This window comes from Aquirufa sp. OSTEICH-129A, from assembly GCF_054558355.1.
In genome coordinates, this window is record NZ_JBPXKC010000006.1 from 7506 (window position 1) to 122848 (window position 115343).

The 115343-nt window shown below is 39.1% G+C and carries 110 protein-coding genes and 1 tRNA gene (1 of these 111 only partly in view); 44 read left to right on the forward strand and 67 right to left on the reverse strand.

Going from position 1 to position 115343, the window contains the following annotated elements; all coding sequences use genetic code 11:
• Positions 1–1752 precede the first annotated feature (1752 nt).
• From SKC36_RS11045 to SKC36_RS11080, 8 genes are all read right to left on the reverse strand, one after another.
• Entirely contained in the window at positions 1753–2172 is a 420-nt protein-coding gene (locus SKC36_RS11045) for a thioredoxin family protein (protein WP_459454765.1), read from the reverse strand.
• Positions 2173–2439: 267 nt separating this feature from the next.
• Positions 2440–3564: a DNA polymerase III subunit beta gene (gene dnaN / locus SKC36_RS11050; RefSeq protein WP_459454764.1), complete on the reverse strand. Its 1125-nt coding sequence runs from the start codon at positions 3562–3564 to the stop codon at positions 2440–2442.
• 94 nt (positions 3565–3658) lie between these two features.
• A complete protein-coding gene (gene gldG, locus SKC36_RS11055) occupies positions 3659–5335 on the reverse strand; it encodes a gliding motility-associated ABC transporter substrate-binding protein GldG (protein ID WP_459454763.1) in 1677 nt (558 codons plus the stop codon).
• A 72-nt stretch (positions 5336–5407) separates the two neighbouring features.
• Positions 5408–7525: a peptidylprolyl isomerase gene (locus SKC36_RS11060; RefSeq protein WP_459454762.1), complete on the reverse strand. Its 2118-nt coding sequence runs from the start codon at positions 7523–7525 to the stop codon at positions 5408–5410.
• Between the two features lie 122 nt (positions 7526–7647).
• Positions 7648–8775 carry an aspartate aminotransferase family protein gene (locus tag SKC36_RS11065; RefSeq protein ID WP_459454770.1) on the reverse strand — a complete coding sequence of 376 codons (1128 nt, stop codon included), beginning with the start codon at positions 8773–8775 and terminating at the stop codon, positions 7648–7650.
• Between the two features lie 41 nt (positions 8776–8816).
• Entirely contained in the window at positions 8817–9767 is a 951-nt protein-coding gene (argC, locus tag SKC36_RS11070; protein WP_459454761.1) for an N-acetyl-gamma-glutamyl-phosphate reductase, read from the reverse strand.
• 1 nt (position 9768) lies between these two features.
• Positions 9769–10962: an argininosuccinate synthase gene (gene argG, locus SKC36_RS11075; protein WP_459465926.1), complete on the reverse strand. Its 1194-nt coding sequence runs from the start codon at positions 10960–10962 to the stop codon at positions 9769–9771.
• Between the two features lie 2 nt (positions 10963–10964).
• Positions 10965–11630: a GNAT family N-acetyltransferase gene (locus SKC36_RS11080; RefSeq protein WP_459465927.1), complete on the reverse strand. Its 666-nt coding sequence runs from the start codon at positions 11628–11630 to the stop codon at positions 10965–10967.
• A 226-nt stretch (positions 11631–11856) separates the two neighbouring features.
• Here SKC36_RS11080 and aat point away from each other — a divergent pair, with 226 nt between their 5' ends.
• A complete protein-coding gene (gene aat, locus SKC36_RS11085) occupies positions 11857–12468 on the forward strand; it encodes a leucyl/phenylalanyl-tRNA--protein transferase (protein WP_459465928.1) in 612 nt (203 codons plus the stop codon).
• An 8-nt stretch (positions 12469–12476) separates the two neighbouring features.
• Here aat and SKC36_RS11090 read toward each other — a convergent pair whose 3' ends face one another.
• On the reverse strand, positions 12477–12914 hold the full coding sequence (locus SKC36_RS11090) for a hydrogenase (protein ID WP_459465929.1): 438 nt from the start codon (positions 12912–12914) through the stop codon (positions 12477–12479).
• Between the two features lie 192 nt (positions 12915–13106).
• Between SKC36_RS11090 and proB the strand changes: the two genes are divergently transcribed.
• The gene (proB, locus tag SKC36_RS11095; RefSeq protein WP_459454756.1) at positions 13107–14135 is read left to right on the forward strand and encodes a glutamate 5-kinase; all 1029 of its coding nucleotides are present in this window, start codon (positions 13107–13109) and stop codon (positions 14133–14135) included.
• A 13-nt stretch (positions 14136–14148) separates the two neighbouring features.
• Here the strand turns inward: proB and SKC36_RS11100 are convergent, their stop codons facing one another.
• The 3 genes from SKC36_RS11100 to SKC36_RS11110 all read right to left on the reverse strand — a co-directional run bounded on the left by SKC36_RS11100 (position 14149) and on the right by SKC36_RS11110 (position 19189).
• Entirely contained in the window at positions 14149–14766 is a 618-nt protein-coding gene (locus SKC36_RS11100) for an L-2-amino-thiazoline-4-carboxylic acid hydrolase (protein WP_459465930.1), read from the reverse strand.
• Between the two features lie 411 nt (positions 14767–15177).
• Positions 15178–18540: a preprotein translocase subunit SecA gene (secA, locus tag SKC36_RS11105; RefSeq protein WP_459465931.1), complete on the reverse strand. Its 3363-nt coding sequence runs from the start codon at positions 18538–18540 to the stop codon at positions 15178–15180.
• A 169-nt stretch (positions 18541–18709) separates the two neighbouring features.
• A complete protein-coding gene (locus SKC36_RS11110; protein ID WP_459465932.1) occupies positions 18710–19189 on the reverse strand; it encodes a hypothetical protein in 480 nt (159 codons plus the stop codon).
• A gap of 266 nt (positions 19190–19455) precedes the next feature.
• On the opposite strand from SKC36_RS11110, the gene SKC36_RS11115 reads away from it, so the two are divergent.
• The 8 genes from SKC36_RS11115 to SKC36_RS11150 all read left to right on the forward strand — a co-directional run bounded on the left by SKC36_RS11115 (position 19456) and on the right by SKC36_RS11150 (position 28888).
• The gene (locus SKC36_RS11115; protein ID WP_459465933.1) at positions 19456–20835 is read left to right on the forward strand and encodes a DUF1800 domain-containing protein; all 1380 of its coding nucleotides are present in this window, start codon (positions 19456–19458) and stop codon (positions 20833–20835) included.
• A 1-nt stretch (position 20836) separates the two neighbouring features.
• Complete coding sequence (locus tag SKC36_RS11120; protein WP_459465934.1) at positions 20837–22366, forward strand: DUF1501 domain-containing protein; 1530 nt, start codon at positions 20837–20839, stop codon at positions 22364–22366.
• 105 nt (positions 22367–22471) lie between these two features.
• The gene (locus SKC36_RS11125) at positions 22472–23419 is read left to right on the forward strand and encodes a DUF6089 family protein (RefSeq protein ID WP_459454750.1); all 948 of its coding nucleotides are present in this window, start codon (positions 22472–22474) and stop codon (positions 23417–23419) included.
• A 29-nt stretch (positions 23420–23448) separates the two neighbouring features.
• Positions 23449–24150: a DUF6089 family protein gene (locus SKC36_RS11130; protein ID WP_459465935.1), complete on the forward strand. Its 702-nt coding sequence runs from the start codon at positions 23449–23451 to the stop codon at positions 24148–24150.
• A gap of 80 nt (positions 24151–24230) precedes the next feature.
• On the forward strand, positions 24231–24980 hold the full coding sequence (locus tag SKC36_RS11135; protein WP_459454748.1) for an isoprenyl transferase: 750 nt from the start codon (positions 24231–24233) through the stop codon (positions 24978–24980).
• A 26-nt stretch (positions 24981–25006) separates the two neighbouring features.
• Positions 25007–27673, forward strand: coding sequence for an outer membrane protein assembly factor BamA (gene bamA / locus SKC36_RS11140; RefSeq protein WP_459465936.1), 2667 nt, complete (start codon positions 25007–25009; stop codon positions 27671–27673).
• Between the two features lie 17 nt (positions 27674–27690).
• On the forward strand, positions 27691–28266 hold the full coding sequence (locus SKC36_RS11145) for an OmpH/Skp family outer membrane protein (protein WP_459465937.1): 576 nt from the start codon (positions 27691–27693) through the stop codon (positions 28264–28266).
• A gap of 19 nt (positions 28267–28285) precedes the next feature.
• Positions 28286–28888 (forward strand): OmpH/Skp family outer membrane protein, encoded by a 603-nt coding sequence (locus SKC36_RS11150; RefSeq protein ID WP_459454745.1) that lies wholly within the window; start codon positions 28286–28288, stop codon positions 28886–28888.
• Positions 28889–29342: 454 nt separating this feature from the next.
• Here SKC36_RS11150 and SKC36_RS11155 read toward each other — a convergent pair whose 3' ends face one another.
• The 5 genes from SKC36_RS11155 to SKC36_RS11175 all read right to left on the reverse strand — a co-directional run bounded on the left by SKC36_RS11155 (position 29343) and on the right by SKC36_RS11175 (position 33987).
• Positions 29343–30677, reverse strand: coding sequence for a DEAD/DEAH box helicase (locus SKC36_RS11155; protein ID WP_459465938.1), 1335 nt, complete (start codon positions 30675–30677; stop codon positions 29343–29345).
• An 88-nt stretch (positions 30678–30765) separates the two neighbouring features.
• Positions 30766–31242, reverse strand: coding sequence for a Dps family protein (locus tag SKC36_RS11160; protein ID WP_459454769.1), 477 nt, complete (start codon positions 31240–31242; stop codon positions 30766–30768).
• A gap of 166 nt (positions 31243–31408) precedes the next feature.
• On the reverse strand, positions 31409–32137 hold the full coding sequence (locus SKC36_RS11165; protein WP_459454743.1) for a sulfite exporter TauE/SafE family protein: 729 nt from the start codon (positions 32135–32137) through the stop codon (positions 31409–31411).
• A 30-nt stretch (positions 32138–32167) separates the two neighbouring features.
• The gene (locus tag SKC36_RS11170; protein ID WP_459465939.1) at positions 32168–32818 is read right to left on the reverse strand and encodes a lipoprotein signal peptidase; all 651 of its coding nucleotides are present in this window, start codon (positions 32816–32818) and stop codon (positions 32168–32170) included.
• Positions 32815–33987, reverse strand: coding sequence for a proline dehydrogenase family protein (locus tag SKC36_RS11175; RefSeq protein ID WP_459454741.1), 1173 nt, complete (start codon positions 33985–33987; stop codon positions 32815–32817). Before SKC36_RS11175 ends, SKC36_RS11170 begins: the two co-directional genes overlap by 4 nt.
• 140 nt (positions 33988–34127) lie before the next feature.
• Between SKC36_RS11175 and SKC36_RS11180 the strand changes: the two genes are divergently transcribed.
• Entirely contained in the window at positions 34128–35222 is a 1095-nt protein-coding gene (locus SKC36_RS11180) for a chorismate mutase (RefSeq protein ID WP_459454740.1), read from the forward strand.
• Positions 35223–35331: 109 nt separating this feature from the next.
• Here SKC36_RS11180 and SKC36_RS11185 read toward each other — a convergent pair whose 3' ends face one another.
• A complete protein-coding gene (locus SKC36_RS11185) occupies positions 35332–36228 on the reverse strand; it encodes a DMT family transporter (protein ID WP_459465940.1) in 897 nt (298 codons plus the stop codon).
• Between the two features lie 75 nt (positions 36229–36303).
• Between SKC36_RS11185 and SKC36_RS11190 the strand changes: the two genes are divergently transcribed.
• From SKC36_RS11190 to gatC, 4 genes are read left to right on the forward strand one after another with little or no spacing between them, the layout of a single operon-like run.
• Positions 36304–36675: a Rid family detoxifying hydrolase gene (locus SKC36_RS11190; protein WP_459454738.1), complete on the forward strand. Its 372-nt coding sequence runs from the start codon at positions 36304–36306 to the stop codon at positions 36673–36675.
• A 6-nt stretch (positions 36676–36681) separates the two neighbouring features.
• Complete coding sequence (gene gltX, locus SKC36_RS11195; protein ID WP_459465941.1) at positions 36682–38184, forward strand: glutamate--tRNA ligase; 1503 nt, start codon at positions 36682–36684, stop codon at positions 38182–38184.
• Position 38185: 1 nt separating this feature from the next.
• Entirely contained in the window at positions 38186–38377 is a 192-nt protein-coding gene (locus tag SKC36_RS11200; protein ID WP_406751686.1) for a hypothetical protein, read from the forward strand.
• Positions 38361–38651 carry an Asp-tRNA(Asn)/Glu-tRNA(Gln) amidotransferase subunit GatC gene (gene gatC / locus SKC36_RS11205; protein ID WP_459465942.1) on the forward strand — a complete coding sequence of 97 codons (291 nt, stop codon included), beginning with the start codon at positions 38361–38363 and terminating at the stop codon, positions 38649–38651. The genes SKC36_RS11200 and gatC overlap by 17 nt, the downstream gene beginning before the upstream one ends.
• Here the strand turns inward: gatC and aroB are convergent, their stop codons facing one another.
• Positions 38652–39680: a 3-dehydroquinate synthase gene (aroB, locus tag SKC36_RS11210; protein WP_459465943.1), complete on the reverse strand. Its 1029-nt coding sequence runs from the start codon at positions 39678–39680 to the stop codon at positions 38652–38654.
• A gap of 142 nt (positions 39681–39822) precedes the next feature.
• Here aroB and SKC36_RS11215 point away from each other — a divergent pair, with 142 nt between their 5' ends.
• Complete coding sequence (locus SKC36_RS11215; protein ID WP_459465944.1) at positions 39823–40806, forward strand: pyruvate dehydrogenase complex E1 component subunit beta; 984 nt, start codon at positions 39823–39825, stop codon at positions 40804–40806.
• A 243-nt stretch (positions 40807–41049) separates the two neighbouring features.
• Here the strand turns inward: SKC36_RS11215 and SKC36_RS11220 are convergent, their stop codons facing one another.
• The gene (locus SKC36_RS11220) at positions 41050–42525 is read right to left on the reverse strand and encodes a Do family serine endopeptidase (RefSeq protein ID WP_459454732.1); all 1476 of its coding nucleotides are present in this window, start codon (positions 42523–42525) and stop codon (positions 41050–41052) included.
• Positions 42526–42754: 229 nt separating this feature from the next.
• Between SKC36_RS11220 and lysS the strand changes: the two genes are divergently transcribed.
• Positions 42755–44470, forward strand: coding sequence for a lysine--tRNA ligase (lysS, locus tag SKC36_RS11225; RefSeq protein ID WP_459466008.1), 1716 nt, complete (start codon positions 42755–42757; stop codon positions 44468–44470).
• Between the two features lie 149 nt (positions 44471–44619).
• On the opposite strand, the gene SKC36_RS11230 is transcribed toward lysS, so the two are convergent.
• Positions 44620–44814, reverse strand: a complete 195-nt coding sequence (locus SKC36_RS11230) for a cold-shock protein (RefSeq protein ID WP_459454731.1) — start codon at positions 44812–44814, stop codon at positions 44620–44622.
• A gap of 321 nt (positions 44815–45135) precedes the next feature.
• Here SKC36_RS11230 and SKC36_RS11235 point away from each other — a divergent pair, with 321 nt between their 5' ends.
• Positions 45136–45357 (forward strand): PspC domain-containing protein, encoded by a 222-nt coding sequence (locus SKC36_RS11235; protein ID WP_459454730.1) that lies wholly within the window; start codon positions 45136–45138, stop codon positions 45355–45357.
• Here the strand turns inward: SKC36_RS11235 and SKC36_RS11240 are convergent.
• Entirely contained in the window at positions 45354–46361 is a 1008-nt protein-coding gene (locus SKC36_RS11240) for a glycosyltransferase family 2 protein (protein WP_459465945.1), read from the reverse strand. The two genes, SKC36_RS11235 and SKC36_RS11240, sit on opposite strands and share 4 nt — an antisense overlap.
• Before the next feature lie 103 nt (positions 46362–46464).
• Here SKC36_RS11240 and SKC36_RS11245 point away from each other — a divergent pair, with 103 nt between their 5' ends.
• On the forward strand, positions 46465–48177 hold the full coding sequence (locus SKC36_RS11245; protein ID WP_459454728.1) for an amino acid permease: 1713 nt from the start codon (positions 46465–46467) through the stop codon (positions 48175–48177).
• 31 nt (positions 48178–48208) lie between these two features.
• On the opposite strand, the gene SKC36_RS11250 is transcribed toward SKC36_RS11245, so the two are convergent.
• The 3 genes from SKC36_RS11250 to SKC36_RS11260 are packed head-to-tail and all read right to left on the reverse strand — an operon-like array spanning position 48209 to position 50369.
• On the reverse strand, positions 48209–48901 hold the full coding sequence (locus tag SKC36_RS11250; RefSeq protein ID WP_459454727.1) for a zinc metallopeptidase: 693 nt from the start codon (positions 48899–48901) through the stop codon (positions 48209–48211).
• Positions 48902–48907: 6 nt separating this feature from the next.
• Positions 48908–49390, reverse strand: coding sequence for a D-glycero-beta-D-manno-heptose 1-phosphate adenylyltransferase (rfaE2, locus tag SKC36_RS11255; protein ID WP_459465946.1), 483 nt, complete (start codon positions 49388–49390; stop codon positions 48908–48910).
• The gene (locus SKC36_RS11260) at positions 49374–50369 is read right to left on the reverse strand and encodes a lysylphosphatidylglycerol synthase transmembrane domain-containing protein (protein WP_459465947.1); all 996 of its coding nucleotides are present in this window, start codon (positions 50367–50369) and stop codon (positions 49374–49376) included. Before SKC36_RS11260 ends, rfaE2 begins: the two co-directional genes overlap by 17 nt.
• A 133-nt stretch (positions 50370–50502) precedes the next feature.
• Here SKC36_RS11260 and SKC36_RS11265 point away from each other — a divergent pair, with 133 nt between their 5' ends.
• From SKC36_RS11265 to SKC36_RS11275, 3 genes are read left to right on the forward strand one after another with little or no spacing between them, the layout of a single operon-like run.
• Entirely contained in the window at positions 50503–51312 is an 810-nt protein-coding gene (locus SKC36_RS11265; RefSeq protein WP_459454724.1) for a glycogen/starch synthase, read from the forward strand.
• A 40-nt stretch (positions 51313–51352) separates the two neighbouring features.
• Entirely contained in the window at positions 51353–52633 is a 1281-nt protein-coding gene (locus SKC36_RS11270; protein WP_459465948.1) for a DUF4270 family protein, read from the forward strand.
• Positions 52634–52645: 12 nt separating this feature from the next.
• On the forward strand, positions 52646–53431 hold the full coding sequence (locus SKC36_RS11275; RefSeq protein WP_459465949.1) for an amidohydrolase: 786 nt from the start codon (positions 52646–52648) through the stop codon (positions 53429–53431).
• On the opposite strand, the gene SKC36_RS11280 is transcribed toward SKC36_RS11275, so the two are convergent.
• Positions 53428–54135 carry an ABC transporter ATP-binding protein gene (locus tag SKC36_RS11280; protein WP_459465950.1) on the reverse strand — a complete coding sequence of 236 codons (708 nt, stop codon included), beginning with the start codon at positions 54133–54135 and terminating at the stop codon, positions 53428–53430. The genes SKC36_RS11275 and SKC36_RS11280 overlap by 4 nt on opposite strands.
• A 90-nt stretch (positions 54136–54225) precedes the next feature.
• Here SKC36_RS11280 and SKC36_RS11285 point away from each other — a divergent pair, with 90 nt between their 5' ends.
• Complete coding sequence (locus tag SKC36_RS11285; protein WP_459454720.1) at positions 54226–55446, forward strand: bifunctional 3,4-dihydroxy-2-butanone-4-phosphate synthase/GTP cyclohydrolase II; 1221 nt, start codon at positions 54226–54228, stop codon at positions 55444–55446.
• Between the two features lie 113 nt (positions 55447–55559).
• Here SKC36_RS11285 and SKC36_RS11290 read toward each other — a convergent pair whose 3' ends face one another.
• Entirely contained in the window at positions 55560–56465 is a 906-nt protein-coding gene (locus tag SKC36_RS11290; RefSeq protein WP_459465951.1) for a prohibitin family protein, read from the reverse strand.
• 188 nt (positions 56466–56653) lie between these two features.
• On the opposite strand from SKC36_RS11290, the gene SKC36_RS11295 reads away from it, so the two are divergent.
• From SKC36_RS11295 to kdsA, 3 genes are read left to right on the forward strand one after another with little or no spacing between them, the layout of a single operon-like run.
• On the forward strand, positions 56654–57382 hold the full coding sequence (locus SKC36_RS11295; protein ID WP_459454718.1) for an ABC transporter ATP-binding protein: 729 nt from the start codon (positions 56654–56656) through the stop codon (positions 57380–57382).
• A 1-nt stretch (position 57383) separates the two neighbouring features.
• Positions 57384–58424 carry a UDP-N-acetylmuramate dehydrogenase gene (gene murB, locus SKC36_RS11300; protein WP_459465952.1) on the forward strand — a complete coding sequence of 347 codons (1041 nt, stop codon included), beginning with the start codon at positions 57384–57386 and terminating at the stop codon, positions 58422–58424.
• A gap of 1 nt (position 58425) precedes the next feature.
• Positions 58426–59235 (forward strand): 3-deoxy-8-phosphooctulonate synthase, encoded by an 810-nt coding sequence (gene kdsA / locus SKC36_RS11305; RefSeq protein ID WP_459465953.1) that lies wholly within the window; start codon positions 58426–58428, stop codon positions 59233–59235.
• Here kdsA and SKC36_RS11310 read toward each other — a convergent pair.
• The 12 genes from SKC36_RS11310 to SKC36_RS11365 form a co-directional block, all read right to left on the reverse strand.
• Positions 59230–59550 carry a hypothetical protein gene (locus SKC36_RS11310; RefSeq protein WP_459454715.1) on the reverse strand — a complete coding sequence of 107 codons (321 nt, stop codon included), beginning with the start codon at positions 59548–59550 and terminating at the stop codon, positions 59230–59232. The two genes, kdsA and SKC36_RS11310, sit on opposite strands and share 6 nt — an antisense overlap.
• Positions 59551–59553: 3 nt before the next feature.
• On the reverse strand, positions 59554–61185 hold the full coding sequence (locus SKC36_RS11315; RefSeq protein WP_459465954.1) for a hypothetical protein: 1632 nt from the start codon (positions 61183–61185) through the stop codon (positions 59554–59556).
• A 67-nt stretch (positions 61186–61252) separates the two neighbouring features.
• The gene (locus SKC36_RS11320) at positions 61253–62209 is read right to left on the reverse strand and encodes a hypothetical protein (protein WP_459465955.1); all 957 of its coding nucleotides are present in this window, start codon (positions 62207–62209) and stop codon (positions 61253–61255) included.
• Positions 62210–62215: 6 nt separating this feature from the next.
• Positions 62216–62959 carry a ribonuclease III gene (gene rnc, locus SKC36_RS11325; protein WP_459454712.1) on the reverse strand — a complete coding sequence of 248 codons (744 nt, stop codon included), beginning with the start codon at positions 62957–62959 and terminating at the stop codon, positions 62216–62218.
• A gap of 4 nt (positions 62960–62963) precedes the next feature.
• Positions 62964–64211, reverse strand: a complete 1248-nt coding sequence (gene fabF / locus SKC36_RS11330; protein WP_459454711.1) for a beta-ketoacyl-ACP synthase II — start codon at positions 64209–64211, stop codon at positions 62964–62966.
• Between the two features lie 123 nt (positions 64212–64334).
• Complete coding sequence (locus tag SKC36_RS11335; RefSeq protein ID WP_092019417.1) at positions 64335–64571, reverse strand: acyl carrier protein; 237 nt, start codon at positions 64569–64571, stop codon at positions 64335–64337.
• Positions 64572–64736: 165 nt separating this feature from the next.
• Entirely contained in the window at positions 64737–65654 is a 918-nt protein-coding gene (locus SKC36_RS11340) for an ROK family protein (protein ID WP_459465956.1), read from the reverse strand.
• A 77-nt stretch (positions 65655–65731) separates the two neighbouring features.
• The gene (locus tag SKC36_RS11345; RefSeq protein WP_459465957.1) at positions 65732–66187 is read right to left on the reverse strand and encodes a YkgJ family cysteine cluster protein; all 456 of its coding nucleotides are present in this window, start codon (positions 66185–66187) and stop codon (positions 65732–65734) included.
• A gap of 5 nt (positions 66188–66192) precedes the next feature.
• Positions 66193–66774, reverse strand: a complete 582-nt coding sequence (locus SKC36_RS11350) for a thymidine kinase (protein ID WP_459454708.1) — start codon at positions 66772–66774, stop codon at positions 66193–66195.
• 48 nt (positions 66775–66822) lie between these two features.
• Positions 66823–67581, reverse strand: a complete 759-nt coding sequence (locus SKC36_RS11355) for a succinate dehydrogenase/fumarate reductase iron-sulfur subunit (RefSeq protein ID WP_459454707.1) — start codon at positions 67579–67581, stop codon at positions 66823–66825.
• Positions 67582–67590: 9 nt separating this feature from the next.
• Positions 67591–69570 carry a fumarate reductase/succinate dehydrogenase flavoprotein subunit gene (locus SKC36_RS11360; RefSeq protein WP_459465958.1) on the reverse strand — a complete coding sequence of 660 codons (1980 nt, stop codon included), beginning with the start codon at positions 69568–69570 and terminating at the stop codon, positions 67591–67593.
• Positions 69571–69592: 22 nt separating this feature from the next.
• Positions 69593–70261 (reverse strand): succinate dehydrogenase cytochrome b subunit, encoded by a 669-nt coding sequence (locus tag SKC36_RS11365; RefSeq protein ID WP_459454705.1) that lies wholly within the window; start codon positions 70259–70261, stop codon positions 69593–69595.
• A 173-nt stretch (positions 70262–70434) separates the two neighbouring features.
• Here SKC36_RS11365 and SKC36_RS11370 point away from each other — a divergent pair, with 173 nt between their 5' ends.
• Together SKC36_RS11370 and SKC36_RS11375 are read left to right on the forward strand one after the other, a co-directional pair.
• A complete protein-coding gene (locus SKC36_RS11370) occupies positions 70435–73275 on the forward strand; it encodes a T9SS type B sorting domain-containing protein (protein WP_459465959.1) in 2841 nt (946 codons plus the stop codon).
• Positions 73275–73649: a thiol-disulfide oxidoreductase DCC family protein gene (locus tag SKC36_RS11375; protein WP_459454703.1), complete on the forward strand. Its 375-nt coding sequence runs from the start codon at positions 73275–73277 to the stop codon at positions 73647–73649. The genes SKC36_RS11370 and SKC36_RS11375 overlap by 1 nt, the downstream gene beginning before the upstream one ends.
• Here SKC36_RS11375 and SKC36_RS11380 read toward each other — a convergent pair.
• The gene (locus SKC36_RS11380) at positions 73630–74727 is read right to left on the reverse strand and encodes a hypothetical protein (RefSeq protein ID WP_459465960.1); all 1098 of its coding nucleotides are present in this window, start codon (positions 74725–74727) and stop codon (positions 73630–73632) included. The genes SKC36_RS11375 and SKC36_RS11380 overlap by 20 nt on opposite strands.
• 100 nt (positions 74728–74827) lie before the next feature.
• Here SKC36_RS11380 and fabD point away from each other — a divergent pair, with 100 nt between their 5' ends.
• From fabD to SKC36_RS11405, 5 genes are all read left to right on the forward strand, one after another.
• Positions 74828–75712, forward strand: a complete 885-nt coding sequence (fabD, locus tag SKC36_RS11385; RefSeq protein WP_459454701.1) for an ACP S-malonyltransferase — start codon at positions 74828–74830, stop codon at positions 75710–75712.
• A gap of 130 nt (positions 75713–75842) precedes the next feature.
• Positions 75843–75916: transfer RNA gene (locus SKC36_RS11390), tRNA-Gln, on the forward strand.
• Between the two features lie 118 nt (positions 75917–76034).
• Positions 76035–76532 carry a tetratricopeptide repeat protein gene (locus SKC36_RS11395; protein WP_459465961.1) on the forward strand — a complete coding sequence of 166 codons (498 nt, stop codon included), beginning with the start codon at positions 76035–76037 and terminating at the stop codon, positions 76530–76532.
• Positions 76533–76677: 145 nt separating this feature from the next.
• On the forward strand, positions 76678–77841 hold the full coding sequence (locus SKC36_RS11400) for a hypothetical protein (RefSeq protein WP_459454699.1): 1164 nt from the start codon (positions 76678–76680) through the stop codon (positions 77839–77841).
• A 112-nt stretch (positions 77842–77953) separates the two neighbouring features.
• Complete coding sequence (locus SKC36_RS11405; protein WP_459454698.1) at positions 77954–80131, forward strand: T9SS type A sorting domain-containing protein; 2178 nt, start codon at positions 77954–77956, stop codon at positions 80129–80131.
• Here SKC36_RS11405 and SKC36_RS11410 read toward each other — a convergent pair.
• The 8 genes from SKC36_RS11410 to SKC36_RS11445 all read right to left on the reverse strand — a co-directional run bounded on the left by SKC36_RS11410 (position 80128) and on the right by SKC36_RS11445 (position 87414).
• Complete coding sequence (locus tag SKC36_RS11410) at positions 80128–80988, reverse strand: TonB-dependent receptor plug domain-containing protein (protein WP_459454697.1); 861 nt, start codon at positions 80986–80988, stop codon at positions 80128–80130. The genes SKC36_RS11405 and SKC36_RS11410 overlap by 4 nt on opposite strands.
• A gap of 11 nt (positions 80989–80999) precedes the next feature.
• Positions 81000–82283: an AGE family epimerase/isomerase gene (locus SKC36_RS11415; RefSeq protein WP_459465962.1), complete on the reverse strand. Its 1284-nt coding sequence runs from the start codon at positions 82281–82283 to the stop codon at positions 81000–81002.
• On the reverse strand, positions 82280–83275 hold the full coding sequence (locus tag SKC36_RS11420) for a bifunctional heptose 7-phosphate kinase/heptose 1-phosphate adenyltransferase (protein ID WP_459465963.1): 996 nt from the start codon (positions 83273–83275) through the stop codon (positions 82280–82282). The genes SKC36_RS11415 and SKC36_RS11420 overlap by 4 nt, the downstream gene beginning before the upstream one ends.
• A 199-nt stretch (positions 83276–83474) precedes the next feature.
• Complete coding sequence (locus SKC36_RS11425; protein WP_459465964.1) at positions 83475–83963, reverse strand: GyrI-like domain-containing protein; 489 nt, start codon at positions 83961–83963, stop codon at positions 83475–83477.
• 9 nt (positions 83964–83972) lie between these two features.
• Positions 83973–84431: a DUF1801 domain-containing protein gene (locus tag SKC36_RS11430; RefSeq protein ID WP_459465965.1), complete on the reverse strand. Its 459-nt coding sequence runs from the start codon at positions 84429–84431 to the stop codon at positions 83973–83975.
• A gap of 275 nt (positions 84432–84706) precedes the next feature.
• A complete protein-coding gene (locus tag SKC36_RS11435; RefSeq protein WP_459454692.1) occupies positions 84707–85117 on the reverse strand; it encodes a hypothetical protein in 411 nt (136 codons plus the stop codon).
• Between the two features lie 639 nt (positions 85118–85756).
• Positions 85757–86554 (reverse strand): Fic family protein, encoded by a 798-nt coding sequence (locus SKC36_RS11440; RefSeq protein ID WP_459454691.1) that lies wholly within the window; start codon positions 86552–86554, stop codon positions 85757–85759.
• Between the two features lie 137 nt (positions 86555–86691).
• Complete coding sequence (locus SKC36_RS11445) at positions 86692–87414, reverse strand: DUF2490 domain-containing protein (protein ID WP_459454690.1); 723 nt, start codon at positions 87412–87414, stop codon at positions 86692–86694.
• A 236-nt stretch (positions 87415–87650) separates the two neighbouring features.
• Between SKC36_RS11445 and glmM the strand changes: the two genes are divergently transcribed.
• Positions 87651–89039, forward strand: a complete 1389-nt coding sequence (gene glmM, locus SKC36_RS11450) for a phosphoglucosamine mutase (RefSeq protein WP_459465966.1) — start codon at positions 87651–87653, stop codon at positions 89037–89039.
• A gap of 5 nt (positions 89040–89044) precedes the next feature.
• The gene (locus tag SKC36_RS11455; RefSeq protein WP_459465967.1) at positions 89045–90196 is read left to right on the forward strand and encodes a cysteine desulfurase family protein; all 1152 of its coding nucleotides are present in this window, start codon (positions 89045–89047) and stop codon (positions 90194–90196) included.
• On the opposite strand, the gene proS is transcribed toward SKC36_RS11455, so the two are convergent.
• Entirely contained in the window at positions 90193–91665 is a 1473-nt protein-coding gene (gene proS / locus SKC36_RS11460; protein ID WP_459454687.1) for a proline--tRNA ligase, read from the reverse strand. The genes SKC36_RS11455 and proS overlap by 4 nt on opposite strands.
• 132 nt (positions 91666–91797) lie before the next feature.
• Between proS and SKC36_RS11465 the strand changes: the two genes are divergently transcribed.
• On the forward strand, positions 91798–92814 hold the full coding sequence (locus tag SKC36_RS11465; protein ID WP_459454686.1) for a hypothetical protein: 1017 nt from the start codon (positions 91798–91800) through the stop codon (positions 92812–92814).
• A gap of 11 nt (positions 92815–92825) precedes the next feature.
• Positions 92826–94382: an OmpP1/FadL family transporter gene (locus tag SKC36_RS11470; protein WP_459465968.1), complete on the forward strand. Its 1557-nt coding sequence runs from the start codon at positions 92826–92828 to the stop codon at positions 94380–94382.
• On the opposite strand, the gene SKC36_RS11475 is transcribed toward SKC36_RS11470, so the two are convergent.
• Genes SKC36_RS11475 through SKC36_RS11485 form a run of 3 tightly spaced genes read right to left on the reverse strand, consistent with a single transcriptional unit; the run spans position 94383 to position 96604 of the window.
• Entirely contained in the window at positions 94383–94904 is a 522-nt protein-coding gene (locus tag SKC36_RS11475) for a shikimate kinase (RefSeq protein WP_459454684.1), read from the reverse strand.
• Positions 94905–94906: 2 nt separating this feature from the next.
• Positions 94907–96016 (reverse strand): BT_3928 family protein, encoded by a 1110-nt coding sequence (locus SKC36_RS11480; RefSeq protein WP_459465969.1) that lies wholly within the window; start codon positions 96014–96016, stop codon positions 94907–94909.
• 9 nt (positions 96017–96025) lie between these two features.
• Positions 96026–96604: a DUF1599 domain-containing protein gene (locus SKC36_RS11485; RefSeq protein WP_223142712.1), complete on the reverse strand. Its 579-nt coding sequence runs from the start codon at positions 96602–96604 to the stop codon at positions 96026–96028.
• A 74-nt stretch (positions 96605–96678) separates the two neighbouring features.
• Between SKC36_RS11485 and folP the strand changes: the two genes are divergently transcribed.
• A complete protein-coding gene (gene folP, locus SKC36_RS11490) occupies positions 96679–97548 on the forward strand; it encodes a dihydropteroate synthase (protein WP_459465970.1) in 870 nt (289 codons plus the stop codon).
• Positions 97526–98341 (forward strand): aminotransferase class IV, encoded by an 816-nt coding sequence (locus tag SKC36_RS11495; protein WP_459465971.1) that lies wholly within the window; start codon positions 97526–97528, stop codon positions 98339–98341. Before folP ends, SKC36_RS11495 begins: the two co-directional genes overlap by 23 nt.
• On the opposite strand, the gene mog is transcribed toward SKC36_RS11495, so the two are convergent.
• Genes mog through aroQ form a run of 8 tightly spaced genes read right to left on the reverse strand, consistent with a single transcriptional unit; the run spans position 98338 to position 104055 of the window.
• Positions 98338–98865: a molybdopterin adenylyltransferase gene (gene mog, locus SKC36_RS11500; protein WP_459454680.1), complete on the reverse strand. Its 528-nt coding sequence runs from the start codon at positions 98863–98865 to the stop codon at positions 98338–98340. The genes SKC36_RS11495 and mog overlap by 4 nt on opposite strands.
• A complete protein-coding gene (locus SKC36_RS11505) occupies positions 98862–99659 on the reverse strand; it encodes a tRNA threonylcarbamoyladenosine dehydratase (RefSeq protein WP_459465972.1) in 798 nt (265 codons plus the stop codon). The genes mog and SKC36_RS11505 overlap by 4 nt, the downstream gene beginning before the upstream one ends.
• 2 nt (positions 99660–99661) lie before the next feature.
• Positions 99662–100627 (reverse strand): glycosyltransferase family 2 protein, encoded by a 966-nt coding sequence (locus tag SKC36_RS11510; protein WP_459454678.1) that lies wholly within the window; start codon positions 100625–100627, stop codon positions 99662–99664.
• Positions 100628–100660: 33 nt separating this feature from the next.
• A complete protein-coding gene (locus tag SKC36_RS11515; protein WP_459454677.1) occupies positions 100661–101377 on the reverse strand; it encodes a tRNA1(Val) (adenine(37)-N6)-methyltransferase in 717 nt (238 codons plus the stop codon).
• Entirely contained in the window at positions 101364–101990 is a 627-nt protein-coding gene (locus SKC36_RS11520; protein WP_459454676.1) for a ribonuclease H1 domain-containing protein, read from the reverse strand. The genes SKC36_RS11515 and SKC36_RS11520 overlap by 14 nt, the downstream gene beginning before the upstream one ends.
• 2 nt (positions 101991–101992) lie before the next feature.
• Positions 101993–102562, reverse strand: coding sequence for a MarC family protein (locus tag SKC36_RS11525; RefSeq protein ID WP_459454675.1), 570 nt, complete (start codon positions 102560–102562; stop codon positions 101993–101995).
• A 1-nt stretch (position 102563) separates the two neighbouring features.
• The gene (locus SKC36_RS11530) at positions 102564–103628 is read right to left on the reverse strand and encodes an aminotransferase class V-fold PLP-dependent enzyme (protein WP_459465973.1); all 1065 of its coding nucleotides are present in this window, start codon (positions 103626–103628) and stop codon (positions 102564–102566) included.
• A 1-nt stretch (position 103629) separates the two neighbouring features.
• Entirely contained in the window at positions 103630–104055 is a 426-nt protein-coding gene (aroQ, locus tag SKC36_RS11535; RefSeq protein WP_459454673.1) for a type II 3-dehydroquinate dehydratase, read from the reverse strand.
• A gap of 103 nt (positions 104056–104158) precedes the next feature.
• Here aroQ and xerD point away from each other — a divergent pair, with 103 nt between their 5' ends.
• Positions 104159–105088 (forward strand): site-specific tyrosine recombinase XerD, encoded by a 930-nt coding sequence (gene xerD, locus SKC36_RS11540; RefSeq protein ID WP_459465974.1) that lies wholly within the window; start codon positions 104159–104161, stop codon positions 105086–105088.
• 279 nt (positions 105089–105367) lie between these two features.
• Here xerD and SKC36_RS11545 read toward each other — a convergent pair whose 3' ends face one another.
• The 4 genes from SKC36_RS11545 to SKC36_RS11560 are packed head-to-tail and all read right to left on the reverse strand — an operon-like array spanning position 105368 to position 108129.
• A complete protein-coding gene (locus tag SKC36_RS11545; protein ID WP_459465975.1) occupies positions 105368–105772 on the reverse strand; it encodes a hypothetical protein in 405 nt (134 codons plus the stop codon).
• A 4-nt stretch (positions 105773–105776) separates the two neighbouring features.
• Entirely contained in the window at positions 105777–106994 is a 1218-nt protein-coding gene (locus SKC36_RS11550) for an alanine dehydrogenase (protein WP_459454670.1), read from the reverse strand.
• Entirely contained in the window at positions 106991–107425 is a 435-nt protein-coding gene (tsaE, locus tag SKC36_RS11555) for a tRNA (adenosine(37)-N6)-threonylcarbamoyltransferase complex ATPase subunit type 1 TsaE (RefSeq protein WP_459454669.1), read from the reverse strand. The genes SKC36_RS11550 and tsaE overlap by 4 nt, the downstream gene beginning before the upstream one ends.
• Positions 107425–108129 carry an SDR family oxidoreductase gene (locus SKC36_RS11560; RefSeq protein ID WP_459465976.1) on the reverse strand — a complete coding sequence of 235 codons (705 nt, stop codon included), beginning with the start codon at positions 108127–108129 and terminating at the stop codon, positions 107425–107427. Before SKC36_RS11560 ends, tsaE begins: the two co-directional genes overlap by 1 nt.
• 37 nt (positions 108130–108166) lie before the next feature.
• On the opposite strand from SKC36_RS11560, the gene SKC36_RS11565 reads away from it, so the two are divergent.
• Positions 108167–108898: an MlaE family ABC transporter permease gene (locus tag SKC36_RS11565; RefSeq protein WP_459454667.1), complete on the forward strand. Its 732-nt coding sequence runs from the start codon at positions 108167–108169 to the stop codon at positions 108896–108898.
• Here the strand turns inward: SKC36_RS11565 and SKC36_RS11570 are convergent.
• Genes SKC36_RS11570 through SKC36_RS11580 form a run of 3 tightly spaced genes read right to left on the reverse strand, consistent with a single transcriptional unit; the run spans position 108895 to position 111497 of the window.
• Complete coding sequence (locus SKC36_RS11570) at positions 108895–109749, reverse strand: transglutaminase family protein (protein ID WP_459465977.1); 855 nt, start codon at positions 109747–109749, stop codon at positions 108895–108897. The two genes, SKC36_RS11565 and SKC36_RS11570, sit on opposite strands and share 4 nt — an antisense overlap.
• Positions 109746–110480, reverse strand: coding sequence for a peptidase (locus SKC36_RS11575; protein ID WP_459454665.1), 735 nt, complete (start codon positions 110478–110480; stop codon positions 109746–109748). The genes SKC36_RS11570 and SKC36_RS11575 overlap by 4 nt, the downstream gene beginning before the upstream one ends.
• 54 nt (positions 110481–110534) lie before the next feature.
• Positions 110535–111497 (reverse strand): alpha-E domain-containing protein, encoded by a 963-nt coding sequence (locus SKC36_RS11580; protein WP_459454664.1) that lies wholly within the window; start codon positions 111495–111497, stop codon positions 110535–110537.
• A gap of 182 nt (positions 111498–111679) precedes the next feature.
• Between SKC36_RS11580 and SKC36_RS11585 the strand changes: the two genes are divergently transcribed.
• The 3 genes from SKC36_RS11585 to SKC36_RS11595 all read left to right on the forward strand — a co-directional run.
• Complete coding sequence (locus tag SKC36_RS11585) at positions 111680–112714, forward strand: quinone-dependent dihydroorotate dehydrogenase (RefSeq protein ID WP_459465978.1); 1035 nt, start codon at positions 111680–111682, stop codon at positions 112712–112714.
• Between the two features lie 63 nt (positions 112715–112777).
• Positions 112778–115252, forward strand: coding sequence for an FtsK/SpoIIIE family DNA translocase (locus tag SKC36_RS11590; protein WP_459465979.1), 2475 nt, complete (start codon positions 112778–112780; stop codon positions 115250–115252).
• A gap of 8 nt (positions 115253–115260) precedes the next feature.
• Positions 115261–115343, forward strand: the beginning of a protein-coding gene (locus SKC36_RS11595) for a LolA family protein (protein ID WP_459465980.1). Its footprint extends 526 nt past the window's final position; the window shows 83 of its 609 coding nt (coding positions 1–83); it begins with the start codon at positions 115261–115263; the stop codon falls past the right edge of the window.

Sequence of the window (115343 nt, forward strand, 5' to 3'; positions counted from 1 at the left end):
TTTGATTACTAAGGACTTTCTTTTTTTCTCCCAAAAAAGAAATACCTAGAAAATGTATGGAATTACAAATTCCAATGATCTATCATTCGACATGACCCTTCGGAACATGTCTAATAGCTATGTTAGAAATTTACAGTTGGCTGAGGCTCTCGAAGCCAACATCATAAGTTGTTTGTTCTACTAAGTGTAATGTCGAATAGTCAATTTAAATCATTAAAATCCTTTTCAATTGACCCTTTACCTAGTTTTTGATTACTAAGGACTTTCTTTTTTTCTCCCAAAAAAGAAATACCTAGAAAATGTATGGAATTACAAATTCCAATGATCTATCATTCGACATGACCCTTCGGAACATGTCTAATAGCTATGTTAGAATTTACAGTTGGCTGAGGCTCTCGAAGCCAACTGCTAATTTACAAAATGCTATTTAACACCTAAACACTAATCCCTAACCTCTAATCACTATATTTCTACATTCTACATTACATAGGTTAATCCTACGAAAGATGGGAACGGAGCGAAAAGGAAATTGTGAATGATGAATGATAAATTAAAAATGGATATCGCACAACATGCTAATAACTAATCCCTAATAACTAACAACTTAGGATTAACCGCTTTCCAATAAGTTTTTTTGTTTCTTTTTTTATGAAAAAAAGAAAATCCACGTGATTTGATGAAAAGAAAGATGAATATTTAAATATTCTTTAAATCAATCACTTTATTTAAATAGCGCTTACCAAGGCATTTCTTTTTTTTCAAAAAAAAAGAAACAAAAAAAACCTTTTTTTTGTCGTCCAGCAAAGGCGAATTCTGCTACGCAGAACCGGGATTCACTTCGCTATCGCCTATACTTTTGACGCCGACGCGGCATCGCCCTTGCGCGTTGTCAAAACCTCGTCTACCGCTGCGTTCATTCCCTTTCGCTGGAGCTGAACGACGAGACCTGCTATTGATTAGAAATTACTTGGATAAATAGAATAGATTAATTATCAGATTCTTAGCACTAACTACTAAACACTAATCCCTTTATTTTAAGTTGAACGGTTAATCCCAACGAAAGATGGGAACGAAGCATGAGCGAAGCGGTAGGCGCATTTTTGACTCTTGCGTAGGGCGTAGCCAAGCGTCAAAAATTAAAGCCGTATGCGGAGTGAGCATCGGTTCCGCAAAGCGGAATTCGTCTTAGGATTAACCGTATTTACCTATAAGTTTTTTTGTTTTTTTTTCTCCAAAAAAAGAAATACCTGGAAAATGGTACTGAAGTAGTGTTCGATTAAAAGATTACAAATTGAATTTTAAAGGTTGGCTTCGAGAACCTCAGCCAACTCATCTACTTGAAGTAAATTGAGTAGTTGTGTCTTACTACAAAAATTAACAGTTGGCTGAGGCTCTCGAAGCCAACTGTTAATTTACAAAATGCTATTTAAGAGCTAAACACTAATCCCTAACCACTATTCACTATTTTGCTACATTCAAAGGTTAATCCCAACGAAAGGTTGGAACGAAGCGGTAGGCGCATTTTTCACTCTTGCGTAGGGCATAGCTAAGCGTCAAAAATTAAAGCCGTATCAAATGAATGATCTTCGGAATTACAAATTCCAATGATCTATCATTCGACATGACCCTTCGGAACATGTCGAATAGCACAATTTACAGTTGGCTGAGGCTCTCGAAGCCAACATCGTCTGAGACTCTCGAAGCCAACATTATTTAAAGAGCCTTACAGCCTTTTTATGAATGAGGGACTGATTATTTAACAGATTTGGCTACCGTCAATAACTCCTTAGCACCACCACGAGGCAAACCCAATACCTTCTTCTTTACCTTTCCCGAAGCATCCATGAACATCAAAGTTGGATAACCTTCTACTGGATACATATTGGCCAATTGCGGACCTTCACCCGCTTCCATGTCCACACCAATAGAAATGAACTTCGCATTCATGTATTCACCCAATTCTTTGTCTGGAAATACTTTGGTTTTCAATACCTTACATGGCCCACACCATGAAGTATAAGCATCAAAAAAGATTAATTTGTTCTCCTTCTTCGCCTTTGCTAATGCCTGCTTGAACGTTCCATGAAAAAATTCAATGCCATCACCATCTGCCGTTTTAGCAAAAGAAGCGAGTGAAATGGATAGTAAAAATGTTAGAGCTAAATATTTCATATTGTTTAAATGTAGAATGTAGAATGAAGAATGTAGAATGAAGAATGAAGAATGAAGAATCGGTTGTGCTTTAAGTTTACAATTGATAACGGATAAATAAGTTAAAAATTATATTTGAAGTAATTGCAGCAATGAAAAACTAGCATGATAACATTAAATTTCAAAATGTAAAATATAAAGTTTGAAACTCTACATACTTAATTCTACATTCTACATTCTTCATTCTTCATTCTTCATTCTTCATTCTACATTCTACATTCTTCATTCTTAATTATACGAGTTCAACATCACCGGCATCACCAATAACAATACATCCTCATTTTCATCTTGATCCGATGGAATGATTAAACCTGCCTTGTTCGGTTCGCTCAATTTAATGTCCACATATTTCGCACTTAAATTACCCAATAGCTCCGATATCAATTTGGCATTGAATCCAATCTCCATATCTTTTCCAGCATATTCGCATGCCAAGACCTCATTGGCCTCATTGGAATAATCTAAATCCTCTGCAGAAAGCGTTAATTTATTGGCACTTAATTTCAAGCGAATTTGATGCGTTGTCTTATTGGAATAAATCGAGATACGTTTCACCGAACTCAAAAACTCCATGCGGTTAATCGTCAAAATCTCATTGTTCTCCTTCGGAATCGCATTTTCGTATTCTGGGAAACGCTCGTCGATAATCCGACAAATCAAGGAGAAACTTTGGAAGGTAAAGAAGGCGTTCGACTGACTGAATTCTACTTTCACCGTGGTATCGTCCATCGGTAGGGTAGATTTCAATAAGGATAATGCTTTCTTAGGTAAAATTAAGCTGCTTTGAGCCTCTGGACGAATATCTGTTCTGCGGTAACGAACTAAACGGTGGCCGTCAGTAGCCACAAAATTGGTATGATCACCCATCATTTGAATCAAAACCCCTGTCATAGCCGGACGCATGTCATCATTAGAAACGGCCAACAAGGTATTAGCAATGGCTTCTCCCAAAACAGAAGAAGAAAGACTAATCGATTGATTTTTGGCTACTTCTGGAATACGTGGGAAGTCGATGGGATTTTCTCCGCTCAATTTAAAACGACCATTCTGTGTGGAAATTTCCGCCCCAAAGGTACCCTGATCTGCCATAATCGTAACAGGCTGCTCAGGTAGGCTACGAAGGGTTTCCAACAATAAACGTGCTGGTAGTGCAATAGATCCATTTTCTGAGCCTTCTACATCCAAGGTGGTGGTCATCACCGTTTGTAAATCAGATGCCGTTAAGGTCAATTGATTGCCCTCCAATTCCACTAAAATATTCTCTAAAATAGGAATGATTGGATTGCTCGCAACAACCCCATTGATGGCTGAGATTTGTTTCAGAAGAACACTAGAAGCTACATTAAATTTCATGTATAGGATGGTTTTAAGAGTATTTGTGATAAAGGCACCTGCAGGTGCATTCAAACCTTGAAGTTAAAATAATTTAGGTATTCTACCAAAGGTTTCAGGCATTGTATTTTTTCTTTCGGTAGACTATTACCAAAAGGCTGATAATTCCCGCAAAAGCGATGGGAATAGCCAAATTTATACCTTGCCAAAAGCTTTTGTCTTCCTTTACCTTGACTTTATCCAAGGGCCTCAAACGAACATTTTTATTTCGGGCCAATAAGGCTTGTTGATCATCCAATAAATAATGAAAAGCATTCAAAATAAAGTCTTTATTGGCAAAGGTATGTTTCGCGAAAGTATCAAATCCTAGCGGGAGTGGCGCCTTGGTACTAGGGTCCACTCCATTCAAAGGTATGTCCCCGTCGGCCACAATGATCAAAGCTCCCTTTTTATCAGATTGGGCTTGAAACGGTTTCGCTAATTTTTCGGTAGGTAAAATACGGTTGGTGAAGGCCGACTGAAATGCACCTTCCAGCATGTAAGAAATCACTTGCGATCCTCCCTGGTATTTAGCCGGGTCAAATTCTTTGCCAGAAGCTGAAAAGGGAAGGGTGGCAGGTGTTTTTTGAACTTGAGTATAAGGACTCGTTTTTAATAAAGCTGTCCGTTTTAAACGCTGGCCGCTTTGTACCGTATCCAAGCTAGAAACAAAATGCCCATACACCGCATCTAAGTTTTTAGTAATGACCGAATTCGGATTTCCATTCAACAAGGGGAATGCCGGCCAAGGCATTAATTCTAAATTAGCTTGGTTACCAAAGTTGCCCACCGCCAATGGAATGGCTCCACAGAGTTGCGCATCCTTCACCAAATTAGCGTTCAATCGGATGCCATATTGAAACAAAAGGTTTTGCAAACCTATCTCCTGGGGAGTCACAATTAAGCCTTGCCTCTCCAAGGTATCAATTCGAACTCCATCCAAAAAGAAAATGCCCTTTCCGCCCTGAACCAGAAATTGGTCTATTTTGTATTGATCTTCCATCGAGAATTTGATGGAAGGCTGTATCACACAAATGGCATCCAAGCCGTCAAGGGTCAAGGATTGTGATAAATCAACCGGATATAAATCGTAGGATTTTTTTAATTGAGCTATCAAATCCAGTTGTTTGATGGCGGGTACTTGACTATGATCTAAAAAGAAACCGATTTTTTTACGTTCTTGATTTTGTTGTACCTGCCTGATTCCCTGCATCAACTCGTACTCTAGGCCTTCAATCGACTGATTTAATACCTCTTGTGGACTAGTCAGCTTATTTCCTTTCAAAAGCAAAATGGCAGCTTGGCGGTCTGATTTCTCAATAACGATACCCGGAAATATCAATTGCTGTACTTGTTGGCCATCTTCCTGATTGACAACATTGGTAGGAGGGATGCCTAATGAATCTAAATAAAATATGAGAGCTTGTCGATCTTTCTCCTTCGGATAGGTTTTATAGACGTCTATTTGCTCTATATCGATGCGCTGCGGGCTTTGTGCGCGAACATCATCAAGTAGCTCCATCAATGCTTTTTCTAGCCTTCTAAAGCCGCCTGGAAGATTACGCCCACCCAAATATACTTTGATGGCGATTGGGCCATCCAAGGATTGCAATACGGATATGGAGGATTCACTCAAGGTGAATTTCTTTTCTTCACTTAAATCCCAACGTAAACGAAGCTGTGGACTAATGATCATGAGTAAAAAACCCAATCCGATCAAGATGGCCCATAAGCTGTTTTTTGTCAGTTTCATGTAGATAAAATTGGTTTCAAACAAGAAAAGCATTCTTTGCAGAATGCTTTTCAAAGATAAAAGATATTTTGATTAATAGAATTTGTAACGCTTATCTACAATCTTCGCATTTTCTTTAATGGCTTCATTGATGTAGTAAGAAGTACGTTGTATACCCATCGACTGAATCTGAGTTTTATACGTGGTATAATCCGCCAAAGCTGGAGCAGCTACAGCAGCCGTTTTTTCTGCAATGTAAACCCCATTGTCTCCTACGAATACTTGACTTCTTTTCCCAGTTTTTAAACCTGCAATTTTACCTAGAGCTATCGCATCTGGACCAGCAGTATTTAACATACCCGTAGATAAAGTAACATCAGCTACATTCTCTACCAAGGCACCAGCACCATATTTCTGAGCAATTTGCTCTAAGCTACCTTTGATAGTGCTCAATTTCGCAGCAATTTTTTCACCTTTCAGTTCAGCACGAACCAAGTTGGTAATACCTTCACGGTAATCGTCCACTTTAACATTGTCTTTATCTGTTTTACCAGTTAAATAAGCCACAATGTATTGATTGTCTTGTTCAAATACTTTTTTAGAACCATCACCGATCGAAGTACCTTCATCAAAAGCCCAACGCACAATTTCACGAGCATTCGTTAGGTTATTGATGCTAGTCGCATTTTCTAACAAGCGCTCAGCACGCATCATGATGATGTTTTTATCTTTTTTCAAAGCTGCCTCAAACGCGCCTAAAGTTCCATTGGCATTGGCAAATGCATCGGCTTGTGTATAAACACGGTCTAAAGTAGCTTGTGAAGGAGCAATGGTCTTGTTGATAGCAGCTAAACGGTAAGCTGTATTGGTTTTCGCATCAGTAATTTTAACGATATGGTATCCAAATTCAGTTTCAACCACACCCGGCATTAAACCAGCACCGTTAAATCCGAAAACAGCTTTTTCGAAGGCTTTGGTCATAGCACCATTGTTTTTGAAATATCCTAGGTCACCACCATTTTGTGCAGTACCATCCATTCCGTTCAATTGCGCCAAGGTTTCAAAGCTTGCACCACCTTTGATTTGAGTCAAGATGCTTTCTGCTCTTTGTTTTGCTTGTGCCTTAGCAGAATCTGTTTTATTAGCCGGAGCAATCAAGATATGGCTGGCACGAACAGTGAACAAGCTATCTTTTTTAACACCGCCGTATTTGTAAATAGAATAAGTCAATCCGTTTTTGAATGGGCCATAAATACCACCCACTTGGAAAGTACCTAATTGAGATTTAACCGCTTCTGGAATTTCAGAGTAAGCCAATAAATAAGGTGTGCGCACATCGGAATTCAACATGGCAAAAGCTGAATCATTCGGTGCAACAGCTAAGTCTTTCGCTAACTTCTTGATTTGGTTGTAAAACTCAACCGTATCTTGTGCCGTAGGCACAACTGGGAAAGTAGCATATTGGATGGAACGTGAGTTAACCCCTTTGAAACGATCTTTGTGTTTAGCTAAATATTCTTCCAATTGTGCATCACTCACCTTGATAGTAGAATCAGGAATAGAGAAGAAAGGCACGTATAAGAAGCGAGCTGAAAATTTAGCATTTTGAGATTGGTATTCTTTTTGTGCTTCAGCCGTGTTTACGTATGTAGATAAACGGATAAGGTTTTCATATTTTGAACGAATACGATCTTGAGCAATGGATTTCTCAAAACTAGCCCAGCCTTGTTGCTGCTGTGCAGGCATTGTCTTTAAGTTTTTCAAAAACTGAATCACAAAAATCTTATCAAACTGACCTGTTTGTGGATTTGTGAATTGCTGACGAACAGATGGGTGGATATTATTTCCTTGAACCATGTCAATCAATTCTTCGGAAGAAACTTTTAGACCTAAGGCATCAAACTCTTTTTTGTAAGCAATATCCAAAATGTATTGATTCCAAACTTGATCACGTATCATAGTGGCTTCTTGCTCACCTGGACCTTTTCCTGTTTGTGCCGTGTAATTGGCTGTAGCCTCTTCTACCTTCTTTTGAAATTCAGGTAATAAAATGCTTTCACCGGCAATTACCCCTACTTCTTGGTTGTTGGAGCCAAATAAAGACGATCTTCCTTGGAAAATATCACTACCGATGAGAAATAAAATTAAACTGATGGCGATTGCTGCTGCCGCGATTCCCGATTTCTCTCTAATTTTTGTAATTAATGCCATTGATAATGTATAATAAGTTGTTTAATGTCTTTTTTAATAGCCTTAGCCTTTCACAAAAGAAACGCAAAATAATCACATTTCTAATGAAAAAGCAAACCTTTGTCAGAATGTAACTCCGAAATTTAAGCTTTCAGGACTTGGGTCAAACTTTCTAAAAACTGATCAGCCACCTTTTGGTCAATAGCTAAACTTGGTAATAAGCGCAATGTATGCTTTCCAGCGTATCCACAGAAGATATGGTGATCAAATAATAAAGCATCACGAATGGGTCCAACGGGCGCTTCGAATTCTATTCCAATCATCAAACCTTTTCCTCTTACTTCTTTGACCGCGGTGAATTGACTTAATTGATCGATCAAATATTGACCCACTTTAGCGGCGTTTTCAATTAAATTTTCCTCTTTGATGATATCCAAAACCGCATTTCCTGCTGCACAAGCCATGTGATTACCTCCAAAAGTGGTACCCAAAAGGCCATAGCTGGCTTTAATGTGCGGTGCTATTAATACCCCACCCATAGGAAAACCATTTCCCATGCCTTTGGCGGTTGTCATCATGTCTGGTTGAATACCGGCATACTGATGGGAGAAGAATTTACCTGAACGGCCGTATCCGCATTGTACAGAATCCAATATTAATTGAGCTCCCGTTTCATCACAACGTTTTCTAAGGGCTTTCAAAAATTCCGTTTCAGCTACTTGAATACCACCTACGCCCTGTATTCCTTCCACGATCACCGCCGCTGTTTCTTCAGTAATTCCCTCATCTAAACCTTCTAATTGATTGAGAGGAAGGAAACTCACATGAGAGGTGTCATTGATGGGTGCTACTATGCTTGGGTTGTCGGTCACAGCCACTGCACCAGCTGTACGTCCATGGAACGCATTTTTAAATGCCACCACTTTTTTGCGTCCCGTATGAAAGGATGCCAATTTTAAGGCATTTTCATTGGATTCAGCCCCTGAATTGGTTAAAAACAATTGATAATCAGGGTAACCTGATAATTTCCCTAGCTTTTCTGCTAGCTCTTCCTGACCTGGAATGATCACAGAATTGGAATAAAATCCTATGTTCTGCAATTGTTCCGTCAATTTGGCCACATAATAGGGATGAGAATGTCCGATGGAAATAACGGCGTGGCCCCCGTATAAATCGATATATGTTTGACCCTTTTTATCCCATAAAATGACTCCTTGTGCTTTTACAAGTTCAATTGGATAAAGTGGATATACGTCAAATAAATTCATGATATGCGTAATTTTTGAATGAAAATCTAGCTATTAAATACTAATTAAAAACCAATGGCTTTTAATCGTAGACCTTCATCTTCTTTCCATCCGAGCATGATGTTCATGTTTTGCACGGCTTGACCAGAGGCTCCTTTGATTAAATTATCGATAATGGAAGTAATCAATAATTGTCCTTGGTGGATTTCAAGGTGCAACAAACATTTATTGGTATTCACCACTTGCTTTAAATCAATGCTGGCTTTAGAGACGAAGACAAAGGGTAAGGACTCATAGTAATCGTTGTATAATTCCAAGGCCTCTTCCAGAGTACCTGTGTATGGAGTATATACATTGGCCATGATTCCCCGGGAGAAATTTCCTCGATAAGGGACGAAATGGATCAAAGGGGCCTTGTTACCAAAGGCTAAGGTTTGACCAATTTCTGCCAGATGTTGATGGGTGAAAGCTTTGTAAATACTAATATTATTATTTCTCCAAGAAAAATGACTGGTGCTGGATAAGGATTGTCCGGCTCCAGTACTACCTGTGATGGCTGAAACATGCACATCGCCAGTAATTTTTCCTGCAGCTGCCAAAGGCAAAAGAGCTAATTCAATGGATGTGGCAAAACATCCTGGATTCGCAATTTTTTGAGCCGTTTGAATTTTGGCTTTTTGAAATTCGGGAAGACCATAAACAAAGCCATCCGATTCATCCCGGTAGTCGGTACTTAAATCAATGATTTTTGTATGCCAAGGAATGTCATTTGCCTCTAGAAATTTTTTGGATTCTCCGTGACCCGAGCAAAGAAAGAGTACATCCACGGGTTTTAAGGTATCCGTGAATTTGGCATAAGTACTACCCAATAAATCTGTGTGTACATCAGAAACCAATTTCCCAGCTTGTGAATTAGATAATATACAAGTCAATTCCACATCAGGATGATTGACTAAAATCCGTAATAATTCACCTCCGGTGTATCCTGCTGCGCCTACTATTCCTATTTTAGCCATACTATTGTTCGTTTACCTTCCGGTGTATCATGGTTTGGTTGGAGACGATTTTAGAGAAACCTCTTACATCATCGCCCGTCCAAGCTTTATTCATTTCTCCATAGGCTCCAAAAACAGAGGACATCAAATCGTATTTCGATTCAATACCTAGGATGTGGAATTGATATGGGTTTAATTGTACATGAACAGTTCCTGTTACATTGCTTTGGGTATCTGCCAAGAATGTTTCAAAGTTGCGCATGACAGGCTCTAGAAACTGGCCTTCGTGCAACAAGGTTCCGTACATATCACCAATGTTTTGTTTCCAATACAATTGATGTTTGGTCAAAATATGTTTTTCTAAACTATGGTGTGCCTTGATGATAATTAAAGGAGCAGGAGCTTCAAATCCCACACGACCTTTGATACCAATAATGGTGTCTCCTACGTGGATATCTCTTCCAATGGCAAAAGCACCCGCTAATTCTGTTAATTCGCGGATGGCAGCTACTTTAGATGCGGATTTTTTTCCATTGATACCAACTAATTCTCCTTGTTCAAATTCCAAAGTAATTTTCTCTGGACTAGTTTTGGTCAATTGAGTAGGCCAAGCTTCTTTCGGTAAATATCCATCAGAAGTTAATGTTTCTTTTCCGCCCACCGAAGTACCCCAAAGGCCTTTATTGATGGAATAAGCGGCTTTATGCCATTCTTGAACGACACCTTTAGATTTTAAAAAGTCGATCTCAGCTTCACGTGAAAGTTGTAAATCACGAATTGGCGTAATGACTTCACATTCAGGAGCTAAGATGCGGAATACCACATCAAATCGAACCTGGTCATTTCCTGCCCCTGTACTTCCATGAGCGATGGCCTTGGCACCTAATTTTTCAGCATATTTTGCCACAGCCGTGGCTTGAAATACACGTTCAGCAGATACAGAAAGCGGATAAGTATTATTTTTCAAAACATTGCCATAAACCAAATAACGTAGGCAATCTTGATAATAAGAATCCACCACGTCCAAAGTAACGTGTGAGCTAACTCCTAAAGCATAGGCTTTGGCTTCAATGGCTTTTAATTCTTCCGGAGAAAAACCACCTGTATCTACCAATGCCGAGTGCACTTCCATGCCACGCTCTTCGGTTAAATATTTGACACAAAATGAGGTATCTAATCCTCCACTAAAGGCTAAAATTACTTTCGGCTTGCTCATGTTTATTTGGATTTCCCCTTTTTCTTAAAGGGCATTAATAATTTTTCTTTGATCTTTTTCAATTTGCTGAAATCAGCAATGTTTTTGAGGAATAACCATTTTTCCTCTGAATCGCCTACAGACTTCTTTGCTGCATTGGGATCATAAATCATCCCAGTGCAAAGGCAAATTTTTCGCTCAGTCCGAGTTAAAATATCATAGTTGACACAAGATTCGCAGCCTTTCCAGAAATTATCATCTACTGGTAATTCAGAAAAAGTAGTGGGTTCATATCCCAAGTCCGAGTTGATCTTCATCACGGCTAGGGAAGTGGTGATACCTATGATTTTGGCATCAGGATAGCGGGTTCTAGATAATTCGAAGGCCTTAGCTTTTACGGCTTTGGCTACTCCATATTGCCGATAAGAAGGATTAACGATTAATCCCGAGTTAGCAACAAACTTTCCATGTTGCCAGGTTTCTAAATAACAAAAGCCCACAAATCCACCGGTGACGTCATCAGTGGCGATGATGGCCTTACCTTCCGACATTTTCTCTTGCAGGTATTCAGGCGTTCTTTTGGCAATACCCGTTCCACGAGCTTTTGCCGATTCTGCCATTTCGTGGCAAATAGACTCTGCTAGGCCAAAATGGGCTTGACTAGCAACTTGAACAGTATAAGAATTCATTCAGTAACGACGATAAAAATTAAACAATAGCATTCTTCGGGTCCCTAGGGGATCATACCCTAAAGATGTATCGTCGCCTTCGTCGGATAGGAGATGTAAGATGTACGAATAATAATTTTATCTGCATTCTTTTTGTAAACCCAGGTAGTTCGTCCTAAGTTTGTCCTAATTAGCTCGCAATTTCAGAAATTCAACGGGGAAATGCGAATAATCTCCAAATTATTTCATGGAAGAGGTTAAACTATTATCAGTCGAACAGTTAATTTATGCCTATGCCAAAGGGGTTTTTCCCATGGCAGATGAGGGTGAAATACATTGGTATAGTCCAGATCCCAGAGCTATCATCCCGATTGATACCTATAAACCTGCCCAATCTTTGCGCTCCGTAATAAATAAACATGTATTTGAAATACGTGTGGATACGCAATTTGAAGCAGTTATGCAGTTTTGTGCAGCACCTAGGTCTACGGACTCCGAAACTTGGATTTCGGAGGAAATTATTCAAGCTTATACCGAGTTAAATCGGAGGGGTTTTGCTCATTCTGTGGAGGCATATCAAGATGGGAAATTGGTAGGAGGCTTGTATGGAGTAGCTTTGGGTGGGGCCTATTTTGGGGAATCCATGTTTAGTTTAGTATCAAATTCATCCAAGGTCGCCTTTCATTACCTAATGGTTTTATTGCGCGAGAAAGGATATTCTTTATTGGATACCCAATTTATGAATGACAATGTGCTACGTTATGGAGCCATTGAAATCAGTCGGAGGGAATATAAAAGTCGATTAGCCAAGGCCTTAAAAAAGACCTGCCATTTTCAATTGCCCGGAATGGATTATTGAACTAGGTACTATTTTGCTTGCTGGGTCAATCCTTTCATGACTAAAATACAAACTAAGAGCATAGTGATGGTGACTAAAACCAAGCCCGTGGTTATGACAGATTCTATGAATGGCCCTTGTTCCCTTCCTCCAGCGATGGGTAATAATTTTCCTGCTCCTGTCGCTGCTGCTAGACCGATACTTAGAAAATTGAGGTAGGTTCCTACCACGGCCAACTGAAAAGTTAATTTTAACCAAAGATTTGATAAATTCAGTCGGTGCCAAATTAGTCCTAAAATAACTAAAAACATGCCATTCATAACTCCTTCTAAATGAGAGGATAAGCCTAATCTAGGTTTGGCAAGTATTGGGATGAGTAATCCTATCACTAATCCTAAAAAGAACAAGAAAATGCCCAAAAATATGAGCTTATCGGCCTGCTGTTTGTGTAATGTGGTATTTTCCATATGCCTGATAATGAGTAGGTTGAATCATATTTGAGTAATTTAAGTGGCTTTTTGAAAATTTCAAAATCATAGAAAGTTTTCTTTTTATAAAGCAATTCTCCATTCTCCATTCTCCATTCTCCATTCTCCATTCTCCATTCTCCATTCCAAGAATGAATTCTATTGCTTAAATTGCAGGAATATCGATTGATTATGTCAAAACCCATCCTAGTAATAAAATTTGGATCGTCCTCAATCACCCATGCTAATGGGGAGGTAAACGAGCAAACCTTAGAGAAAATAGCCTCGCAAGTCGCTCAATTACAGCCTAATTACCATATTGTATTGGTATCGAGTGGGGCTGTGGCAGCAGGTAAATCAGTCTTTAAAAATTACAAGGGAAGTTTGTCGGAACGTAAAGCCGCAGCCGCCGTGGGAAATCCCATTTTGATAGCGAAATACAATCATTATTTTCAGAAATACGGTATTTCTATTGCTCAAAGTCTTTGCGAACGTCATCATTTTTCGCAGAGAGGTCAATTTTTACAATTAAAAGAAACCTACCAGGAGCTTTGGAAAAATGGAGTTATACCCATTGCCAATGAAAATGACGTAGTGAGTAATGTAGAGTTGAAATTTTCCGACAATGATGAATTAGCTACTTTGATAGCTACAGGTTTTGGAGCTTCTAAACTATTGATTTCCACCTCAGTTGGAGGGCTTTTGGATGGAGCAGGAAATATCATCAGGTATGTTAAAGAGATTGATTCTGAGGTATTAAGTGTGGTAAGTACGGATAAATCTAGCTCTGGTTTAGGAGGAATGATTTCCAAATTGACATTCACTCGTATGGCAACACGGCTCGGAATTAAGGTGGTGATATTTGGCCTTGATCAAAAGGAGGGAATAGTGGATGCCTTGCACGAAAAAATAGGGACAGTTTTTGAGGCTCAGGAAGCTACTTTGAATTCTCGGCAAAAGTGGTTGGCAACAGGTTCTTTGATTCGAGGTAAAGCGGTATTGGATAAGGGTGCAGTAAAAGCTATATCTCAAAGAAAAAGTTTGCTTTCTGTGGGCGTAGTTGAGTTTTTAGGTGATTTTGAAAAAGGGGAGGTCATCGAATTATTGGATGTTTCCAAAACGCCTGTGGCCATCGCTAGGGCCCGTTGTGCTAAATCTGAATTGCTAGCAGCTACATCTAGTTTAGAAGTAGCACATGCAGATGATATTGTGCTTTGGTAAAGGAGTCAGCCTTTTATTTTTTTATTTTATACCTAAAATCACACCGCTCAGCACCTTGGGCAATCGTACCTTGTCGGATCATTTCTAATCCAGCTAAACTAGTAGTCAAGTGGTCAACCTCGCATAAAATGGAGGTAAACCGAGCATAATTATGTTTTTGAAATTGCTTGCAAATACCGCATTGTAGGATGTCAATGCCATAGCCTAAGCCATGCGTAGATGCTTTATCCGTCACTATTCGAGCAATAAATCCATCAGGATGTCCCGATTTTTCAGCTTCTTTTTTTAAGTTTTGAATTAATAGTCGTCCCAACCAAGTTCCTATGAAGCGAGATGGCCAGGTTTTGATCAATCGTTGAAATCTATTTTTAGGCTGAACAAAATCATTGGCTACTTCTAAACATACTTGTCTAATCTGTTCATAACTTTCCCCTTTCTCATCTAGACTTTGAATCATGGCTAAAAAGTAGGCACTGAAAGATAATCTTTTGTCGATGGGATTTTGAGAGTCAGCTAAGCTAGCATCGTAAATCTGGGGATAAAGGACATCCATTTTGAAAATGATTTCATTGGCCGTCAAGGGATAATGTTTGACTAATGTGGGCAGAAAATAGGGATTAAATTTTTTCATGAGAAGGATTATTTTCAAAAAATCAGTGAAAAGAACGATGGATTATAAAGCTAGTACCTACCTTTTTTAATTATCAATTTCTTGGACAATTTATTGAATTTTAATCCGTTAACGCAACGCTGGCAAGGTTTCGAACCTTGACAGCGTTAAAAATGCGTTAACATTTTATTTGTGTTTTACCTTGGCTATCCTGAGCAGTTTCTAGAAATTCGTAAACATCTCCTTTGACCGGATCTGTTAATACTTGATTTTTAAATGGCATGGTATAGTAGATTTTGAACGTTTTAATACAATAGTTAGAAAATTATTTAATTATTTAAATATTTTCAAAAAAACAAAAAAAATGGTTAGTTATTCGACTCGCTGAGCCGCCCATAACTAACCAATTCATATGGAAATAATATGTAGTTTTTAGGCGATCACAACCGCTTCTCCACTTTCTACATCTTGTTCCACTGTCTTATATTTGACATTTTCCTTCAAGGAACCATCGCGATACTGAACAGTGACTCTTTGATTTCGGTCAGCAATTTTAATAGCCTGACGCGGAGCAATTCTCTCTTCGCTCCTCGAAGAAGGGTCATGGTATTCTTGCTGTTCTTCACCTTGTCCTCCGGCTAAACCGCCCAACAAGGAAGAAATAGCTTCATCTTTGCTTAATTGCAATTTCGGGGCCTTCTCTTTTTTAACTTGTTGTGCTTGGTTTGTTTGTTGAATTTCAGGTATTTCTGCTTTTAATACAAAACTGATGGTGTCTACATTTACTCTTGACACAAAGCGTTGGAATAGATTTACGGCTTCAAATTTGTAAATCAACAATGGATCTTTTTGCTCGAATACGGCATTTTGAACGGACTGCTTTAAATCATCCATTTCACGTAAATGCTCTTTCCATTCTTGGTCAATCAATGTCAAAGTGATGAATTTCTCCATTTCTTTGACTACTTCTTTTCCTTGCGAATCAATGGTCTTTTGCGCATCAACCACAACACCCGTTACCCAATTTCCATTGGTAATAGGAACCTGAATGCCGGAATATCCTTGACGCAAAGCTTCTTGAGCTACTTGAATAACTTGCTGAGCTATACCTTCATTTTTACTCTTATAATGATCTTCTGCAGCCAAGAATAAACGCTCAATCTTCACCTCAGGAGATAAACGGTTGAAGTCTTCTTCCACAAATGGTGGCTCAATGCCCAATAATTCGATAACCTTCAATTCCAATTCAGCATAGCTTGAATATTGACCCACCAAATCTTGGCATACATCAAACATCGTATTGATGATATCCAAAGATAAACGTTCTCCTAAAAGGGCATTTTGTCGACGTTTATAAATGGCATTTCTTTGGTAGTTCATGACGTCATCGTATTCCAATAATCGTTTACGAATACCAAAGTTATTTTCTTCTACTTTCTTTTGTGCTCTTTCAATGGAAGAGGTAATCATGGAATGTTGAATAACTTCTCCTTCATCCATACCCAAACGATCCATCACCTTAGCGATACGGTCAGAACCGAACAAACGCATTAAATTGTCTTCCAAAGAAACAAAGAACTGAGATGATCCCACGTCTCCTTGACGACCCGCACGACCACGTAACTGTCTATCGACACGTCTTGATTCATGTCTTTCAGTACCAATAATGGCCAAACCACCAGCAGCTTTTGATTCCGGACTTAACTTAATGTCTGTACCACGTCCCGCCATGTTTGTCGCAATGGTTACCTTACCCGATTGACCAGCTTCGGCTACAATCTCTGCTTCACGTGCATGTTGCTTCGCATTCAATACATTGTGAGGAATCTTACGAATCGTCAATAAACGGCTAATTAATTCTGAGTTTTCTACTGAAGTCGTACCCACTAAAACAGGTCGGCCTCGGTTCACTAACTCTTGAATTTCTTCGGCTACAGCATTGTATTTTTCACGAACCGTACGATATACTTTGTCTTCCGCGTCTTTTCTTTGAATAGGACGGTTGGTTGGAATAGAAACGACGTCCAATTTGTAAATCGTCCAAAACTCACCAGCCTCCGTTTCGGCTGTTCCGGTCATACCACCTAATTTGTGGTACATACGGAAATAATTTTGCAAGGTGATGGTGGCATAAGTTTGGGAAGCATCCTCCACATTAACGCCTTCCTTCGCTTCGATCGCTTGGTGTAAACCATCCGAATAACGGCGTCCTTCCATCACACGACCAGTCTGCTCATCCACAATTTTCACTTTGCCGTCTACTATGATGTATTCCGTATCCTTCTCAAACAATGCATATGCCTTTAACAATTGATTGACCGTATGTATTCGGCTGGCTTTATCATTGTATTCACGAATCAATTGTTCTTTTTGAGATAAACGGTCAGCATCTGACAGCTCTTTATTTTTCTCAATTTTATTAAGGTCAATGGATAAATCTGGAAGTACGAAGAAGTTTGGATCTTCGGTATTACCACTCATGAATTCCAATCCTTTTTCGGTTAATTCTACTTGGTTATTTTTTTCTTCAATGGTAAATAACAAAGGAGAATCTGCTTGTGGCATTAATTTTTGGTTTTCTGCCAAATAAATGGATTCCGTTTCATGTAAAATTTGCTTATTTCCAGATTCCGATAAAAACTTAATCAATGGTTTGGATTTAGGTAAACCACGGAAAGCCCTAAATAATGCTAATCCACCCTCTTTTTTATCGCCTGCCGCAATCTGTTTCTTGGCTTCAACTAAAAAGTTTTGTACTAATTGCTTTTGAGCTTCAACAAGCTTTTGAACTCGAGGATTGAAGACATCAAATTCTTGCTCATCTCCACGAGGAATAGGGCCAGAAATAATCAATGGGGTTCTTGCATCGTCAATTAAAACGGAGTCAACCTCATCCACCATAGCAAAATGATGCGGTCTTTGAACTTGGTCCTCTAGGCTACGAGCCATATTGTCGCGCAAATAATCAAAGCCAAATTCATTGTTAGTACCATAGGTGATATCCGCTGCATAGGCATTTCTACGCTCTTCGGTATTGGGTTCATGCTTATCAATGCAATCTACTCGTAACCCATGGAATTCAAATAAAGGCGCATTCCATTCCGAGTCACGTTTAGCTAAATAATCATTGACAGTAACAATATGTACACCTCGACCAGCCAAAGCATTTAAATAAGTGGGAAGGGTAGAAACCAAGGTTTTACCTTCTCCTGTGCCCATTTCAGAGATTTTTCCTTGGTGCAATACAATACCTCCAATCAATTGGACATCGTAATGTATCATGTCCCAAGTAATGGTATTTCCTGCGGCATCCCAGGTATTTGACCAGATGGCTTTATCGTCATCTATGGTTACATTGGATTTCTTGGAAGCAATGAATTTATCTTCAATACTGGCTTGAACCACCAATTGTTTATGCTCTGTAAAGCGACGAGCCGTTTCTTTAACTACGGCAAATGCTTCTGGTAGAATTTCATTCAAAATGACTTCTAATTGCTTATTGCGTTCCAGATTTAATTTATCAATCTCTTGGAAAAACTTCTCTTTGGCATCTATGTCCTCGGTGGCTTGACCCTGCGCATGTAAGCTATCTATTTGAGCATCGATATCAGCTAAAAATGCTTGAATACGAGCTTTAAAATCATAGGATTTTTGACGTAATTCATCGTCTGAGATGGAACTCAAGCGAGCGTACTCTTCTTTTATTTTGTCGACAATCGGCATCAAGGCTTTGATGTCTCTTTCCGACTTGGTTCCAAATATTTTGGTTACTGTTTTGCTGAAGATGGATAACATTGTATAGAATGTGTGCCTACCTAGGCCATTTTAAAATTGAATATGCAATTTACCAATTAATCTCTAAAATCTCTAAATTCTCCAGGATTGGGCTAGAGTAAATCACTTTCAGAACTTTTGGAATATATATTGTGCTAATTGATTGACCAAAAATAGATGATGCGACATGTTAATCTTTAAACTTTATGGTCATGGTGGTATCTGGTTTGGAAAAACGGGTAACGACCACATTCAAGGATCCAGACTCTTTTTTAAGTCGCTGCGGAACAGCTACTTGATCGAAAAATACAGGATCGGCCAAATGTAAATCTAATTTTCTACGTGTCCCGTCTTTTTGCTTCACAACCAAGATGTAATGTATTTCGTTTGGGTTAGTGGCATCCGTATACTTTTTACGAATAGACCCTTCCAAAGCTAAATCGCGAATTTCACTTGGTGAATCATACATTTTTTCTGCCCAAAGGTTAGGCAAAAAAAGTTGGGCCAATAATCCTAAAGTTCCAACGATGAATACAAGTTTGGTGAAATTTTTTCCTCCCCAATCCACCGATTCTCCTGAACCTGAATTGCCACCAACCATATTGCCGAACAAGGGCATTTTTAATTTTTTTCGAGGAGCTCTTCTGGGTGGGGTATAAGCTTGTGACATAGGAAAAGGGATAATTCTCGCAAATCAAGTGATTTTTTTTGGTTTCTACGGTTAATTTTTTTGATCAGTTCCAAAATATTTTAACAGTAAACTTCAGTAGAACGGAATACCCCAAGGAGAAGTTCCCAGATTTCTTGAAAATAGAAAAATGACAAGTTAATTTATCAATTATTTGATAATTAAGTTTGATTGCTTTATTATTACAATCTACTTTAAACTTATTAACGGCTGTATTTCAATGGCTTTTATGAAATACATTTAAACACATGGACACCATGTTAACCTGGAATACCACCCATGTTTCCCATTTATTATCCCGCGTATTGTTCGGCTATTCTAAAACGGATTTAGAGCGAGCTATGGGTTATGGCAATTTTAATGATTTGCTAGACCTAGCTATTTTAAAGGATATTCCACTCCCTTCCCCACCTGATACTTGGGTGGATTTAACTCCTGAGCAAGCTCAATTGGATAGGAATCAGGCTGGTCCTTGGTTTTTGCAGTTGACGAAATGGTGGTACAGCCGTATGCATAAAGAATCACTCAGCATGCAGGAAAAAATGGTTTTATTCTTACATAACCATTTTTCCAACGAGAGGCAAAAAGTAAATTATCCTCAATATGTTTACAAGCAAAATCAGCTTTTTAGAAAATATGCCTTTGGGGATTTTAAGCAATTAGTGAAAGATATTAGTATTGATCCATCCATGCTCATCTATTTGGATGGAAATAATAGTAGGGGGACTTCTCCCAACGAGAATTATGCCCGGGAAGTAATGGAATTATTTACGCTAGGGATTGGTAACTATACTGAGAATGACATCAAGCAAGCAGCCAAAGTATTTTCAGGATGGCAAGTAAGGGGATTGGTTTCGGTTTTTGATGCAACAAGGTGGTACCGAGAAACTAGTCTTACGGTTTTAGGTAAAACTGCCCGATTTGATAATAATGGCCTGATTGATCATATTTTTACACAAACAGCAGCAGCCGAATTCATAAGTCGTAAGATTTACAAGGAATTCGTTTATTACAAGCCAGATGAGGTGTTTGTTAAAAAAATGGCTGCGGTTTTAAGGCAAAACAATTTTGAGTTAAAGCCCTTATTGAAATTCATATTTACTTCAGAGGAGTTTTATAAACCAGAAATTATAGCAGCTAAAATTAAGAGCCCAACGGAGTTGATCGTAGGGGCAGCTAAGCAATTGGAATTGAAAAACCCAGATTTACAGAACTGGTATGATATGGCAATCATCCTTCAAATGCAGTTGTTTCAGCCACCTGATGTTTCGGGTTGGGAAGGCCAGCGCGATTGGATCAGCTCAACAACCTATTCCTACCGATCAGGGTTTACGGATTCACTTTTAAGTGGGAAAAGGTATAATGGGGCTACGGTCACGGGAAAATTAGATCCCATAGCTTTTGCTAGGTTATCTTCCAATGCTGAAAAACCCAAGGAATTTGTGGAAGAAATGGTCAAATTATTCATTCGCTTCCCCTTAACTGAAGCTAGAAAGGCATTTTTACTGGAAGTCCTTTTGGATGGCACTATTGCAGCCAATTGGTCCACGTATACACCCAATGCAGATGCGAGGATTAATAAATTTTTGAAAGCAATGATGCGTTTACCTGAATATCAATTGGCATAAAATGAAAAAAGAAATTAGCCGCCAAAAGTTTTTGCGTCAAATGGCCTTGCTTAGTGGTGGGGTGACCTGGGGTATGGGTTCCATTTCAGGGAAAGCATTTGGAGCCATTCCCTATGCAAGTTCGGCAAGAGGGAAGGTTTTGATTATTATTCAACTCAATGGAGGTAATGATGGATTAAATACCATAATACCTGCTGAGGACGATAATTATTTTTCTAAGAGGCCAGATATTTCCATTAAAAGGGCTGATGCTCTTCCGCTTTCCAATGGCATGTACATGAATCCTGCCATGACCAGCATGAAGGCTTTGTACGATAAAGGACTGGTATCCATTGCGCAGAGCGTTGGGTATGCTAATCCTAATCGATCTCACTTTAGAGCTACGGATATTTGGAATACAGGTTCCGATGCCGCGACCGTATGGGATGAGGGCTGGGCAGGCCGTTTTTTAGAAATGCAATACCCCAACTATCCCATTCAATTGCCTAAGGATCCCATGGCAATACAACTTGGGTCTGTGGAATCACTCTTATTTCAAACGGATGTGGGAAGGGTTGGGACCGTATTTGAAGATCCCAATTTATTTTACCAATTAGTTTCTGGCACCTTAGCTGATGCTGAATTACCACCTGCTACCCTTGCCGGCGACGAGTTGGCTTTTCTAAAGCAAATCGCGAGTTCATCCATACAATATTCCACCGTTATTCGTGACGCAGCCAATAAGGCAAAAAATACTTACACTTACCCCAATTCAAATTTAGCTAGACAATTAAGTATCATCGCTAGATTAGTGGCTGGAGGATTGGAGACACCGGTTTACCTAGCTAATATTGGCGGATTTGATACCCATGCGAATCAAAAAAACCAGCATGCCAACTTATGGAAAACCATTTCAGAGGCGGTTTCAGCTTTTCAGTATGATATGACCAACCAAGGTTTAGCGGATTCCGTCAGCATCATGACTTTTTCAGAGTTTGGAAGGAGAGTAAATCAAAATGGTACCCAAGGAACAGATCATGGAACCGCAGCACCTATGTTGTTTATTGGAAATTCCGTTCGTGGAGGCTTAATTGGAGCCAATCCTAATCTAACTAATTTGGATAATAATGGCGATTTACGCTATAATTTCGATTATCGTCAGATTTATAGTACGGTCCTTCGCGATCATCTAGGATTAGATGCCTATAAGACGCAGGAGCTTTTCAAACAGACATTTGAGCGTGTACCTATTTATAAAAATTCTCCAGATGTCTTACCAGATACTTTGGGAATGGAGCTGAATTCTCCTATGCCTAATCCTGTGACTGATTTTACTACCGTCCAATATGCCGTATATAAACCAGCTTTAGACATCAAAATTAGTCTCTATGATATACAAGGACAGGAGATCAAGACTATTTATCAAGGTACGCGGACAAAAGGGACTTATCAGTTGACTTTGATCGCATTAGGTCTTTCTCCGGGCATTTACTTGGTACATATGTCTAGTACATCAGGGCTTTCGATGCACAAAAGGATGATTGTTCAGTAAGGGGGTGATTTTAATACAAGCCATAAATTTGTATATTCGTAGCGCCTTTTACTGCAACATTTGAGGGGGTATCAACGTTTTATGATCTAACTAGCAGCATCATCTATGATCAGACTCTTCAGCTTTTGTATTTTGATTTCTCTTTTGGCATCCACCTCCGTGCAGGCACAATTTTGGTTTTTGGGTCAAAATAGCAAAAAAGCAGCTCCTAAAAGTCCATTTAAAGCTCACTCATCTTTTGGTTTTGGTGCCGGATCCTCAACTTACCTCGGCGATATTTCACCAGCTATGACCTTACTGGATGTAGGAGGTAAAACCTTGCGTTGGAATGCCGGGTTACAATATACCCGTCATTTTAAAAAGCATTTTAGTATCCAAGGAAGCTTTACCTATATCCGCATTGCTGCTGATGATAATTATTTTGATCCAGCTGGTCGATTCGAACCAAGTTATACCAGAAACTTGCATTTTAGAACGGATATGCAGGAATTATCTCTGATAGGTATTTATGAAATTCTAGGAAACGAGGAAAACTTGCCCAAGCGCAGAACTTTGTCACCTTATTTATATGCAGGGCTATCTGGGGTGTATTTTAACCCAACCACGAGAAGGCCTGCAACGCATGAGACAAATTTTTTAACTACAGTTCCACCTGTTCAGCAGGATTGGAATACCGATTTACAATCTTTGCAAACCGAAGGTGTCGATTACTCTAAAATTACAGGTGCTGTACCTTTTGGTTTTGGAATTCGTTACAAACTCAATCAATCCTTTGATATTGGATTTGATTTTGGATATCGTATTGCGTTTTCTGATTATTTGGACGATGTATCCGATAACCGTGTGAATGTTCCTGCTGTAACTTCATTGATTACTGACCGTTCAACAGAATGGTTCGCGGCTAATACTTTGGCAGATCGTAGACCCAACTTACTCACGGGTTCAGGTAATCCCCCTTTAGTCGCCAAAGGTTCTGACCAGTATTTTACTACCCAAATTCGCTTGATTTATCATTTAAAAAATAAGATTGATTGTCCTCCACTGCCACGATAGTACCCTCCAACATATACAAGGCCAGTTTTTTGTGTCTTCTTGTTTTCTTTTTAGCTCAATCTACGGATCTAAAAGCTCAAAGGTGGGCATGGGGTGCAGGTTTTGGTGCTACTGCATATAAAGGGGAATTAGCCGATTGGGGATATCGACCTAGCGTGGCTGAGTTAAAGGAAACTTTGCCTGCCATGCACTTATTTGTTTCTTATCAAGAAAGGCATGCTTTTTCCTATCGTTTTCAAATGATGGTGAGTCGGCTTCAAGGTAATATTGCCAATAGGCCCAGTACATTTTTTCCCGTGGGAACTCCTCCAACCGTGATAACTCCTAATGGAAAAGTTGCCGATGCTTCCATTTTTGCCACTTCAATCACGGAATTTTCTGGTATCGTAGATTATAATTTTTTGGATTATGAAATTGATCCTAGACATGTTAATTGGACCCCCTATTTCTATGGTGGATTGGCAGCAGTATTTGCTAGTCCAGATAAAATTGATGCCTTTTTAACTCCCGCCATTCCATTTGGAATTGGGGTCAAGTTTCAAATCAATAAAAATTGGGGGATTCGTGGGGAGCTGGGTAGTAGAAAAGTGTTTACTGATAAATTAGACCAAGTTGCCTCACACAATGGAAGTATGGAAAGCTTTACCCTAGACGGTGGAGACCAATATTTACATCTCGGTTTTTCTGTTACTTATACTATTCAATCCATCTTTTGTCCCAAAGTTTATTGATTGCTCCGTGCATTTTGAATAGGTGTTCAAATTAGCTATCTTTACCACTTTGTTTTATCCGATTAATTATTGCCCTATTTGTGAAAGAATCCATTGACCTTAACAATCTTCCTGCCCATATTTCCGTTATCATGGACGGTAATGGTCGTTGGGCGAAACAGAAGGGTTTCACAGATCGAATTTTTGGTCATCGTAATGCGATTCAGGCAGTTAGGGAAACCATAGAAGGTTGTGGAGAATTAGGGGTAAAATTTTTGACTTTGTATGCCTTTTCCACTGAAAATTGGAATAGACCCAAAGCTGAGGTGATGGCCTTGATGAGTTTATTGGTGAGTACCATCAACGAGGAATTGCCCACCATGATGAAGAATCAGGTGCGTTTAAAGGCCATTGGGAACATAGAGTCATTGCCAGATAAATCTCAAAGAGAATTGCTGGCAGCCATGGATAAGACAGCAAATAATACGGGCTTAACTTTAGTCTTAGCTTTGTCTTATTCTGGAAAGTGGGATTTGGTGCAAGCCACTAAAAAGGTAGCTGAAAAGGTAGAAAAAGGGGAGTTGAAAGCAAATGATATTAATGATCTGGTCATTGACCAGCATTTGTCGACCGCAGGAATGCCTGATCCAGATTTAATGATTAGAACCGGTGGTGATCACCGAATTAGTAATTTTATGTTATGGCAATTGGCTTATGCCGAATTGTATATTTTTGAAGATTTATTTTGGCCTGATTTTAGAAAAGAACATTTACATCAGGCTATCGTTGATTTCCAAATGAGAGAAAGACGATTTGGTAAAACGAGTGAACAAGTTAAAAGTGAAGGCTAAGGCTTCGTATGAAAAATAGATATTTAATGAATCGAGTTAACGCGTGCCAATTACAATGGAAATCATTGGGCTTGTTTTTCAGTTTGATGATGATTGTAAGTCAAGGTGTATTAGCTCAAGGCTTGGGTGGGCGTCTTTTTTCCACCACACCTAGCAGTGCAGAACCTACATTTTCCTATTCATTGCCCCAAGAATATACCATTGGGGGGATTTCTATCTCTGGATCCCAATTTTATGATGCTAATTCCATGGTAAACATTTCGGGTTTACAGGTGGGAGATAAAATTAAAGTTCCCGGAGATGCCATAGCTTCTGCTATCAAGAAGATCATGGATCAGGGTATTTTGGAAGATGTTGAGATTTTTGCCGAAAAAGTAGAAGGAGAGAAAATATGGTTGCGAATCCAATTGAAGGAGCGGCCTCGTTTATTTGCCATTACCTACGACGGGATTAGAAAGGGAGAAAGAGAGACTTTGAATGAAAAAGTAAAAGCCTACAAAGGGAAAATAATTACAGAAACACTGCGTAAAAATCTTGAATTAGTTATTCGTAAATATTACCAAGAAAAGGGTCGTTTAAATGTTACTACCAAATCCGTTGTAAAAACGGATACCACTAAAGGAAATAACGCCACCTTGATTGTTACGGTTAATAAAGGTGAAAAAGTTAAGGTACATAAAATAATTTTAGACGGAATAGAGCCTTCCCAACAATCGCTTATTTTGAGAAAAATTAAAAACACCAAGCAAGTTCGGTTTGGTCGTATTTTTAAGCCATCAAAGTTTGTTCCTAAGAAGTGGGATGAAGATAAAGAGAAACTTTTGGCAGCCATGAATAAATTGGGTTTCCGTGATTTCCAATTGATTTCTGATTCCGTTTACCGTCATGATAATGAATCGGTTAACTTGAAGGTCAAATTAGTTCAAGGTCGTAAATATTACTATCGAAATATCTTTTTTGAAGGAAACTACATTTATCCAGACTCCGTTTTGAAGGATGTATTGGGAGTCAAAAAAGGGGATGTGTATAATACCGAGGAATTAGATAAAAAAATGGGAGGAAATCCAGGAGAGGATTTGAGTTCGGTTTACATGGATAATGGGTATTTATATTACAATGCAGAACCCGTTGAAACGTCCATCGTAGGTGATTCCATAGATTTAACCATTCGAATTTCAGAGGGAAAACAGGCTACCATCAACAAAGTGATTTTGAATGGTAATACCAAAACTTCTGACCACGTGGTGATGCGTGAGATTCGTACCTTACCAGGTCAAAAATTCAATAAATCAGCCATTATTCGTACGGTTCGTGAGTTATCTCAAATTGGCTATTTTAACCCAGAAAAAATCTCGCCCAATCCTCAGCCTCGTGCCGATGGAACAGTGGATATTGAGTACAATGTGGAGGAAAAGCCTTCCGATCAGATTGAATTGTCTGGAGGTTGGGGTGGTTACGTGGGTTTTGTAGGAACCCTTGGAGTGGTCTTTAACAACTTCTCCGCTAAAAATTTGACCAATTGGTCAGCTTGGCGACCATTACCAGCTGGAGATGGTCAAAAATTGGCGGTTCGTTTTCAGGCCAATGGAGTGGCATTTCAAAATTATAGTTTGACTTTCACTGAACCATGGTTGGGAGGTAAAAAGCCTAACTCGTTTTCTATTGCATTAAATCGTAGTATTTCTTACCCATATCAGTTTAGAACGACAGGTTATGGTGGACAAGGTCTTGGTGGAGGACTTGGTGGTCTAGGCGGTGGATTTGGCGGCTATGGTGGTTATGGTGGCTACGGCGGCTATGGTGGTTATGGAGGTTATGGCGGCTATGGTGGCTATCAAAGTTATTCTGTGCCAGATTCATTGTTATCGGCTCACTTCAATGTGAATAGTATTACTTTCAGTTTAGGAAAGCGTTTGAAATGGCCGGATGATTATTTCTCTTTGAGTCACTCTTTATCATTTTCGCAATATGACGTAGACCGTTACTATACTTGGGCTTATCCTCAAGGTATTTCTACTTCGGTTACTTTCATGACTAATTTTTCTAGAAATAGTATAGACAACCCTACATTTGCTCGTTCAGGATCTAGTTTTTCATTGACAGCATCCTTAACTCCACCTTATTCTTTATTAGGAGGAAATAAATCAGGTCAATTGATTGAGTACCATAAATGGATGTTAGATGCTAGTTGGTTTAGTCCATTAGCTGGTAAATTTGTCCTTCATACGCGTGCTCACTTAGGTTTCTTGGGCTCTTATGGTGGAAAAGAAACAACTCGATTTGAACGATTTGACTTAGGAGGTTCAGGTATGGTTCAAGGTTTTTCTTTCAATCGTGATATCGTAGGTTTAAGAGGTTATAAAGACCGTGTTATTGGACCATCTGGATCATATGGAAATGGGGGAGTGGCGTACAACAAGTTTGTGATGGAAGTTCGTTATCCTGTATCCTTAAATCCTTCTGCGACTATTTTTGTATTGGGTTTTGCTGAGGGAGGAAATAACTTCTCTAGCTTATCTGATTACAATCCTTTTAACTTGTACAAGTCAGCAGGATTTGGAGCACGTATATTTATGCCGGCCTTTGGTATGATTGGTATTGATTATGGTTTTGGATTTGATAAACCAAGACCAGGAGATAGTGATTTTGGACGCCAGGCCTTTACCTTCTCTATCGGTCAACAGATTAGATAGTGATTTAGCAGCAGACAATGAAAAAGTCGATTTTTTTATTAATTTTGATGCTTACGGTGCTAGGACAAAGGTCTTTTGCCCAGAAATTTGGATACATTGATACTGAATTTATTACGTCTAAAATGCCAGAATATAAGCAGGTGCAGGCTAAGATAGATCAGATGACTAAACAATGGATTCAGGAGATTTCGAGTAAAAATGAGGAAGTCGCTAAATTGGAGCGGGAATATAAGTTAGAAGAACTTCTTTTGACAGAAGATTTACGCCAGCAAAGGTTAAATCTAATCCGTCAAAAAGACAATGAAGCCAAGACCTTTCAAAATCGAATATTTGGAACAGAAGGTGAATTGTTTAAGTTTAAGCAAGCAGCTTTGAAACCTATCTTGGATGAAGTGTCTAAAGCGGTTGAAAAAGTAGTTCGTCAAAAGCGACTCGATTTCTTATTTGATAAGGCAAATGATGGATTGGCTATGATTTATACCAATCCGGTACACGACTATTCTGATTACGTATTGGAAGAATTGGGATTGGAACTAGATCCTAATTTGGTCGATAAAGCAACTGATAAAAGTAAACCAGTAAAAGAAAATTAATAATCAATTAAACAAACGTATGAAAACCAAATTTTTGTTGGCCATGGGCCTAGTGTTCGGAATGGCTGTTTTGCCTCTTAAGGCGCAGATTAAGATCGGATTTATCAATGCAGATTACATATTAAGTCAAATGCCTGAAGCTAAACAAGTGGAAGAGGATTTGAAAAATACGCAAAAGCAATATGAGACTTTGTACCAAGGTAAGGTAAAAGACTTTCAAGATAAATTAGCTGTATTTGAAAAATTGCCAGCTAGTACTGCTGATATCATTAAACAAGATAGAGAGAAGGAATTACAGAACCTTCAAACTTCTATTCAAGAGTTCCAACAAAATTCTCAATCTTCTTTACAAAAGAAGCAAGCACAATTGTTGCAGCCTTTGTTGAAGAAAATAGAGGAAAATATGCATGCGGTAGCTAATGAAAATGCTTATACTTATGTATTTAATTACGATGCAGGTATGGGTACCGCTCCAATCTTATTACACTATCCAGCTGATGCTAGCATCTCTGATTTAGTATTAAAGAAAATGGGTATTACGCCAAAGCCAGTAACAGCTACTCCAGCTGCTGCTACTACCACTCCAGCTACAAAAACAGCTACTCCAGCAACGAAGAAATAAGTATTATTTGTTGATAAAAAAGGGTGCAAGTCTGACTTGCACCCTTTTTTTATGTGTTCCAACTACTTGATTTTATTCGAATCAGCGCTTATTATATCAAGTTATTGAATCGCTTTTGACTTACATTTGTTAAGCCAGGTTTGCTTACTTTTTGCTCATTAGTTTTGAGTTTTTTCAGCTTTTTGATTTGTAAGCATTCAGGTTTTTCAAGCTTTGGGATTTGTCAAGCCTTGGGATTTGTCTAGCTTTTAGATTTGTCAACTTTTAAAAAGTTGACAAATCTCCTAGTTCCCTAATCCCTAATCCCTAATCCCTAATCCCTAATCCCTAATCCCTAATCCCTAATTCCTAATCTCCTAGTTCCCTAATCCCTAATCTCCTAGTCCCCTAGCTCCCTAATCTCCTAGTCCCCTAGTTATATTTGATGCCCCCCCTCAATTAGGGTGTCTGAAGCCTAGGCTTTTCCCCCTTGGTATTTATTCTTTTTCCAACCCGTATAAGGCGTATTCTTTTTGGGTTCAAAGGTGCTAGAAGTATTTGCACCCGCGGGCCCACCTGTTCTAGGTGTTCCACTATTTCTATGAGAGGAACTAGCATTCGCTGCCCTTGGGGGTCTTTGTGGCTTAGCGGCCTTCTTTGCAATGGTATGGTTCATTAATGGATAAGGATGATCCTCTATAACAGGGATTTGTTTACCTATTAATTTTTGAATATCTCTTAAATATTCTTTTTCTTCTGCTTCGCAAAACCCAATGGCTATGCCGCTAGCCCCCGCCCTTCCTGTACGACCAATTCGGTGTACATAAGATTCAGGTATGTTCGGAAGCTCGTAATTAATTACGTGGGTTAATTCATCAATATCAATACCTCGAGCCGCAATATCTGTTGCTACCAATACCCGCGTAAGTTTGGATTTAAAATTATTCAAGGCTGTTTGACGGGCATTCTGTGATTTGTTTCCGTGTATGGCCTGCGAATTAACTCCAGCTTTGGTTAAATCCTTGGCTACTCGGTCAGCACCATGCTTTGTTCTTGTAAATACCAAAGCTCTTTCAATGGATTTATCCTTGAGAATATCGATTAATAATTTTCGTTTATTGTCCTTATCAACAAAATAAATCACCTGATTAATTGTGTTTGCCGTGGATGAGACGGGAGTCACTTCCACTTTTGAAGGATTGACTAAAATACTGTTGGCCAACTCAACAATAGCTGGGGGCATCGTAGCGGAAAAGAACAATGATTGACGTCTTTGTGGTAACCTAGCAATCACTTTCTTTACATCATGAACAAAGCCCATGTCCAACATTCGATCTGCTTCATCCAATACAAAGAACTGTATATTTTGGAGACTAATGATTTTTTGATTCATCAGATCCAATAATCGACCTGGAGTGGCTACTAATATATCTACACCAGCACGTAATGATTCCACTTGACTATGCTGACTAACCCCACCAAAGATCACTTTGTAGCGCAAATTGGTGTTTTTACCATAACTTTCGAAACTTTCACCAATTTGAATAGCTAATTCACGTGTAGGGGTCAATATAAGACTTCTAATTAGCCTTTTGCCTGCAGGTAAATGTTTGTCTTGAGTTAATAGTTGAATAATTGGTATCGCAAATGCAGCCGTTTTACCTGTACCTGTTTGCGCACATCCCAATAAATCTTTTCTGTCCAAAACCAAAGGAATGGCTTGAGCTTGAATAGGGGTGGGGGTTGTATACCCTTCTGATTGTAAAGCCTTCAGAATAGGCTCAATTAAATTTAATTTTTCAAATGACATATTGCCTTTTTGTTTATCGACCGGGTTGTTTTGATTTCTTGATCACCGGTCGGACGAAAAGGAACTCGTTGTCTGAAATGTAGACGTATTATTTTTTAAGAAATGCAGCAAACATCCAAATTAATTTCTCTTGCTCTCGTATGTAATCGCTCATGAGGGCGTTTGTCCCTTCGTCTTGAGCATCAGAGGCTAAATTCAATAATTCTCTTTCCAAAAGGATAAGCGCTTGAAAACCTTCTAAAATATGGCTTAAAGCTTCTTTTCCGTCCGATACATGCTTGACTTCTTTAATGGTCGAATGAGACACATAATCCGTAAAAGAATGTAATGGGGTATGGCCTAACGTTAGAATACGTTCTGCGATTTCATCAATTTTCAACAAAGCATCATTATAAATTTCTTCAAATTTCAAATGCAATTCAAAAAACTTATCACCCGAAATGTTCCAATGGAAACCTCGAGCATTGATATAAAGAATTTGATAATCTGCTAAAAGGATATTCAATTTAGCGGCTAGTTCTTTTGACTTTTGACTGTCTAGTCCGATAAGATTCGTGTTAGCCATAGAAATAAAAATGCATGTTAAGCTAATGTATCCAACGACATCATGACGAAAATGGTTCAATACTTTCTGAGCCATTCACTGAATACCCGCGCAATTTCGACATTATTCAGCTAGAAACCTGTATTTGTGCTAAAAATATGTCAAATGTCAGTAAATAAGATTTTTTTTATTCTTGAAAATAATGAACCGTCTGAAGGATGGTCGTAATAATTATCACCGATAAAACGATGTATCGAAAGGCATTTTCGGATATTTTGGTTAAAATGATTTTACCAATGTATGTCCCTAAAATACTGATGATAATCAAAAAAGGAATGAGAATGATATGTTCCCGGTGGAAGTAACCTTGTGAAATATATACAACTGCTCTGCTCAGGTCTACTCCAAAATCAATGACCGCAGATGTAGCGATAAATACATCTTTTTCTAATTGAAATGCGGCTAGAGTAACACCTCGAATTGCCCCTCCTGTGCCAATTAAACCGGCTAAAAAGCCAGATATAGCTCCACCTGAATACAGGTTTTGATTATTTTTTTGAATTCTCCGATGAGCTCCTGACATTAAATAAAACGATAGAGCAAGGATGATGATATTCATGCTTAACTCAATCTTTTTTTGAGGAATTAAACTAGTTAATAATGCCCCCAATATGACAAATAGGACTGCAGGTATGCCAAGTTTAATGACAATGTTTTTGTCTATTCCTTTTCTGAATAAAAGAATTTTGGAGGTATTACTAAATACATGAAATACTGCGGTTACTCCCAAAACAATTTTGAAATCTAAAATCAAAGAGGCCAGTGGAACAAATAGGATAGAAGAGCCGAATCCGCTAACCGTACCTATTATTTCGGCCAAAAGAGCTAGAAAAAAGAATAGAGTATAGGTTTCCATTCGTTGAATATACCAAATACTCGCTAGATTCTAATGGGAAGAATCTTCGTTTTCTTTAGATTCGATAGATTCCGAAATCAATTCTTTATTTTCTTCTGAGCTATGTTTTTCTAGAAATCTATTTTGAAAGATCAAGAAAAGCACGACACCACAAAAAATGGAAGCGTCAGCAAAATTGAAAATGGGCGTAGAATAATAGCTTCCTCCCCAAATGGGTATCCAGTTGGGTAAAATACCTTCCCAAATATCAAAGAAAAACATATCAATTACTTGGCCATGAAACCAGGTCATTGGAGCATTGGCTGGGGCATTATTGAACCATACGCCATAAAAAATGGAATCGATTAAGTTTCCGATGGCACCTCCCAAAATTAATCCCATACATACCAATAATCCGGAATGCATCTTTTTCTTGGTGAAACTATAAAGGTAATAGCCAATGCCAAACATCGCTATGATGCGAAAAGTGGTCAGCATTAATTTGCCATAAATAGTGCCTAATTGAATACCAAAGGCCATCCCTGGATTCAGGGTATAGTGTAACTTGAAATAGCTTCCAATGATTTCAATTTGACCAAAATAACCTGGCTCCATGAAAAAATGCACAGATAATTTGATGGCTTGATCAATGAGAATAATAGCAATGCTGACTAAAAAGTAGCGGTAATTTTTCAACTTCATAGGTTATTTCTTCGGCTCACTTCTTTTTGTAAAAGGGCAAACTCCCTGGATGTTTGTCCGGCAATGGAACTATTTTCTTCAGCTCGGCGGAATAGATAAGGCATTACTGCGGAAACAGGACCATATGGTACATATTTGGCCACATTATACCCTGAAGACGCTAAATTGTAGGAAATATTATCTGACATTCCCAATAATTGAGCAAAATATATATGAGGATGATTTGATGGAATACCTTTTTCATCCATCCATTGGCATAATAATTGACAACTTTGCTCATTATGTGTCCCCACACAGAAATGCACTTGATCCAAGTGTTCCAAACATGCCTGAATGCCTAAATTAAAATCGCGGTCTGTTGCCTCTTTTTCTTTGTGCAAAGGTTCCGAATATTCGTCCTCATGTGCTCTTAATCGTTCTTTTTCCAAATAGGCACCGCGAACTAACTTCACCCCTAAAAAATAGGATTGATCGACGGCCTTTTGAATGGCCTGATGAAGATTTTCCAACATATCTACTCGATACATTTGGAAAGTGTTGAAAATGATAGCAGTTTTTTGGTTAAATCGCTGCATCATTTCGTAGCATAATTCATCTATGGTGTTTTGAATCCAACTTTCTTCCGCATCAATGAATAAACGAACCTGCTGTTGGTATGCTTCTTGACAAATTTCAACCAAATATTCTTTGCTTTTGAGGAAATCTACTTCTTCCTCTTCCGTCAGTCCTTTTTCTGTTTGATATTTCTCCAATAGTTCACTATTAAAAATCCCCGTCATCTTGAAAACAGCAAAGGGTATAGCACTGTTTTCGTGTGATTGAACTATGGTTTTAAGTATTTCATTTTTAGTTAATTGAAAAGATTTGTCGTTTTCTTCTCCCTCAACCGAATAATCCAGAATAGTACCAATGTGAGCTTTATCAAGTTCATGAATGGTGGTTTGGCATTCCTGTATAGATTCTCCCCCACAAAATTGGCCAAAAAGAGTAGTTTTTATTATTTTTTTAACAGGTAAATGTAAGAAAAGGAATAATTTGATGAAAAAAGTCCCTAACTTTACAAGCCAATTTTGGTTCATTATCGCAAAAATCCAATAGGACTTGCGAAGTTGAAAATCACTTTTAGAAGCAAAGGCGATTTGGGTGTCCTCAAAAGATAGCTTTTTCAAGTTTTTCGAAGATGTTTGGTGGGTCATTTTTTTTAAATTGCCTGCAAATATAAGTGAATAAAATTTAACCGAATCTGTAACACAAGAATAATAATATTAAAACAGTTTTGAGCCTAGGCTCTTTTAATCTATCCAAATTTATGAATGCCAATTTAGAAGTAGTGCCGATGCAAGAATGGATTCAGACAGATGGCAAGCCGCTTATTATAGCTGGACCTTGTTCTGCTGAGACTGAGGACCAAGTATTAGAAACCGCCCGCCGTATTAAAGCGGAAGGTTATGCGCATATCATGCGTGCTGGTGTTTGGAAACCTCGTACACGTCCAGGAAGTTTTGAAGGCATGGGAGAACCAGCATTAAAGTGGTTGGTTGAAGCAAAAAAAGAAACAGGTTTACCATTAGCTATCGAAGTAGCCACACCAGAGCACATTGAATTAGCTTTAAAATATGGTGTGGATGTTTTATGGATTGGTGCTCGTACCACTGTAAATCCATTTAATGTACAAGACTTAGCTGATGCGTTAAAAGGTGTTGATGTTCCTGTATTGGTGAAAAACCCAGTTAACCCAGATTTAGCTCTTTGGGTGGGTGCGTTTGAGCGCTTACAAGGTTCCGGAATTAAAAAATTAGGTGCTATCCACCGTGGTTTTTCTAATGCACAAGAGACTAAATACCGTAATTCACCTATGTGGGCTATGGCAGTTGAATTGAAGCGTTTGTTCCCACAAATGCCCATTATTGGTGATCCATCTCACATGGCTGGAAAGCGTGCTTTATTGATGGAATTATCTCAGCGTATTTTGGATTTGAATTACGATGGTATGATCATCGAAACTCACCGCGATCCAGATGCAGCTTGGTCTGATGCTTCACAGCAAGTAACTCCAGAGAAATTAGGAGAAATGTTGCGTGAATTAGAAGTTAGAAAAGCCAATTATGGTGCTGATTTCTCTGATGAATTAGCTGCTTTGCGCGAGAAAATTGACAACATTGACCGCGAGTTATTGGAGGTATTAACTGCTCGTATGGCTGTGGTTGAAAAATTAGGCGAATACAAGCGTGATAACAATGTAGCTGTATTACAACTTGACCGTTGGAAACAATTACATGGAGACCGTGCTAACCAAGCTAAAGGCTTAGGTTTATATCCTGAGTTCGTAGAAGAATTATTTAAATTGGTTCACTTAGAATCTATCCGTAAGCAAACGGAAGTAATGAATTCAGCTACTGCTTAATCAAGAATTTGATAATTTAGCTTAAAAGGCTAGGCGATGATATCATTGCCTGGCCTTTTTTCGTTAACCTTGACAGCGTTTCAAACGCTGTCAAGGTTTAGAATACATCCTATTTTTTTGAGATTTGATAGCTCCCCACAATCACCAAGGCCATACCAATAAGTACTACTAAATCAGGTAGGCCATGTCCCAAGATGATTTCTATTAAAATTGAAAACAAGACAGCACTATTACCTACGGCCCCCACAATGCTCGTTTTTTCAAATCGTAATGCTTGAGTGGTAAAACTTTGTACTCCCAGCGCCAAAAGACCCATAATGATAATCTCCATGTATTGACTTCCTTGGGGATTAACCCATTGGCCTGACCAAAAACTATTGGGTAAATTACCCCAGGTACCCAGGATCAAGGATATGCTGGATGCGACAAATCCCGCTGCCATGAAAGAGAAGATTACCCAACGTGAGTCATAATATTTTTGAGCTTCTTTTATCGCCATATATCCTAATGCAGTTCCTATGGCATATAACAATCCAACCGAATGATTTTGCCATTGCTTATCGGCTGATGGTTGGAATATGAGTAAAATCCCTAGGAAGCCCATCAATAAAAATAATACTTGTCTACTTTTTAAGCTTTCTGTTGGGATCCATAAAAATGTAAAAATGGCGATGAAGAGCGGGAAGGCTTGGCCATAGGTATTGGTTAATGATAGTCCTAAATGCTCTAAGGCATAAAACAAACAATATAAAGTAAAGGCACCTAAAATGCCTCGAAATACTAAGAAGCCTAATTTTCCACCTGTTTGAACAGCTGGTTTTTGCCATAAACTTATTATTAAAAAGGGTAGTCCTACTGCATTTCGAAACAATACCAATTCAACCGATGGGAAGAATTTACTCATCCTTTGGGCCATAGCGGACATCATAGCGAAGCACAAAGAAGATAAAAGCATAAAGCCTATTCCCTTGTTTTTGCGAATGAATGGTTGAATTTTGGAAAGCATATTTTAGGGAGAAAGCTTGTCGGAGATTCTTTAATCCTTATTTTTTTGGTAACTTGCATTTCTTTTTTCAAAGGTATGACAAAAAAAATAATTTTATCGGAATCAGCTCCTGCTGCCATTGGTCCATATTCTCAGGCGGTTGCCGTTCAGGGCGCTTTGTATGTATCAGGTCAAATTGCTGTGTCAGTTTACGAGGCCGGTGGAGATATTGAAGAAGAGACCCATCAGGTTTTAAAGAATTTGGGATATATTTTGAATGAAGCGGGTTATGATTTTCAGGATGTGGTTAAGTGCTCCATTTTTATTAAAAATATGAATCATTTTGCTCAAATAAATCAGGTATATGCCCAGTATTTTTCTGTCAATCCTCCCGCACGTGAAACGGTAGAAGTGTCTCGTTTGCCTAAAGACGTTCGAGTAGAAATTTCTTGTATTGCCCATAAATAAATTCATATGCCTAATTCAGTACGTGTTCGTTTCGCCCCAAGTCCTACAGGTCCACTGCATATCGGTGGTGTACGAACAGCCTTATATAATTTTTTATTAGCTCGAAAATTGGGAGGTACCTTCATTCTAAGGATTGAAGATACAGATCAAGCACGTTTTGTTCCCGGTGCTGAAGCGTATATACTAGAAAGTTTGGCATGGTTAGGCATTTCACCTGATGAGGGTATTGGTGCTGGTGGACCTCATGAACCATATCGTCAAAGCGAAAGAAAAGATATTTATAAGTCTTATGCGGATGAGTTAATTAATTCTGGCAAAGCCTATTATGCCTTTGATACTTCTGAAGAATTGGATGCCATGCGAACAACCTTTGAAAGTCAAGGATCAGCATTTCAATACAATGCAGTAACTCGAGTAAAACTAAGGAATTCTTTATCACTTTCTAAAGAGGAAGTTGACCAATTATTGGCCAACAATACCCCTTATGTCATTCGTCTAAAGGTTCCTGCTAAAGGAGAAATTCGTTTTCAAGATACCATACGTGATTGGGTACATGTGCATACTTCCAGCATAGATGATAAAGTACTGATGAAGTCAGATGGTATGCCAACCTATCACCTGGCCAATGTAGTAGATGATCATATCATGCAAATTACGCATGTAATTCGAGGTGAAGAGTGGTTGCCATCTGCTCCTTTACATATTTTACTATATCAAGCATTTGGTTGGAATCCTCCCCAATTTGCTCATTTACCTTTATTGTTAAAACCGGAAGGGAATGGTAAACTTTCCAAGAGAGATGCTGATTTGGGTGGTTTCCCTGTATTTCCTTTGGAATGGACAGATCCACAAACAGGAGCCATTTCGAAAGGCTTTAAACAAGAAGGATATTTGCCTGAAGCAACCTTGAATTTTCTAGCTTTTCTGGGTTGGAATCCGGGGACTGAGCAGGAATTGTTTTCATTGGATGAGTTAATTGCAGCATTCTCTTTGGAAAGAATAAATAAAGCCGGGGCCAAATTTGATGTTAAAAAAGCACAGTGGTTCAATGAACAATATTTGAAACAACATAGTGCTCAAGAATTAGCTTCTACTTATTTACCATCCATTGATGCTGAAAAGGCAGAAGCCTTTGTGCATTTGTTTTTGGATAGAATAACGTTTCCCCAAGAACTAGAACGACTGGTACAAGAATTTTCTGAATTTCCAGTAACCTACGATGAGGCGGTTTTAAGTTCTAAATGGAATGCTGAAACCAAACAAGCACTAGAATTAATTTTGGGAACTTTGCCTACTTGTGAGCATTGGAATGCGGAAGATATTAAAGCTTGTATTCAACTTTGTTTGGAGCAAGCTGGAATTAAAATGGGTAAGGTGATGCAATTGTTTAGAGTAGCGATGAGTGGGAAAGGTGCAGGACCGGATTTAATGATTTCATTGGAACTTTGGGGTAAGGAACAAGTGTTAGCAAGACTAAATAAAGCCTTAGAAATATTTCCAGCCATTTAATATGAAAGATAAATCAAAGAAAGTAAAGGAAAAAGCTCCTAAAGTTCACCCCGATTTGGCTGGATTTGAGATGAATATTGATTCATTTGGACAAATTACATCTACCTTGAATCGAGATGCTTTGAATGCATTTTTAGATAAAGAAATGCCCGATGATAAAAAATTAAATCCTAAGAATGATGAAGGTAAATAAGGAAGATGTGATTAAAATAGCTCATTTGGCTCGTTTGGAGTTGAAAGAGGAGAAAATTCAAGATATGCAAGATTCCATCAATAAAGTATTGGATTGGATGGAAGCTTTGAATGCAGTAGATACTTCATCAGTTGAACCTTTAGTTCATATGACACCCGCCATAAATCATTTTAGGGAAGATCAAGCCAAGGCAACTTTGGATCGTCAGAAAGCCTTGAAATTAGGTCCAGATACCAACGAAAGTTATTTTAAAGTACCTCAAGTTATTGAATAATTACCCAATATAGTATTGCAGGGCTTTTTTCATTTCTGATTTTCCAACCGGAATATCATATCCGCAATCACCAATTCCTGTTAGTAAAGAGAAACGAACCTCATTTCCGAGGTTCTTCTTGTCTTGCATGGTTAATCGAATAATCGCCGGAATTTCACTTTCTTGTATACTTACCTTTCCATAGGTAGCAAATAGATAAGCTTCAATGTCTTCCAATTCAGTCAAAGTAATTAAATTTCGGCTGTAGGAAAGAAAGGCCTCCGTAATAATTCCAACCGCAACGGCCTCCCCATGTAGAATTTTTCTTTTCCCCTGGTTTAATAAAAATGTTTCTACAGCATGACCTAGGGTATGACCCAAATTAAGTATTTTACGAATTCCAGCTTCTTTAGGATCTTCTGTAACAACGGCTTGCTTGATGGCTACAGAATGGGCTACTAAGCTAGGGAAATCATTTTCTTGCCAATCTAACTGACTTATTTCCTCCCACTTTGCAGCATCGCGAATTAGGCAATGTTTGATGATTTCGGCAAAACCTGAACGCTTTTCTCTTTCGCTTAATGTCTCTAGGAAAGTAGGGTCAATTAGGACCGTTTTGGGTAATTGGAATACACCTAAATGATTCTTAAAGCCTTGAAAGTCAATGCCTAATTTACCACCCACACTCGCATCTACCTGAGCCAATAGCGTTGTGGGGATCTGAATAAAGTCAATCCCCCTTTTATAGGTAGAGGCACAAAATCCACCCATATCTCCAATGACTCCTCCTCCTAAATTGATCATCAAGGCATGCCTATCTAAATTAGATTTGGTCATTACCTCCCAGATTTTCACACAAGTATCCAGGTTTTTATGGGCTTCACCTGATTTAATAACAACTTTGATGAAATTTTTTGGAAGTAGTTTTTCAATTCTGGGTAAACAATGTTTTTGGGTTAGCTCATCCACTAAAACAATAACTCTGGAATAGTTTTTAGAGTCAAGAAAAGAAGATAGTGAAGTGGAAATGGGAGCTATTTGTACGGACATAGGATGTAAAATTCGTATGAAAGTCTAAAAATACCACGAATTTCTCAAAATGGGCAATTTGAGAACCTAATTTTGGTTTTGCGGTATGCTTTTTCTTGCCTAATTTTGCGCGGTTATGTTTTTTCATACACCTTAACATTTTATGAGAGAGATTCAATTCAGAGAAGCCTTGCGTGAGGCAATGCAAGAAGAGATGCGACGCGATGCATCCGTTTTTTTAATGGGTGAAGAAGTTGCGGAATACAATGGTGCATACAAAGTTTCCCAAGGTATGTTGGATGAGTTTGGTCCGGACCGAGTAATTGATACTCCGATTGCAGAGTTAGGATTTGGGGGTATTGGAGTAGGTGCGGCAGCCAATGGTTTACGTCCGATTGTCGAGTTTATGACTTTCAACTTCTCTTTGGTAGCTATTGACCAAATTATCAACTCCGCTTCCAAAATGATGTCGATGTCAGGTGGACAATATTCATGTCCAATTGTTTTCCGTGGACCTACTGGAAATGCCGGTCAATTATCCTCACAGCACTCGTCAAACTTTGAGAATTGGTATGCTAATACTCCTGGTTTGAAAGTAGTAGTTCCTTCTAATCCAGCAGATGCAAAAGGTCTTTTAAAGGCATCGATTCGTGACAATGATCCTGTTATTTTTATGGAGTCTGAATTGATGTATGGCGACAAAGGATTAGTGCCCGATGGAGAATTTTTAATTCCAATTGGTAAAGCTAACGTGGTAAAAGAAGGTAAAGATGTTACCATTGTAACCTTTGGTAAAATGCTTTCTCGTGTGGTAATGCCAGCAGTAGAAGAATTAACTAAGATGGGAATACATGCGGAAGTTATCGACCTACGTAGTGTCCGCCCTATTGATTACATTACCGTTGTGGAATCTGTTAAGAAAACAAACCGTTGCGTAGTAGTGGAGGAGGCAAACCCATTGTCAGCCATTTCTTCCGAGATTACTTATCACCTACAACGCTGGGCATTTGATTATTTAGACGCACCTGTGGTTCGTGTTAATTCAAAAGATTTACCTTTACCTTATGCTCCTACCTTGATAGAAGAAATTTTACCAAGTGTGGAACGTACCATTCAAGCAGTTAAAACGGTTACTTATAGAAAGTAATTTATTTTCATAATACTGATTAAGAGCCAAGCTATAACTTGGCTCTTTTTTTTGCGGAATCTATGATTATTCATCATTATCAATTTCTTGGACAACAAAATTATTTCCAAAATCGTTATGAACGCTCAACGCTGTCAAGGTTCCAAACCTTGACAGCGTTAGAAAATAGCGTTCAAAAACAAAAAAAAGTCCCCCGAAATCGGAGGACTTTTACTATTTCAATACCTTAAATTTTTCTTAGAGTTATAAGACGTAAATGAAGCGAGATCCGTCTACATCAACACCCTCAAGCTTAATCCGTCCTTTGCGCGCTTCCAATAACTGAACCGCTTCTTTTGGGTCACTTACGGCTTTGTCATTGATTTTGGTAATGATAGAACCTTTTGATAAACCATACATTTCTAGGCGGCCGTCGCTGAGAACTTCAATCACCTTCACCCCATTACTAACCTTGAATTTCTCCTTATCAGCGCTACTCAATGTACCAAATTTTGCACCTAAGAACTCGGATTTAGTTGATTCTCCAGCATCTCCTTTGACGATGGACGTATTTCCATCCTTATTTTTAAGGGTTACTTTGAATTCTTTGGTTTGGCCATCTCGGTTAACAGTTACTAAAATACTTTCTCCTGGACGTTTTCTACCAACGATCTCCATAAGTTTGGATGAAGATTTTGTATCTGTTCCATCAATTTTGGTGATAACATCATTGATTTTAATACCTGCATCTTTAGCAGCAGAATTTTCTGAGAAACCTCCTACATAAACTCCATCTTTCGATTTTAAGTCTTTTTCTTCTGCCAATTTGGCATTTACTTCCATAATGCTTACTCCCAAGAAACCACGTTGTACATTTCCGTATTTAATTAAATCGGAAGAGACTTTTTTAACAATACTTACAGGGACAGCAAATGAATAACCGGCAAATTGACCCGTTCTAGAATAAATGGCCGTGTTAATGCCAATTAACTCTCCTTTTAAATTCACTAATGCTCCTCCTGAATTACCTGGATTAACGGCAGCATCTGTTTGAATAAAGGATTCCAATGGATTGGTATCTCCATCGCGATCAATGATGTTTTGACGACCCTTTGCTGAAACGATACCCGCTGTAACCGTAGATTCCAAATTGAAAGGGTTTCCTACTGCTAACACCCATTCACCTACTTTTAAGGCATCGGAATCTCCAAAAGTTAGGAAAGGTAGGTTTTCGGCCTTGATTTGAATAACAGCTAAATCGGAAGATGGGTCTGTAGATATGACTTTGGCCTTATATTCCCGTTTGTCATTTAGAATTACACTTACTTCCTCGGCTTCTTGAACGACGTGATTGTTGGTAACAATGTATCCATCCGAGCTAATGATCACACCAGATCCTGAAGCTTCTTGTGTTTGCGGGGCCTGTTGGCGACGACCTCCAAAAGGGTCACCGAATCCAAAAAAGTCATCAAATGGGCTGGATGATTGACGACTCTGACGAGCTGTCATCTTGGTTTTAATATGAACTACCGCAGGAGTTGTTTTTTCAGCTGCGAAAGTGAATTCTCCGGGATTTCCGGGTACATTTTGAATGTTGGAAACTGAACTTGTAAATGCTGATGGTGCATCACCTATGGTGTGCGAGGAACCTAAATTCAATAAAGAATAGGCGCCAAGAGTGATACCGCTAGATAGTAGCGCAATAATCACATACGTTTTAAGGTGGTTTTTGATTTCCATAATGATAAAAATGCTTTAGATTTTTGTTTTGCTAAATTAACGCAATTTGTGTGCCATTGTTCTGCTCGAGGTATATTATTAACAAGATTTAAGAAATGGCAGATTTTATGAATTTTTGGCATTTTCATTTCTAGGTGAAGTAGTAATCTTTATTGACATAGAATCCATTTTTTAATCGGCTCATAATTGGTTAATTTTGCAATTCAATTTAGAAATAAGAGAATTCCACATGGTTTTAAGTGAGCAAGAACAATTAAGAAGACAAAAAAGATTGGATTTGATGGCTTTGGGCATAGATCCATATCCCGCAGCAGCCTATCCAGTCAATGTATATGCCAAGGATATTTTGTCAGATTATTCGGTAGAATCAGCCAATTTTCAAGATGTTACTTTGGCAGGTCGATTGATGGGATTCCGAATCATGGGAAATGCTTCTTTTGCTGAATTGCAAGATGCGAGTGGCCGAATTCAATTGTATTTTAGGAGAGATGACTTATGTCCAGGCGAGGATAAAACCTTATATAATACGGTCTTTAAAAAACTGCTTGATATAGGTGATATTATTGGTGTGAAAGGCTATGTGTTTACTACACAAATGGGTGAAATATCTGTCCATGTACGTGAGTTTACCCTCTTATCCAAAGCACTTAAACCTTTACCAGTGGTTAAGGAAGCAGAAGGTCAAACTTTTGATGCCTTTTCTGACCCTGAATTGAGGTACCGCCAACGCTATGTCGATTTGATCGTTAATCCATCGGTAAAGGATATTTTTATCAAGCGTGCCAAAATCATATCCACCATGCGGTCTATGTTTGATGAGCGAGGTTGGTTAGAAGTAGAAACACCCGTCTTGCAATCCATTCACGGGGGGGCGTCTGCTCGTCCTTTCAAAACGCATCACAATACCTTGGATATGCCTCTTTATTTGCGCATTGCTAATGAGCTGTATTTGAAGCGATTAATTGTTGGTGGATTTGACGGAGTCTATGAATTTGGAAAAATGTTTAGAAATGAAGGAATGGATCGTACCCACAATCCTGAATTCACTTCTTTGGAATTTTATGTAGCATACAAGGACTATCATTGGATGATGGACCTAACCGAAAAAATCTTTGAGAAAGTAGCTCAAACTTTGCACCAGCAAACCCAGGTACAAGTAGGTGAAAATGCCATTGAATTTGCCGGGCCATATCCGAAATTATCCATTTCTGAAGCTATTTTAAAGTATTCCGGTGTAGATGTTGATGCCTTGTCTGAAGATCAATTACGCGCTAAATGCCTTGAATTTGGCATGGAAGTGGACGAGCAAATGGGTAAAGGCAAGTTAATTGATGAGCTTTTTGGAGAGAAAGTTGAGGCAAATTTGATTCAACCGACTTTCATCATAGACTATCCTGTAGAAATGTCTCCTTTGACGAAAAAGCACCGTTCAAAAGATGGATTAGTGGAACGATTTGAGCTATTTGTTAATGGTAAAGAAATCGCCAATGCCTATTCTGAATTGAATGATCCTATCGATCAAAAAGAAAGATTTGAAGATCAGTTGAGATTAGCCGAAAAAGGAGATGATGAGGCAATGGCTATGGATCAAGATTTCATCCGATCTTTGGAGTATGCCATGCCTCCAACCTCAGGCATTGGAATTGGAATAGATCGATTAACCATGTTAATGACCAATCAAGCATCCATTCAGGAAGTTTTATTCTTCCCACAAATGCGCCCAGAAGTTTTGAAAGAAGTATCTTCTGATGCTGATTTTATTCAAGCTGGGGTTGCAGAACAATGGATTCCAGCCCTGCAAAAAATGGGAATTTTAACCCTAGAGGCCTTAAAATCAGCCAATCCCAATAAAGTATTCAATGATTTAGGGGGCCTACGTAAGAAATTAAAGATAGAATCACCTATGCCAAGCAAAGAAGAAGTCATTGCTTGGATTGAATCTTAATCAACTACATGCATTTAAATCAAAAAAGCCATCCCTCGGGATGGCTTTTTCTTTTCTCTTTATTAGAGATCAATGTTGCAATTTTAATAGGATAACCTAATATATATTGGAAAATACTGATTTGCTCTAATCAAGGACATGTAAGAAAATTACATTTTCTTTACATTGATAGCGTTAGCTCCACGCTTTCCGTCAGTTACTTCGTAGGAAACGCTGTCATTTTCGCGAATTGTAACACCAGCTAAGCCAGTTACGTGTACAAAAATGTCTTCACCTGTTTGGTCGTCAACGATGAATCCGAAACCTTTCGTCTCGTTGAAAAATTTTACTTTACCAGTTTGCATAAAAAATTAATGTTAAAAATTAAATCTTAAAGAATTTTAGACGCAAGAATTTTGACTGGGACAAACTTATAGAATCAAATGGAGTGTAAGCCGGAGAGATACTAGGAGGGATGAAGTCGAGAATTTTGCTGAATTAAAACTTTTAAGTGTCCAAATGTATATAAAATTCAATTGCATGCAAGCAAAATCAAATTAAATATTAAAAATTATCATTTATTTTATTTTAATTTTGCAATATTCGTATAAAAATTTGAATTATTTAAATTTACTACCTAAAATCGGGTAATTATTAATATTTTTGTAGGCATTAAATTTAGCTACATGAAAAAAGTAAAGTATTTCGTTGAAAATCAAGCTTTTGGAGTTTGTACTAGATTAGGAGAGAAGTTTAAAATTTCTACCTCTAGCATCAGATTGTATTTTATTTATACCTCATTCATTACGATGGGTTCTCCCATCATCATTTATTTAATCTTGGCTTTTTGGATGAATATTCGTCGATATTTACGCCAAAGAAACAACCCAACGGTCTGGGAATTTTAGAATTTTAAATCACTGAATTTTTTTCTTTTTTGTGCGAAATAGGCCCAAATTATGGATTTTGGGTAGCTAGCAATGTGCTCTTTTTTAATTAATTCAGGGGCTAAATTTTGTTTGTTTTTTTCAAATAATACATAAGAATAAAATGCAAAATGTGCTTTCAAAATGGCCCCAATCAACGCAAAATCACCTGATAATAGATATTTGATACCAGCTAAGCCATCTGCAAGCATTCTGAACAGAATAGTGATAATTTTCTTATTCTGAGGTAGATTTTTGTATAGGAGTATCAGATTGTTTCTAAAATTCAAATAGGTTTTAAAGGGGTTTCCTTGTGCTAAAGTTCCTCCTCCTACGTGTTTAACACTACTTTCTGCCACCGCCGCTACATGATATCCTGCTCGTTGAATTCTCCAACATAGGTCTATTTCTTCCATGTGAGCAAAAAAATAGTCGTCTAATCCTCCAACTTTCCAATAAATTTCTGAACGAACGAGTAAGCAGGCTCCCGTGGCCCATTGAACTAGACCCGTGGGGTATTGTCCATGATTATTTTCAATGGATTCAAATATCCTTCCCCGACAAAATGGAAATCCTAAATTGTCCCAAAATCCACCTGCAGCACCAGCATATTCAAATGAATTTTGGTTTTGATAATTTAGGATATAGGGTTGTACAGCAGCTACTTGGGTGTTTTTTGACATGTAATCCAATAATGGATTTAACCAGATTTCGCTAGGCTCAATGTCGGAATTCATTAAAACGTAGAATTCGGCTTGAATGGATTTTAATGCTCTGTTGTAACCTCCTGCATAACCTAAGTTTCCTTTTCCTTCTATTCGATGTATTTCTGGAAATTGCTTTTTTAGGTAATCCAGGGAATCATCGGTGGAACCATTATCTGCTACGTAAATGCTGCCTGAAGGGCAGGTAGAAATAACGGATGGCAAGAATTTTTCTAAAAAATGCTTTCCGTTAAAATTTAAAATGACAATGGCTACCGACATAATGTTCCTTTCCTACAAAGGTAAGTAAATCGTTCAAATTAGAATTTATTCGAGAAAGATGTATTTTTGTTCTACTTACCATCACATCAACTAATTAATTTGCATGAATTCATCCTTTTTTCGCAAAAAGTCCATTGATAAAATAGTTTCTGATCAAATCGAGATTGAAAAGCTGGAAGGTGGATCCATGGTTCGGAATTTAGGCGTTAGAGACCTAACCTTTTTAGGTGTTGCCGCAATCATTGGTGCTAGTATTTTTTCTGCCATCGGTCAGGCATCCGCCAATGGAGGTCCCGCTGTATCTCTTTTATTTGTTTTTACTGCCGTGGCATGTATGTTTACGGCCTTTTGTTATGCTCGATTTGCGGCAACGGTCCCCATTAGTGGTAGCGCCTATACCTATGCCTATACGAGTTTAGGGGAAATAGTTGCCTGGATTTTAGGTTGGAATCTTTTATTAGAATACGCTATTTCCAATGTGGCTGTAGCCATTTCATGGTCTAAATATTTTGTTGATTTAATGGAAGGTCTAGGCTATCATATCCCAGATTATTTAACCATGGATTTTTTGTCCGCCAAAAGAGCGTTTTCTGAAGCACAAGTAGCTCTTAATCAAGGCCAATTGTTAGAATCCTTATCAGTAAATGTGCGTGAAGGTTATACTGCTTATGCCACGGCTCCGGTTATTTTCGGTTGGCATTTTGTAGCTAATATTCCTGCTTTATTGATTACGGCCGCTATTACCTATTTGGTATATATTGGTATTCGTGAAACCAAAAATATGAATAATATTTTGGTCATTCTAAAGCTATTGGTCATTGTGATTGTGGTGGGTGTAGGTGCATTTTATGTTCAAGTAGAAAATTGGTCGCCATTTGCTCCCAATGGCATCAGTGGGGTATTAAAAAGTGTGGCAGCTGTTTGTTTTGCTTATATTGGTTTTGATTCTATTTCAACGACTGCAGAGGAATGTACAAATCCTCAAAGGGATATACCCAAGGCCATGATGTGGGCTTTGATTATTTGTACGGTTCTTTATGTATTAGTGACTTTGGTTTTGACGGGCATTGTTCCCTCTGCTTCTTTGGCGGGTATTGAAGATCCATTGGCTTATATGTTTACCCAAGTAGGCTTACATGGAGTTGCCGGAGTGGTTGCGGCTAGTGCGGTCATTGCCTTAACTAGTGCCTTATTGGTTTATCAATTGGGGCAACCTCGTATTTGGATGACAATGTCTCGGGATGGATTATTACCTAAAGCGTTTTCTAATATTCATCCTAAATACCGAACTCCATCATTTTCTACCATCATGACGGGCGTTTTAGTGGGTATTCCTGCACTATTTGCCAATCTAGAAGAAGTGATAAACCTTAGCAGTATTGGTACCTTATTCGCATTTGTGTTGGTATGTGGCGGTGTATTGATATTGGATTTAGACCCAGAGAATCAAAAGAAATCCAAGTTTAAAATACCATATATCAATGCTAAATATTGGGTAGGTTTGGCCTTTTTGATTTGCTTATATATTTATCTGCCGACAGCCGATGCATGGTCAAGTTATTGGAATGCCCATTGGGTGGGAGAAGCGCGAGTAGACCATTTCTTGCTCAGTGCATTCTTTTTAATTTGGTTGGTTTTGGCCTACTTTAGTTATACCATCAATTTATCTTTGATCCCAGTTTTAGGCTTATTAGTTAATTTATATTTAATGACGCAAATGGGTGCCACCAATTGGGAGAGATTCCTTTATTGGTGTATCGCAGGTTTTTTAATTTATTTCAGTTATAGCTATCGAAAAAGTAAATTACATGTATAAAAAAAGGGCCAATTTAATTGGCCCTTTTTTGTTAGTCATTACTTCTTCGTCCTCCCAATAAATTGAGGTAATAAAGTAATTGAGCTAGCATGGCTAAAGCTGCTACCACATAGGTCATTGCCGCCCACCAAAGTGCATCCTTGGACATTTCATATTCACTTGAATTAACGATTTGATTATTTTTAATCCATGCTAAAGCACGGTTAGAGGCATCAAATTCTACAGGTAATGTCACAAAGCTAAAAATGGTTGCTAGGGCAAATAAAGCTACCCCTATACTCAAAAGAGTGGCATTTCCAGTTGAATACAAAATCATCATTCCTATCATCAATAAGATAGGCATGAAACCATTGGCCACATTCAATAAAGGCACCATGGCACTTCTAAACTGTAGAAAAGAATAAGCCTGGGCATGTTGGACAGCATGTCCACATTCGTGGGCAGCTACTGCAGCAGCAGCGGCATTTCGGCCATGATATACATCCGCACTTAAATTAACGGTTTTGTCGCTTGGGTTATAATGGTCTGTTAATTGACCATCTACGGAAATCACCCGGACATCATAGATTCCATGATCTGAAAGCATCTTCTCCGCAATTTGTTGTCCGGATAAATTACTCTGCAAGGGTACTTCCGAATACTGTTTGAATTTGGATTTTAATCTCCAAGAAATCATCATTCCGATAACTCCAAAAAGGATGGTTAAAACATAGATTCCTGTCATTTTCTTTTATTTTTTAAGTTTGTTAATAATTCCTGTTGTTGAATAATTGGGTACTAAATCAATGGTGCTAACTTCTCCACCTGCGGCTAAAACTTCTTTTGAGCCTACAATTGTATCAATGGTATAATCATTTCCTTTAATTAGCACATCGGGTAAAAGCGTTTTAATTAATTCCAAAGGCGTTTCCTCATCAAATATGATAACTAAAGAGACAAAACCCAAGGCTGCAATTAAACGGGCTCGTGCATATTCTGAATTAACCGGCCTTTCGGGTCCTTTCAGTTCTCGCACAGATCGGTCTGAGTTGACAGCTACAATCATTTTATCCCCGGCTTGGCTTGATTTTTCTAAGTAATCAACGTGGCCGAGATGCAAAATGTCAAAGCATCCGTTCGTAAAAACAACTTTTTGATGTTCCTTTTTCCAGTTGTTGCGAATTTCTACTGCTTCACTTAGGGTATGAATTTTATGTTCACTGAGTGTCGACACTGTTTAGTTTTTTAGGTAAGAAAAGAGTTAGAATAAAACTAATACCCCCAAATAACAAGATGGTAGCCATTTGGGTTCCATGAAAAAATGTGGCTAGGGCAGTAGCCTCTTTCATGGGGATTTGGTAGAAAAATAAAGTTGATGCTACGAGGCTATGGTAGGCTCCAATACCGCCTTGGGTGGGCGTGGCCATGCCGAATGTACCCATAACTAAAATGCTGAGTGAAGCCGATAATCCTAGGTTTTCACTGCTTGGGAAAGCTAAAAGTAAGGTATAGACATTAAGGAAATAAGCAAACCAAATGGCCCCCGTATAAAGCAAAAATAATCCAGGTTTTTTAACATCTTTGATGCTAATGATGCCATCAATCCAACCTGAGAGAATTTGTCCAACTTTTGAACTTTTTGAAAGAATTTCCCATTTGGCAAGTAGGTAATCTTTGGTCAACCAAAGGCTGATTAATCCAATTAAACCCACGATTAACAAACCCAAAATTAATGTTAATGGAGGTGTATCTGTTTGTGGAAATAAAAAAGATTGAATGGGTTTCCATTCGACTAAAAATGTAATACCCACTATGACGATTAAACCGAGCAAATCGACTACCCTCTCTGTGATAACGGTACCAAATGACTTTTCGAAAGGTATATCAGCTGTTTTTTGAAGCGATCCACAACGAGAAACTTCCCCCATTCTGGGTACAATGAAATTGGCAAAATAGCCGATCATTACAGCAGAAAAAGTTCTTATTTGACCTGGCTGGTAATCAAGACTATCCAATAATTGTTCCCAGCGAAGCGCCCTTAACCAATGTGAAATCAAAGAAATTAGAATAGCTACACTTACCCATTGGTAGTTCGCTTGCAGGAGCGTTTGGTAAATATCATCCCATTCTAACTGACTTTTCGAAAATGCCCAATACAAGAGAGAGGCAGCTAATAAAGTCGAGAATAAGTACTTAAGAATGGATTTTATCATGTTGTGGTGTTGGATTTCGAGAATCACAAGGCAAAATAAAGAGCTTTGCTTAAATTATATAGCTGGAATCCGATAAAATTTTTATATTTTTGCAAAGTTTTTTTGGGATAATTTTCCCCTAAATCAATTTAGAATGTCCAAATTACGTATTCTTTACGTTTCGAGTGAGGTTGACCCTTTCCTTAACACCTCTAGAATTGCAGACTTCGTTCGTAACCTACCAACTGCCATGCAGGAGAGGGGAATGGAGATTCGAATCTTGGTTCCAAGATTTGGTTCTATAAATGAACGCAAAAATCGTTTGCACGAAGTAGTTCGGCTATCAGGAATCACCATCCCCATGGGTGAGGAAGAAAAACCGTTAACGATTAAGGTCGCTAGTATTCCTGCTGCTAAATTGCAGGTTTATTTCATAGATAATGAAGATTATTTCCAGCGTAAATTTGTGTTAACCGATAAAGAAGGGGCATTCTATGATGACAATCATGAGCGTGCGGCTTTCTTCTGCAAAGGAGCATTGGAAACAGTGGTGAAATTAGGCTGGTCGCCTGATGTCGTACATTGTAATGATTGGATGTCGAGTTTAGTACCTTTGTACATCTCTACACATTACAAAAACCACCCTATCTTTAAAGATTCAAAAACTATTTTCTCTCCTCACAATTCTGAATTTGATTTTACGTTTTCTAACGAAGATTTATTAGAGAAAGTTAAATTAGGCGAAATTGAAGACGATAATTTAACTAGCTTAGCCAATTCAGATTATTCTGCCTTTATTAAAATTGGTGCAGAATATGCCGACAAAGTAGTATCATTAGAAAATGCGGAAAACAGCCGTATCCAATCCATCATTGATGAATTTAAATCAAAAACCTATCAAAATATTGCCGAAAATGATCTCGATTTCTTCGAAAAATTGTATTTGGAAATGGCCGGCAATTAAATGGGTAGGGATTCTTTCCCTTTTCCTTACTTCTTGTGATTTGCCTAAAGAAATTGGGTCAGATTTGTTTAGTGTTGAAGTAGGCTTAAACTATACAGATTCATTAAGTATTCAATCATCCACGGTGTTGATTGACTCTATCTTTACCAACCAAACCAACTCATTTTTGGTAGGCTCTCATCAAGATCCTATTTTAGGGACGGTGGTAGCCTCTGCTTTCACACAGGTAGCTAACGTAGATACCTTGAAAAGCAAGGAGAATTCTATTTTGGATTCCTTAAAAATGGAATTGATTTACCAATCATTTGTGGGGGATACTACCCAAAAACAAACGATTTCAATCTACCGATTAAAGGATAGCGTTAGCCGGGCTGTGGATTATTTTAATACTTCTACCGTGGCTTATGATCCTACACCAATCGGTACTCATTCTTTTTTTCCTCGACCTATCAAAGCCAAATCGGCCAATGGGGACTCTCTAAAATACGATACCTTACGATTTAAATTGAATGCTTCCTTTGGTAAAGAACTTTTAGAGAAATATACCGACAAGTCCATTGCCGCAGGTGGTGCAGCTTTTAGGCAATATTTTAGAGGAATGCATATTAAGTCGAACACTACGGGCAAAGCCGCGATCTTGGGTTTTTCTCCTACGTATTCTGTCATGACTTTGCATTACCATAATCCCAATGATACGGTTAAATACAAGGTAAATTACTATTTCAGTCTTTCTACTGCTTTGATTCAAGAAATTCATGGACGATTTAACCAATTACAGGTTTCTAGGTCTGGTGTATTAGGAAATTTACAAAAGCCAGGTGATCGTGTTCCTGCCTCGCAGTCGAATATGGTTACCTATGTTCAAGCAGGAACTGGTTTAGCTACCAAATTAGAGTTTCCTTATTTATTGAATTTGAAAGGCAATAAAAATGTAGCCATCAACAAAGCAGAATTAGTTTTACCAGCTGCTGACAGCTATGAGTGGTCGAAGACCTTAGGTTCACTTTCATTGGTTGAAACGGATGCAAGCAATAGAACTTTAAAGAATTCATATGGTTTACGGTATTTGTTGACCGAAGGTGGAACAGGTATACAGTCAGCTAATTTTGACCCAGTTTCTAAAACTTATAGTTTTAATGTCACCACTGCCATTCAAAATATCTTGGCCAATAATCGTAAGAATTTTGCCATCTTGGTGACAAGTCCATTAACCAGTAATTCAGCTGGATTCAGCCGAATCATTGGTGAAAATATCCGATATGTGCCTTTGAACGCGAGTAAAGTTAAATTAAAGGTATATTATACTTACATTGCCAAATAAATCGCTTGACGCATGGTTTCCCCGAATGATAATTTGCGGGTTAGTATGGTGCAGACCTCTCTCATTTGGGAGAATCCTGCTGCCAATTGTGCTGTTTTAGAAGAAAAATTGCAGGTCTTGCATGGTAAAACAGATGTAATCGTTTTACCAGAAATGTTTCTGACAGGTTTCAGCATGAGTGCAGAAGGGGCTGATTTTCCTAAAGGTGCTCAAGTACAATGGATGCAAATGATGGCTAATCGTTTGGATGTATTGATGCTTGGAAGTCTCAAAATCAAGGAGAATAATCAATTTTTCAATCGAATGTTAGCGGTTTTTCCAGATGGGAAAATAGTGACCTACAACAAGCGCCATTTGTTCCGCATGGGTCATGAGCATGAATTTTATAGTCCAGGTGAACAACAAGTCATAGTAAGCTATAAATCTTGGAAGATTGCCTTATTTGTTTGTTATGATTTACGTTTTCCTGTTTGGTCCAGAAATACTGATTTAGCCTACGATATGGCTATTTATGTGGCCAATTGGCCGGCAGCTAGGGCTCATGCTTGGTCAACCTTATTAAAAGCGCGTGCCATAGAAAACTTGGCCTATGTGGTTGGAGTTAACCGAGTAGGAAAAGATAACAATGATTTGCTTTACCAAGGTGATTCGGCACTTGTGACCTTTAAAGGAGAGGAACTGATTCATCTCATGGATGAAGAAACAATTTCCACCACGACTATTTCGAAAGAAGCTCTGCTAGATTTTAGAGAAAAATTCCCTGCGCATCTCGATGCCGATGCTTTTGATTTGAATTAAGCTGTTTTGTCCTTAAAAAAGGCTGGTAATCCTCCCGCATACGCTTGAGCTTCTTGTAAAGAACAATTTGCCACTAAATTCCCATGGCTAATGAGTAAAATTCGGTCACAAATTGATTCAACTTCATTCAATAAGTGACTTGAAAATAAAATGGTTTTACCTTGCCTTAGCGATTGAATCAAGGAACGAATTTCAGCCATTTGATTTGGATCTAATCCGCTGGTTGGTTCGTCCAAAATCAAAACCGCAGGGTCATGAAAGATTGCTTGCGCGATGCCTACGCGTTGTTGATAGCCTTTGGATAATTCACCTATCTTCTTTTTCTTTTCTTGCTCTAATCCCACTAATTGAATGACTTCATCCATCCTTATTTTTCGTTGACGAGATGAAAATCCATGAATTTTGCCAATAAAATCCAGGAATTCTTGAACATACATATCAGGATATAATGGATTGTTTTCCGCCAAATAGCCAATTTTCTTTTTCAATTCTAGGGCATGCTTTGTGACATCTAAACCTAACACCTTGGCTTCTCCTTGGCTAGGCAGGCTTAATCCTACCAACATTTTAAGGGTACTAGACTTCCCAGCACCATTAGGTCCAAGAAAACCAATGATTTGACCTTCTGAAGCTTGGAATGAAATGGCATTAACGGCAATTTGTGAACCGTAATTTTTAGAAAGTTTGACAACTTCAATCGACATACCTGATAAGGGATAGATTATATGACAAAGGTAGTAAAATGGGAACTAAATCTGCTTACCTTTGTGTTTTGGTTCATAAAGCTTAAAAACATGCAGGAAGATTCCATTCGTTTGGATCGTATTGAAGATGCGATAGAAGATATTCGTCAAGGTAAAATCATCATTGTAGCCGATGATGAGGACCGTGAGAATGAGGGTGATATGATTTGCGCATCCGAGGCAATTACTCCTGAATTGGTTAATTTCATGATTAAAGAGGCTCGCGGATTAATGTGTGTTTCTTTAACGGAGGATCGTTGCTCAGCTTTAGGCCTAGAAATGATGGTTGACAATAATACAACCTCACATGAAACCCCGTTTACCGTTTCGGTTGACTTATTAGGCAATGGCTGTACAACTGGGATTTCAGCCTCTGATCGGGCAAAAACGATTCAAGCATTAGTCGATCCTTTGACTAAGCCAAGTGATTTAGGTCGACCTGGGCATATTTTCCCCTTAAAGAGTAAATCTGAGGGCGTTTTACGCCGTACAGGTCATACCGAGGCCTCCATGGATTTTGCTCGTTTGGCGGGTTTTCAGCCTTCAGGTGTTTTAATTGAGGTGTTGAATGAGGATGGCAGCATGGCTCGTTTGGCAGATCTTCGTAAAATCGCGGATAAATTTGATTTAAAACTAGTGACTATTAAAGATTTGATTGAATATCGATTAGATAAGGAATCCTTAATTCAGCGGGAGATTGGTGTGGATATGCCTACTCAATGGGGGAATTTTGATTTGATTGCATTCAAGCAAAAAAATACAGGGGATACCCATTTAGCCTTAGTGAAAGGTACCTGGGAAAAAGATGAGGAAGTGATGGTGCGTGTGCATAGTTCTTGTGTTACAGGAGATATTTTTGGTTCTTGTCGCTGCGACTGTGGACCTCAATTGCACAAGGCTATGGAGATGGTGGAAAAAGCAGGGAAGGGAGTGGTTTTATACATGTTCCAAGAGGGTAGAGGTATAGGTTTATTGAATAAATTGAAAGCCTACAAATTACAAGAAATGGGCCGCGATACCGTAGAAGCTAATCTAGAATTAGGTTTTGCTATGGATGAGCGTGATTATGGAGTGGGGGCACAAATTTTAAGAAATTTGGGAATTAAAAAATTGCGATTAATCTCCAATAACCCTAAAAAACGAGCTGGATTATTAGGCTATGGATTGGAAATTGTGGAATCTATACCGATTGAAATTAATCCCAACCCACACAACCAGCATTATTTGCAAACAAAACGTGATAAGATGGGACATGCCATTTTGAGAAAGTAAAAAAACTAGGTAATGTAGAATTGTTTAAGAAAAGAGCCCGCTAGGATTTTAGCGAGCTCTTTTTTTTGAATTATTGGGTTATAACCAAATTTTTAAAAAGTACTTTTTTTTCTTTAGTTTCCTCCCAAAATAATGGGACTACTCTTACCATTTCCCATGATAATGATTTTACTGTTGGGCGATTTGGCTAATTCTTTTTGTGCAAGAATGGACTCATATTGCAATTGGCGGTCACTTAATCCAGTAGATAATATTCGCTGGTAATCGGCTATACCTTGTGCTTCTACGCGCTTACGCTCGGCTTCTTGCTTTTCTTTTTGCAGGACAAATTGCATTTTTTGGGCATCTTGCTCTGCATTGATTTTTGATTCTATGCTTTGTTTGACCGAATTAGGTAAGGTGATGTTACGAATTAATAATTGCTCAAGAATAAGCCCTCTATTTTTAAAGTTAGCTTCAATATCCTTGAAAATTCGATTTTGGAATTCATTTCGCTTCTTGGAAAATAAACCTACGGCATCATAGTACACGGCATTGTCGCGTATTTTAGTTCGAGTAATGGGGCGGACTACTTTATCCTTATAGTCTAAACCGATTTTTTTGAAAATATTGGGTGCTTCCTGAGAGGATATTTTAAATAATACGGTAAGATCAACAATCACTTCTAATCCATCGGCAGTTAAAACCCGAATGGCATCATCTCCTGATTTATCCCCTTCATCATGCACGCCTGACATGGTGTAGTTTTGAGTCTTTGAATCAAAAATATAAATATTTGATAAAGGATTGACAAAGTTTAAGCCACTGTTTAAAACTTGTGGTTTAACGCTCCCAAATAGACTTTGAACACCAACTTCTCCTGCTTCTATTTGCTTGACGGTAGAGCTGAATAAACCCAATCCAGCTAGGGCAATTCCCCCTATTTTAAAGGCTTTGCTATATTTTGAAAATACTAAATTCGGATTGGCAATGAAATTGCCAATTAGAAGTAAAACGATTCCAACGACGATGAAAAACATAGGTATAAATATTTTATGTAGGGTTAAAAATTCACTCAATGGAAAAGTACATAGAATCCCATCAGTAAACAATCAAATGTGGTAAAGAGAAAATATTCTGGATTTAAAGGCAAATTTTAGACTTGAAAATAATTCTGGGAAAAAAGTAGACATTCTTCATTTTTGGCAAAATATGCCTAATTTTGAATATGATTGAAATCAAAAACATACACAAAGAGTTTGATGGAAAAGTTGTTTTGGACGGAGTCGATGGCTGCTTCCAAAAGGGCAAAATCAACATGGTGATTGGTGGTAGTGGTACAGGGAAAAGTGTATTGTTGAAATGTATGATTGGTATTTTAAAACCTGAGCAAGGTAAGGTATTGTATGATGGTCGGGATTTTGTTAAAGCCTCCAATGATACAATCAAATCGATTCGCCGGGAAATGGGAGTACTTTTTCAAGGAGGAGCATTGTTTGATTCCAAGACCGTTTTAGAAAATGTGCGTTTTCCTTTAGATATTTTGACTCACCAAACTTTGGAAGAGAAAAATGAAAGGGCTTTGATTTGTTTGCAACGAGTAGGGTTGGAAGCTGCGGCTAATCAAATGCCTTCTGATATATCCGGTGGTATGAAAAAGCGGGTTGGGATAGCTAGGGCCATTGTGATGAACCCCAAATATTTATTTTGTGATGAACCGAATTCAGGATTAGATCCACTGACAGCGGTTAAAATCGACTTGTTGATTCAAGAAATTACCAAAGAATTTGATATAACTACGGTCGTTATTTCTCACGACATGAACTCTGTGCTTCGGATGGGGGAATATGTGATCTTTTTAAAAGATGGGAAGAAGCTTTGGGAAGGAAATAACAAAAACTTAATGAGTACCGAAGTTCCTGCTTTACAAGAATTTTTATCTACTAAATTGCATTAAAATGCCTTCATCAATTGCTCTGCCTAGAGTATTGGAAAATTATTCACTCCAATCGCTCAATACTTTCGGAATTGATGTCAAGGCCAAGTATTTTGTAGAAATTCGTTCCATTGAGCAATACCACCACTTGTTGAATGCTGGCTTATATTCCCATGTTCCTCATATTTTTTGGGGAGGGGGGAGTAATGTATTGTTGACGCAAGATTTGAATGCTTTGGTGGTGAAGGTGGCGATTGAAGGTATTGAGGTTATCAAAGAAGATGAAGACCATGTTTGGGTGCGTGCTGGTGCGGGTGTCGTTTGGCATGATTTTGTTCAATATACCGTTAGTCATCATTGGGCAGGTATCGAAAATTTATCCCTAATTCCCGGAACGGTAGGCGCAGCTCCCATGCAAAATATTGGTGCCTATGGAGTGGAAATAAAAGATACATTTGACCATTTGCAGGCCTTTCATTTAACCAATCAAGTACTAGAAACTTTTGATGCAGAGGCTTGTCGGTTTGGCTATCGAGAGAGTTATTTTAAGCATGAAGGAAAGGGGAAATATTTGATAGCTTATGTTTGTTTTAAATTAAATAAAATAGCTAAAGCGCAAACCTCTTATGGGGCTATTCAGGATGTATTGAATGCCAAATCCATTACTCAGCCGAGTATTCAAGATGTATCTGATGCGGTCATTGAAATTAGAAAGAGCAAATTGCCTGATCCCAAGGAGATAGGAAATTCAGGTAGTTTTTTCAAAAACCTTACCTTAGATGCCACCCAAGCAGCTGCCTTAATGGAGAAATATCCTGAAATTCCGCATTATCCGGTAGCAGGAAGTAGTGAAATAAAATTCCCAGCAGGTTGGCTTATCGAGCAAGCAGGCTGGAAGGGTTTCCGGGATGGAGACGCTGGAGTGCATGCCAAACAGGCATTGGTTTTGGTGAATTATGGCCAGGCTAGTGGAAAGCAAATTCTTGCTTTATCCGAAAAAATTAAACAATCAATTCTCAGCAAATTCGGTGTAGTTTTAGAAACCGAAGTAAACATTTTATAAGATGAACTTACCTTATAACACCCTTCAAGATAAAGGACCTTTTTTCTTGATGGCAGGCAGTTGTGCCATTGAAAGCAAAGATTTAGCTTATGAAATTGCTGAACGCATCAAGCAAATCACGGACTCCTTGGGTATCCCATTTATATTTAAAGGATCTTACCGTAAAGCTAACCGCACGAAAATAGATTCTTTCACAGGAATAGGTGACATCCTTGCCTTAGAGATATTACAAGAAGTAGGTCAGCATTTTCAAGTACCTACGGTTACGGATATTCATGAAAGTGCTGAAGCCGCTATGGCTGCTTCTTATGTGGACATATTACAAATCCCCGCATTTCTTTGTCGGCAAACGGACCTCCTAGCAGCTGCTGCTCAAACAGGCAGGGCGGTTAATATTAAAAAAGGACAATTTATGTCGGGCGCCTCCATGAGGTTTGCTGTTGAAAAGGTGAAGCATGAAAATCCAGATGCCTTGGTATATTTAACAGATCGAGGTAATTCATTTGGCTATGGAGATTTAGTGGTTGATTTTAGAAATTTACCGGAAATGGCAGCCTTTCAGGTTCCCGTAATCATGGATTGTACCCATTCCTTACAAAGGCCAAATCAAGGATCAGGGGTAACAGGCGGTCAACCGGCCTTGATTGAGACCATTGCCAAGGCGGCTATAGCCGTTGGGGCGGATGGATTATTCATAGAAACACATCCCAATCCATCCACCGCTAAATCTGATGGAGCTAATATGTTGCCTTTAGATCAATTGGAAGAACTTTTAGAAAAATTGCTTAAGATCAGAGAAGCTATTTTATAAGCTATTCCAAACGACTTGTAGGCTTATATCCGTTTTATGTGTGCCTGCAATTAGATCTAAACCTGTGCCTATTTCATCTCGATCCAAGTAATCCATTCGCCCTATTTTGGTTGAAAGGGTAATTTTGTTTTTCCACTTATAGTTGATGAGCAGGCAAGTTTTCCAAGCTTGTCCAGAATAGGCAGGTAAGGAAAAGGCATAAGGTAAACTGGGTTCATAGGCATAAAGCCGACTGTCATAGTTCGTACTTTGAACATAAGCAGCTCTTGCTTTAATTTGCCAATTTTGCCACGAAAATTGTGCATCATGAAGCAACAGTCATCCCCAATCTTTTTGTGCAGGAGAATGCAGGTAGGTACCCATGAGTCGACTATGCCAATCCCATTTTTTATTTATAGTTTTTTTTAGATCACCACTAAATTGCCATTGATGTTTTCTGATTAAATCTGAAAGTGGCTTGGGGGCATCTTCTTCTTTGGAAGTCCATTTAATTTGTATGAAGTAATTATATACATTTCTTCGTTCAAACTGGAAACGATGGAGAAGTTCCCAACCCCAAGAGCTAGATTGGCTCACTTGGTATTTAGCTGCTGGAAATAGAAACAAATCCAGGTAAGAGGATAGTCTTGACCTCTTTGACCAGCGATATTGATTGCCTATAAAAAGCCCCATTTCATTACCAACCTCTGAATTTTCTCCAAACGCCTGTGCTTGAGGACTAAAATAGGAAGTGGATGCGTACCTAAATACATAGGAGAAATCCATTGCTTTGGATTGAGCCCAAGCGGCCCCATGTATGAAAGCCCAGGATTGCGGAGCAAATGCCAATTCAGCCATCCATTGAGCTTTTTGCCAGGTAAAATTTGTTGATAGTGAACTGTTGACAAGCGTATTCCCTTGCCAATCATCTATTTGATAAGCTCTGCTAGAATTTCTTTTGGGAATTGACCAACGACTCCAGACGATGTTTGCTTGAAGCGATAAGGGGATTCTTCGGGCCTGCCAGTTTAGGGAATTACCTAGGCTCCATTCTTGCACTTGATTTTTATTCTCTAGCTCACTTGAAGTTCGATGTAGCCCACTTCGATTCAGCGAGGTATAATAGGGCCATCCTAAACTATCTGTTTGAATATTAGCGTCCCAATTTCTTTTCGAAATGAAAGTTTCCATATTCCATTGTTTTCTTTGAAAACCTAGCACTAATCCTCGATAAAATCCGGATTCCACGCTAGAACTGTATGGAATTGAGCCTTGATGGAATTTTTGTGTAGAAATGATACTTTCATAGCTTTTACCTAAAGAGAAGCCTCCAGCCTGAATTAAACCTTGGCCCCATTGATTGACAAAATCACCTACGATAATCTTGTATAAGGTACTTATGGGTTTATGCCATTGAAGGTAAAAGCTAGTAAAATCAGTTATTTGGCTTTCTCCCGCATCTTTTTGTGCTAAAAATCCCATTCCTAAGGCAGGACTGATCTGTCCTCGATATCGATGTAGTTCCGCATAAGGGCTATTGAAATAGCGAACTTTACTTCGTTTGTCTGGCGGACTAAATCCTTTTTTTTCCTCCACAGTAAATTCAATCCGATGTATCCATAGGTGTTTCGCTGATTGCCAATTCCATGTGGGGGAATTAGTCCGACAAATGATAAAATCTCGAATGCGTTTTAAAGTAGCTAGATCCCAGAGAGGTATAGCTTGTAATTCCCAGATGCTAAGGAAGGATCCTGTAGCTTTTTTGAACTCAAAAAACGCTTTTATTTGGGAGGAATTAACTAATCCTAAATGATACCAATCGGCTTCTTTTGCCTGGTTGATATCAATGGGGTTTTGTATATAATATTGGAATATACTGCTTCGTATTTCGGATTCATCCCAAGGTTGGGTTTCATCCACTTGAGCTAGTAAAGGGAGAGAGGCGAAAAGTAGTAAACCAAGGAATTTCACTTTTTTTTGAGTGAAATTACCTAGTTGAATTCAGGAATCTAATCTAATACTTGATGAAGAATATCACTTAGTTGAATTTCCTTCGAATCATCTCCTGTAATTCATTCCAAGACTCTTCATTATCAGCTCTGCGGAACTCAGCATAACGTTGCTGAATACTTTCTTGCCAGTTATGGCTCTGAGCTTCATGGTCGATGAAATCAATTAATTGATTCAAATGATGGCCCTCACCATCAAAAATCGATTGGATAAATTTGATTTTTTGGTTTAGACTAATGCTGTTTGCTAGCGTTTCTGTCATCTTAGTCTCCACCAAAGACTTGAGCGATCCATCGCTTCCTTGCAGTTTTTCAAAGACCTTTTCAGAAGTGGAATCAGCAATGACTTCCATGATTTTTTTGCCAGCGGAAGCTTGCTCTTTAGGTTCTTCTTGGAAGAAACTACTAGTATTTAAAGATGTATTGGGGTTTAATTGTACGTTTTCGATGATGATTTCTGTCACAGGCTTGACAGGAACAGGCTCGGGATTTATTTCTTGGGGTAATTCAGGCTCAATGGAATTTTCCTCTACAGGTTGAATGTCAGATTCAGTGGCTATGTTTTCCACTAATTCATCTTCTGGAAGATCATCTAAGCTTGCTGGAGCTTCAAAATATACCTCAGCAGTCAGAAGAGTATCCGGACTAATTTCTTGTGCTTCTGCGCCTAAAACATTGAATAAATAATCAGTAGGTGCGCTTTCTTCTTTTAATTCATCAATCCACTGGTTCCAAATATAATTGGGAAGAGATACTTGCAATACAAGCGAGCGCGTGATGTTATCCCATTTTTCGTGGATACGTTGATTTTGCCAATCAAAACAAGGGAATTGATCTTGAATACGTTGGCTTTGCAATTGCAAAAGTAATTCTGATTGTAAGACCTCTAGGACTGAAGCAGGTATTTCTTGCTGTAAAATATCTTGAAAAGTACTTGTTTGACCTTCTTCGGTCCAGTAATGAAGCAAAATATTGGGCGTTGGCATCTTTTATTATTTAAGTTCCAATTCTTCACAGGCTTTCATGGCAGCTGTTTGTTCTGCTTTTTTCTTGGAATAGCCTTTACCTTCGGCTATTTTCAAGTTATCTACCAAAACGATGGCTGTAAATTCTTTATTGTGGTGTTGCCCCTCCTCATCCAGGGTAAAAATCACCTTTTTCCCTTCTTTTTGGGCCCATTCAATTAAGATGGATTTGAAGTTAGGATTATTTTGAACCACCGTTTCTAAATCGAAATACTGGGTTAATATCTTTTTGATGATGAATTTTTGGGTAAAGGCAAAACCTTTATCTAGGTAGATGGCCCCAATGAACGCTTCCAAAGCATCTCCATACATGCTGGAGCGTGAAAGAATCGTTCTCTTTTGGTTTTCGTATTCAATGACTTCGTCCAAACCTAATTTTCTACCTAATACATTCAAAGATTCTCGGCTTACCATTCTAGAACGGATTTCGGTTAAGAAACCCTCGTCTTTGAAAGGGAATTTTTGGAATAGGTAGGTTGCTGTAATCATTCCAAGAACAGAATCTCCTAGAAATTCGAGGCGCTCGTTGGATTCTTTAAACGACTTGGCAATGCTGTCTTTGGATGCCGAAGCATGCAAAAAGGCCAAACGATATAGCGACAAATTGGAGGGACTTTCGCCAATCAAATGGGTTACAGATTTCTTTAGAAATTTCTCTCTTTCATTTAGTTGGGTAGGATTCAACCAGCTTAACACCGAGAGAATTTTCATAAGCCTATACTTTTCGGAAAATGACGGTTGCGTTATGCCCACCAAATCCAAATCCATTGCTTAGTGCCACGTTGATTTTTCTTGCTTTACCTTGATTTAAAGTTAAATCAAGATTTTGATCTATTGCTGGGTCTAAATCTTGGCAGTTAATGGTTGGAGGTACAAATTGATGCTGTATGGCTAAGATGGAAGCCACCGCTTCTACGGCTCCTGCGCCTCCCAATAAGTGACCAGTCATGGATTTTGTGGAAGAGATACTCATTTTATAAGCATGTTCTCCAAAGCAATCAACGATTGCTTTTAATTCTTGAGGATCACCAATAGGGGTGGATGTACCGTGAGTATTGATATAATCTACTTCCTCGGGTTTGATTTGAGCATCTTCTAATGCATCAATCATGGAAAGTAAAGCGCCATATCCTTCAGGATGTGGGGCCGTAATATGGTAGGCATCTGAGGAGAATCCACCACCGATTAACTCGGCATAGATTTTTGCTCCACGTGCTTTAGCATGTTCGTATTCTTCTAGCACTAATGCACCTGCACCTTCACCTACTACAAAACCATCGCGGTTTACATCATAAGGGCGAGAAGCAGTAGCAGGGTCATCATTTCTTTCAGACATGGCACGCATGGCTGTAAAACCACCCACAGAGGCAATGGTCACCGGTGCTTCCGATCCTCCAGTCACACAGATATTAATACGACCTGTACGAATGTAATTGAAAGCATCAATGATGGCATTGTTCGCAGATGAACATGCGGAAACAGTTACATAGTTTGGACCACGAAAACCGTTTCTAATGGATATTTGACCTGAGCTAGAGTCAGCAATCATTTTAGGGATAAAGAATGGATTGATTTTAGGCGTACCATCTCCTTTGCCGAAATAGATCATTTCATCTTCAAAGGTTTTTAATCCACCGATACCTGATCCCCAGATTACACCGACTTTATTTTTGTTGATAGCTTCCATATCGAAACCCGCATCCTTGATAGCTTCATCGGAAGCTACAATAGCATATTGGGTAAAAGGGTCCATTTTACGGGCCTCCTGACGTGGAATGAATTCTTCTACACTAAAATTCTTGAGTTCACAGGCAAAACGAGTTCTGAATTTTTCAGCGTCGAACTTGGTGATAGGTCCACATCCACTTTTTCCGGTAGATAAACCTTCCCAATATTCACTAACTGTATTTCCAATAGGGGTAAGGGCACCTAAACCCGTTACTACAACTCGTTTTAACTCCATAATTATCCTGATATTTTAGGTTTGAAAAATAAAAAATGTCAATTCGTAAGGGTGATTTTCTTAGGAACTAGGTTCCTGAGTCATTACCAATTACCAATTGACATCATTATTATTTCGTTACGATTACTTTGCGTTCTCTTCCAAGTAGGTGATGGCTTGTCCTACAGTTTGGATATTCTCTGCTTGATCATCTGGAATAGATACGTTGAATTCTTTTTCAAATTCCATGATTAATTCTACCGTGTCTAAGGAATCAGCTCCTAAATCGTTTGTGAAAGATGCCTCAGGTGTAACTTCTGATGCTTCTACTCCTAATTTCTCAACGATGATGCTTTTTACTTTTTCTGCAATATCTGCCATTTCTAAAATATTTTGGGGTTCAAAAACGATGCAAAGATTAGAATTAAAACTTAGATTATCAAACAAATTTTAAGCCTAATTGCATTATTAAAATAATTAATTAGATAAAAATAATTCTTTTTTTTGAATTGTTTAAAATTCTTGCGAATGATTTATTTCTAAGCATTAAAAACAAAGCGATGCGGCACCTAAAAGTCCTGCATCATTTCCTAAAAGTGCTTTTTTAATACTTAGTTTTTTCAAGTAAGCTGGAGTTAACCAATAGTTCAACTGTTTCTCCATACTTGGCAAGATAAAATCAAATGAAGCTGAAAGCCCGCCTCCAATGAAGATGTTTTTAATATCTAGAATACGGATTAATGAAACGATCATATCACCCAACATTTCTCCTACTTCATTCCAAATAGCCAAAGCTAATTCATCTCCTTCTTCGGCAGCTACGACTAGTGCGGTAGTGGATATAGATCCATCTGCTGCCAAAACTGTTTTTCCTTTGTATGTGGCACGCATGGCGTTCGCCATTTGTAATAATTCCTTTTTACCAATGTTTCTTTCTAAGACTTTTCCATTTCTAGACGGAACGTGTCCTGGTTCCATCGCATTTCCATCTCCACCTAAAAAGATCTTGCGATCAATGATGGCGGCTCCACCGATACCTGTTCCTAAGGTTAAAAAGATGAAATCTTCTGGCATGGTATCTTTTTCTGGAGAAAAATAAAATTCTCCCAGCGCAGCTGCATTGGCATCATTTTCCATAAAAAAGGCATGGTCCGGAAAACGCTTTTCTAACATGGAAATTAAGTGAGCTCCATCAATTTCTGGAATGGCCGTAATTTCGATTAGGGTTTTACGATTTTTAGTTAAGATACCAGGAAGACCAATACCTACTTTATGTACATGCTTGTGCTGAAATAATTGTAGTGCAATAGCATCAGCTAGGCGATCTAAGAAGTGATTGGATTCTCTCCAAGTGGCGGTATCGTAACTTTGAAAATTACTAATATGCCCAGTTTCTGGATGGACAATGCCCATTTTTACTCCTGTTCCTCCAACGTCAATTCCTAGATATTCTGCTGCTTCCATGCGGTCTTTTGGTTTAATTTGCTGCGAATTTCTTTAAAATTACGCGCATATTCAAATATTCTATTCGGCAATTTAGTTTAGAGATAGATTCTTTCCAGTTTTTCCATGATTTGGGAAACGGCTGGACAGATTAAGGCATTTTTTTGGGTTATTTTAAGGATACCCAACATGTTTTTGCGATCGGTATGGGGGTATTCCCGACATGCCTTAGGTCGGTGTTCGTAAATGTCACAGGCATTATCTTCTAATAAAAACGGGCATGGACTAGAAGGATAAACCCAGTCTCCATCCGCATCTTTAATTAAATAGGTATCTAGAAAATCAGCTACCTTCATTTTTAGCAGTTTGGCTACTCGCTGTATATCAGTCTCATTCCACATGGGGCTTGTGGTTTTGCAACAATTACCACAATCAAGGCAATCGATGTTTTCAAAAACCACCTCATGGGCTTTTTCAAATTGCACATCGAGGTCTTTCGGTTTTTTGGCCCGAATACGTTGGAAAACTTTAGTAAAACTGGGGTCTCTAGGCATCTGAATTAGGCATGTGGGAAGCAAGTCCGGCAGAGGGCCTCGTAGCTATCCGCCTCACCTAACATCACGGTTTGTTGTTGCTGCACGATGCGATGTGAATAGGTAGCTACACCACCACATTTGACACATACCGCATGTACTTTGGTAATGTATTCAGCTATGGCCATAAGGTCGGGCATTGGGCCAAAGGGTATTCCTTTGAAATCCATGTCTAGGCCTGCAATAATGACACGTTTGCCTTGATTGGCGAGGGTATTGCAAACTTCTACAATGTGGTGATCAAAGAATTGGGCTTCATCCAAACCTACTACATCGCAGCTGCCTGCCAATAATAAGATTTCACTCGAACTATGAACAGGAGTGGAGCGAATGGAATTGTGGTTATGGGATACGATGTCTTCGTCGTGGTAACGGGTATCGGCAGCTGGTTTGAAAATTTCTACCTGCAATTGAGCTATTTTGGCTCTTTTCAAACGACGAATTAATTCTTCTGTCTTGCCTGAAAACATGGAGCCACAAATTACCTCCACCCAACCGCTTGGATTGGAATTTTGGGAAGATTTGGAATGATTGGGCTCTAAAAACAAGGCATGAAAAAGCCCCTTGCTTCCAAGGGGCCTAGTTTAGGTGGTATCTTATTTAGACGTAAAAACCGAAGAGAAGTACTCACGGTTCATGCGAGCAATATTCTCAAGGGAAATACCTTTTGGACATTCTGCTTCACAAGCACCTGTATTGGAACAAGCACCGAAACCTTCTTCATCCATTTGTGCGACCATGGCTTCAGCACGCTTCGCACGCTCAGCTTGACCTTGAGGTAATAAAGCCAATTGAGAGATTTTAGCGGAAGTAAATAACATGGCCGAAGCATTTTTACAAGCCGCCACGCAAGCTCCACATCCAATACATGCTGCCGCTGCAAAGGCATCGTCCGCATTGTCTTTGGGAATAGGTAGGCTATTGGCATCTTGTGCATTGCCTGTATTGACAGAAATAAATCCACCAGCAGCAATGATGCGATCAAAGGCAGAACGATTAACTACTAAGTCTTTAATGACAGGGAAAGCTTCCGCTCTCCAAGGTTCAATGGTGATAGTTTGTCCATCGCTGAAGCTACGCATGTGTAACTGGCAAGTGGTAACACCTTTGTTCGGTCCATGAGGGCGACCGTTGATGTACATGGAGCACATACCGCAGATACCTTCACGACAATCGTGATCAAAAGCTACTGGATCATCACCTTCTTCGATAAGACGGTTGTTGAGCACGTCAATCATTTCCAAAAAGGACATATCCTCCGAAATACCACTTACTTGGTATGTCTCGAATTTACCCGCAGTTTGGGCGTTTTTTTGTCTCCAGATTTTAAGCGTCAGGTTTAAATTTCCTTCCATGTTATCGAATTATTTATAAGATCTTTGAGCAATTTTAATGTTTTCGAATTTCAATTCTTCTTTATGTAATTCGAATTGTGATTCACCTTTGAACTCCCAAGCCGCCACGTAAGCATAATTTTCATCATCACGCAAGGCCTCGCCGTCCTCAGTTTGGTATTCTTCACGGAAGTGACCTCCGCAACTTTCATTTCTATCTAAAGCGTCCTTGCACATTAACTCTCCTAATTCTAGGAAGTCAGCAACACGGCCAGCTTTTTCTAATTCAGGGTTCAAGTTATTCGCTTCTCCTGGGATACGAACATCGCTCCAGAATTCTTTGCGCAATGCCTGAATATCAGCGATTGCCATTTTTAAGCCTTCCTCATTACGAGCCATACCGCATTGGTTCCACATAATTAAGCCTAATTTCTTGTGGAAATAATCAACCGACTTGGTTCCGCGAATACTCATTAGTTTTTCAATCTGCTCCTTAACTGCTTTTTCTGCATTAACAAAGGCCTCACTGTCTGTTGACATAGCCGGAGTTCTAATTTCAGAAGCTAGATAAGCACCAATCGTGTATGGAATTACGAAATATCCATCAGCTAATCCTTGCATTAGCGCCGAAGCTCCTAAACGATTAGCACCGTGGTCAGAGAAGTTAGCTTCTCCCAAGGCATATAAACCTGGAACAGTAGTCATCAAGTTGTAATCAACCCAAAGTCCGCCCATGGTATAGTGTACCGCAGGATAGATACGCATTGGCAATTCGTAAGGATCTTCACCCGTGATTTGCTTATACATATCAAATAAGTTACCGTATTTTTCTTTTACGACTTCCTTACCCATTAATTGAATTTCTTCATCACTTGCGTGGTGGATATTTCTCTTGTTCGCTTCAGCCTTGCCATAACGGATGATAGCTGCAGCAAAATCTAGGTAAACGGCCATTTTAGAGGAACCTACTCCATAACCTGCATCGCAACGCTCCTTAGCAGCACGAGAAGCAATATCACGAGGTACTAAGTTACCAAAGGCAGGATAACGACGCTCTAAATAATAGTCACGCTCGTCTTCTGGAATTTCATTAGCCTTGCGCGGATCGTCTTTCTTTTTAGGAACCCAGATACGTCCGTCATTACGTAGTGACTCGGACATCAAGGTTAATTTAGATTGGTGATCTCCCGAAACTGGAATACAAGTAGGGTGAATCTGCGTGTAACATGGGTTAGCGAAGAATGCTCCCTTTTTGTGGGCCTTCCAAGCTGCAGTCACGTTAGATCCCATGGCGTTGGTTGAAAGGTAGAATACGTTTCCGTAACCACCTGTACACAATAATACCGCGTGTCCAAAATGACGCTCTAACTCACCTGTAACTAAATTACGGGCAATAATACCGCGAGCTTTACCATCTAACACCACCACGTCTTGCATTTCGTGGCGCGTGAATAATTCGACATTACCCATACCAACTTGGCGTTGTAAAGCCGAATAAGCTCCTAATAATAATTGTTGACCTGTTTGACCTGCCGCGTAAAATGTACGCTGAACTTGCGTTCCACCAAATGAACGGTTTGAAAGCAAACCACCGTATTCACGGGCAAAAGGAACACCTTGGGCCACACATTGGTCAATGATGTTTCCAGATACCTCTGCTAAACGATGCACATTGGCTTCACGAGATCTGTAGTCACCGCCTTTGATGGTATCATAAAATAAACGGAAAATAGAGTCTCCATCATTTTGATAGTTTTTAGCGGCATTGATACCTCCTTGGGCTGCAATGGAGTGCGCACGTCGAGGAGAATCTTGAAAGCAGAAAACTTTTACTTTATATCCTAACTCAGCCAAAGAGGCGGCAGCAGATGCTCCTGCTAAGCCTGATCCAACGATGACCACTTCCAAATTACGTTTGTTGGCAGGATTTACTAATGAAACACTGGAACGGTATTTGGTCCATTTTTCGGATAAAGAACCTTCTGGAATTTTTGCGTCTAATTTTGTCATATTAATCGTATCGGCTGAGGAATTAATGAATCAAATTAAAATGGAGTGCGATAGGCATAGCGGCAAATAAAGCAGCGATAATAATGGCATATGCTGCGCCAATGCACTTGATCGTCGGAGTATATTTAGGATGGTTCCATCCAAGGCTTTGGAAAGCACTTTGAAATCCATGCAATAGGTGGTAACCTAGAGAAATACATCCCAATACATATATAGCCACCACTACTGGGCTTGTGAAAACCGCTTGCATTTCATGATATAATGTATGTTCCTCTGTTAGGTTGTCAGTCAATCGAGAGAAATACCAGAAATGTTTTAAGTGGATGATTAAAAACAATAATAATAAAGTTCCTAAAAGACCCATGGAACGAGAGTACCATTTACTGTTGGCAGCACCATCAACAACGGCATATGCTACAGGACGTTTCTTTTTGTTGTCCATCCATAAACGTAATCCGTCTAAGATGTGAAGCAACAAACCTCCGAACAATACGATTTCCATGGTACGTATAATAGGATTCTTTGCCATGAATTCCGCTCCGGCGTTGAAGGTAGCCCCTCCATCATTCAAGAAGATGGTAGCGTTAAGACCGCAGTGAACAATTAGGAAACTGACTAAAAAGAGGCCGGTGATTGCCATTAAGAGCTTTTTACCCAGTGATGAATTTAGTGATTTTGATAACCAAGCCATAAATGAAATTTATTTTGATTGAAGTAAACATTCGCCCACGGTAACCATAAGTGAAAATTTAGGACATAAAACTACAATTGATTCGTGGGTCTTTCAAATATTCGATTAAAAAAACCTTTTTTTTTATTTTTTTCGAATTGCTTAATTAACTTTCCATATTACAAATTTGTTTTATGTCTGTGAAAAATTATTCCGCCTACATTCTTGCCTTTTTGCTTAGTTTTTTGGGAATGATTTTCCAAGCTCAAGCTACTCACTTAAAAGGGGGGGAGATAACGGTCAAGCGGATTTCCAACGTAAGCCTCACCTATGAATTTACCTTAACCACGTATACCGAGGACAATAGGGCTAATCAAGATCAGACAGATGTAAATTTTTGTTTTGGCGATGGTTCAGGAATATTCAAGGCCAAAAGATTGCTGCCCATCGTGAATTTGGGCAATGGTACCTTGAAAAACACTTATAAGATAGAGTATACTTATCCAGCTCCTGCTTTATTCTACAAGGTTTCCGTAGCCATTCCCAACCGAAATGATGGAGTCCGAAATATTACACGCTCAGTAGAAGTTCCTTTTTATGTAGAGACTATTTTTTCCATCAATTCAGGTTTAGGTCAAAACTCTACCCCAGTATTATTGAATCCAGCTGTTGATTTAACGGCAGTAGTAGGTCAGCCATTCATTCATAATCCGAATGCAGTGGATGCCGAAGGTGATAGTTTAGCATATCGCTTAACCGTTTCTCGTTATGGTGATTATGAAACCTGTAACCCATCCAGTCGAGGAATCACAGCTCCTAATTTTCGACAGCCCAACGAAATTTCACCCATGGCATCTTCTTTTACGATTAATTCACTCAATGGTGATTTAATTTGGGACTCGCCTCAAGAATTGGGATTATACAACTGTGCTTTCATTGTAGAAGAATGGAGAAATGGAATTAAGATTTCAGAAACTGTTCGAGATATGCAAATCGAGGTCAAAGATTTAGACAATAAAGGTCCGAAAATTGTGGTTCCCCCTGATGTGTGTGTACAAGCGGGTACATTAATCAGAGAAACCATTGGCGCTGCGGATGTGGCGTCTAAAACGGGTAGACTAGATCCTGTGACGATCATTAGTTCGGGTAATGTGTACCCAATTGATACCTCATTTGCGATCAAGCAGCCATTTGCTACCTTCATTTCCTCTCCGAGACAAACCGGTACGGCTACGGGTGCATTTACTTGGCAAACAGCCTGTCAGCATATTCGAAAGGAAACTTATGATATTTTCTTCAAAGCCGAGGATAACCCTCCTACGTCCATTGGTGGGGGCGTGAAGTTGGTTGATTCCAAAATTTGGAAGATAAAAATCATTGCTCCTTCGGTAAAAAATTTGGTGGCAAGAATTCAGCCAACTAAAGGCTCGGCTATCTTGACTTGGAGTCCTTATACTTGTAGTTTACCTGGTTCCAAGATTATTGTTTTTAGAAAACAAGCGGCTTGTACGTCTGTGGTGAATAAATCTTGTCAAACGGGAATGCAACTTAGTGGATTTACCGAGATAGCCCGGATAAATGCCACCGAGGTACAGTATGAGGATACCAACAAGGGAGCAGGTTTATTGAAAAATGCCAATTATATCTACGTCTTGGTTGTTGTATTTACTAATTCAAGCGGACAAACAGACTTTAGTCCTATGTCCAATTCAAGTTGTGCTTTTATTCCTTCCTCAGCTCCATTGATGACCAATGTCTCCATACAAAAAACAGGAGCTAGTGATGGAGAAATTCTAGTTAGGTGGTCTCGACCCTTGAACTTAGATACAACTTTGTACAAAGGTCCATACCAGTATCAAGTTATGCGGGCTGAGGGTAATGGATCCACTAATTTTGTATCCGTTGGTAGTCCAATTCCAGCCTCGATTTACCTGGCTAAAAGTGATACATCTTTCATAGACAAAGGTTTAGCTACGGATAGCAAGATATATCGTTATCGTACAGATTTCTATTATACCAACAATGGTCAATTTAAATTATTAGATTCACCTAGTCCGGCAGCGCAAGTGCAATTAGTGGCGCAGTCAGCGGTTCGTTCCAATAAATTGGCTTGGTCAGCAGATGTACCTTGGTTAAATGATTTCCAAGTTCACCGTGTTTACCGCGAAAGCCCAAGAGGATCAGGTAAGTTTAATCAAATCACAGAAGTTTCGGTAGCAGGCCCAAGTACCTATACCTTTACGGATCAGGGAACAGATTTTTATACCAAAGATGGTAAATTTGATGTGACACTTTCTCCAGATTCAAGCTATTGTTATTATGTAGAAACGCTAGGATCTTATGGAGAGGGATTTCCAGTAATGACCCTTATCAATGCATCCAAAATTGTGTGTTTAAAGCCACAATCGGATGTTAATCCATGTGCTCCAAAATTGACATTATCAGCTCCAGATTGTGCTGCATTGGATGGTTCCCTGAATTGCAACTTTACAAGCTTTACCAACCAATTAACTTGGCAGCCAACTTTGACAGGGAATTGTGATCAAAACATCGCCTCGTATCGAATTTACTATGCTTCTAGTGCTGCAGGACCATTTACGCGAATTGCGGAAGTAAGTGATCTGCGTTATTTGCATCAGAAGAGAGATTCATTCATTGGAAGTTATTACGTGACAGCCATCAGTCAATTGGGTAAAGAAAGTCCTAAGAGTGAAACCTTAAACCAAGATAATTGTCCATCTTTTGAATTGCCTAATTTGTTCAGTCCGAATGGCGATTTGAAAAATGATGTTTGGTTGCCTTTACGTTGTCCACGATTTGTCAAAGCCTTACAATGTAAAATTGTAGATCGCTACGGGCAGCTGATCTATGAATACAATGGAACAGGTTCTGATTTTGGTTGGAATGGTAAAGATACCTCTGGAAAAGACATGGCTGTTGGAACTTATTTTTACACGGTAGACGTTAGTTTTGATGTCAATGACCCAAGTTTAAAAACCAAGAGTTTAAAAGGCTGGGTTGAACTAGTTCGATAATGAAAGTTCCTGTATTTATCGATGGAAATTGTCGCTTTTGCCGCTTTTGTGCCAAAGTCCTGAAAAGTATGTGCGGGGATAAAATTCAGATTGATTACCAAGGTTCAAGTTCTTTTCAGGAGGCTGTATCGAAAAATCCCGATGACAAGTGGGAAATAGACAGCATCAAAGTACTCTATCAAGGTCGAGTATGGATAAAGTCCCAAGCTGTAAATATAGTCTTACAGTTGGCTCCTTGGTATTACCAAATTTTTCGAGTGTTCTTTCTGTTACCCGACAAAGTGTTGGATCAGGGCTATGATTTTATTGCTAAAAATCGGCTGATTTGGGGAAAATCAGTGGACGCTTGTGAGATCAACGATTTCGCAAAATAGGCGTCATTTGACTAAATACTTTAGGCTCAAACATAATATCCCATTTTCTTGCTGCTTCTTCCAGGCCAGCGTAATTGAAGTGTGTGCCATCCCACCTAAAACCAGCTCCTACCACCGATTGTAAATTAGCGCCTTCTACTACATTGGGTAAGGTTTTTAACATGATATTTTGAGCTTCTTGAACATGTAAATCTTCTGTTTTGTTCAAACCTCTATTACTGCGGGCTAACATAAAAGTCAGGTTTTTACTTTGAAGAATTTCCCTGGTATAATCCATGTAAATGCCCGTGTACTTGATGATGTTGTCCATTGAAGTAGTTGCATCGTTTTCTCCGTGAATCACTAAAATGGCCCTTAAGCCACTTTTGGGTACTTCGGAAAGGATTTTGTTTTCAAAAAAAGCATAAGGATACCGCTTTTTCCAATCGAAAAGTGTACTGGTAAATTCCAAGCCAAGTGCTGATTTTCCCCATTGTTCGGAGGTGGAACCGCCTATACCTGTGCTATAAAAACGAATAGGGACCTGATATCGAACTTTTAATTTATCGGCTAATCTTCCCCAAAATGCCACCACATTGTTGTCCGAATACTTAATGACTTCACACCATTCTTTATCATAATCTGTTAATTCATAGGGAGGTTGACCTTCGGCAAGGGAATGTCCAATGATGGCAAAAACTTCTCCCACTTTGAAGGGAGATTTCGTTAAAATGGTATCACTGATGGTTTTATTATCTTGAATTAATTTGATTTCTGGGTAGTATCCGCCCGCTTGCAGTAGGAATTCGCCTTTGAAACTGGCTCCTTCTTTAGATAGATTTAACCAGTCAGTCTCTTTTCCTCCTAGTATGTTTTTGAACTTTACTTGAGCAGAGCTGAATGTTTGGCTGCTTTGACCTACTAAAACAATTTTGCCCTGGTTATTGAGATCCCTTTGAACGAACATGCGGCTCTTGGTCGCATCAATGGAAATGTTTCCTTGTTGACTGCCCATGGGATTTGTTTCCTCTGTTTTACAAGAATTAAATACCATTAAGCTGAATGTAAGAGCCAAGAATGACAAAATTCGAAGGAACATGCAATTGAAATTTAGGAGCGTTTCAGATAGCCAGAAGATTAATTTATCTTTGTCTAAGATTGTGAATCTTAAATCAAAAATATAACAAAACATAATAAAAATGAAGGCATTCGTATTTCCCGGTCAAGGATCTCAATTTCCAGGTATGGCCAAAGATTTATATGAGAACTATGCTTTAGCGAAAGAAATCGTGGATGAGGCGGATCAAATATTAGGATTCTCATTGTCGAAAGTCATGTTTGAAGGGTCTGATGAAGATTTAAAACAAACGAAGGTAACGCAACCTGCTATTTATTTACACTCGGTTTTGGTGGCTAAATTGGGAAAAGATTTTGCCCCAGATATGGTAGCGGGTCATTCATTGGGCGAGTTTTCTGCCTTGGTGGCGGCTGGTGGATTATCTTGGCAGGACGGCTTACGATTGGTTTACCAAAGAGCTTTAGCCATGCAAAAAGCTTGTGAAATAGTACCGAGTACCATGGCAGCAGTATTAGGATTAGCAGATGCGGAAATCGAAAAAATATGTGCGGAATTAGATGGAGAGGTGGTAGCTGCCAATTATAATTGTCCGGGACAAGTAGTGATTTCAGGAAGTGTTTCAGGGATTGAAAAAGCGGCTGAATTATTGAAAGCGGCTGGAGCTAAACGTGTGTTAACGCTTCCGGTAGGTGGGGCATTCCATTCGCCTTTTATGGAGCCTGCACGTGTGGAGTTAGCTGCGGCCATTGAAGCAACCACGATTGAACGACCTATTTGTCCGATTTTCCAAAATGTCACAGCAAAAGCTTCGCAAGACCCAGCGGAAATTAAACAAAATTTAATTGCCCAGTTAACAGGTGCCGTTCGTTGGACACAGTCGGTAGAAGGTATGGTGGCAGCTGGTGCAACCGACTTTATTGAGTGTGGACCGGGAAAAGTTTTACAGGGTTTGGTGAAGAAAATTAGCGCTGAGGTGCAAGTGGCTTCGATGGAGTTGGCTTCTTAGCTTTGTCAAGTGCAAATTAAATGCTTGATTTAGAGCATTCAAGCTGATTTCGGATGAAATAATTCAATTTTTTTTGAAGCACATTTGATAATTCGCTTAGGAGGTCTTATTTTTGCATTCGATTTGGAATTGACCTATGGTGTAATGGTAACACATCTGATTTTGGTTCAGTCGTTCTAGGTTCGAATCCTAGTAGGTCAACCACCCTTTCCCTCACTGATTTTTCAGTGAGGGATTTTTTTTGCTTTTGGTGTAAATAATAAAATTGGATTTTTGGCAAGCTGGCCTTATTTTTAAATTATTCTCATGTAAATTTTTGATTTTGAAATACCTGATCATCCTATTTTTGATTTTTCTCAGCTCCTGTGCCAGTCATGTGCAGTACCAAGTAGGTATTTCCAAATTTACTAATCAAGATTATTTGGGGGCCAACCAAGATTTTAGTGAGGCCTTAGCAAAAGATAAACGAAATGATGAAATCTATTTTGCTCGTGCAGCTAGTCGAAGTTTGGCAGGCTATCATTCTTTGGCTATAGCCGACATGAATAAAGCCATCAGTTTGAATGATTCACGGCCGGACTATTATTTTTTTCGAGCTTATTTTAAATCACAATTGGCCTACCACAAAAGTGCCATCATGGATTATTCCATTTGTATTTCAAAAGCTCCTTATTACGTGGAGGTGTATCGTCACCGTGCTTTATCATTTATTGAATTGGGCGATTTGACGGAGGCTTGTTTGGATATTCAAGAAGCTATTGCTGCAGGAGATACTGCGGCTATTGCTTTACAGTCAAAATATTGCCTTAAACAGCCTTAAGTTCCCTTATTTTATTTTTAGGACAAATTTTGCACCTGAATAATGCAATTTTGTAGCAATAATTTATAATTAAATTTAAATTGCAACATAGGTGTGCGGACATATCTTGATGATATAGATGCGATGAGGTTTATTTTTTCATTTTATGATTCCCAATTTATCCAATATTTTCCGTCAGTGGAATGACTTAATTAGCAAATGGTCTCAGCATCAATTAGGGGTTGTTATCATTTGCCTCTCCTTGTTTGTTGGATTTTCTGCCCTTTATTTTCCAAAGGTTTTTCACAAGCGAATAAATAATTCATGGACTAGCAATGAAAAGTACATGATTGATTTTGTCAATCGTAAAATTGAACATCCTTTTTTAGCAGCTGTAGGAAATAATTCTCGTGAACATTATTCCAAAAGGGAATTGCGAGTAACCCCCTATTTCATAGGCAAGATCTTTCACTTAAATGCCATCCGGCTATTTTATTTACAAGTATTTTTATTGTCTTTTTTTCTATTTGGTTTTTTTAATCTGATTCGAAAATTAACCCATGGAGATGCCCCTCTGGCATTTTGGTCTACGGCTTGTATACTTTTCACTTATGTGGGGCATTCATTTGTATATGATACGCTTTTTTATGATTCTTATGCCTTTTGCTTCTTATTAGTTGCCTGCTATTTTTATGATCGACTATGGTCTGTTTTAGCGCTTTTGTTAGCTTTTTTTGTAGATGAGCGAAGTCTTTTCCCAGCCTTAAATCTAGTTCTACTGTACTTATTTCATTCAGGAATACCTCAAGGAAAATGGTCGGAATTACTTCGTGATTTCATATGGAAAAATAAAGGAGCCCAGTATCTTTTATTGAGTTATGTTTTATATGCGCTTATCCGTTATTATTTATATGTCACTTTTCAATTGGAAACTCCTATTGGAAAGCAAGCTGGTGTTCAGTTAGGTTTTGCCTTTTTGCATGGTTACAAGCTACCTTATGCTTTATTTTCATCTTTGAAATGGGCCATCATATTACCTATAATGGGATTAATTTATTTCATCAAACAAAGGAAATGGACTGTCGCTTGGTTTTATTTTGGAACCTATTTGCTATCATTTATGGCTGCCACGGCAGTAGATGATGTCACTCGAAGTCTAACCTTTTGCTTTCCAATTTTATTTGTATTGTTTCCGATCATATTTCGTTTGAAGGAGGCTGAAAATGCGCGCGTTTTTATGTGTCTTTTGTTTTTGGCGAATTTCTTGACACCTACCTATACCTTGTTGATGCATTTGGAGCGTATATCACCATTCAATTGGATCTTTTAAAGACCTTAGAAGTGCATTTATCGAGTCTTTCTTAGTTTCATTTCCCTAAGCGGATGCTTTTTACTATTTTTATAGCCAAATTTTAAATTATTTACACGTCAAACATCCAACCATGAAATACTTGCTTCTTTGTTATTCAGTATTCTTATCTATGCTGGTAAATGCTCAAGTATCCATTGTTTTTCCTCATAATCGCCAGATTTTTCAGCGTAATGCTCAGAATGAGGCCATCATTTCCATACTTGGAAATTGCCCACAGGATGTCAGCTCGGTTCAATACAAGTTTGAACCAGTTAAAGCGGGTCAAGGGACTTTAATTAACTGGACAAGTATCAGTAGCGCACCTGCTTCTGGTTTTTATCAAGAGAAGGTGACGGTTAAAGGTGGCTGGTATACCTTAAAGATTCGCACCTACCAGGGTGATAAATTAAAAGATTCTACGCAATTAGAACGGGTTGGAGTAGGGGAGAATTTTATTATTTCGGGTCAATCCAATGCTCAAGGTGGTAATGGAAGACGTTCTGAAGAAAGTTTTTCAAAAGATGATCGTGTCAATGTAGCCAATATTTACAACTATTATAAGGATTATAATAATTCTCCATTTTACCGCTATTTAGGTCAATTAAACACGGATTTCCCTTTCACAGATTTTCAACATTTAGATGCCAAAAATACGATAGGTCCCATGGGCCTCTCCAATTATTATTGGGCTAGGTTGGGCGACCGTTTAGCAGAGACTTATAATGTGCCTGTCTGTTTTATTAATACGGCTTGGTTAGCTACCGCCATGAGAAACTGGTATGAGTCATCCTTGCCCGACCCTAAACCCTCTGCTAATCCATTTGATCCAACTCTTTTTTATGATGCTGGTTTTCCCTTTAAAAATTTAAAGCGAGCAGTTGAGCTTTTTGGTAAGAAAAATGGAGTAAGAGCTATTCTATGGCATCAAGGAGAAACCGATGCTTTTGGACTTAGATATGATCCCATTGAACTCCGAAAAGCCAAAACAGATACCTATCAGCAGAATTTTAAAGATATGATTAAGAACCTACGGACACAAACGGGAATCGATGTGCCTTGGTTAATTTCACGCGTTTCTTATTCGGCAGGTATTGCAAATGGAGTTTGCAGTATTGAATATAAGGATGAGTTATTGATTAGAAAACAAAGTGATATGGTAACCGAGGTGAGTGGAATTCCAGAGATTTACCTGGGGCCTTATACCGATGTGGTAGAGATACCGCGTAAAACAGACGATTTTTCTGGTTGTGTACATTTTTCACCTGACGCATATGAGGAATTAGCCTACCTTTGGTTGGAAAAAATTGGGGATGCCATTGGTAAAAATGCGAAGCCAATTAGTCCCAAACCATTACCAAGTTTCTCGGTGATTTGTGATAATAGTAATGCTACCAATTTGAGTGTTCAAACCACAGATAATATTAAATGGCTAAACGAGAGTGCTCAAGTTGTCAATTCTACAGCTACCATTCAAAAGGCTCTATCTGGCAATTATTCCATGCGTTTGGAGGACCGAGTTGGTAATGAATTTACTGTTCCTTTGTTTCAATTTAAGCCTTTACAAACACCTGCTACTCCTATTATCCTGGTCAAAGGTGATACCCTATTTTGCCAAGGGGGTTCTGTTGAACTGCAAGTTGCTAACCCTGATTTAACCTATATTTGGAATACAGGAGCCCAATCTTCGCTTATTACCGTTAAGGATAAAGGTTCATTTCAAGTAAAAGGGACGAATGCTTATCAATGTACTACTACGTTTTCGAAGGCAGTAAATACCCAGGTTTTTGATATTCCTGCTGCACCTGTTATCACCCAGGAAAGTCCTTATTTTCTCAAGACTTCCATCTTGAAAACAAGTGACACCAATTTGTTTTGGGAATTTAATCAAACGGTATTGCCAGAAAAAAACACCTTGTTACGCGTTCGAGATTCCGGAACCTATTCCTTGTATTTGACCAAAAAGTATGTTCCAGGACCTACTTGCGTTTCACCCAAGGCTAGTTTCAGCTACAGTCTTCCAGATGATCTTGGAGTAGTTGTATTCCCTAATCCTGTGATTAATTCTATGTCATTGCAGGCCAGAACATCCTTAGCGGGTGCCTTGGTTAAAATTTATACCTTGGATGGCCGATTGGTGATGGATTCACAAATTAGTCAAGATGGATCAGCCCAAATAAACGTACAGCACCTTTCGCAAGGCACGTATAAATTATGGGTAAGAACAAATGATCAATTGGAATACGTGAAAAATATCATCGTAAGCCATTAATTATAATCTTGTTCTAGGAATTTTTTCAATTTGATTTTGTCGTCTGACTTGTTGAAATCATTTGCTGCTTTTCCCCATGTCCAAAGGGTATAGGATAAAACTAAATCCTTTGGCAAATCTGCTGGTATTCCAGAGCTGATTCCTCCTTTTTTTGTTTTGATAAGAACAACCCCATTGGCTCCTCTTACTCCATAAATGGCGGTTAAGGAAGCATCTTTTAATACTTGAACTGATTCGATATCATTCGGATTAATGGAGTTCAAATTTCCTGATACGGGAACATCATCCACCACATATAAAGGACTGTTGGAATTAATAGATCCATATCCACGGATACGAACCATGGTTGCTCCACCAGGAGAATTGTCATTACCTACCGTCACTCCGGCAACCTGACCTATCATTTTTTGATTGACACTTGCTGCGTTTACATTTGCTAGGTTTTTATCGGTGATCTTCGCAGGAGCTCCATTATCCTTAGCTCTTTCTTTGGGAGCAATACCTGTATAATTCTTTTGAATAAATTCGATGCCAATCCCAGCTTGTCCAGCCGTATTTCTTGATTTATGGATTTTGATTTGCTGGATTTGGTTGATAGGGATGATGGTGGTATCATAAAAAGGTGCCTTGGTAAAGACGTCCATTGGGTCATAGAGGTAGATGAATAAACTATCTCGACGAATACTAAATGTTCGGCTTGCTTCCAGGGCTTGGCTTTTATTTGCCAATGCACTGGAAGAGGCTGTTTTGCCGAAATACGTACTTAAAATCTGACTAACTTCTTGAGAAGATGTGGAAGCTTGTCCACACACTGAAACACTCGCAAAAACAAACAGGGAAAAGAACACGTATTTCATGGCTTTATGAGTTAATTAGAGTTGGCTAAGACCTTTGCTGCTTCGCCTAATTTTTCATAGGACAAAATCATCGATCTTACGTTATGGTAGTTAATTTTCCATGAGTGTGACATGTGTCTCCAGATAGGTTCTCCCTCTCTAGTCATCAAAGGCCACCACTCACCGGTGTTAAAATTAATCATTTTATCGAAAACAAAACGATGTACTTGACGATAAGCTTTCAAGAAGTCTTGATCTTTAGTTAAAAGGTAGGCATCTGCCATACCAATCAGCATTTCAGCCTGTTGCCAAAATTCCTTTTCTTTATCATAGACTTGTCCATCATGAGATCCTTCCACATATACACCCCCAAATTCCCAATCGATTCCATGCTCCATGGAGTGGTAAAATGCTTTTTTTAGGTTTTCCATGTAGTCGGCCACGGGGAATTTTCCTATGCGTAATGCTTGCATAAGCAGCCAACCAAATTCTGAATTATGTCCATAGGAGGTATTGTCTACAGCAGAGGCTTTTTGTCCGCCCTCTGCAAATCGATCCCAACCCCAAACGATATCAAACTTAATTTGAGGCGCTACGCTCCAATCTGCCCAAAACTGAGGGACACCTGTTCCGTACACGGGATGCATGATTTTTTGAATCAAGATATCGATCGACTCCTTTAATTTTCTACGGTGCACTTCTTTGCCACTTGCTTCATAAAGGGTGGTGAAAGCTTCCATTAAGTGCATGTGCACATCCAAAGTTTTTCGGTCTCCACCCGGAGATCCTGGGCCCATTAGTTCCCATTCTTCCGAGAAGAATTCCCAATATCCACCTAGGTTAGTATCTACGGCATATTTTTGCAATAAGTCAAAAGTCTTTTCAGCATATTCCAGACCGATTGGATCACCCGTGGCAAGTGTATATTCACTTAAACTATAGATGACAAAACTGTGGCCATATCCAATTTTTTGTTTGTTGGTCGCAATTCCTTTGCGGTCCATCATCCAGTAAAAACCTCCGTTTTTCTCATCCCACATTTTCTCTATCAGAAATTTAACGCCATGCTCGGCCATTTCCTTCATGATAGGACCACCAAATCCATGTCGATAGGCTTGAGAATAGGTAAACACGGAACGGGTTTGCGCAATGAGTGATTTTTCATCAGTTCCTGAGTCGTTTCCAAACTCATCAAAATGGGTTAAATAACCCCCATATTCTTTATCAATAGTTCTTTTTGACCAGAAAGGCAGTAAATGCGCTTCGGTATAATCTTTGATTTCTTTTCTTAGTGTTTCAATTTCTTGAACGTTCATAATTGTGATTGGTTTAGATCTAAAATTTCTTGAGGGGAGGCGGCACCGGTTTCGCCTAATTTGTGGATGGAAATATGTGCACACAAGGTAGCAAATTCGCAGGCTTCTTGTATGCTGGCACCTGCAGCCTTGGCGGCAGAGAATCCAGCTACGACCATGTCGCCCGCGCCGACAGTGTCGATTGGGCCTTTGGCGGGTATGCCTGCTTGCCAATGAAAATGATGTTGGTCGGCATAAATTAAACCTCGATCACCTAAGGTAACCAAGGCACCTTGTTGGCGGCTATTCACCCAGTTTTGTACAATATTGGGTACTAAATTATTATCTTCTAATAAGGCCGGGTCGATGTTGAGAACATGGGCTAATTCTGACTCATTTACTTTTAATAGTACATTATTAGCAAATTTCCCCAGACTTCTTAAATCAGCTAAGCCTGTTTTTTGTTGCTTTTGCAAAGCATTTTGCAACTTTTCAAGGAGTATTTGATTCAATAATGGATAGCGGAATTGCTCATTGATGATCACCCAATCATACTGGGCCAGTTGATCACAAAGTGCATTGACTAAGTCATTACTCGCCTGTGTGATATCTTTTTTTTGTGTTCCAAAGTCGATACGATTCAATTCCACATCTCCTAACATGGGTTTAGAGTAGGTGGGTGTATCCATACCTTTCGTTTCACGCAAATAGTCGGACTGAATGGCTAGATTTTGACAGTGGAAGTTCATGTCGCGACCAAAAATATCGGACCCAATTAATCCAAATGCGGAGGTGGGAACACCCAAGACAGCTAGGTTTTTGGCTACGTTTCCCGCTCCACCTAAGCCTGTTTTCGGGGATTTCGCCCAGTGAACTTCTTTGTTTGTTTCAACAGATATATCGCCGGTATTTTCAATTTTTTGAAAGTAAAAATCAATGGCAAAATCTCCTATGACCGCTATTTTTAGGGATGAAATGCGGCCAAGGATATGCCGTAATTGTTCGGGGGACATGCGTACAGGGTATAGTTTGAAATAATAGGTTTATAATCTTGTAAAGCTAAATAAAAATCGGTAAAAGAGCGGGGAAAGGAAATGGTAAATTGTGATATTTATACTTGGTGACATGTTGAAGATAATTGAAGCATGCTGTTTTTATTTAGCTTTCAAAAAACAAATTTCCCAATTGAATCTACATAGTAAATTCTATATTCTACATCTTTATTGGAATCCATATTTCCTCCTCTGAATTTGGATCATTATTTTTATATTTTTCTCCCAAGACTTCAAAATGTGGTCGATGATCTAGTTCATATTGACTTGATGGTAACCACGAACCAAAGATATATTCAAAGATTTGAGAATTAGCACTTAAACCTTGGTAGTCAAATACCGCATAATGCCCGCCAGGTAATTGTAATTCGTTCATTCCATGGGGAATGTGAGCACTCGGACTTACTTCTACACAGGCCCATTTTTCAAAGTTATTCGAAATAGAAAAATGTGAAAAATAATTCGGAGGGTAGTTTTGTAGTGATATTAAATTGGAGGAAAGAACCTGAGTTATTTCCTGGCGTCTAGGAATGAAGTTAGCCCAAAGTTGACCTGTTTTATTGGTTTGTAAGCTCATTTCTAGGTGTAAACCAATAAGTCTTTTGTCTTGAATAAACTCTATACGGGGTGTCAATGTTGGAAAATGCATAAAGGAGAATTATGGTTTTTTAAACATGCGTTCATAACGGCTTATCCAATCTGCCACTGTTATTTTTTGGGCTAATTGAGCGATTAATTCATAGGGTATATCCTCCATTTTTTTGAATCGAATACAACTTTTGCCCATATCTAATTTAGATGTAGCATACTTTGGGTATTCAGCTTGGAACCATTGAAGTAAATGGTCATCTGCATATAAGCCCATGTGATACAAGGCAATGAAGTTCTTTTGGGAAGCGATGCTCAGGAAGGGCAGAGGTTCATTTTTTTTACAATGGTAGCCCTCAGGATAGGTTGCTAAGGGAACTACATAGCCAATCATGCCATAACTCATGGATTCTTCAAAACCCGGAGGAAGATGTTGAACTATGGTTTGTCGAAGTTTAGCGATGATTGCTTTTCTGTCATCTTCTAATTGGTTTTGATAATCATCTGGGGAAATAGCAGTTGTGGACATGGAGGAGATCTTAGATTTACTAAAGTAGTAAATTTGAAAATTATTCGGGAATCCCTCTGACAAGTTTCCATTTTCAACCTTATCAACTTTTTTGGAATGCCCTGGCAAAGAAGCGGATTTCTAAGCACTATATTAGTTTCATTATCATAGAAATATAGAACTAGGGAAATCCGCTTTTTGCCAAGATATTGTTAAGAGTAATTCTATACTTTAATAGCTTCTAGAAATTCTAATATAATCGAAACTGTTCAAGTAATTTCTAATTTAAACAATACTTATTGGGGAGGAAAAACAGAGCTTACTAGCTTAGCTTGTTCACTGGATGTACCCAATGAAAACGTAACGCTAGTAGGACTATTCGCAGAAATGGGGGTAGTCTTACCGTCAAATGGTGTTACTATTAAGTTTTCAATACCTTGACACAAGGGACCGCCTTGGGGTGAGCTACCATCACTCTGCCATAATCCATTATAAATCATGCCATAGGTACCTCCAGCAGGAACGGCATAAGTAGTGGTAACTTCATCAATGACAGTTACTAAAGTACCACTTAAGATTGGCCAACCTATTGCATTTGGATTGTCAATGGTGTGAATTGGATTGGTAAGAGGGCCTGTTTGTACATGTAGAACATAGGTATTGTTCTTAGCAGAAACAAATGTGAACTTAGCTTTTAAATTTGACATATTAATTAGAGATTATTTCCTACTCGTAGGCTTTTCGGTTTCCGCCTCTCATTGAATTGATTGAATGAGAACAATCCGTTTATAAAGTGGTATCTGCTCCACTTTTATATTTTTTGTCACCTTGGGTGGTCAGCCCTATTTGACCTTGGTTAACAATGCTTGCCGGTAAGGATATCCTTTTATAGTTTGGTAAGCATTTTATACAAATTGTTTAAGTAGAACTTTTGACAATTACTAACCTGAAATCAACTTTGCAGGTCATAAATGCTTCCAAATCTAGCTTTTCACTTTAATTACTATGAGCTAGATTTTACCTTGTTAAGTTTTTTTTTGTTAAGCGAAATTTAAATTCTTGAGTTTGTAGATAAAATCACCCTAATAGATAGGATATGAAGGCTTTGTTCTGAATTTCAAATAGGCCTATTTTTTGTAAACAAAAATTTAAATTCCCAAGATTGGGAATTTCCAATGAGGCCTAAAGTTGATTTTTGTCCTAAGGGTTAGATTTGTCCATGGGTTTAAACCCGTGCAAAGGATAAGGAAGGAAGTTTTTAAGGCATTCAAAAGATGCCTAAGGATAGTTGGATAAAAATAACAGCTTTGTCAAATTTTAAAAATTTGACAAAGCTAAACAAGTCCTTAGGCTTTCGGATTGGATTTTTCTCTTTCTAGGCCAATTTGATTGACCGTTTCATATAAAAACTTGGCATTGACTAATAGGCGATCAATTTCTTGGCCAAAGAATGAAGCAGTATGTTCATTCCATTTTTTAGGATTTTGATCTAATTCTCGGAAACTTTTAGAAAGCGTGGATATGTATTCTTTCTTCTGGGGAGCGTCATTGATGAAAATAGGAGGATATAAATCATACATCAGCATCCAGTTTTTAGCCACTCGGGTTACCCGACCGTTTCCGTCCACGAAGGGGTGAATACGTATTAATTCATGGTGAAAATAGATGGCTCGAATGATGGGGTTTGAGATAAATTGCATCCGATAAAACAGTTCAGACACCAAGCCGGGGACTTCGTTTTTGTCTGGACAAATATGGGCCCCAACTTGAACCAAAGATTTTCTGTAACGATTCGGATGAATGGCATTGGTTTCAGGGGAGACGAGCCGAAGTAATTGAAAAAGCTGAACTTCTTTTTCGAAGTTATGGTGCGAAATAATTTCCTCAATGACAAAATCCAGCGAAACCTTCAGGTTTTTTAAATATTCTTCTGCCTCCTCCTCATTCTGAGCCTCCATTTGGGCATTTTTGATGCTGAGAAGTTCTTGAAGCTCTTGTACATTGGTCAAATAAGTATCCAGTAAATCATCATCTAAATGATGCCGACTGTAGATAATAAGACGGTATATCGATTTAACTAAGTGGTTAATTTCATTAATTTTAGTCTGATTGACATTTATTTCTTCAATGGGTAATAATTCCATATCGACTTATTCTTAGTGATTTTTATGTAATAATCATGGCACTAACGAATTAAATGCAAGAATATTGGGGAGATGGAAATAAGAATCAATCCAATAGCGAGTCTTCAAACAGATTGCGGCCATTGGGCAGGATGCCATTAATTATCCTTAATTTCAGTTTCCTTAAAATGCGAAGAATTGGCTTTTCGGAAAATTTCATAATACAGGCCAATAACTAAAAAATCTCGACCAATTTCATCGTTTATTTTATAGTCAAATTGATGCAAAAGGCCAATTTGCAGCGTGGTAACTTTGGATGGTTTATAATTCAGCGCAACTAAAAATCGATTTCGTTCAAAGTAAGGTTCCTTATCCGTAAAGAAAAACTCATTGCTGACACTTACTTGAAAAGCTTGGTATTCATCCCGAACGCGTCCTAAAGGCAAGGCGGCCCCCATGCGATAGCGAAAACGATTTCGGTAGCCATTGCTGGTATACCTAAATTCCTGGCGAAATCGTTGTTCAATTTTTATTTTACCGATGGATTGTGATAGTGTTATTTGTGGCCAAAGTCTGAATTCATCATTGTTTTTGGGTAGTATAAAATTTCCCCCTTCCTTGTAGGTTTGGTAGCTACCAGCTCCTAATGTTAACTTGGCGTTTTTGTGGACTTGATAATTAATGCCTCCCTTGTATTCATAATAATGGAAGTTATTATAAAAGTTTATGGAGCGAATTTGGCCTTCTCCCCAAATGCTCCAAACATCGTTTACATTATAATTGGCATTTAGGATATTCCAACTTCCAGGCTTGGTATTTTGGGCTTGGAGAGCCTGAGTAGCCATACCTGTGATGAACAAGTATAATGTAATTTTTTTCATTAAATTGAATATTGGTGTAAAAAGCAAAGTTTTGGTTTACATTAAAACTTTGCCAATATAAGATTTCAACTCCTCCTTTAGGAATTGGAAAGTCCTGGCAAATTTAAGCAAAGGATTTTAACTAAATTGAATTGATTGGAGATTTGTCAAATTTTCAAAATTTGACAAATCTTAGGTTTTTTCCTGAGCTATTTTCGTAATTTTATACTCTGTTTCCCAATTAAAACTTTTGTATTTTGGCCTTAATCAAATCAATTTCTGGAATTCGTGGTACCATTGGCGGAAAGCCTGGTGAAGGACTTAGCCCAATCGATGTCGTTACTTTTGCTGCGGCTTATGGTACTTGGCTTCGTCGAAATAATCACCCATCCAATTCCATCGTGATTGGTCGAGATGCCCGTATTTCAGGGGAAATGGTTTCTTCCTTGGTATCCAATACCTTGATTGGATTAGGATGGAATGTGTTGGATATAGGATTGTCTACTACTCCCACTGTTGAATTGGCTGTGCCTTGGACAAAAGCTGCCGGAGGTATTATCATCACCGCTAGTCATAACCCTGCCCAATGGAATGCTTTAAAATTATTAAACTCTGAGGGTGAGTTCATTTCAGATGCCGATGGAAAAGCCTTATTGCAAATAGCCGAACAACAAGATTTTCAATTTGCGGAGGTGTTACAATTAGGTAAAATCACGCAAGATGATACCTTCCTAGATCAACATATTCAACATGTACTAGACCTTCCTTGGGTGGATGTTAATGCCATTGTATCCTCTAAATTCCGCATTTTGGTAGATGCCGTGAATTCAACGGGAGGTATCGTGGTCCCTCATTTATTAAAAGCCTTGGGTGCCGCTCATGTGGATGTAATCTTTGGTGAACCCAATGGTCATTTTGCTCATAACCCAGAACCACTTCCTGAAAACTTGACCGAAATGATTCAACAAATGAAGTCGGGAAATTACGACCTAGGTATCGTAGTTGACCCTGACGTGGATCGTTTGTGTTTTATCAATGAAGATGGAACGCCATTTGGTGAAGAATATACTTTGGTGGCAGTGGCCGATTATGTTTTATCGAAGCAAGTGGGTAATACCGTTTCTAACTTGTCTTCAACACGTGCTTTGCGGGATGTTACTGAATCCAAAGGGGGGCATTATTTTGCCGCTGCCGTAGGTGAAGTTAATGTGGTGAATCAAATGAAGGCTCAAAAGGCCATCATAGGTGGAGAAGGTAATGGAGGAGTAATTTTCCCTGAATCACACTATGGCCGCGATGCACTAGTAGGTATAGGTTTGTTTTTAACGCATTTAGCCAATTCAGGTAAGAAAATATCTGAACTGAGAGCTTCTTATCCTGCCTATGTGATTTCAAAGAATAAAATAGAGCTTTCTGCTAATTTGAACGTGGATTTAATCCTTGATTCGATTGCCAAAGCTTATCAAGAATACAATGTCAATACGATTGATGGGGTCAAAATCGACTTCCCGAATGGATGGGTGCATTTGCGTAAATCCAATACGGAACCCATCATTCGAATTTATGCGGAAGCTTCTACGGAAGAACAAGCCAACACTTTTGCTCAACAAATTATGAATGCGATTGAAAAGATCGCACAGTCTTAACATTTATGTCGAATACCATCACGCCTATCTATTTGGACAATGCGGCCACTACACCCATTGACCCAAAAGTTTGGCAAGAAATGCAGCCGTATTTTGAAAATTTCACGGCTAATCCCTCCTCGATTCACGCTCATGGCCGACAAGCCAAAGTGGCGATAGAGCGTGCGCGCAAGACCATTGCGACCTTATTGAACGCTTCTCCTTCAGAGATTTTCTTTACTTCGGGAGGAACAGAGGCAGATAATACGGTCATTCAATCAGCTGTTTTGTATGGTGGGGTTAAAACCATCATCACTTCTCCATTGGAACACCATGCGGTTTTGCATACGGCAGAGGCCTGGATGAAACTAGGTTTGGTCGATTTGAAAATAGTGCAATGTTTACCTGATGGTACCATTGATTTGTCGGATTTAGAACGCCTATTACAAGAAAACCATCATGCTCTGGTGACCTTGATGCATGGAAATAATGAGATTGGTAATTTGTTGGATTTGAATGCCGTAGGTGCGCTTTGTGAGCAATATGGTGCTACATTTCATTCAGATACCGTTCAAACCATGGGGCATTATCGCCATGATATGTCGCAATTACCTGTTAATTTCATTGTGGGCGCAGCTCATAAATTTCATGGTCCCAAGGGTATTGGCTTTTTGTATGCCAAAGCGGGTTCCAAGTTTCATCCATTGATGCACGGTGGGGCTCAGGAGCGAAATCAACGAGGAGGAACGGAAAATGTGTATGGAGCCATTGGCTTAGCTAAAGCATTGTCCATTGCCTATGAAGAAATGGATGAACATGAGGCTCATATCAAAGGTTTGAAAGCTTATTTCATCGAAGGCTTGAAAAAAGCATTCCCTAATGTGGAGTTCAATGGTAAATCAGGTGACGTAGAAAATAGTTTATATACTGTTCTGAACGTGCGTTTTCCTCAGGTAGCCGATGGTGATATGCTTTTGTTTCAGTTAGATATTGAGAAAATTTCTGCATCAGGTGGTAGCGCCTGTTCTAGTGGAACATCGGTGGGCTCCCATGTACTTTCTGCCTTGAATCCAAATGCGACCGGTGCGGCTGTTCGTTTTTCTTTCTCAAAAAACAATACCCAATCGGAGATCGATCGGGTATTGGAGGTACTGAAGAAATTAATTCCTGCGTCTTAGTAAGCGCGGGCAAAAATAACACGTTGTTTTGATGGCTTTCCAGTAAGAATGCAGGTTCCTGCTTCTTCTGGAGAATCCAAAGGAATACAACGAATGGTGGCTTTGGTCAATTCTTTGATCTTTTCTTCCGTTTCAGGACTTCCATCCCAATGGGCCGACAAGAATCCACCGTCCTCTATTTTGGCTAAGAATTCATCCCAGGTATTCACTTCAAAAGTATTGGCTGCTCTAAAGTCTAAGGCTTTTTGGTAAATACTGGTTTGGATATCTTCCAAGGTATCTACAATCACTTGCTCTATGCCTTCAAATGGCAAACTGGTTTTTACGCGGGTATCCCGGCGAGCCAATTCGATGGTGCCGTTTTCTATATCACGGTTACCGATGGCTAAGCGAACTGGTACTCCTTTTAATTCGTATTCAGCAAACTTAAATCCAGGACTTTGATTTTCAGAAATATCAAATTTAACGGAGATAGCTCTTTTCTTTAAGGCAGCTACTAAAGGGTCAATCTTAGCTTTGATATTGGCTAATTGCTCTTCGCCTTTATAAATTGGTACAATAACCACTTGAATAGGAGCCAATTTTGGAGGTAAAACCAAACCTTGGTCATCCGAGTGTGCCATGATTAAAGCACCCATTAAACGGGTGGATACACCCCAAGAAGTACCCCAAACATATTCCTGTTGGTTGGCTTTATTCAAAAACTTCACATCAAAAGCTTTCGCAAAGTTTTGTCCCAAAAAGTGAGAGGTTCCTGCTTGCAAAGCTTTTCCATCCTGCATCATGGCTTCGATGCAATAGGTGTCTTCCGCACCAGCAAAACGTTCATTGGCTGTTTTACGTCCTTTGATGACAGGCATAGCCATAAAAGTTTCGGCAAATTCAGCATAGATGTTCAGCATTTGTTCCGTCTCTTCTACCGCTTCTTCTTGAGTAGCATGGGCCGTATGGCCTTCTTGCCAAAGGAATTCGGCTGTTCTTAGGAATAAACGAGTACGCATTTCCCAACGCATCACATTAGCCCACTGATTCATTAAGATAGGCAAATCGCGGTAGGACTGCACCCAGTTTTTATAGGTAGACCAAATCACGGTTTCAGAAGTAGGACGAATGATTAATTCTTCTTCCAATTTTGCTTCTGGATCTACGATTACTCCGTGGCCATTTGGGTCATTTTTTAGTCGGTAATGGGTTACCACCGCACATTCTTTCGCAAAACCTTCTACGTGAGAAGCTTCTTTGGAAAGGAATGATTTAGGGATTAATAGGGGGAAGTAGGCATTAACGTGTCCTGTTTCTTTGAACATGTCATCCAAAGCTCTTTGCATTTTTTCCCATATAGAATAGCCATAAGGTTTGATGATCATGCAGCCTCTTACCGCCGAATTTTCAGCTAGGTCCGCACGCTTCACCAGTTCGTTATACCATTCAGAATAATTTTCAGCTCTGCTGGGTAAGGATTTACTCATAAAAATAGCTTGTCGCGTAATTAATTAAATATTTATTCGTTTTATTTGTGTTAATATTATCACTCAACGAACGATTAGCGACAAAGATACGTTATTGTCCTTAGTTAAGCTTATACTTTTATCTCGAAGACCATGAAAAATCAACTAATTATCTTGTCTTTTCTGGGTATCGCGGCTTTATTTCAAGGCTGTGTGACCATTCAGGTCAGTCCATCAGGAGAAGTTGCCAAGAAGCAATTTGCTTCAGATGATTTGTATGATGTACCCCAGCGTGCCGTGGCCTCTACCAAAAAAACCAAATCGGATTATTTGAACTTCGATGATAATACGGTGGTGATTGAAGAGGAGGAAGGCATAGCTGAACAGTCGACGTATTTGAACTCGAGAAGCGTATATAATTACAATAACAGTGTTAATCCGAATACCTACAACCAAGGATTCAATCGGGGTTTTAATGCGGGCTTTAATTCTGCCTCTGCTTGGAATAATTGGTATGTTAATCCCATGATTAGCTTTGGATATGGATTTGGTTCTCGTTGGTTCTCGCCATTGAATTCTTATAATATGATGATGAACCCTTACAGTTCAGCATTTGGAATGATGTATGACCCTTTCTTTGGTTCACCTTATGGCATGGGATCAATGTACGGATTTAATTCATTCCGTTATTATGATCCCTTTTATAACCCTTGGTCATTTTATAATCCATACCGTAATTTTGGTGGGGTAGTGTACAATAATTACAACTATTATAACTCATTAGGTTCTAATGGCTATAATTATAATAATACCACAGTAGATCCACCTCGTAAGGTTAATTATGGACCAAGAGATGCCGCTTCTTCAAACCGTGGTAGTTATGGGGATTCCTTCTCGAATACGCCTAGAAGTGGTAATAACTATTACAATAGTCAAGGTTCTAATCAGCCAAGTACTTATTCCAACCGTTCGGTAGGCACTCAATCTTATGAGCGTTCGGCCGCACCGAGAAGAAATAGTAATGTGGAATACCGTTATGCGGAACCATCCCAATCACGTCAAGTAGAAACCTTTTCTAGACCCTCTTATAATTCTGGAGGAGGTTCTTATGGTGGAGGTGGAAGTACTGGTGGCGGAGGCGGCGGTGGAAGTTCACGTGGACCTAGGTAATATTTAAACTTATGAAAAAGTACATTGTAACAATCGCCTTAGGATTGTGCTTACCTAACCTTGTGTTTGGGCAGATATACAGCTATGCCAATTTGGCCAAATACTTTTCTTCTACTTATGCTACAGGAACGGCTCGTATGCAGGCATTAGGAGGCACACACAGCGTTTTGGGAGCGGATATCAGTTCCATCTCGGCTAATCCAGCTGGATTGGGATTTTATAACCGTTCGGAAGTGCATCTAAGCATGGCTCAACAAAATTCGGAAACCTCTTCCAATTATTTAGGCACTAGTGCTAAGCAGACAGATGCCTTGTTTCATTTACCTAGTTTAGGTTTGGTTTTAGCAGGAGACCCTACTAGTTATAGCAAATGGCATGGGGCTTTTGGTATTAGTTTTACTAGGCATGTGGTTTTTACGCAACCTGTTTATGTATCAGGAACTAATAATCGTTCCTCTTTATTGGATTCATTCATTGAAAAAGCGGATGATAAAAAGGCTACCGGGGCTAGTTTAGATGATGAATATAGTTCTGCAAGCAATTATGCTGATAGCCCTGAAGCAGCAGCCTACCAAGCATATTTGATTGATCCTAATCCAATCAGCGGTGGAGTACCTTTCTCTCGTTATGAGCCTAATTTACCTACCTCACAAGTCGGAGAGGTGGTTAATTCCGGAGCTTTAAGTAGTTGGAATTTTAGTTATGGGGCTTCTTACATGGACAAATTGTACATTGGTGCAGGTTTACAGTTTTCTAAAATTACCTCCACAACAACGAGCAATTGGACAGAGGATTATGTAGGTGCACGGTATGTGGCGGCCATGAATTACCGAGAAAATTTAGTGACCAATGGTTCGGGAATTTCTTTGTCCTTAGGGATGATTTATAAATGGAGCCCTAATTTACGGGTGGCTTTTAATTTCCAAAGTCCTGCCTATTTTGATCAAATGAGTGAGCGTTATGATGCTCGGATAAGCCCGACTGTCAATGGCATACCTTCATTTGATTCCAATGGGACGCCTATCATTATCACTAAGGTTAGACCTGTTTATGTGACGCCCAATGAGTTTACATATCAAATGACCACGCCCATGACTTTATCTGGTGGTTTGGCCTATTTCTTTGGTAAAAGAGGCTTTTTAAGTATGGATTTGGCTTATGTGAATTACCCTGGCATGCGGGTTTCTTCAGGGGAATTATCCTCATTTGCTAATCAACAATTTCAAGATAAACATAACGGACAAATCAAGCGTAATTTTGATTCTGCTCTGAACATCAAATTAGGTACGGAAATACGCGTAACGCCTAACTGGAATATACGGGCTGGGGTAGCTCAGTTTGGGAGTGGATTTGCTAGTACCTATGATAGTATCGATCGCAATAGCCTTCAAATTTCTGGTGGAATTGGGTACCGCGCCTCTTCCTTTTATATTGATTTGACGGCTGTCAAGCGCAGTGCTAAAGATGGATTTACACCTTATAGCTTAAAAAATGCTGCAGATTATTCATCAGCCATGTTGACTAAAGATAACCTGCAGCTAGTATTAGGAGCTGGAATATTGTTCTAATTATTGAACGGGAACATAAGATTCAATCAACCATAATAATTGATTGACACTGATTTCTCCATCGACTTGTATATCCGCTTGTTTATAAAAAGGAAGTCTTTCTTCAAATGTCTTTTTGATGGTGGCTATGACCGCCTCCTCACTTTGGCTCTTATCTAACAGTGGGCGATTGTTTCCTTGGGCCTTATATAATCTTTTGGCTAGGTCGTTCAACTCCACGTTCAAGAAAATACTAATACCATGCTTTTTCATGTACTCCATGTTATCAAAAAAGCAAGGTACACCACCTCCTGTTGCAATGACCATGGATTGATCAGGTTGGAAACCGTGCAAGGTTTTGCGTTCTAATTCACGGAAATGAGCTTCGCCTTGAGTCGAAAAAATTTCTGAAATAGTTTTTTGTTCCCTTGTCTCAATCAGCTTATCCATATCCGTAAAACTAAATCCTAAGTTTTTAGCTAATTCTTTCCCAAGAGTACTTTTACCCGAGGAGGGCATTCCTATTAAATAAATATTTTTCATTCTTAATCTGTTGTTATTAAACGTTGGTCTATGTCTTCGATACTAGGCAGGTGGTAGGCAGACCATTTACCACGAACAGTTCCTTGGTTAAGTAACCAAAGTCCTGGACTAGACCGAATGATGGTTTTTAATACTTTGGTATCCACAGACATGGCTGGGAAATTCAATTGGTACTCGTGTCGGATGGCATTGACTTCTTCATCAGAGGAAGCACTCAATAGCCATACTTCAATTCCTTTTTTACTAGCTTCTTTGGCCAGCACACCAATTTCTTTTAAAGCCTCTACATGCGCGTGATGTACATTAGGCATGATGACCATGAGTTTCTTTCCTTTGAAACTCTCAGCGGTATAATCTGTGGTATCATTTTCTACCCAAATTCGATAATCTGTGATTAAAGGTCGGGCCTCTTTTTCATTTAAAGCCTGCATCGAAACAAATACGGCCTGGGTATCAGCTGGCATTTCGGTCAGGGTTTCCTCTTTACCATTGATTTTATACACATAAGAAAAGCGTAAGGCTTCTCTGGACTTCATGTTTTGTGGAATATTATCTCCTTCAGCATAAGGGAGCCCGTCGTGGATAGGTAAATAAAAATAGCAGTAAAGACCTAAAGAAACACTAATGAGGGCACTCAAGACGATGGGGCTTAGGTTTTTATTAAAGGTTTTTACTTTGTCCGTAAATAATAAACTAAGCGCCAAAACGAATAAGAATACATCTTTAAAGAAAGAGGTCCAAGGAGTTAGCTTAATGGTTTCTCCAAAGCATCCACAGTCGGTCACCTTGTTGAAATAGGCCGAATAAAAAGTCAAAAAGCCAAAGAAACCCAATAAGGCTAAAAAGGTCCAGAGTACTTGTTTGGTTCGGTAATTAACCCAAAGAGCGATTCCTAGAACGATTTCCATGCTGCTAAGCAGGATGGACAGTGGCAAAGCAAAGGGAATCCAGAATTTCCAGAAGCCTTCCATGGCAGGAAAATCTTGGGAGAATACATCAAAGTATTCCTCTAATTTTAATTGCGTTCCAATCGGGTCATTAAGTTTGATGAGCCCTGAAAAAAGGAAGATAAAAACCAATAAAAAAGTAGCTATTCGACTGTATGGCCGCATATTATTGGATTATTGTTGTTGGATTTGCATTTGCTCTTCCTTGATTTTGATCAAACAAAAAACAGCATAGTTTAGCATGTCTTGATAATTAGCCTCTACACCTTCTGAAACAAGGGTGACGCCCAGGTTGTTTTCGATTTGTTTGGTACGGAAAATCTTCATGAGGATTAAATCCGTCATGCTACTCACCCGCATATCTCTCCAAGCTTCACCGTAATCATGGTTTTTGTTTCTAAGAAGTTCCAACGTAGTTTCTACTTGATGGTCGTAAAATTGACTTAATTCTTCTGCACTGAATTCCATTTGTTCAGAATTTTCCAGTGATTTTTGAATCAAGGCTATGATGCAATAATTGATGATGCCAATGAATTCACCTTCAATACCATCTTGGATTTTTTGCTCTCCTTTTTCTTGAATGCTGCGAATGCGCTGCGCTTTAATAAAAATTTGATCTGTTAAACTGGGCAATCGTAGAATTCGCCAAGAAGTACCGTAATCTTTGTTTTTTTTATCAAACAAGGCTTTGCAGTGTGAAATTACTTGTCGATATTCGATTTCAGTTTGGGAAGGCGCATTGTCCCTGTTCATAGGAGAGGATTAGTTTACAAATCTCTTTTTTTCAGACTACAAAAATATTTAAATTATCCTAAATTTCAGCTCATTTGGAAGCTCTTTTTCCATCTTTTCAAACAATTCGATATAAGTCTGGATTGATTGATCTTCAGATACCTCAAATCATGGGTATATTGAACGCTACACCCGATTCTTTTTTTTCGGCTAGTCGGGTGCGTGTCATTGATGATTGCTTGGCTTTGGCTGAACAAATGGTTCAGCAAGGTGCAAGTATTTTAGATGTTGGAGGACATTCTACTCGACCGAATGCGGAGGCTGTTTCAGCCCAAGAAGAGGAAGATCGTGTTGTTCCTGTTTTGGAGGCTTTATCGAAAGCTTTCCCCAATGTCTGTTTGTCGGTAGATACTTATCGACTATCTGTTGCCCAAGCAGCAGTACGTGCTGGGGCAGATTGGTTTAATGATGTTGGAGGCGGACAAATGGATGAGGGGATTTTTGATTGGGTAGCAGAAAATCAAGTTCCTTATATTTTAACGCATAGTGTAGGGGCTTTTTCTCAAGTACATCAAGTTCCTGCCTATGAAAGTGTGGTGGAAGAAGTTTGGTTAGACATGGCCAAGAAAGTACAAAGCTTGCGGGCATTAGGTGCAAAAGATATTATAGTGGATCCTGGCTTTGGTTTTTCAAAATCACTAGATCAGAATTATCAATTATTGGCTGCTTTGCATCAATTGAATTATTTGGGAGTACCTATCTTGGTGGGGGTATCACGTAAATCCATGATTCAAAAAGTGTTAGGAACATCACCTGAAGAATCTTTGAATGGAACCAGCGTGCTACATACTGTGGCATTGCAGCAAGGGGCTAAAATCTTGCGGGTTCATGATGTTTTAGAAGCCCGAGAGTGTATTACTTTAGTTAAGAAATTACAAGAAAATGGTTTATCCAATTTACCATAATCACCGCTGGATTGATCCAGATCAGGTGTATGTCAGTATCCAAGATGTAGGTTTTCTACGCGGCTTTGGCATATTTGACTTTTTTAGGGTCATGCATGGTAGACCTATCTTTCTTTCAGATCATCTTGATCGATTTTTAGCTTCGGCAGAAAAGATGGGTATTGTTCATAGTTATACCAAAGAGCAATTGGCTGGCTTGGTTCATGAAATTGCTGCCAAGTCAGAAGTGGAATGCCTAGGAATCAAAATGGTATTAAGCGGAGGAGATTCTTCTAATGGTTTTGAGCCTCAAGGAAAAAGTCAATTATTCATCATACCTAATGAGTTTCAGTTTATGGACCCTATTCATGGTATGAAATTGGCGAGTCGGAATTTTGTGCGCGAAATGGCTGATATCAAGTCTTTGAATTATGCCTATGCCATTCGTAACTGGGGGACCATTAAATCCCAGGGATTTGATGATCTCATTTATTATACCAACGAGTTTGGAGTCTCAGAATCTTCCAGAAGTAATTTATTTTGTGTCAAAAACGGGGTTTTATATACGCCAGCCCAGCATATTTTGGAAGGTATCACCAGAAAGCATGTGATAGATTTAGCCTCTTCCTTTTTGGATGTGAAAGTACAAGATGTTAGTTTGGAAGCCTTTAAGCAAGCTGATGAAGTATTTACGACGGGAAGTACCAAGCGGGTGGTACCCATTCTTCAAATCGACGATAGCATCATAGGTAATGGTAAAAGAGGTTCGATAACGGCTCAGTTATACGACCTACTTATTCAACATGAATACTAGGATGCAGGAGGCCTAAAGGCCTTCATGTTTGCCTCATTACAAATCAAAAACGGTCCTCCAATTAAATCAATGCAATAGGGGATGGCTGGAAAAACTGCCTCTAAACACTGACGAATAGCCTTGGGTTTACCGGGTAAATTCACTATCAGTGATTTGCCTCGAATGCCTGCTGTTTGCCGACTAAGTATGGCTGTAGGAACGTATTGCAAGCTTACCTGACGCATAAGTTCTCCAAAACCGGGCATCATCTTTTGGCATACTGCCTCTGTAGCTTCAGGAGTCACGTCGCGTAGAGCTGGGCCTGTTCCACCCGTGGTAACTATCAAACAAGCTTCATTTTCATCGGCCATTTGGCACATGGTCTGCTCCAATAAAGCTTGCTCATCAGGAATGACAGCGTATATCACTTCAAATTCCGAAATCAAATATTCTTTGAGTAATTCTACCACGGCTTTGCCTGGAATATCTTCATAGATACCCGCACTTGCACGATCGGAAACATTGATAACCCCTATTTTGATCATTTCTTTTGTTTATTTTTTTGCTCCATTTTAATGAAAGCTTTGGGCTTTTTTTCCATGGGAATCGGTTCATTCAATAAATCACGAATCACCACCGAGGCACAAACCCCTCCAAAAGCGGCAGGCAAATAGGAAATGGTTCCGTAAGCAGACTTCTTAAAGTTAGATCCATCCGTCAAAATCAAGGATTCGTCTTTGACTTTTTCTTGAGAGTACACGGCTTTGATACCACGAGATACCCCCATTTTACGAATACGTTTTCTGACTAAGGAAGCCAGGTAGCATTCTCGGGTATCTAATAAATCGGCTGTTTTGAGTTTGGTAGGATCTAATTTTCCTCCTGCGCCCATGGAGCTCACAATCTTCAAATTAAGGTCATAGGCAGTTTTCAATAAGGTCAACTTGGGTGTGACCGAATCGATGCAATCCATAACATAATCATATTTTGTTTTTTCCAGAATCTCCTTGGCCGCTTCAGGGCTCAAAAAGGTTTCATGTTCATGTAATACTAAGTCTGGATTGATGGCTTTTAATCGCTCAGCCATTATCTTTACCTTAGCCACACCGTGGTTGGTGGCAAGGGCGGGTAATTGACGGTTTCTGTTTGTCGGATCTACCACGTCGCCATCTACAATGGTCATGGTTCCCACCCCAGCCCGTGCAATGAATTCAGCGGCAAAGGAGCCAACTCCACCTAACCCCACTATCAAGATATGGGCATTTTGTAATTGCTGAATGCCTTGTTCTCCAATGAGAAGTTCCGAGCGACTCAGCCAACGAAGGTCTTTAGTACTCATATTTAGGATATTTCTTCCTTGATTTGATAATCAGTTGTCTTGTCAGAATTAGTCACCATCAGTTCACCGATAAATCCTGCTAGGAATAATTGTACTCCTAGAATAATGGCCACTAAGGCCAAAAAGAACAGAGGGTTGTCCGTGACATTCCGGTATTTTAAATGCTGGGTGATATTATAGAGTTTTTCGCCAATCAACCATAAGGTGATGATACTTCCTGAAAAGAAAGATAAGATACCTAAGCTACCAAAAAGGTGCATGGGTCTTTTGCCGAAAGTTTGGACAAAAGTGATGGATAATAAATCCAAAAAACCATATAAAAAGCGTTCTAAGCCGAATTTGGTAACACCATATTTTCGAGCTTGGTGCTGTACAACCTTTTCCCCAATTTTAGAAAAACCATTCCATTTGGCTTGTACGGGAATATAGCGATGCATTTCACCATATAAGCGAATGGTCTTGATGACTTCCAATTTATAAGCTTTCAGCCCACAATTAAAATCATGCAAATAAACCCCAGAAAGAGCTCGGGTGGCAGCATTGTAAAGTTTGGTTGGAATGGTTTTTGACAATGGATCAAAACGTTTTTGTTTCCATCCTGAAACCAAATCAAACCCATCCGAGGTAATCATTTCATACAGAGCAGGAATCTCGTCTGGAGAATCTTGTAAGTCAGCATCCATAGTAATAACAACACGGCCTTGGGCCTTTGAGAACCCTTCATGCAAAGCGGCAGATTTTCCATAATTGCGGGCAAAAGAACTCGCTTTTAGGCTGGGGTATTGAACGGATAAGGATTTTAATACTTCCCAAGAGTCATCCCGACTACCATCGTTGACAAAAATCATTTCATAGGAGAAATGATTGGCTCGCATGACCCGATCAATCCAAGCACATAGTTCAGGGAGTGATTCAGCCTCATTATAGAGAGGGACGACGATGGAAATGTGTAGCGTAGAATCTTGCATGTTGACAAAAATACAAAAAGCTAAGTTATTATTTTAGGGGAAGATTAAATAGTAAGGTTTTAATAATTCTTGAAAATCAGGGTGGTAATCACCTTCTTCGTCCCGAATATAGATTTTCTCCAAGTCAATCTCTCCTTTTTTTCTAGAGCCAAACAGCATGTGGCGAAGTACCTTGGCCTCTGGTTTGGGGATAACTTCTGCTATTTTCTTGGCGAATAAACCCCTCTTTTCAGCTGCTTGTTGGAATACCCCCATTTCATAAGGAGGGTATAAAACTGCAAATTGTCCATGTTCAGACAAGTGTAGATCAATGGCTTGAGCTAAATCATCTGCACTGAGGTGGTCCGCATGAATGGCCATTTGCTTGGATTGATCTGAAGCTGATAAATGTTGGGAGAAAAAGGGCGGATTGCATACGATGAGCTCATATTTTTGCTTGGAAGTCCAGGTTTTTATATCGCCTTGATATACCTTAATTTGCTCTTTAAATGGACTAATTTCGGCATTTTGTCGGGCTAATTCTGCTACCTCTGAATGGATTTCTAAACAATCCATTTGAAGAGTTGCAGCCTTTTGGCAAAGCATATGGGCAATCAAGCCGGAACCAGTTCCGATATCCAGGGCATGTTGGGGATTTTCCATGGGAATCCAGGCACCGAAAAGGCAAGCTTCTGTACTAATTTTAAGTCCGGGTTTTCCGTGGGCCAGTTGAAATTGTTTGAACTGAAAAATGGATCTACTTTCTGCCATAATCCGCTGGATTTTCACCCCAGTTTTCTGTTTCCCATTTGAGGATTTTTGTTTGGTAGAAATTACCTTTTAACCATGCTAGTGCCTTATCCACTCGTTGGAATAGCTCTTCCGTTTCAGCATTTCGTTCCAAATTGGTCTTGATGGCCTTGTTTCTAACCCAAGCGATGGCCGTTCTTGAATCAGAATATAATGGGAAAGGGCAGTCGATTTTCTTTAAATAGGCCAAACCATGAACAATGGCCAAGAATTCTCCAATATTCACGGTGCCAATAGGATAGGGACCTTGCGCAAAAAGCACTTCTTTGGTTTCGGTATTTACGCCTTGGTATTCCAATACACCTGGGTTACCCGAACAAGCGGCATCAACAGATATACTCGGTATGATGATGGCTTGCGTATTTCTGGATTTAGTAATACTGGTTTTTTTTTGCATGTCTATGCTTGCCCAATAATTCTTTTTGAAGGCTTCCTCGGCTGCGGCTCTGCTATCAAATGATTTATATTGTGCCCCAGGGAAATTCTTAATCAGCTTTTCCGTCTTGCCCCAAGAATCAAAAATTCCGGTTTCATGACCTGCCCAAATGACATAATATTTTTGCTTTTTACTCATACTTAGAACAATCGAGTTTTGATGATTTTAATAGCTATGGCAATTAATATAACACCAAAAACTTTGCGTAAAATTTGAGTACCTACGTTTCCTAATTTCTTTTCAATCCAAACACTGCTACGTAAAACGAGGTAGATGAAAATTAGGTTGATAAGTATGCTGACGATGATATTTTCTTCTTCAAACTGCGATTTTAAGGAAATCAGCGTGGTCATGGTGCCGGCTCCGGCGATGACAGGAAATGCTAAAGGCACGATGGAATGTGTACCACTTTGTATTTCTTCCGCTTTGAAAATATTTCTACCTAAAGTCATTTCAAGGCCAATTAAAAAGATAATCAAAGCACCTGCAACGGCAAATGAATTGGTATCTACACCCAATAAATGTAAGATGAACTTACCCGCAAAAAAGAATCCAATCATGATGGCTCCAGATACCAAGGTGGCCTGTTCCGCATGGATGCTTCCATTTTTCTTTCGAAGATCAATGATGATGGGAATAGAGCCCAAGATGTCAATCACGGAAAAGAGAATCAAGGAAGAAGAGATAATTTCTTTTAGGTTGAAGTGCATGTTAAACTTGTAGTAGTTGAATGAGCGTATGTATGTCCTCGACGGTATGGCTAGGAAAATTGGCAATGCGGAAAGTGTTGTTTTTCCATGTGCCATAGCCCTTACCTAGGTCGATTTGGTTTTGTTCTCCTACGTGGAGTATGCGGCTCACCTCAGCGGATTGTCCTTTCAGAGCGAGCACGGTGGCCAATCGAAGTTCATTTTTTTCTATTAAAAAATCAAATTCAAATTGGGATTGATGCGTCCAAAAATCCTCCCAAATGGCCATTTTTTCCATGGTGTTCTTGTGAATTTCTTCAATTGGAGGCAAGGTTTGACTTAATCGATTCAATAAGTAGATTCCTAGTACATTGGGTGTATAATGGGTTTGAAACAGCTTTCTGTTTTGTTCCATTAAAAGGATGCTATTATAATGGTCTTTTTTGCTAAGTTTTTCAGCTCTTTTCAAGGCTTTAGGAGAACAGACTAATACACCTAAACCGGCTGGAATGCCCATGCATTTTTGACATGAAGCCAGCCAAACGTCTGCTTCTGCCCAAGGTAATAAAATGCCTCCCATGGAAGAAGTCGCATCTACCGCAATCAGGCAATCATCGGGAAAACCTAAAGCTTGTCTGTTGATTACTTGCCCCGTTCCATTAGAAGTTTCACTTTGAACCAAACATAGAGTATCTATTTTCGATTTTAAATCAGGAGATATTTGTTGAGCAAATTCCGATAAAGACTCATTGAGCCCAAATTCTAAACTAGATGCTAGCGGGATAATTTGTTCCACATAATGTCCCCATTTTTTACCAAAAGCGCCGTTGTAGAGATGTAGGCTTTGTTTTTCTATCAAAGACTGTGCCACGATTTCCCAAGCCTCAGTAGCTGAAGAAATAAAATAAATGGTATAATCCGAAGGAATAGCCCATTTAACGTGCAAGTTTTCCAGCGTCTCTTTTAATAATTTTTCAAAGCGGGCACTGCGGTGGTTGATGCTCACAATTCCCTGCTCATACGCTTCTTGGATGAAGCCCAAAGTTTGAGGATAGACTTTGGAAGGACCAGGGTAAAAAGACAGCATGTTAAATAAAGGAGTATAGGCCTAAATCATAACTTCTTAATCCAAAACCAATGATGCTTCCTTTGCATTTTGGACTTAAGTAGGAATGTGCACGGAATGATTCACGGGCATGTACATTGGAAATATGCACTTCAATGACTGGCGTAGTGATGGCTGAAACGGCATCTGCCAAAGCAATGGAAGTATGGGTATATCCGCCTGCGTTCAATAAAATACCGTCATAGCTAAATCCCACTTCATGCAATTTACTGATCATCGCGCCTTCGCTATTGGATTGAAAATATTCCAAATCCAATTCCTTGCCGAATTTATCTTTCAGTACTTCTAGGTATTGTTCAAAGGTCTGATGACCATAAATTTCTGGTTCTCTTGTTCCTAGCAGGTTCAAATTGGGCCCGTTAAGAATCAATATTTTTTGTCGTACCATAAAAATGGGTTTTGCTTAATCTTCTAGGGATTTAAAAACATCCGTTCCGATTTAAAATTACGTAATTCTTCTAAATTTACATGTTTGTTTCAATAAAAAGCCCATGTGGGAAAAGGAAATCCGTTCGTTTGGAAACTATTTAAAGATCGAGCGAGGCTTGTCGGGCCATTCGCATGAGGCCTATTTGCGGGATGTGACCAAATTAGCTACTTATTTAGCCACTAGTTTAGGTAATGAGCTAGCCATAGCCGAGGTTCAAGAAATGCATTTATTGGCTTTTTTGAAAGATTTGCATGGTTTAGGGATAGAGGCAAGTACACAGGCTCGGTGTTTGTCGGGCATACGCTCCTTCTTTCATTTTCTCAATTTTGAGGGTAGTATTCAGCAAGATCCTACGCTGCATATTAAGAGCCCCCTGCAAGGAAGAAAATTGCCTGATACCCTTTCCTTCGATGAGATAAATTTGATTTTGGAACAAAATGATATGTCGACCCCGGAAGGTGTCCGCAATCGGGCTATGCTGGAAATGTTATATGGTGCAGGAATGCGCGTTTCCGAGTTGACTCAATTGAAATTGACAGACGTGTATGAGGATATTGGATTTTTAAAGGTGCGAGGCAAGGGAGACAAGGAACGACTGGTTCCGGCGGGGAAAGATGCTTTTCGTTATTTGAAAATCTATTTGGAATCAGTACGGTCACACATTTCCGTGAAAAAGGAAGCCTTGAATTATGTTTTTTTAAATAGGCGAGGGGGCTCTTTGAGTCGGGTGATGGTATTCCTGATTTGCAAAGATCTGGCTGCGAAAGCCGGGATTGAAAAATCGATTAGTCCACATACCTTCCGTCATTCCTTTGCCACGCATTTAATTGAGGGAGGAGCGGATCTAAGGGCTGTTCAAGAAATGCTCGGTCATGAGTCCATTCTTACTACGGAGATTTATACCCACCTTGACAGGGCTTATTTAAGTCAGATGGTGCGTGATTTTCATCCGCTGAATAGGGGAAGGGAGAATGTAGAATGTAGAATGTAGAATGTAGAATGTAGAATGAAGAATGTAGAATGAAGAATGTAGAATGTAGCATGAAGAATGTAGAATGTAGAATGTAGAATGAAGAATGTAGAATGAAGAATGTAGAATGTAGAATGGAGAATGTAGAATGGAGAATGTAGAATGGAGAATGTAGAATGTAGAATGAAGAATGTAGAATGAAGAATGTAGAATGAAAAGTTTTAATATTACAGAATAGCATGCTTTTTTAAATAAGAAATAGGAATGCTCAACATAATTCTACATTCTACATTCTTCATTCTACATCTCCTCCGGAAACGGAATAAACACAAAATTGGTAAACTGGCCATCCACCACGAAAAGGCAGGCGAATTCTTCGATGTCCTTGTAATTTTGAACAAACAGCTCCTTATTTTCTTCCGCCACCAATCCTCGTTGAAGAAATTCTTCCATGGTGGAAGCATGGTAATTCCATTTGTTTCCATTCATTTCATTGACCCCGATCAATTTTTGACCAATTTCGATGGGCCTATGAGAAGTAACAAAAATGGGAAAATCAGAAAAGCCTCTTTTCTTGATTTGATAGGATGCCTCCTTGATTAATTCGGATACCAAGATAAAATCACTGGAAATCAACCCTAAATACTTGCCATTTAAATCTGGCGAGTTGGGTGCATTGGACAGGGCTTGATAATCTTCAATCATATCTTTAACTCTTACTTAGTAACAATAATTGGATGTCTTTCACCGCTTTATGAAATAATTTGCCGATCATGGGGTGGGTGATATAACCTTTGTAGGCATAGACTCCTTTCATGAAGGATTTTCCTTGCCATAGCATTTCCTCTACACCCCCTGTTTTACCCGCCTTCAATAAAAAGGAAGTTATCAAATTACTGATAGCCAAGCTAGCTGTTTGACTCACTTGGGAGGGGATATTGGGCACACAATAGTGGATGACACCGTGTTTGGTGAAGGTAGGATTGCCTAAATTGGTCGTGAAAGATGTTTCAAAACAACCGCCTTGATCAATGCACACATCCATGATCAAGGTGCCTTCTTTCAGTTTACTGACCATTTCTTCGGTTACAATACAAGGAGTAATGCCATGGTCAGAGCGCAAGGCTCCTACTATCACTTGGGCTTCTTGTAAGGCTTTAGGTAAGTTTTCCGAATCGATCACTTGGGTGATGAGCGGAAATCCTAAACTTTGTTTCAAGCGCTGTAATTTATACATGTCTTTATCAAAAACCTGTACTTGAATGCCTGCGTGCCAAGCTGCTCGAGCCGCTTGTTCTACCACTTGACCCGATCCTAAAAGCACCATTTTGCATGGAGGAACTCCCGTAACATTTCCTAGCAATATACCAGGTTGATGCTCTTTTCTTAATATTTCAGAGGCGATGGGTAATATTAATTGCCCAGCAATTTCCGCCATGATTTTCACAAATGGAAAGCCCCCTCCATTATCTTCGGCATACTCTAAACCAATGGCTAAGATTTTCTTTTGAATTAATTTATCAATGATTTCTACTGATAAATGATGGTAGGAAGCACAGGAAATTAGGCAATTACCTAATTTCATTAATTCTATTTCTTTTTCGCTAGGTGGACTTATCTTAATGACTAAAGGGCATTGCCACACTTGAGCTATATCCTCTGTGATGGTTGCGCCTGCCAATAGGTAATCTGAATCGATGAAACCTGCTCGTTCTCCTGCCGACTTCTCAATAATGACCTCATGGCCATTGGCTACCAGTAATTGAACTGCATGAGGACTAAGTGCAATTCGATTTTCATATTTTGCATGATCTTTGGGAATTCCAATCAAGATGCTGCGCGCATTTTGTTTGGTCCAAGCCATGGCCTCCATGGGCAAGATGCCTTGTTGGGCTAATAAATCTTGAAAGGGATTCGATTCCATCATTCGTGCCAATTCGCTATAAGATGACGGTGATTTTCATCTTGAGTACTGATTAGTAATTCAATATGTGGGAAATCCCACAATTCTTCGGCTTGTTCAGGCCATTCAATGAAACAAAGATGACCAGAATCTAGGTATTCTTCAATACCAATGTCCAAAGCTTCGCGAACATTTTTCAATCGGTACAGATCAAAATGGTAGATGATATCGCCAGCCGTGTTTTGATATTCATTGACCAAAGAAAAAGTAGGACTTTGTACCGATTGTAAAACGCCCAATTGTTTCCCCATTTCTTTAATGAAAGTCGTCTTTCCAGCTCCCATTTGTCCACGAAATAGATAAACCCGTGGAAATGGTTTACTGATAGCCATCCAATCTTTGACCACGGTGGGTAAATCTTCTAAGGTGTAGCTTGCGCTAAATACTTGTTTCATTAGTCTAGGTCAATATCTCCCAATTGTGGACGAATCAATATTTCTTCCAACACGGTAGAAGGTGCCATTTGATAAGCAGCCCAAATGGTGGAGGCAATGTCATCGGCAGGAATAAATCGACTAGCGGGTAAGTTCACACCATCCCAAGAAGGGGTTAGGGTAGCTCCGGGTAAAATAGCCGTTACTTTAATCCCTTGTGTTTTTAATTCCTCTCTCAGGACTTTGGTAAAACCTAATAGGGCAAACTTACTGATGCAATAAGATCCACCTTGGGTATAAGCCGTGATGGATGCCGTGGAGCAAATGGTGAAAATATGTCCTGATTGCTTGGCCTGAAACGTAGGTAATAAGGCCCTTGTTAAATGATATGCCGAATATAAATTGGTTTCAATTTGTCGCTCTAACACATCTTCTTCCTCGTTTTGAATTTGGCCAGGAAGAAAAAATCCAGCATTGTTAATCAATACATCTACCTGATTCGTTGCGAATAAAACAAATTGAGCGAAAGCTTGAGTTTGGTCTTTTTGACTTAGGTCTGCTACAAAGGTATGCAACAAAGGACTATTGATTTCTTCTTGCAATGCGGCTAAACTTGTCGCTTTTCGGGAGCAAGTAAAGGTATTAAATCCTTCCGAGATGAATTTTTTCACTAAAGCTTTGCCAATTCCCTGACTTCCTCCGCTGATTACTACCGTTTTGTTCATTATATTTGAGTCTTATTGCGCTCAATTAATCCAACGCATGTCAAAATTAGGCAAATATTTAATCTTCCTTAGTAAGCTTTTTACAAATCCTGAGAAATTTAGGGTCTATGTTTCTTTGGTGATTCAGGAATGTATGGATATTGGGATTAACTCCCTGCTGATTGTGACCATTGTGGCTTCATTTTTAGGAGCAGTTACTTGTGTGCAGACTGCTGCGAATATGGATAATCCATTTGTTCCACAGTACATCATTAGTTTGATTGTGCGTGATTCCACATTATTAGAATTAGGTCCTACCATAACTTGTGTGGTCCTTAGTGGTAAAGTGGGGTCTAGTATTGCTGGACAACTGGGTACGATGCGCATCACGGAGCAGATTGATGCTTTAGAAGTAATGGGAATCAATTCTCAATCCTATTTAGTATTACCTAAAATTTTAGCTTCCGTCATTACTTTTCCTATGTTGGTTACTTTGGCCTGTTTCTTGGGAATTTATGGGGGTTACATTGCAGGTTGGTTGACAGGTGCTATCTCACCACAAGAATATATTCATGGCATTCAGTTTCAGTTCAAAGGGAATTATATGTTTTTCGCTTTGGTGAAATCTGTTGTATTCGCCTTTTTAATTGCTTCTATTGCTTCTTTTCAAGGTTTTTACACCAAAGGTGGGGCTTATGAAGTGGGTAAGGCAAGTACCGCAGCGGTAACTAATTCTTGTATAGCTGTTTTAATTGCTGATTATTTATTAGCCCAATTATTGGTCGGTTAAATTCGCTCTATTTTCACTTCTGTTTCTAGGCTTGACAAAGCAATACCTCGATAGGTGCCATACACCGGTGTGATTTCTTCGGGTAGGCAAGAGGCTGCCAAAGGAATGTGATTACCTGAAACAACTTCATGTTGGGTTGGATCATATCCTCTCCATCCACCTCCCGGCAAATAGACCTCCACCCAAGCATGTAGATGATGGGTTTGGTTGGGTACATCTACGGGAGCAACTCCAATGTAATATCCCGAAACAAAGCGGGTAGCTAATCCCATGGCCCGACATAATGCCGCGAAGAGAACCGCATAATCTCGACAAGAACCGCTTCGATTTTGTAAGGTGAATTCAGGACTATGCGGAGCACCTTCTTCTCGTATTTCGTAGGCAAAGTTTTGGAATATAAATTCATTTACGGCAGAGAGAAAGGCCGAAGTGTCCCAAAGAACCGCTTTGGCCAATTGCTGGGCACAAAGTTCAATTTCAGTACTAACAGTATCTTGAGCCAAATATGGACTTAAGGTTCGCTGGTAGCTAGGACTGTATTGAAGAGGTAGTTTTTGACTTTCAAAGGGGAAATAGACAAAATCAAAAGGGTTAAATTCCGTTGTTTCAACTACCGCCTCCATGTATATGCTTAGTTGGTCTGTCGGCTGCTTGAAAAATAAAATATTTTGAATATTGCCCTCTGGGTCTAAGTTTTTTGAAATTTGAACGGGTAAAGGTTGAATATCCAAACTGATGGAATTCACCGTGAGCATAGAACTTTTCCTCGGGTGTAAATAAAGGACATGGGGATCCAATGTCACTAACTCACTATATCGATAATTCAAACGGTGTTGAATGTGCGCGATCATGCAGGTTTGGGGCTAAAAGAAATGAGGCTTTCCATCCATTTTTCATCGATTTTCTCCAAAGATTTGCGCAAGGCCGTATTCCAATCGTCGGAAATGTTTTTCATGTCTTCTTTGCTCAAACGGATTTCTTTGGCATGAAAACTATTTTTTTCATAGACCACTACATCAATGGGATAATCCACATCATTGGAACTTACTTGAGTGGCATCAAACGAAAGAAAGCCCATTTTCAACGCATCTTTCAAGGAAGTGTCAGCTGTAAGGTTACGGTTTAACAAAGGCTTGCCATAATTGGAATTACCTATGATCTGGTATTTTAAACCTTCATTTATTTCAATCCAATTGCCTTCAGGAAAAATTAAAAAGAGTTTATGTTCTTTATCCTGCGACATTTGTCCACCTACAATGGCATGAAGGTTAAATTGATAACCTTCTTTTTCTAGGGTATCACGATCTTCAGAGGCAACTTTCTTTAACATATTGCCAAAGGCCGTAGCAGCTTCAAACATGAAATCATACGTAGCTTCTTCCTTTTCTATGGCTTGATTAAAATAGGTTACCGCTTTGTCTCTTACGGAGCGTAAGCCAGCGGTCATGATGAACAAGCTGTGTTTTTGAATTTCGTGAATGGAAATCTTTTTATTCGAGTAAACTTCGTTACCTGCTGTTATGCGGGTATCGGCAATGGCTACTAAACCTTCTTTAACCTTAATTCCTAGGCAAAATGTCATGGGGTGCAAATCAAAAATGTGGGCAAAAATACAAATTTTAAATGAAGGCTAGGCCTAGCTAACCGGTTTGAGGTCAAAATATGTGTTGAAAATGGTTTGACCTACTTCATTATTTTTGATTTGAAAATTATCCAAGTACTGATGTAAACCGGTATTTAAAATATCTTCAATCTCCGTGAATTCTACTTCTGACAAGAGTTTGGAGAGTTTCTTTTCAGCAGGATTAGAGAATCCAACCTCTGAGGAGGTTCCAGAGATGGCATAAAGTGAGGCTTGTGCTTCCTTTAAACAATGTACAACTGAGCGAGGGAAGTTTTTATCTAGAATTAAAAATTCCACAATATGCGTTGGATTGACCACTTTATATTGTTGCCGGAACATGTTATAAGCTGAAACGGATTTAAGTACGGCAGACCAAAGTAATAAATCCAAAGGAGAGCCAATTTCGTTGACATCAGGAAGCAGGGTGAAATATTTCACATCCAAGAAACGAGTAGTCTTATCAGCCCTTTCCAGTAATTTACCCAATTGCCCAAAATGCCATGCCTCTCCCCGGGTAATGGTGGAATCCACGATACCATAAAATAACTGACTTCCTGATTTAATTTCTTCCAAAAAGCCTTGATAGCGGGATATTTCCCAATTTTTACTGCCTTCCACTTTGTCTTTTACTTTCCAGTAAATTTGGTTGACATATTCCCACATTTCTTTAGAGATACTTTCCCGGATGGTGCGCGCATTTTCACGGGCACAATACAAACAAGAAATAATGGAGTTGGGATTTTTAATGTCAAAGGTCATGTAGTGCAATACGTTCTCTCGACTAGCCTCTGTATAATGCTCAAAGAAATTAAAGTGATCGGCGGTTGCCACGATCAGCGGTTCCCATTGTTCAGGAACATTGGGAGGAAGGTCTAAGGCAAGGTTGAAATTGACAGAGATGAAGCGGGCATAATTATCCGCTCTTTCAATGTATCGATTCATCCAATAAATGGAATTAGCAACACGACTTAACATAGGCTTTTCTTTTAATTAAATGCTTGATTTTTTCAATGATACTTAAAATTAGCCTTTTTTTTAAGAGTAGCAATTGAGGTCGACATAAAATTAGAATTGGAGACAAAATTTGGATTTTATGGGGAAGAATTTCCTCCATCTGGCCCAATTTTTGTATTTTTGGGTTAGCTTAAATTTCTTCTATGTTATACCAATCCATCATAAAGCCTCTGTTGTTTTTATTGAGTCCAGAAAAAGCTCATTATGTTGTGGCTGATAGTTTACGAGGCTTGATGAAGATTCCGGGAGTAAAGTCTATTTTCCGTTCCTTGTTTCATCTAGAAGATCCACGTTTAAACCGCACCGTTTTCGGTATACAATTTCCTAATCCTGTGGGTTTAGCCGCTGGGTTTGATAAAAATGCTTCCCTAGTGGATGAGTTTTCTAATTTGGGTTTTGGGTTTATTGAAGTGGGAACCGTAACTCCAAAAGCTCAAGATGGTAATCCCAAACCTCGTTTATTTCGCTTGCTGGCTGATGATGCCTTAATCAATCGCATGGGATTTAATAATGAGGGTTTAGATGCCATGAAAGCCAGATTGGCCAAACGAACCTCAAAGGTCATTGTGGGGGGTAATTTAGGAAAGAATAAAGTGACGCCCAATGAATTAGCTGAAGAGGATTATTGCTTGGGTTTTGAGGCTTTATTTGATGTAGTAGACTATTTTGTTGTGAATGTGAGCTCCCCCAATACCCCTAATTTACGTGATTTGCAGGAGAAGGAGCCTTTGAAGAAATTATTGAGTCGATTGCAAGATTTGAATGGCCAGAAAATAAAACCCAAGCCCATTTTATTGAAAATTGCTCCCGATTTATCCAATGCTCAGTTAGATGATGTATTGGAAATCGTTCAAGAGACAAATTTGGCTGGAATAATAGCGACCAATACGACACTCTCGAGGGAAGGATTGCAGTCGGAGCCTAGTCTAACACAAGAAACGGGTGGATTAAGTGGAAAACCTTTGACGCAGCGTTCAACAGAAGTGATTGCTTATTTGCATCAACATTCTCAGGGTAAAATACCCATCATCGGCGTAGGAGGAATACATTCAGCTGAAGATGCCTTGGATAAATTAAGAGCTGGAGCTAGCCTAGTTCAGGTATATACCGGCTTTGTTTATGAGGGCCCTTGTTTGGTCAAAAAAATCAATCGAGGAATCATTCAATCAGGTCTATAAAAATGATTTTGTAAATCGAATCAAAAAAGCGAAATTTACACAAAGCATTCATCCTACACCTTTATGGCCAAAAAGATTACTAGTCCTAGCAATACTCTCCAACTGAACTTTGAGAAGGATAGCAATAAGGAATCTGTAAAGAGGAGTGAATTATCAGGCCGTATTCGCCTCATTGTTGCCAGTTTTTTATTTCTAACCGGTATTTTACTTCTGGTAGCTTTTGTTTCTAATTTCTTCATGGGGGTTGCGGATCAAAGCGAAGTGGAACGCAGTACGCTGGATGTGATTGAGGGTTCAGATATCCCAGTGAAAAATTTGGCCGGTCTTTTAGGAGCCAAAATAGCCCATTTCTTTTTGTTCAGAACATTCGGTTGGTCTTCTATTTTATTGATTCCTTTATTTTTATTGTCGGCTTTGAAAGTCGGTTTTAGAAAAGAAATATATTCGGTAGATCGCCTTTCTTGGCAAGTACTCTTTTATGTCATTTGGGGAAGCTTAGTTGCTGGATTCTTGTCTTTTCAATTGGATTTGCCGCATTCCTTAGGCGGAGGCGTTGGATTTTTCCTCAATGAGAAATTACATCAGCTGATTGGCTATATGTCCATTTTCGTGATTTTGTTCGCGGGTTTGGTCTTCATTATTTTGTTTTATCAATTGAATCCTAAGCCTAAAGCACAAGCTCCTATTGATGTTCCAAGTGGTGAGGTGGCAGTAGAAGACCCCTTAGTAGCCAATGCAGAGGATGGGCTTTTTGAAGAAGATTTGTTTGACGAAGACCCGAGCATTCACATAGATAATGACGATTTAGAGAAATTTAGGCCTATTGTTCCTCCACTAAAAGTGAATTCGGATGTGGAAGAATTGGTCTTAGATGAAGAATTAGCCACTGAAGAAGTTCCTGAAGCTCCGGTAGAGGATGATTTAACCTTTACCTACAAAGTGGCCGAGGTTGACCCGAATGCGCCTGTGGAAGAAGTGGAAGAATTAAATACCGAAACAAAGGCCAATGATTTAGTTGCGCAATTTGGATTATACGACCCTACGGCTGATTTACCTAAGTACCAATACCCAACCATGGATTTATTGAAGGAGTATGATGTGAAAAATCAGACGACTCAGGTTACTATGGATGAGTTGAAGGAAAATAAGGAGAAAATCGTTGAGACCTTGCAATATTATGGCATAGGTATTTCCAAGATTGAAGCCACGATTGGACCAACAGTTACTTTGTATGAGATTGTGCCAAAAGCGGGTGTTCGAGTGAGTAAGATTACTTCCTTGGAAGATGATTTATCACTTTCCTTAGCCGCCATGGGGGTTCGTATCATTGGTCAAATGCCTGGTAAGAATACGATTGGAATTGAGGTAGCGAATAAGAACCGAGAAATGGTGCCTGTTCGTGCGGTGATTGGTTCAGAGAAATTCCAAAAATCGAATTTCGATTTGCCCATCACTTTGGGTAAAACCATTTCCAATGAGATTTTTGTAGCTGATTTGGCTAAAATGCCTCACTTATTGATGGCAGGAGCAACAGGTCAAGGTAAGTCGGTAGGTCTGAATATGTTATTGACTTCCTTGATATACAAGAAACACCCAGCCACCTTGAAGTTTGTGTTGGTTGACCCTAAGAAGGTGGAATTGTCTTTATTCAATAAGTTAGAAAGGCATTTCTTGGCATGTTTACCTGATTCGGAAGAGGCGATTATTACGGATACCAAGAAAGTAGTAAGTACCTTAAATTCCTTATGTAAGGAAATGGACTTACGTTACGACAAATTGAAAGATGCTGGTTGTAGAAATATCAAGGAATACAACCAGAAGTTCATTAATCGCCGATTGAATCCCAATGAACATGATTTCATGCCATACATCGTGTTGGTGATTGATGAGTTGGCTGATTTGATGTTGACTGCAGGAAAAGAGGTAGAACATCCCATTGCTCGATTGGCACAATTAGCCCGTGCTATTGGTATTCACTTGGTAGTGGCCACACAGCGTCCTTCGGTGAATGTCATTACGGGTACGATCAAGGCGAACTTCCCAGCCCGACTTTCCTTCAAGGTTATGTCCAAGATTGACTCTAGGACTATTTTGGATGCAGGTGGAGCGGATCAATTGGTCGGACAAGGAGACATGCTTTTGTCGATGGGATCTGAAGTGATACGTTTACAATGTGCTTTTGTGGATACGCCAGAGGTAGAAGAAATTTGTGAGTTTATTGGAAATCAACAGGGATATGCCTCGGCATATTTATTGCCAGAGCCTGATTCAGAGGAAACAGGTGGACAGGAACGAGGAGACATGGATTTGAGTAACCGTGATTCCTTTTTTGATGAAGCGGCTAGGTTGGTGGTGATGCATCAGCAGGGATCTACCTCATTGATACAACGTAAATTAAAATTGGGCTATAACCGGGCAGGCAGACTGATTGATCAGTTAGAAGCTGCCGGTATTGTAGGTTCATTTGGAGGATCAAAGGCCCGTGATGTCTTAGTCAAAAGTGAGACCGAATTGGAAGAGATTTTGAGAAATTTATAAACATAACCATGAAGAAAATTATTGCAATTGTTGTCGGAGTTTGTTTTAGTACCCTCAGTTTTGCGCAAGCGAATAAAGCCATTGGCTACAT

Coding starts and splice junctions, on each gene's coding strand:
- SKC36_RS11045 (WP_459454765.1), bottom strand. CDS start 2,172: ATGAAATATTTAGCTCTAACATTTTTACTATCCATTTCACTCGCTTCT.
- dnaN (WP_459454764.1), bottom strand. CDS start 3,564: ATGAAATTTAATGTAGCTTCTAGTGTTCTTCTGAAACAAATCTCAGCC.
- gldG (WP_459454763.1), bottom strand. CDS start 5,335: ATGAAACTGACAAAAAACAGCTTATGGGCCATCTTGATCGGATTGGGT.
- SKC36_RS11060 (WP_459454762.1), bottom strand. CDS start 7,525: ATGGCATTAATTACAAAAATTAGAGAGAAATCGGGAATCGCGGCAGCA.
- argC (WP_459454761.1), bottom strand. CDS start 9,767: ATGGCTAAAATAGGAATAGTAGGCGCAGCAGGATACACCGGAGGTGAA.
- argG (WP_459465926.1), bottom strand. CDS start 10,962: ATGAGCAAGCCGAAAGTAATTTTAGCCTTTAGTGGAGGATTAGATACC.
- SKC36_RS11080 (WP_459465927.1), bottom strand. CDS start 11,630: ATGAATTCTTATACTGTTCAAGTTGCTAGTCAAGCCCATTTTGGCCTA.
- aat (WP_459465928.1), top strand. CDS start 11,857: ATGGAAGAGGTTAAACTATTATCAGTCGAACAGTTAATTTATGCCTAT.
- SKC36_RS11090 (WP_459465929.1), bottom strand. CDS start 12,914: ATGGAAAATACCACATTACACAAACAGCAGGCCGATAAGCTCATATTT.
- proB (WP_459454756.1), top strand. CDS start 13,107: ATGTCAAAACCCATCCTAGTAATAAAATTTGGATCGTCCTCAATCACC.
- SKC36_RS11100 (WP_459465930.1), bottom strand. CDS start 14,766: ATGAAAAAATTTAATCCCTATTTTCTGCCCACATTAGTCAAACATTAT.
- secA (WP_459465931.1), bottom strand. CDS start 18,540: ATGTTATCCATCTTCAGCAAAACAGTAACCAAAATATTTGGAACCAAG.
- SKC36_RS11110 (WP_459465932.1), bottom strand. CDS start 19,189: ATGTCACAAGCTTATACCCCACCCAGAAGAGCTCCTCGAAAAAAATTA.
- SKC36_RS11115 (WP_459465933.1), top strand. CDS start 19,456: ATGGACACCATGTTAACCTGGAATACCACCCATGTTTCCCATTTATTA.
- SKC36_RS11120 (WP_459465934.1), top strand. CDS start 20,837: ATGAAAAAAGAAATTAGCCGCCAAAAGTTTTTGCGTCAAATGGCCTTG.
- SKC36_RS11125 (WP_459454750.1), top strand. CDS start 22,472: ATGATCAGACTCTTCAGCTTTTGTATTTTGATTTCTCTTTTGGCATCC.
- bamA (WP_459465936.1), top strand. CDS start 25,007: ATGAATCGAGTTAACGCGTGCCAATTACAATGGAAATCATTGGGCTTG.
- SKC36_RS11145 (WP_459465937.1), top strand. CDS start 27,691: ATGAAAAAGTCGATTTTTTTATTAATTTTGATGCTTACGGTGCTAGGA.
- SKC36_RS11150 (WP_459454745.1), top strand. CDS start 28,286: ATGAAAACCAAATTTTTGTTGGCCATGGGCCTAGTGTTCGGAATGGCT.
- SKC36_RS11155 (WP_459465938.1), bottom strand. CDS start 30,677: ATGTCATTTGAAAAATTAAATTTAATTGAGCCTATTCTGAAGGCTTTA.
- SKC36_RS11160 (WP_459454769.1), bottom strand. CDS start 31,242: ATGGCTAACACGAATCTTATCGGACTAGACAGTCAAAAGTCAAAAGAA.
- SKC36_RS11165 (WP_459454743.1), bottom strand. CDS start 32,137: ATGGAAACCTATACTCTATTCTTTTTTCTAGCTCTTTTGGCCGAAATA.
- SKC36_RS11170 (WP_459465939.1), bottom strand. CDS start 32,818: ATGAAGTTGAAAAATTACCGCTACTTTTTAGTCAGCATTGCTATTATT.
- SKC36_RS11180 (WP_459454740.1), top strand. CDS start 34,128: ATGAATGCCAATTTAGAAGTAGTGCCGATGCAAGAATGGATTCAGACA.
- SKC36_RS11185 (WP_459465940.1), bottom strand. CDS start 36,228: ATGCTTTCCAAAATTCAACCATTCATTCGCAAAAACAAGGGAATAGGC.
- SKC36_RS11190 (WP_459454738.1), top strand. CDS start 36,304: ATGACAAAAAAAATAATTTTATCGGAATCAGCTCCTGCTGCCATTGGT.
- gltX (WP_459465941.1), top strand. CDS start 36,682: ATGCCTAATTCAGTACGTGTTCGTTTCGCCCCAAGTCCTACAGGTCCA.
- SKC36_RS11200 (WP_406751686.1), top strand. CDS start 38,186: ATGAAAGATAAATCAAAGAAAGTAAAGGAAAAAGCTCCTAAAGTTCAC.
- gatC (WP_459465942.1), top strand. CDS start 38,361: ATGATGAAGGTAAATAAGGAAGATGTGATTAAAATAGCTCATTTGGCT.
- aroB (WP_459465943.1), bottom strand. CDS start 39,680: ATGTCCGTACAAATAGCTCCCATTTCCACTTCACTATCTTCTTTTCTT.
- SKC36_RS11215 (WP_459465944.1), top strand. CDS start 39,823: ATGAGAGAGATTCAATTCAGAGAAGCCTTGCGTGAGGCAATGCAAGAA.
- SKC36_RS11220 (WP_459454732.1), bottom strand. CDS start 42,525: ATGGAAATCAAAAACCACCTTAAAACGTATGTGATTATTGCGCTACTA.
- lysS (WP_459466008.1), top strand. CDS start 42,755: ATGGTTTTAAGTGAGCAAGAACAATTAAGAAGACAAAAAAGATTGGAT.
- SKC36_RS11230 (WP_459454731.1), bottom strand. CDS start 44,814: ATGCAAACTGGTAAAGTAAAATTTTTCAACGAGACGAAAGGTTTCGGA.
- SKC36_RS11235 (WP_459454730.1), top strand. CDS start 45,136: ATGAAAAAAGTAAAGTATTTCGTTGAAAATCAAGCTTTTGGAGTTTGT.
- SKC36_RS11240 (WP_459465945.1), bottom strand. CDS start 46,361: ATGTCGGTAGCCATTGTCATTTTAAATTTTAACGGAAAGCATTTTTTA.
- SKC36_RS11245 (WP_459454728.1), top strand. CDS start 46,465: ATGAATTCATCCTTTTTTCGCAAAAAGTCCATTGATAAAATAGTTTCT.
- SKC36_RS11250 (WP_459454727.1), bottom strand. CDS start 48,901: ATGACAGGAATCTATGTTTTAACCATCCTTTTTGGAGTTATCGGAATG.
- SKC36_RS11260 (WP_459465947.1), bottom strand. CDS start 50,369: ATGATAAAATCCATTCTTAAGTACTTATTCTCGACTTTATTAGCTGCC.
- SKC36_RS11265 (WP_459454724.1), top strand. CDS start 50,503: ATGTCCAAATTACGTATTCTTTACGTTTCGAGTGAGGTTGACCCTTTC.
- SKC36_RS11275 (WP_459465949.1), top strand. CDS start 52,646: ATGGTTTCCCCGAATGATAATTTGCGGGTTAGTATGGTGCAGACCTCT.
- SKC36_RS11280 (WP_459465950.1), bottom strand. CDS start 54,135: ATGTCGATTGAAGTTGTCAAACTTTCTAAAAATTACGGTTCACAAATT.
- SKC36_RS11285 (WP_459454720.1), top strand. CDS start 54,226: ATGCAGGAAGATTCCATTCGTTTGGATCGTATTGAAGATGCGATAGAA.
- SKC36_RS11290 (WP_459465951.1), bottom strand. CDS start 56,465: ATGTTTTTCATCGTCGTTGGAATCGTTTTACTTCTAATTGGCAATTTC.
- SKC36_RS11295 (WP_459454718.1), top strand. CDS start 56,654: ATGATTGAAATCAAAAACATACACAAAGAGTTTGATGGAAAAGTTGTT.
- murB (WP_459465952.1), top strand. CDS start 57,384: ATGCCTTCATCAATTGCTCTGCCTAGAGTATTGGAAAATTATTCACTC.
- kdsA (WP_459465953.1), top strand. CDS start 58,426: ATGAACTTACCTTATAACACCCTTCAAGATAAAGGACCTTTTTTCTTG.
- SKC36_RS11320 (WP_459465955.1), bottom strand. CDS start 62,209: ATGCCAACGCCCAATATTTTGCTTCATTACTGGACCGAAGAAGGTCAA.
- rnc (WP_459454712.1), bottom strand. CDS start 62,959: ATGAAAATTCTCTCGGTGTTAAGCTGGTTGAATCCTACCCAACTAAAT.
- fabF (WP_459454711.1), bottom strand. CDS start 64,211: ATGGAGTTAAAACGAGTTGTAGTAACGGGTTTAGGTGCCCTTACCCCT.
- SKC36_RS11335 (WP_092019417.1), bottom strand. CDS start 64,571: ATGGCAGATATTGCAGAAAAAGTAAAAAGCATCATCGTTGAGAAATTA.
- SKC36_RS11340 (WP_459465956.1), bottom strand. CDS start 65,654: ATGGAAGCAGCAGAATATCTAGGAATTGACGTTGGAGGAACAGGAGTA.
- SKC36_RS11345 (WP_459465957.1), bottom strand. CDS start 66,187: ATGCCTAGAGACCCCAGTTTTACTAAAGTTTTCCAACGTATTCGGGCC.
- SKC36_RS11355 (WP_459454707.1), bottom strand. CDS start 67,581: ATGGAAGGAAATTTAAACCTGACGCTTAAAATCTGGAGACAAAAAAAC.
- SKC36_RS11360 (WP_459465958.1), bottom strand. CDS start 69,570: ATGACAAAATTAGACGCAAAAATTCCAGAAGGTTCTTTATCCGAAAAA.
- SKC36_RS11365 (WP_459454705.1), bottom strand. CDS start 70,261: ATGGCTTGGTTATCAAAATCACTAAATTCATCACTGGGTAAAAAGCTC.
- SKC36_RS11370 (WP_459465959.1), top strand. CDS start 70,435: ATGTCTGTGAAAAATTATTCCGCCTACATTCTTGCCTTTTTGCTTAGT.
- SKC36_RS11375 (WP_459454703.1), top strand. CDS start 73,275: ATGAAAGTTCCTGTATTTATCGATGGAAATTGTCGCTTTTGCCGCTTT.
- SKC36_RS11380 (WP_459465960.1), bottom strand. CDS start 74,727: ATGTTCCTTCGAATTTTGTCATTCTTGGCTCTTACATTCAGCTTAATG.
- fabD (WP_459454701.1), top strand. CDS start 74,828: ATGAAGGCATTCGTATTTCCCGGTCAAGGATCTCAATTTCCAGGTATG.
- SKC36_RS11400 (WP_459454699.1), top strand. CDS start 76,678: ATGATTCCCAATTTATCCAATATTTTCCGTCAGTGGAATGACTTAATT.
- SKC36_RS11405 (WP_459454698.1), top strand. CDS start 77,954: ATGAAATACTTGCTTCTTTGTTATTCAGTATTCTTATCTATGCTGGTA.
- SKC36_RS11410 (WP_459454697.1), bottom strand. CDS start 80,988: ATGAAATACGTGTTCTTTTCCCTGTTTGTTTTTGCGAGTGTTTCAGTG.
- SKC36_RS11415 (WP_459465962.1), bottom strand. CDS start 82,283: ATGAACGTTCAAGAAATTGAAACACTAAGAAAAGAAATCAAAGATTAT.
- SKC36_RS11420 (WP_459465963.1), bottom strand. CDS start 83,275: ATGTCCCCCGAACAATTACGGCATATCCTTGGCCGCATTTCATCCCTA.
- SKC36_RS11425 (WP_459465964.1), bottom strand. CDS start 83,963: ATGCATTTTCCAACATTGACACCCCGTATAGAGTTTATTCAAGACAAA.
- SKC36_RS11430 (WP_459465965.1), bottom strand. CDS start 84,431: ATGTCCACAACTGCTATTTCCCCAGATGATTATCAAAACCAATTAGAA.
- SKC36_RS11435 (WP_459454692.1), bottom strand. CDS start 85,117: ATGTCAAATTTAAAAGCTAAGTTCACATTTGTTTCTGCTAAGAACAAT.
- SKC36_RS11440 (WP_459454691.1), bottom strand. CDS start 86,554: ATGGAATTATTACCCATTGAAGAAATAAATGTCAATCAGACTAAAATT.
- SKC36_RS11445 (WP_459454690.1), bottom strand. CDS start 87,414: ATGAAAAAAATTACATTATACTTGTTCATCACAGGTATGGCTACTCAG.
- SKC36_RS11455 (WP_459465967.1), top strand. CDS start 89,045: ATGTCGAATACCATCACGCCTATCTATTTGGACAATGCGGCCACTACA.
- proS (WP_459454687.1), bottom strand. CDS start 91,665: ATGAGTAAATCCTTACCCAGCAGAGCTGAAAATTATTCTGAATGGTAT.
- SKC36_RS11465 (WP_459454686.1), top strand. CDS start 91,798: ATGAAAAATCAACTAATTATCTTGTCTTTTCTGGGTATCGCGGCTTTA.
- SKC36_RS11470 (WP_459465968.1), top strand. CDS start 92,826: ATGAAAAAGTACATTGTAACAATCGCCTTAGGATTGTGCTTACCTAAC.
- SKC36_RS11475 (WP_459454684.1), bottom strand. CDS start 94,904: ATGAAAAATATTTATTTAATAGGAATGCCCTCCTCGGGTAAAAGTACT.
- SKC36_RS11480 (WP_459465969.1), bottom strand. CDS start 96,016: ATGCGGCCATACAGTCGAATAGCTACTTTTTTATTGGTTTTTATCTTC.
- SKC36_RS11485 (WP_223142712.1), bottom strand. CDS start 96,604: ATGAACAGGGACAATGCGCCTTCCCAAACTGAAATCGAATATCGACAA.
- SKC36_RS11495 (WP_459465971.1), top strand. CDS start 97,526: ATGGTTTATCCAATTTACCATAATCACCGCTGGATTGATCCAGATCAG.
- mog (WP_459454680.1), bottom strand. CDS start 98,865: ATGATCAAAATAGGGGTTATCAATGTTTCCGATCGTGCAAGTGCGGGT.
- SKC36_RS11505 (WP_459465972.1), bottom strand. CDS start 99,659: ATGAGTACTAAAGACCTTCGTTGGCTGAGTCGCTCGGAACTTCTCATT.
- SKC36_RS11510 (WP_459454678.1), bottom strand. CDS start 100,627: ATGCAAGATTCTACGCTACACATTTCCATCGTCGTCCCTCTCTATAAT.
- SKC36_RS11515 (WP_459454677.1), bottom strand. CDS start 101,377: ATGGCAGAAAGTAGATCCATTTTTCAGTTCAAACAATTTCAACTGGCC.
- SKC36_RS11520 (WP_459454676.1), bottom strand. CDS start 101,990: ATGAGTAAAAAGCAAAAATATTATGTCATTTGGGCAGGTCATGAAACC.
- SKC36_RS11525 (WP_459454675.1), bottom strand. CDS start 102,562: ATGCACTTCAACCTAAAAGAAATTATCTCTTCTTCCTTGATTCTCTTT.
- SKC36_RS11530 (WP_459465973.1), bottom strand. CDS start 103,628: ATGCTGTCTTTTTACCCTGGTCCTTCCAAAGTCTATCCTCAAACTTTG.
- aroQ (WP_459454673.1), bottom strand. CDS start 104,055: ATGGTACGACAAAAAATATTGATTCTTAACGGGCCCAATTTGAACCTG.
- xerD (WP_459465974.1), top strand. CDS start 104,159: ATGTGGGAAAAGGAAATCCGTTCGTTTGGAAACTATTTAAAGATCGAG.
- SKC36_RS11545 (WP_459465975.1), bottom strand. CDS start 105,772: ATGATTGAAGATTATCAAGCCCTGTCCAATGCACCCAACTCGCCAGAT.
- SKC36_RS11550 (WP_459454670.1), bottom strand. CDS start 106,994: ATGATGGAATCGAATCCCTTTCAAGATTTATTAGCCCAACAAGGCATC.
- tsaE (WP_459454669.1), bottom strand. CDS start 107,425: ATGAAACAAGTATTTAGCGCAAGCTACACCTTAGAAGATTTACCCACC.
- SKC36_RS11560 (WP_459465976.1), bottom strand. CDS start 108,129: ATGAACAAAACGGTAGTAATCAGCGGAGGAAGTCAGGGAATTGGCAAA.
- SKC36_RS11565 (WP_459454667.1), top strand. CDS start 108,167: ATGTCAAAATTAGGCAAATATTTAATCTTCCTTAGTAAGCTTTTTACA.
- SKC36_RS11570 (WP_459465977.1), bottom strand. CDS start 109,749: ATGATCGCGCACATTCAACACCGTTTGAATTATCGATATAGTGAGTTA.
- SKC36_RS11575 (WP_459454665.1), bottom strand. CDS start 110,480: ATGACATTTTGCCTAGGAATTAAGGTTAAAGAAGGTTTAGTAGCCATT.
- SKC36_RS11580 (WP_459454664.1), bottom strand. CDS start 111,497: ATGTTAAGTCGTGTTGCTAATTCCATTTATTGGATGAATCGATACATT.
- SKC36_RS11585 (WP_459465978.1), top strand. CDS start 111,680: ATGTTATACCAATCCATCATAAAGCCTCTGTTGTTTTTATTGAGTCCA.
- SKC36_RS11590 (WP_459465979.1), top strand. CDS start 112,778: ATGGCCAAAAAGATTACTAGTCCTAGCAATACTCTCCAACTGAACTTT.